The sequence below is a fragment of the Candidatus Pseudomonas phytovorans genome (assembly GCA_029202525.1).
GTDB classification, from domain to species: Bacteria; Pseudomonadota; Gammaproteobacteria; order Pseudomonadales; family Pseudomonadaceae; genus Aquipseudomonas; species Aquipseudomonas phytovorans.
In genome coordinates this window covers 1,918,864-2,029,688 of the sequence record CP119325.1, presented here as the reverse complement: position 1 = coordinate 2,029,688, position 110,825 = coordinate 1,918,864, and the positions used below count along the sequence as shown (strand labels likewise).

The following is a 110,825-nucleotide window of genomic DNA, read 5'->3' as shown; positions in this document are numbered from 1 at the left end:
CCGTAGCTGTCAGGGTTGCAGTTCGCGTACCGGTCGCACCTCGACACTGCCGACCCGTGCCGCCGGGATGCCCTTGGCGATGTTCAGCGCTTCGTTCAGGTCGCGTGCCTCCACCAGGTAAAAGCCGGCGAGTTGCTCCTTGGTTTCGGCAAACGGGCCGTCGGTCAGGCTCATGTGCCCGTTTCGCACGCGCACCGTGGTGGCGGTCTGAACAGGCTTGAGCGCCTCGGCCGCCAGCATTCGCCCCGTGCCATGCACGGCTTCGGCGTAGGCCATGCACTCGGCGTCTTCCGGGCTGTCGGGCAGGCTGTGCAACAGCCCCTCGTCACAATAGACCAGGCACAGGTATTTCATGGTCGCCTCCAGGGCATCGGCAAAGTGCGTTTGGCGATAACGGCTCAGGGCTTGAGATCGAACAGGGCTTTTTGCGTTTCCATGTCGAAGGGTGCCGACCAGTGTTCGTGGACGACCTGCCACTGGCCACCTTGACGACGATAGCCCACGGTGGCGCGCATGAAGCCACACTGGCTTTCGTCGTCGCCCGGCCCGCAACGGTTCAGCCAGTGCGCCAAGGCCAGATCGCCAGTGGTGTGCACGGTGAGTTCGGCCAGTTCAAAGACCATGGGCCCGGTACACATGCCCATGCACATTTCCCAGTGCGCCGTGTAGGCGGCTTTGCCTTTGAATTGCAGGGCCTGGATGGCATCGAAGGCCACGATATCTTCGGCATACGGGGCGGTGATGTTGGGGATGTCGCGATCGCGCACGGCCTGCATCCAGCGCTCGATCAGTTGGCGGATCTCGGTTTCGGCGGTGCTACTCATCGGGGGTTCCTCCGACAGGACATAGGGTTTTGGCACGGCGTGCAGCGTGCCTTCATCTATGGTCGAACGGGAATCGGAGGAATCGACAGGTGTTGGAAGTTATTTTGAGTTGATGGTGCTCTTGAGAGATTGCATCAGGGCTACCAAGTGCACGCCTTCGGTACTTTGGCGCCTGTGACACCGAGCGCCGCGCGGGCGGCGCTCGATCTTACAGCCCATGAAAGTGCCGTGGCAGGCACTAGAAAGCCCGCGCTTTCTATCGATCAACCCTGCTGGCAACCCTCACCCATGGCCCGGTACTGGATGGTGTGCACCTGGCCCTGGTGGTCTTCATAGGTCATGGTCGCAGGTACCACTTCGCAGACATTGGGGATGGTCGACAGGTTGATCACCCGTTTGATGTCCAGGTTCATGGTGTAGTCGTACTGCTGGGCCACAGGCTCGTTGGAGACAGGTTTGGCCTCGTCGGCGAGGGCGAACGAGGACATACCGACCAATGCAAGAATCAGTAATGGTTTCATGTGGGTTTGCCTTTTGAGCATTCAAGCTGATCGATTGACTTCTATTGCCGTAACCGGCGCGGAGAAGTTGCCATCTACGGTGAAGATGGCACGAAGTACCGATCCCGCTTCTTACTGCCAGGGGGGATGTGTAAAAGTCTACTCCCGGCTGGCAATAGTTGAACCCTTTGCTCGGATATTCACACTTGCCGAATTTGCAACAATCTGCGTCAAATTGGCCGCAACCTCTCAGGCCAGAGCCTTTGGCCAGCTTTCAGGGAAGCACCTGCCATTTCATTAAAAAATATTCACTGCTTGACACTCTCGGCCACAGAGCGCCGGCTGCTGGACCACTTTTACCGCCAACACGCCTCGCGCATGCGTGCTGCAAGCGACGCTGAACTGTGGGTGGCGCGCGCGCCAGGCATCGTTGCAGGTTTGAGCCTGAGTGCGGTGGGCCAAGGCTTATGGCTGACGGGGCTGTTCGTCGACCCGCAACAGCGCGGCCAAGGGGTGGCCGGGCGGTTGATCGAAGCGGCACTGGAGCAGGCACGCGGGCCGACATGGCTGTTCTGCCACCCGGACCTGGCGCCGTTCTATCAGCGCCTGGGGTTTCACCTGGCCGGGCGACTGCCCGAAACCCTGGCCAGCCGGCTGCAGCGCTACCAGCGCAGCAAATGCCTGGTAGCCCTGCAGCGGGGTCAGTCGTCGCTGACCTCAAGCCCGGGGAACAGCACGTCGGTGTAGCCGAACCTGGCAAAGTCCTGGATACGTGACGGATACAGCCGGCCGATCAAGTGGTCGCACTCGTGCTGCACCACCCGGGCATGGAAACCGTCGGCAAAACGGTTGATCGGGTTGCCTTGGGGGTCGACCCCTTCGTAGCAGATATGCTTGAAGCGTGGCACCACACCCCGCAGGCCCGGCACCGACAGGCAACCTTCCCAGCCGTCCTCCACTTCGGTGGACGTCGGCGTGATGACCGGGTTGATCAAAATGGTTTGCGGCACCGCTTCGGCATCCGGGTAGCGCTCGCTGCGCTCGAAACCGAAAATCACCAACTGCAGGTCGATACCAATCTGTGGGGCAGCAAGACCTACGCCGCCTACATGGCGCATGGTTTCGAACATGTCATCGATCAGCTGCTGCAGTTCGACGGTGCCAAGCATGTGCTCGGGCACTGGCGGGGCGATGCGCAGAAGGCGTTCGTCGCCCATCTTCAGGATGTCACGGATCATCTGGGGTTTGGCTCAGAAGGTTGGGGCTGGCTAGGTTGCGGGTGTTCATGGCCCAGCACGGTGATGGTTTCCGGGGCCTTGTGCCCTTCGAAATCCTTCTCACCCGGGTTCTTGCCCTCGCTCGACATGTGCTCGATCACCGCGTTCATCTCCGCGCCCAGCAGCAACACGGCAGCGGAAATATAGAAATACAGCAAGAGCACGATGATTGCACCAATGCTGCCGTACATGGCGTTGTAGTCGGCAAAGGTTTTCACGTAGTAGGCAAAGCCCAGTGAAGCCACGATCCACACCACCACCGCCAGCACCGAGCCGGGCGTGATGAATCGAAACTTCTGTTTCACGTCCGGCATCACGTAGTAGATCAGGGCCACCGCCACCATCAGCAGCATGATGATCACCGGCCAACGCAGGATGGTCCAAAGTGTGACGATGAACTCCTGCATGCCGATCTGGGCGGCGATCCATTCCATCACTTGCGGGCCCAGTACCATCAGTGCTGCGGCGGCCAGCAGCATGCCGGCCAGGCCGACGGTGTAGAAAATGGAAAGCGGAACGCGCTTCCATACCGGACGGCCTTCGGGCACATCGTAAGCGGCGTTCATCGCGCTCATCATCAGGCGCACGCCGGCCGAGGCGGTCCATAGGGCGATCACGATACCCACCGACAACAGCCCGCCTTTGGACTGCTGTAACTGGTCGATCACCGGGTTGACCTGTTCCAGGGCCTGGGGTGGCAATACCAGTTCCGATTGCAGGCGCAGCCACGAAAAGAAGTCGGGCAAATGCAGGAAACCAATCAGGGCAATGAGGAACAGCAGGAAAGGGAACAACGAGAACAGCGCCTGGTAAGCCAGCGCGGAGGCATAGGTGGACATCTCGTCATCAAGAAATTCCTTGATGGTGCGCACCAGTACGCGGTGCAAGGGCAGGCCCTGCAGGGCGGGAAAAATCATAGCGTCTCCTTTCGCCGCTCGATCGATTCAACAGACAAGTCTAATAGACCGCGCCGTTGCTGTGCTGCTCCCGGCCATATTCGGAGAATTTGCTTACAACAGTGCCGGCCCCTTCGCGGGTGAACCCGCTCCCACAGAGACCGCGCAAGCTTCGAATGCTGCGCAGTACCTGTGGGAGCGGGTTCACCCGCGAAGAGGCCGACACAGGCCACCTCAAATCAAGGCTTCTTCACTGCATCCTTCACATTGCCCTTGATCTGCTGCGCCTCGCCTTTAAGCTCCTGGGCCTTGCCCTCTGCCCGCAGCTTGTCGTTGTCGGTCACCTTGCCAACACCCTGTTTCACGTTGCCGATTGCTTCGTTGGCCAGACCTTTCGCTTTGTCTTTAGTACCGCTCATGGCAAAACTCCTGCAAATGGAGACACGTGAACCGTGTCGACAGAAGGTGGACTCACCACCCTCGCCCGGAGTTTCACTGGATTTTGCAGGCAGAAGCCCAGCGGTAAAAAACACGGGCGGATACTTCACCCCATCGCCCCAGCAACTTTAGGCAGCCTATGCGATCCCCGTAAGCGCTGTAGAGGTCTGACTAAACTGACTGCTTGATTGAATCAACCCCCTCGATTCCTCGGGCTGGATTGTGCCCCTGTGGAAGCGGATACCGCGAAAGGGCCGGCACAGGCGCTGTAACTCACAAACCTTGCCCCGCCCGGTGCCACCCCTCACAATGCAGGCCTTCATAGCGTCAACCCGCAGGAACCTGCATGAAACTCGACAAACCCGCCGCCATCGCCCGGCGCAACGAAGCACTGGCCAAGCCGGTGCTGACCAGCAGCAACACGCTGTTCGCCATCCTGGACAACAAACGCAACCTGTGGTGGTTCGAAGTGCCCGTGGCACTGCTGGGCAAGGGCCAGGCCGACTGGGTCAACCTGCTGCTGCACACGCCGGAAAGCGACGAACTGCAGCACCTGAAGGTGCCCACCAACTTCCTCAAGGCTCACCTGGAGCAAATGGAAGTGCGCAAGCCCGGCAAGCGCCGCTCGACCATCAGCCTGGCCCTCAGCGCCGACCGCGACTCGCTGCTGCGCGACACCCGTCCGGGCGGCGAGCAGCTGGACTTCCGCAACTTCGTGCAGGCGTAAGGCGGTCAGGCCTTTTCAATACGATCGTCATGGATGACGATCAGGCCCTGCTTGAACAATGCGCCAATGGCCTTCTTGAAATTGCCCTTGCTGACGTTGAACAGCTTGCTGATCAGCTCCGGGTCGCTTTTGTCGCACACGCCCAACACCCCGCCTTCAGCCTCCAGGCGCGCCATGATCTGCTCTTGCAGGCTGTCGGCCAGGGCCGCACCTACCGGTTGCAGGCTCAGGGCAATCTTGCCGTCGTGGCGCACTTCCTTGATGAAACCTTTCTCGTGCATGCCCGAACGCAGGAACTTGAACACCTCGTTCTTGTGGATCAGGCCCCAATGGCGGTTGTTGATGATGGCCTTGAAGCCCATCGGCGTTTCGCCGGCCACCAGCAGCTCGACCGGCTGGCCGACCTTGTAGTCGGCCGGGGTGACGTCGAGGTAACGGTCCAGGCGCGACGTGGCGGTGATGCGGCGGGTGCGTTTGTCCAAGTAGACGTGCACCACGCAATAATCGCCGATCTTCAGCTGCCGGGCCTCTTCCGAGTACGGCATCATCAGGTCCTTGGACAGGCCCCAGTCCAGGAAAATACCGGCACCGTTGATGTCCTTGACCTTGAGGCTGGCAAACTCACCCACCTGCACCTTGGGCTTCTCGGTGGTGGCGATCAGCTGGTCTTCGCTGTCCAGGTAGATGAAGACGTTCAGCCAGTCATCCACTTCGGTCTCGGCGTTTTTCGGGATGTAGCGCCCGGGCAGCAGAATCTCGCCGTCGGCGCCGCCGTCCAGGTACAGGCCGAATTCTACGTGTTTCACAATTTGCAAACTGTTGTAACGCCCAAGCAGAGCCATTTCTGATGATCCTCAAGACAAGGCGGCTATTCTACACCTGAAGCCACCACATGACCCGACCACTGATACAGTGGAACTGCCAGCCCGCCCTTGCGTCTACCCTCTGGCCAGACTGAGGAAGGAACAGCACATGCCGCTACGCCTGCCCAAAGCCCTGCTCATCGCCATCGGCTTCGCCCTGGCCTTGGCCGCCTGCAGCCGTATCGACCTGGCCTACCGTAACCTCGACCGCCTGGTGCCGTGGTCGCTGGGCGATTACCTGGACATGAACAGCGAACAGAAGGCTTTGCTCGACGACCGCTTGCGCGAGCACCTGGCCTGGCACTGCAAGACCCAACTGCCCGGCTACCTCGACTGGCTGGACCGGGTACGCGGCATGGTCGCCGATGACCAGGTGACCGACCAGGCCCTGCAGCAACGTACCCGCGAGGCCCGTGAGGCGATTGGCCGGGTGGCGGAGGAAATCACCCCGTCGGCCACCGAACTGCTGCGCGGCATGAGCGACAGCCAGGTGGCGGAAATGCGCGACGCCTTTCGCGAGGACATCAGCGAGCGCCAGAAGCAGTATGTGGATACGCCACTGCCCAAACAGGTCGCCCGCCGAACCGAGCGCATGGAGAAACGCCTGACGCCCTGGCTGGGCGAGCTGACGTCAGGGCAGAAGCAGCGGGTGCAGGTCTGGTCGCAGGCGCTGGGCGACCAGAACCGCGAATGGATCAGCAACCGTGCCCACTGGCAGCAGCAGTTGTTGCTGGCGATGAACCAGCGCAACGACGCCAGCTTCGAACCACGCCTGGCGACCCTGTTGCAGCGCAAGGAGAGCTTGTGGACGCCGCAATACCGCTCAGCGTTTCAAAATACCGAGCAGCAGGCGCGCAGTTTGCTGGTGGACCTGGTGCAGCAGAGTACCCCGCAACAGCGGCGGTTTTTACAGGACAAGTTGAGCAAGGTACGCACCGACTTCAGTGAGTTGAAGTGTTTGAAGGGGTAGTTGTGCACAGCAGGGCTGGCCTCTTCGCGGGTAAACCCGCGAAGAGGCCGGGCCTGTTAAAACACGGTCACCGGGCCCTGCGCCGGTAGGGAAACACATCAATCACCTTCCCTTCGCGAATCGCCGCCTGCAGCCCCTTCCAGTAATCCGCGTCATATAACTCCCCATGCAGGCGACTGAATAACCGCCGCTGGCCCATATCGGCAAACAGGAACGGTGGAAACTCTTCGGGGAACACATCATGCGGCCCGATGGAGTACCACGGCTCGCCCGACATCTCGTCTTCGGGATAACGCGGTGGCGGGATATGGCGGAAGTTCACTTCAGTCAAAAAGCTGATTTCGTCATAGTCATAGAACACGACCCGGCCATGGCGGGTAACGCCAAAGTTCTTCAGCAACATGTCGCCGGGGAAAATGTTCGCCGCCGCCAGCTGCTTGATGGCCAGGCCGTAATCCTCCAGCGCCTCCAGCACCTGGCCTTCACTGGCATGTTCCAGGTACAGGTTCAGCGGCGTCATGCGCCGCTCGGTCCAGCAGTGGCGGATCAATACCGTGTCACCCTCCACGACCACCGTCGACGGCGCCACCTCCAGCAGTTCGGCAAGGCACTGCGGCTCGAACTTGCCACGCGGGAAGCGAAAATCGGCAAACTCCTGGGTATCGGCCAGGCGGCCAACGCGGTCGACGCTTTTCACCAGGCGGTACTTGTCGATTACCGTGGCGCGGTCGACGGTTTTTGACGGCGAGAAGCGGTCCTTGATGATCTTGAACACGGTGTTGAAGCCCGGCAGGGTGAACACGCTCATCACCATGCCCCGCACACCGGGCGCCATGACGAAGCAGTCGTCGCTGCCGGCCAGGTGATTGATCAGTGCCCGGTAAAACTCCGACTTGCCATGCTTGTAAAAACCGATGGAGGTGTACAGCTCGGCAATGTGCTTGCCCGGCAAGATGCGCTTGAGGAAGTTGACGAACTCTGCCGGCACCGGCACATCGACCATGAAATACGAGCGGGTGAAGGAAAAGATGATCGATACCTCGGCCTCGTCGGTGATCAGCGCATCGGCCTCGATACCATGCCCTTCGCGGTGCAACAGCGGGATCACCAACGGCCACTGCTCATCGCTGTTGTGCAGCCGGCCGACCAGGTAGGCCCCCTTGTTGCGGTACAGCACTGGGGAAAACAGCTCCACCGCCAGCGTCGGGTCTTTGCACACCCAGTCGGGCAAGCTTTCGCGCAGTTGTGCCTCAAGGCGTGACACATCGCTTTCAAGGTCGCCATAGGCGAATGCATGGTCGGCGAGGATCGCCCGCAACAGGCCCTTGAGGTTGCCATTGGGGCAATAGGTAGAGGTTTGTGCAGCGCGCTGGTGGTTGCGGATCGATGGCCGGGTGGTGTGGATGAACATGCAGCCGTCGCTGATCTGGTCATGGCTGAACAGGCTGCAGAACAATGAGTTGTACCAGGTCTCTGACAGCTCATCGTCCAGGCGCGGGTCGATCAGGTGGATATAGGCACTTTTCACCAAAGGCCACTGCTCGACTTCCAGCAGCACCTCGTGATCGAACGCGTCACGCAACCAGCCGTTGACCTCGCCAACCTTCTGTTCATAAAGGTTGATCCGTGCAGCTGCTGCCCGCTGGCTGTCTTGCCAGCGCGCCTGTTCGAAACGCTCGCGGGCGCCGAGGGTGATGCGGCGAAAATGCTCGCGATAGTCGTCGAAGCCATCGAGGATCATCCGGGCGATCTCGCCGGCAGGCCAGTGCTGGGTCATGCGGGACGCCTCGGTGCGGGGTGAGATAGACAGCTTAGCCGCACTCTCGGGGCTGTGGAGCCTGTGCCGGCGTCTTCGCGGGCACGCCCGCTCCCACAGGAGTACTGCAGGGCCAGGCATTGTAGAGAACCTGTGGGAGCGGGCGCGCCCGCGAAGAGGCCGGTACAGGATTACACCGCAAGAAAGCACAAGAACCACCCCGCCCCGGTAACGTACACTCGCGCCCTGCCCTGTACCCGGAGACCGCCGTGAGCCCCATCGCCCTAGCCCGCCTGCTGACCCTTGCTGCCGTCTGGGGGGCGAGCTTCCTGTTCATGCGCATCATCGCCCCCGAGCTAGGCACAGTGCCCACCGCGTTCTTTCGCGTGTCCATTGCCTGCCTGGGCCTGATTGCCATCGTCGCCGTCGCCCGCGTGCGTTGGGACTTCCAGGGCAAACTCGGCGCCTGCCTGGTGCTGGGCATGATCAACTCCGGTATCCCTGCCACCTTCTATTCCGTTGCCGCACAGGTACTGCCAGCCGGCTACTCGGCCATCTTCAACGCCACCACGCCACTGATGGGCGTGCTGATCGGCGTGCTGTTCTTCCGTGAGCCCATGACCTTGCCCAAGCTGTGCGGCATCTTCCTGGGCCTGTTTGGCGTCGGCATCCTTAGCGGCGCCGGCCCGGTAGCGCTGGACATGGCCTTGGTGCAAGGCGCCCTCGCCTGCCTGGCGGCCACCACTTGCTACGGTTTTGCCGGCTTTCTTGCCCGCCGCTGGATCAGCGGCCTGGACAGCCGCCTGTCGGCGCTGGGCAGCATGCTCGGCGCTACCTTGCTGCTGAGCCCCCTGTTCGCCTGGAGCGCGCTGAGCCAGCCGCCCGCCAGCTGGGGCGGCTGGCAGGTGTGGCTGTCGCTGCTGGGCCTGGGCCTGTTGTGCACCGCATTCGCCTACATCCTGTACTTCCGCCTGCTGGAAGAAATCGGCCCGGTCAAAGCCAGCACCGTCACCTTCCTGATCCCGGTATTCGGCGTATTGTGGGGGGCGTGGTTGCTCGACGAACCGCTGTCGATGGCTCACCTGTACGGCGGTTTGCTGATTGGCATGGCACTGTGGCTGGTACTGCGCCCGGCGCGCAGTTGAAGCGGGGCACACGATGAACAGCGCGTACAAGAAGGTCCTGTTCCGCCTGGAACAGGACGAAAACGGTTACCCGCCGGCCTCGGTCGAGGGCCTGTGGGCCAAGGCCGTGGAAGGCGGCTATGCTGTCGACAACATTCCCTTCCATGTCTACGGCATTGCCCCGGGTGATGTGATAACCACCCGTGAAGAAAACGGCGAAGCCTGGTTCGATGCCCTGCGCAGCAGCGCCGGCAGCTCGGTGTTCCGGGTGCTGGTAAAGCCCCCGGAAACCCTGGACCAGGTACGCGCGGCCCTGCAGGACTTCGGCTGTAACTGCGAAACCGAGCAGGCCGTGAAAATGCTGGCTGTCGAGGTGCCGCCGCACCGTTCGCTCGACACCCTGCTCTACTACCTGCTCACCCAGCGCGAGGCTGGCCTGCTGGACTTCGAGGAAGGCATACTGCGCCACGCCATCCCCGAAGAGTTCCGCTAACGCCTACGCCTGCGCCAAGCGCGCGGCGGGCTTGCGAAACACGAACAATAAGCCCACCACGATCAACCCCATGCCCAACAGGCTGAGCGCTGCCAGGCGGTTGCCGAAGATCAGGAAGTCCATCACCGCAGTCACTGCCGGCACCAGGTAGAACAGGCTGGTGACATTGACCAGGTTACCCTTGGCGATCAGCCGATACAGCAGCAAGGTCGCCAGCAACGAGACCACCAGGCCCATCCACAGCAACGCGCCGACAAAACCGCCGGTCCACTCGACATGAAGCGGTTGCAAGGGGGCAAACAGCGCGCACATGGCAAAACCTGCCAGGTACTGCAACGGCAGCGTACCCATGGGGTTATCGGTGATGCGTTTCTGCAGGATCGAACCCAGCGTCATGCTGGCCAGCGCCAGCAGGGCAAACAGCATCCCCGCCAGCGAGACCCCGCCCAGGTTGATGCCTTGGTAGACCACCATGATCAAGCCAGCCAATCCCAGCCCCAGGCCGAAAAGACGGCTCCACGACCGTTGGCGCTCCATCAGCACCACAGTCAGGATGGGTTGCACCCCCATCACCGTGGCCATGACGCCAGGCGTCACGTGCGTGTTGAGCGCCAGCAAGTAGAAGATCTGATAGGCGCCGAGCAGCACACAGCCAGTACCCAGGGCACGCAGAATGGCCCCTCGGCTGCGCGGCCAGCGCAGCCCCAGCAGCGGGCCGATCAGCAGCAGGCCTGTGAGTGCCAGCGCCGAGCGTAACAGCAGGAAAGCGAACGGACTGGCATGGGCCAGGCCCAGCTTGGAAACGATGGCGCCGCTGCTCCAGAGCAGGACGAACAGGCTGGTAGTAGCCGCCGAGGCCACGGAAGATTTGGAAAAGACAGACATGGATGCACCTGTATTCGGGCAAAAAAGCCGAACGGTGGGCGTAGACTTCAGTAAGGGAAGTGGCCGACCGTATTCAGTAGGTTGCGTGTGCGAAGGGGTGCGGCCAAAAGCCGATCAGCCCAGCACGACCACGCAAGGAGGCGGAGCTACGCCGCCTACAACGCCACTGACAGGTGGTGGGTAATGACTGATCATGGCCGGCTGCTGGCTGCCACGCACGACCGTGCCCGCGACTGGCGCGATGGCAAAGCTTGTGGTGGAAGGGGTGGCGGGCATGATCGAGTCTTCAGGGAAGATAAGTGTTTCGGAATATAGCGGTGAATTCTGAGTTGGGCAATAGCAGGCCCGGCCTCTTCGCGGGCACGCCCGCGAAGAGGCCAGTCCTGCTCTCAGAACAGCCAGCGGTAAAGCAAAAACGCCACCACCACAGCCAGCACCGGCCGCAGCACGCGGTAAGCCTTGGGGTTGGCGCGCTTGAACTTCTTCACATGGCCGCTAATCTTGTTGCTGAAGCGCTTGCTCCACGCATACGCCTGGTTGATACCGCCCACACGCTCGTCATCGGTGTTCTGCGGCGCGGTAGCACGGCCGAGGAAGGCGCTGACCTTGCGGTTGATGCGGGTCATCAGCGGGCTGCTCAGCGGGCGCTCGATGTCGCAGAACAGGATGACACGGGTAACGTCGGTCTCGTTCTTGACCCAGTGCACGTAGGTTTCGTCGAACATCACATCTTCGCCGTCACGCCAGGCGTATTCCTCGCCATCGACGTAGATGCGGCAAGCATCGGAGTTCGGCGTGGAAAGGCCCAGGTGGTAGCGCAGCGACCCGGCGAACGGGTCACGGTGCGGGTTCAGGTGGCTGCCGCCGGGCAACAGGGCGAACATCGCGCCCTTGACGTTGGGGATGCTGCTGACCAGCTCGACGGTGCGCGGGCACAGGGCTTCAGCCGATGGCAGCGGTTTGTCGTACCACTTCAGGTAAAAACGCTTCCAGCCCTTCTTGAAGAACGAACCGAACCCGGCGTCGTTGTCCTTTTCGGCTGCGCGAATGTAACCCTCGTCGAACAGGCGCATGGCCTCTTCACGAATGTCTTGCCAGTTGTCCTTCAGTACGTCCAGTTCAGGAAAGCGCTGGCGGTCCAGGTAGGGCTTGGACGGCACGCCGGAAAACAGGTACATCAGGGCGTTGTAGGGGGCGAACAGCGCCGAATGGTTGACGAACTGGCGCAACACCGGCAGGCGAGCCTTGCCGCGCAGATGCACGAAAAGCACACTGCCGAAAAACACCAGCAGGACACCCGCCTTGGCTGCAAAGGAAAAGGTCATGCTTCACTCCTTGGAAAGGAGACAGGGCTGCGCAGCCTGGCTCCTGAAAATCATCCTGCCATCATAAACCGATCCCGCCGCAGTAAAAACAACCTAGGCAGGACCGTATTCATGAAGATTTTGCAATAATCCACGCCGGCAAACGTTGAGCCGGGTCAGCGGCAAGGCCGATTACTGCTGGTTTTCCTGCTCGCTGAACAGGTCGCTGAACAGCATGCTCGACAGATAGCGCTCGCCCGAATCGGGCAAAATTACGACGATGGTCTTACCCTGCATTTCGGGTTTTTCGGCCAGGCGCACCGCGGCGGCCATTGCCGCACCACACGAAATACCGCAAAGGATGCCCTCTTCCTGCATCAGGCGAATGGCCATGGCCTTGGACTCTTCGTCGGTCACCGTTTCTACTTGGTCGACAATCGACAGGTCGAGGTTTTTCGGCACGAAGCCGGCGCCGATGCCTTGAATCTTGTGCGGGCTGGGCTTGAGCTCCTCGCCGGCCAGGGTCTGGGTGATCAGCGGCGATGCCACGGGCTCCACAGCCACCGACAAAATTGCCTTGCCCTGGGTGTGCTTGATGTAGCGCGACACCCCGGTGATGGTGCCGCCGGTGCCCACGCCCGCCACCAGCACATCGACTGCGCCGTCAGTGTCGTTCCAGATTTCCGGCCCGGTGGTTTTTTCGTGGATGGCCGGGTTGGCCGGGTTTTCGAACTGGCCCGGCAGGAAGTACTGGGCCGGGTCGGAAGCGACAATTTCGTTGGCCTTCTCGATGGCGCCCTTCATGCCTTTGGCCGGTTCGGTCAGCACCAGTTCGGCGCCCAGTGCCTTCAACACCTTGCGCCGCTCCAGGCTCATGGAGGCGGGCATGGTCAGCATCAGCTTGTAGCCACGGGCGGCGGCGACGAAGGCCAGGCCGATACCGGTGTTGCCCGAGGTCGGCTCGACAATGGTCATGCCAGGCTTGAGTTTGCCGCTGCTTTCTGCGTCCCAGACCATGTTCGCGCCAATGCGGCATTTGACCGAGTAGCCCGGGTTGCGCCCTTCGATCTTGGCCAGGATGGTGACGCCACGCGGGGCGATGCGGTTGATCTGCACCAGCGGCGTGTTACCGATGGAATGGGCGTTGTCTGCAAAGATACGGCTCATGGCAGGGGTCCTTGGCATGATAAACAGCAGGGAAAGACCTCAAGGGTAAGCCCCGGCCGGTGGCCCGTAAAGCCTGTTCGAACTCGGCTGGGCGCGTTGCGGTCAACCGCACATCCCGCCTTGGAGACGCCCCGATGAGAGCCCGTTACCGTTGGCCGCTGATCGGCCTGGGCAGCCTGATCGTGCTGCTGGTAGCCCTGCACCTCGCCCTGCCCTACCTGGTACGCGACTACCTGAACGACAAACTGGCCGACATGGGCGATTATCGTGGCCAGGTGGCCGACGTGGACCTGGCCTGGTGGCGCGGCGCGTACCAGATCAACGGGCTGAAGATCGTCAAGACCAGCGGCAAGGTGCCAGTACCGTTTCTCGACGCACCGCTGATCGACCTTTCGGTAAGCTGGCATTCGCTGTGGTCCGACAGGGCCGTGGTGGCCGAGGTGGCATTCGTGCGCCCGCAGCTTAATTTCGTCGACGGTGGCAGCAAACAGGCATCGCAGACAGGCCGGGGCACCGACTGGCGCCAACAATTGGAAAAGCTGCTGCCCATCACCCTCAACGAAGTGCGTATCGACAACGGCGTGCTGACCTTCCGCAACTTCAACTCCAAACCACCGGTCGACCTCAAGGCCACCCGGCTGAACGCCAGCATCCGCAACCTGACCAACGTTCGCGACAAGAAAGGCCGTCGCGACGCCAGCTTCGAAGGTACTGCACTGATCGCAGGCGATGCGAAGGTAGAAAGCCGCGCCACCTTCGACCCGTTCAGTGATTTCGATGACTTCGAATTCAGGCTTCGTGCCACCGGCATCGAGCTGCGCAAACTGAACGATTTCGCCAGCGCCTATGGCAAGTTCGACTTCAACGCCGGGCACGGGGATGTGGTTATCGAAGCGCAGGCGGAAAACGGCCGGCTGAATGGGTACATAAAACCGCTGCTGCGTGATGTGGATGTCTTCGACTGGCAGCAGGACGTAAAGGAAAAGGACAAGGGTTTCTTCCGTTCGGTATGGGAGGCAGTCGTAGGGGCTACCGAGACGGTGCTGAAGAACCAGCCAAAAAACCAGTTCGCCACCCGTGTGGAACTCAGTGGCAGTGTGCGCAAGCAGGATATCAGCGCCTTCGAGGCGCTCTTGCAGATCCTGCGCAACGGGTTTATCCAGGCGTTCAATGCGCGGTATGAACGAGGAACGCCGGATTCCGACTGAGACCGCGTGACGCGGCATTCATGGACTGAATGCCCGGTCTGCGTTTGCAGCCACTCAACCCCGCGTTATAGTCGGTACAGAATCGAATACAGGTGTTGGGCCTTTCGCGGGCACGCCCGCTCCCACAGGTAACCCACAGATCCAGAGATGTGTGCAATACCTGTGGGAGCGGGCGTGCCCGCGAAGAGGCCCTGACAGGCATACAGCAGAGGACAGACCCATGAAGTTCGAAGGCACCCGCGACTACGTCGCCACAGACGACCTGAAACTGGCGGTAAACGCGGCCATCACCCTCGAACGCCCGCTGCTGGTCAAGGGCGAGCCCGGCACTGGCAAGACCATGCTCGCCGAGCAACTGGCGGCCTCGTTCGGTGCGCGCCTGATCACCTGGCACATCAAGTCGACCACCAAGGCCCACCAGGGTTTGTACGAGTACGACGCGGTCAGCCGCCTGCGCGACTCGCAACTGGGCACTGAGAAAGTTCACGACATACGCAACTACTTGAAGAAGGGCAAGCTCTGGGAAGCCTTCGAGGCGGACGAGCGGGTCATCCTGCTGATCGACGAAATCGACAAGGCCGATATCGAGTTCCCCAACGACCTGTTGCAAGAGTTGGACAAGATGGAGTTCTACGTCTACGAAATCGACGAGACCATCAAGGCCAAACAACGCCCGATCATCATCATTACCTCCAACAACGAAAAAGAGCTGCCGGACGCCTTCCTGCGCCGCTGCTTCTTCCACTACATCGCCTTCCCCGACCGCAGCACGCTGCAGCAGATTGTCGACGTGCATTACCCGAACATCAGCCAGTCGCTGGTCAGCGAGGCGCTGGATGTGTTCTTCGACGTGCGCAAGGTGCCGGGCCTGAAGAAAAAGCCCTCCACCTCCGAGCTGGTCGACTGGCTCAAGCTGCTGATGGCCGACAACATTGGTGAAGCCGTGCTCCGTGAACGCGACCCGACCAAGGCCATCCCGCCGCTGGCCGGCGCGCTGGTGAAGAACGAGCAAGACGTGCAGCTGCTGGAGCGCCTGGCCTTCATGAGCCGGCGCGGCAACCGCTGACAGGAGCCGGCCATGCTGCTCAACCTGTTCAATGAAATGCGCGCGGCCAAGGTGCCGGTGTCGGTTCGTGAGTTGCTGGACCTGCACCAGGCCCTGCAAAAGCATGTGGTGTTCGCCGACATGGACGAATTCTACTACCTGGCCCGCGCCATCCTGGTGAAGGACGAACGCCATTTCGACAAGTTCGACCGGGCCTTCGCCGCCTACTTCAAGGGCCTGGAAAACCTCGACCGGCACATCGAGGCGCTGATCCCCGAAGACTGGCTGCGCAAGGAGTTCGAGCGCTCGCTCACGGATGAAGAACGTGCGCAGATCCAGTCCCTGGGTGGCCTGGACAAGCTGATCGAGGCATTCAAGCAGCGCCTTGAAGAGCAGAAAGAACGCCACGCCGGCGGCAACAAGTGGATTGGCACCGGCGGTACCAGCCCGTTCGGCTCGGGTGGGTTCAACCCCGAAGGCATCCGCGTGGGCGAGGCTGGCAAGCGCCAGGGCAAGGCGGTGAAGGTGTGGGACCAGCGCGAGTACAAGAACCTCGACGACCAGGTGGAACTGGGCACGCGCAACATCAAGCTGGCCCTGCGCCGGCTGCGCAAGTTCGCCCGTGAAGGCGCCGCCGAAGAGCTGGATATCGACGGCACCATCGACCACACCGCGCGCGACGCCGGCTTGCTGAATATCCAGATGCGCCCCGAGCGGCGCAACACGGTGAAACTGCTGTTGCTGTTCGACATCGGCGGCTCGATGGACGCCCACGTAAAGGTCTGCGAGGAGCTGTTCTCGGCCTGCAAAACCGAATTCAAGCACCTGGAGTACTACTACTTCCACAATTGCGTCTACGAGTCGGTGTGGAAGAACAACCTGCGGCGCACGTCTGAGCGCTACTCCACGTTCGATTTGCTGCACAAGTACGGCGACGACTACAAGGTGATCTTCGTCGGCGATGCGGCCATGGCGCCCTACGAAATCACCCAGCCGGGTGGCAGCGTGGAGCACTGGAACGAAGAGGCCGGGTATGTGTGGATACAGCGCTTCATGGAGAAATTCAGGAAGATCATCTGGATCAACCCGTACCCCAAGCAGGCCTGGGACTACACCGCGTCGACCCATTTGGTGCGGGATTTGATCGAGGACAAGATGTATCCGCTGACCTTGCAGGGGTTGGAGGAAGGCATGCGCTACCTGTCCAAGTGATGTTGCCTGTGCTGGCCTCTTCGCGGGCTCGCCCGCTCCCACAGGTACCCCACAGTCCTTGAAGTTTGTGGTGTACCTGTGGGAGCGGGCGAGCCCGCGAAAGGGCCAGCGGCCTTACACCCAACGGCCCAGGTAAAGCTGCTGCTCCCGCCAGGCCTCATCCTGCACCACCGCCCTGAACCGCACCGCTGCCCCCGGCATGCACTGCGCCAGTTGCGCCAGCGCCAGCGGTGTCAACGCCCCCAGCCGCGGATACCCGCCAATGGTCTGCCGGTCATTGAGCAACACAATCGGCTGCCCGTCCGGTGGCACCTGCACCGCCCCCAGTGGTATCCCTTCAGAAATCATCGGCGCGCCTTGGTAAACCAACTGCGGCCCCAGCAAGCGGATGCCCATGCGGTCGGCCCGGCTATCCAGCGTCCAGTCACTGTTGAATGCTTCAAACAGGCTGAGACCGCTGAAATCACCAATCTGCGCGCCCATCACCAGGTCGAGAACGGGCTTTTGTGCGTACGTAGGCCGCAACGTTTCCGGCACCTCACGCAAACTGAGTGCTGCACCCGCGAAAGCCAGTAGCTGGCCCTTGGCAAGCGCAGCGCCACGGCCATCGATCCCGCCCAGCGCTTCGCGAACGACCGTGGCACTACTGCCCAGCACATCTTCGGCCTGGAACCCGCCGGCTGCTGCCAGATAGGCCCGCACACCCTGCCTTTGCTGTTTCAGGGTGAACCGCTGCCCTTTACCCAAGGCAAAGCTGCGCCAAGGCGCCATCGGCTTATCATCAATCCGCGCATCCAGGTCGGCACCCGCCAGCGCAAGCACACAATCCTGCTCGGCCACCACGGTAAAGCCACCCAGCGCCACCTCGACCACCGGCGCCCCCAACGGGTTGCCCAGCAGCCAGTTGGCCCAGTGCATTGCCAACCAGTCCAGTGCCCCGCCCTGGGTCACGCCCAGGTGACGCACGCCAAAGCGGCCAGCATCCTGTAACTGGCACAGCGGCGTACTGGCCTCGATCTTCAATTGCTTCATCCTTGCGCCTCCGCATCACCGCCCAGGGCCAGGAATTCGCTGCGCGAAACCGCCACGAAGCGCACCCGGTCGCCAGGTTGCAACAGGCTGTAGCCGTCACGTTCGCGGTCGAACAAACGCACCGGCGTGCGCCCGATCAAGTTCCAGCCACCCGGCGATACCGCCGGATAAGCTGCCGTCTGGCGCTCAGCGATGCCCACGCTACCCGCCGCCACCCGCTTGCGCGGGGTGCTCAGGCGCGGGCTGGCCAGGCGTTCGTCCACCAGGCCCATAAAGCCGAAACCGGGGGCGAAGCCCAAAGCGAATACCGGGTAGTCGCGCTCGCTGTGCAAGCGGATGACATCGGCTTCACTCAAGCCGCTGCGGGCCGCCAGAACGGGCAGCTCCGGGCCGACGCTGGCGTCATACCAGACTGGAATCTCATGACGCCGACCACCGCTGCCGGCGTCTGGCTGCAAACCGTCCAGCGCCTGGGTGATCAGCACCCTCGCCTCGCCTGGCGGCAGATCGAACTGCAGCATCAGCGTGGTGTAAGACGGCACCAGGTCAAGCAGATGCTGGCCAAACGCAGCGCTCAAGCGTTGGCTGGCGGCGAGCATCCATGCCATGTTGGCCTCGTCGATACGGTCGAACAGGCGCACCATCAGGCTGTCGATGGCGACCACTTCGATACGGGCCTTCATCGTGCCTCCAGCGCGTCGAGCGCCTGGCGTATCTGCCGCACCGCGGCTACCGAACTGTCGTTGTCGCCATGCACGCAGAGCGTGCTGGCCTGCAGGCGCAGGGCGCTGCCATCGTCCGCTACCAGGGTGTCGCCACGGGCCAGGCGCACGGCCTGCTCCACCACCAGAGCCGGGTCGTGATGCACCGCGCCAGGCAGTCGGCGCGACACCAGGTGGCCGCTGGCAGTGTAAGCCCGGTCGGCAAACGCCTCGAACCACAGCGGCACACCGACTTCATCGCCCAGCGCCTGGGCAGCAAGGTTGTCGGCAGTGGCCATGAGCATCAGCGGCAGGTTGCTGTCGTAGGCCGCCACGGCCTCCAGCACCGTGCGTAGCTTGAGCGGGTCGGCCATCATGTCGTTGTACAGCGCGCCATGAGGTTTCACATAGGCCACGCGACCCCCCAGCACCTTGCAGATGCCCTCCAGCGCGCCGATCTGGTAGTGCAGCAAGTCGCGGATTTCTTCAGGGCTGCAGGCCATGGAGCGGCGGCCGAAGCCGACCAGGTCCGGGTAGGCAGGGTGCGCGCCGATGGTCACCCCGTGCTCCAGCGCCAGGGCTACGGTGCGGCGCATGATGCCGGGGTCGCCAGCATGGTAGCCACAGGCGATGTTGGCGCAATCGATATAGGGCATCACCTCGGCGTCCAGGCCCATGCGCCAGCTGCCGAAACTCTCGCCCATGTCGCAATTGAGTAGCAGGCGTTCCACCTCGCGGTCTCCGTTGTTGTCGGTCATAGGCATACCTTTGCGCGATGCACAGATTGACGGGGCCGCTCAGTCTATCGCCAGCTCTCTTTCACAACACGGCGACGCCCACCCAGGATCACCCAGCCAACGCCCAACAACAGGCTTTCGACAACAAACGCCAGAACAAACCCTGCGCCAACACCCCAGCCAATGGCCTCGGGCACCAGCAGTATCTGGTAGCTGTAGCTGTTGAGGGTTTCTTCGCGCAACTGCGGGTCAGCCTGTACCAGCACATGCCAGGTACGCTGGGCCCATGGCCCTTGCAGTGCCTGCCATTCGTTTTCCAGCAGTTCGTTGCGGATCATCATGCTTTCGATGCTGTTGGCATCACTGTTGAACACCGGGTCATCGCTGCTGCGGTAGTGCTGCAGCAGCGCCTGCAAGTCGCCCTTGAAAAAGCGCTCGGCCGTTTGCCGGAACCCATCAAGCGCCTCGCGCGACTCGAACAGGTGCGCCTCGACCCGCTGGCTATAGTCCTTGACCAGCCCCGGAACCTGGATACCGGCCAGCAGGCCGAAGGTGAACAGCAGCAACCGCAGGTAACTTCTGAACATGCAGCGTCCTTAGCTCTGGCCGTGGGCCACGCACTCGCCGTGCCGCCACAGGGCCCATTGACCCGGCTCGTAACGGTGCCAGGTCTCGTTCTCGGTCAAGGCCTCGGTGGCGATCACCGTGACCACGTCGTTGGGGGTGGTTTCGGTATGAAAATCGACGATCAGGTCGACATCCTTCAAGCGCGCGGCACCAAACGGCGCCCGGCGGGTAATGTGCACCAGCTTGGTCGAGCAGAAGCAGAACAGCCAGTCGCCATCGCTGAGCATGCAGTTGAACACGCCCTGGCCACGGTAGCCGGCACAGGCTTCGACCAGCACCGGCAGCAGCTGCTCCACCGGCACCGGCTCGGGGAAGGCACTGCGGATGCGGTTGAGCAAGTCGCAGAACGCCGCTTCGCTGTCGGTGTCGCCCACCGGCCGGTAGAAGCTGGTCTGCCCCTTGAAATCGCCCAGTTGGCCGTTGTGCGCGAAGCACCAGTTGCGGCCCCACATCTCCCGCACGAACGGGTGGGTGTTGGACAGGCACACCCGGCCGACGTTGGCCTGGCGGATATGGCCGATCACCACTTCGCTCTTGATCGGGTAGCGCTGCACCAGGTTGGCCACTTCCGACTCGCTGCTTGCAGCCGGGTCCTGGAACAGACGCAGGCCGCGGCCTTCGTAGAAGCCGATGCCCCAGCCATCACGGTGCGGGCCGGTGCGGCCACCGCGCTGCATCAGGCCGGTGAAGCTGAAAACGATGTCGGTGGGGACGTTGGCACTCATGCCTAGCAGTTCGCACACAGGCGGGTCTCCTGCGCTTACAGACGGGGCTCGACCCGGCCATTGCCGCGCGGGGCGGCAGGGCGTGGGTCGTCGCGGTAACGGTCGCCGCGCTCGGCGGCCAAGGGGGCTTGCCCGGCAATCTGGTTATCTTCGTCCGCCTGGCGCTTGGCGGCGGCCTCGGCTTGCGCACGGCGTTCAAGGGCGCGCTTTTCCAGCGGCCAGCGCAGCAGCACGAAGAGGAAATACAGGCCAAAGGCAATCATGCCGTACATAGCAAAGTCGGACACCGCACGCCAGGCGTTATTGCCGACCTTGAAGGCGACATCCAGGGCGGTGATGGCGATGGCCGGGGCGAAGCTGTCCTTGACCGGGTCGACCACGGTAGGGGTCAGCAGCAGCACGGCCAGCACCACCCGCAGCGGTTCGCGCAGCCAGCGCCACATCCAGCCGGTGAGCTTGAAGCCCACCAGCAGGCAGCCCAAGGCGGCCACGGCGTACAGGCCCCAGGCGAAGGTGTAGTCGTTCTCGGTCATGGTGTTCGTGCAAGCCAGGCAAAGAGATGCCTATGATAAACACTTTTCCGGGCGCAGACAGTGTTTGCCTGTCCCTAGCCAAGAGATCACCAATGCCCAACAAGCCTCAGCCGCCCATCGCCCACGCCGACAATGCTGCCGACCCGTACGCCTGGCTGCAACAGCGCGACACCCCCGAGGTGCTCGCCTACCTGCAAGCCGAGAACGCCTACCAGGAAGCCTGCCTGGCCGACCAGGCACCGTTGCGCGAGCAGTTGTTCGAAGAGATCAAGGGCCGCATCCAGGAAACCGACCTGTCGCTGCCGTCTCCCTGGGGCCCTTACCTCTACTACACCCGCACCACCGCTGGCGATGAGTACCCACGCCACTACCGTTGCCCGCGCCCGGCCGATGACAGCAACATCGTCGATGAGAGCCAGGAGCAGCTGCTGCTCGATCCCAACGCCTTGGCCAATGGCGGCTTCCTGTCGCTGGGGGCGTTCAACGTCAGCCCTGACCACCGCCTGCTGGCCTACAGCCTCGACACCAGCGGCGATGAAATCTACGCGCTTTACGTCAAGGACCTGGCCACTGGCAACATCACCGCCTTGCCCTTCGACGACTGCGACGGCAGCCTGACCTGGGCCAACGACAGCCAGACACTGTTCTTCGCAGAGCTGGACGATACCCACCGGCCTTGGCGCCTGCGCCGCCACACCCTGGGCAGCGACGCTGCGCAGAGCGTGTTCGAAGAGCCCGACGGGCGCTTCTTCCTGCACTGCTACCGCACCAGCTCCGAGCGCCAGCTGGTGCTGCTGCTGAACAGCAAGACCACCAGCGAGGCCTGGGTACTGGACGCCGAAACCCCGCAGGCGCCGTTCACCTGCCTGGCGCCGCGTGTCGAAGGCCATGAATACTTCCCCGACCATGGCCAGCTCGATGGCGAGTGGCGCTGGTTCATCCGCACCAACCAGGACGGTATCAACTTCGCCCTGTACCACGCTCCGGTCACTCCCGTGCCCAGCCGTGAACAATGGCAGGTGCTGGCGGCACACCGCGATGCGATCATGCTCGAAGGCCTCAGCCTGAATGCCGGCGCCTTGACCCTGAGCCTGCGCGAAGGCGGCCTGCCGATCATCGAGGTGCGCCCGCAAGGCCTGCCGGCCTACCGCGTGGAGCTCCCCGACGCCGCCTACAGCCTGTACGTGCAGGACAGCCTGGAATTCGCCAGCACGCGCGTACGCCTGCGCTATGAAGCGCTCAACCGCCCAGCCCAGGTGCGCCAGCTGGAGCTGGCCACCGGTGCCCAGGCCGTGCTCAAGCAAACCCCGGTACTAGGTGCGTTCGATGCCGATGACTATGTGAGCGAGCGCCTGTGGGCAACTGCAGCGGACGGGACCCAAGTGCCTATCAGCCTGGTGCGTCGTCGCCAGGACCTGGGCAAACCCGTGCCGCTGTACCTGTACGGTTACGGCGCCTACGGCGAAAGCCTCGACCCGTGGTTCTCGCATGCGCGCCTCAGCCTGCTGGAACGCGGCGTAGGTTTTGCCATCGCCCATGTGCGTGGCGGCGGCGAACTGGGCGAAGCCTGGTACCGCGCCGGCAAGCAGGAACACAAACCCAACACCTTCAGCGACTTCATCGCCTGCGCCGAGCACCTGATCGCCGAGGGCGTGACCGCTGCCGAGCGGCTGGCCATCAGCGGCGGCAGCGCCGGCGGCCTGCTGATAGGGGCGGTACTCAACCTGCGCCCCGAGCTGTTCCGCTGTGCGATTGCGGAAGTGCCGTTCGTCGACGTGCTCAACACCATGCTCGACCCCGAGCTGCCGCTGACCGTGACCGAGTACGACGAATGGGGCAACCCTGAGGCGCCAGAGGTGTATGAGCGGATCAAGGCGTATGCACCGTACGAGAACGTGAAAGCCCAGGCCTACCCGGCGATGCTGGTGGTGGCGGGCTACAACGACAGCCGCGTGCAGTACTGGGAAGCGGCGAAGTGGGTGGCGCGGTTACGTACGCACAAGACCGACAGCAACCTGCTGCTGCTCAAGACCGAGATGGGCGCTGGGCATGGCGGGATGAGCGGGCGGTATCAGGGGTTGAAGGATGTGGCCCTGGAGTATGCGTTCGTGTTTGGTGAGTTGGGTGTAGCGTAAGACCCGAGTCGAGCATCCACGCGATCTCTGTGGGAGCGGGCTTGTCCCGCGAATGGGGCTACGCGGTGCATGGCACCGGCTTCGCCGGTGTTCGCGGGGCAAGCCCGCTCCCACAGGATTGGTGCAGGCCGCCAGTACTCAATCGTCAACCACTGCCGGCTTCGCAGGCTCCGGCCGCAACCCCGGCAATGGTTGATCCTTAGGCGGCCCGGGCAACGGCATCGGTGGCAGCAGCGGCGCCCCTGGCTGGCTGTCGTAGGCCTTGGGCGGCGAGCTGGGGGTAATCTGCGGGTATGGCGTGGGCGTGGGCGTACCCGGTGCACCCGGCACCGGTGTAGTGAGACGGGGTGGCGTGCTGGCAGCTTCGGCCATGGGCAGGCCAGCCATCAGCAGCGCGGTGAGGATCGCGTGAAACATCTGCAACCTCCTGTCGGGAACCTCCCTACAGGCTACGCCTAAATCAAAGCTTTCGCCTGTCCGCCTGCCCTGCAAGCGCGCTAGACTCAATGACATAACCGTCATTTGCCTGATCAGAACAAAGGAAACACCATGAGCTCCACGTCTTCCGCCGCCGCCACCGCGCGCCTCGACCGCATCCTGGCCGATGCCAAGCGTGACAAGGAAATGGGCTACCGCGACAAGGCCCTGAGAATGTACCCGCACGTCTGCGGCCGTTGTGCCCGCGAATTCGCTGGCAAGCGCCTGAGCGAGCTGACCGTGCACCACCGTGACCACAACCACGACAACAACCCGCAGGACGGCTCCAACTGGGAGCTGCTGTGCCTGTATTGCCACGACAACGAGCACTCGCGCTACACCGACCAGCAGTACTTCACCGAGGGTTCCCTGAGCACCCCGAGCATCGCCAAGGCCACGCACAACCCGTTCGCCGCGCTGGCCGGCATGCTGAAGAAAGACTGACCATCGATTCGGCCCCCGCTGCTGCCGGGCAGCCCGTATAATCGCGCTTTTTTCGCGAAGGGCCCCGGTACGTGGCAAACAAACGATACAGCTGCATCGGCCTGTTCAACCCCAAGTCGGCAGAAAACGTCGGCTCGGTGATGCGCGCCGCGGGCTGCTATGGCGTCAATTCGGTGTTCTACACCGGCAAACGCTACGAACGCGCGCGTGACTTTGTCACCGACACCAAGCGCGTGCACTACGACATTCCGCTGATCGGCATCGATGATCTGCAGCGCATCATCCCGCTAGGCTGTACCCCGGTGGCAGTGGAACTGGTGGAAGGGGCGCGGCCGCTACCGGAATATACCCACCCGGATCGGGCCATCTACATCTTTGGGCCCGAGGATGGCTCGTTGAGCGAAGAGGTGCGGGCTTGGTGCGAAGAGACCATCTACATCCCCACCGTGGGTTGCATGAACCTGGCGGCGACGGTGAATGTGGTGCTGTATGACCGTTTGGCCAAAGGGCTGAACACCCGCTCCGGGCCGAAATTCAAGTAACTAAAAGGCCGCCCTGCTTACACAAGGCGGCCAGGTGCCGAACTCCGTCAGAACAGCACCGGTCTTGCTCAGATCACGAAGCGTTGATCCAGATGGTCTTCAGCTCCGTGTATTGGTCATGGGCCCAGATGGACTTGTCGCGCCCACCAAAGCCAGACTCTTTGTAGCCACCGAACGGCGTGGTGACATCACCTTCGCCGAAGCAGTTGACCGTGACCACGCCCGCGCGGATTTCACGCGACAGGCGCAGCGCATTGCGCAGGCTGCCGGTGTAGGCCGAAGCCGCCAGGCCGTAGATGGTGTCGTTGGCCAGCTCGATGGCTTCATCGATGGTTTCGAAGCTGGTCACGCTCAGCACCGGGCCAAAAATCTCTTCGATGAACAGCTTGTTGTCGCGGCCAACGTTGTCGACGATAGTCGGCTGAATGAACACACCTTGTTCGGCCTCGCCACCCTGGACGACGTCGAGCTTCTGCTCGGCTGCGTATTCCAGGTACGACTTGACCTTCTCGAAGTGCGACTTGCTGACCATGGCGCCCAGGCGGTTTTCCGGGTCGAGCGGGTCGCCCAGTTTCCAGTCTTTCAGGTGCTTGCCGATCAAGCTCAACAGCTCGTCTTTGACGTCTTTGTGAACGATCAGGCGCGAGGAAGCAGAGCAGTTTTCACCCATGTTCCAGAACGCACCGGCAGTGACGAACTCGGCCACTTCGTTCAAGTCTTCGCAGTCGTTCATGACCACGGCCGGGTTCTTGCCACCCAGCTCCAGCACGATGCGCTTGAGGTTGGACTCGGCGGCGTATTTCAGGAACAGGCGGCCGGTATCGGTAGAACCGGTGAAGCTGACCATCGGGATGTCCATGTGGCGGCCAATGGCCTCGCCCACTTCACGGCCACCACCCGGCACCAGGTTGAACACACCAGCTGGAATGCCTGCCTCGTGGGCCAGTTCGGCCACGCGCAGGGCGCTGAGGGTGGTTTCCTTGGCCGGCTTGACCACGATCGAGCAACCGGCGGCCAGCGAAGGAGCAATCTTCCAGGCCAGCATCAGCAGCGGGAAGTTCCACGGCAGCACCAGGCCGACCACGCCAATGGCTTCACGCACCACCATGGTCACGGCAGCATTGCCGGTCGGGGCAGTGGCGTCGTAGATCTTGTCGATCAGCTCGGCATGCCAGCGGATGGTGTGGATGGTTTCCGGCACGTCGACGTTCTGGCACTCGCTGACCGGTTTGCCGCTGTCCAGCGCTTCCAGCACCGCCAGCTCATGGGCGTTGTCTTCCAGCAACTGGGCGAACTTCTGCAGCACATGCTTGCGGTCGTTCGGCTGCATCTTCGACCAGGTGCCTTCTTCGAACACGCGCTTGGCAGCGGCCACGGCGACGTTCACGTCGTTGACGTCGCAAGCGGCGACTTCTGCCAGCTGCTTGCCGGTGGCCGGGTTGGTGGTGACGAAGGTGCGGCCGGAGATGGCATCGCGGAATTCACCGTCGATGAACGCCTGGGTGCGCGGTTGCAGTTCGGCGGCGATGGCCGCGTATTGTTCCTTGCTCAGCAATTCAGCCATTTTTCCGGCCTCCTTATTTGATCTGGGCGATGGTGGCTTTCAGTTCGGTGACCACGCGCTTGAGCTCTTGCTTCTCGGCGTCGTCCAGGTCGTACAGCGGCTTGCGCACGCCGCCGGTCTTCAGGCCGTTCAGGGCCACGCCGTTCTTGATGGCCTGGACGAACTTGCCACCTTCAAGGAAGTCCATCAGCGGCATCATGGCAGCCATGATCTTGCGGCCTTTGGCGAAGTCCTTCTCGATCACGCAAGCCTCGTACAGGGCCACATGCTCACGCGGGATGAAGTTGGAGCCGGCGCAGACCCAGCTCTGGGCGCCCCAGGCGAAGAACTCCAGAGCCTGATCGTCCCAGCCGCACGACAGCTGGATGTTCGGGCGATGGATGGCCAGGCGGTGCAGTTGGGCCATGTCGCCGGAGCTTTCCTTGATGGCGACGATGTTCTTCACATCAGCCACGGCATCGAAAAACTCTTCGCCCATGCTCACGCTCATGCGCCCTGGGTAGTTGTAGAGCATGATCGGCAGGCCGGCAGCGGCGTCGACCGCTTTGACGTGCAGGGCGATTTCCTGCTGGGTTGGCAGCGCGTATGGCGGGGTGCCGACCAGCAGCGCGTCAGCCTTGATTTCCTTGGCGTGCTGGGCGAAAGCCACGGCGTCTTCGGTGCGGATGCCGCCGGTGCCGACGATCAGCGGCAGGCGGCCGTTGAGTACGTCCTTGGCCTGGGCGGCCAGCTCGATGCGCTCCTGAGTGGTGTGGGCGTAGTACTCGCCGGTTGAGCCACCAATGATGACGCCATGGATTTTCGATTCGACCAGGTATTCGAGGACCTCGGCGAACGCCGCCTTGTCGATCGAGCCGTCCGCAGCCAGCGGAGTGATTGCCGGGGTGTAGATGCCTTCGAATTTCACGGTAGGTTCTCCAGTGCGTTGCTCAGTGTTGAAGGCCGCCACGCAACCACGCGGCGGCGGGTTGTAGGGTTTCAGCTCAACGACGCTGCTTGTTGCAGGTTCAGCGAACGGGTTTCCGGGGCCAAAGCGACCGAGAAGGCCAGGCCGACGAAGGTCACGGCAGCAGCGGCGTACATGGTGGCGCCGATGCCATAGCTGTCGAGGGCGATGGGCACCAGCCAGGTGCCGACTGCGGCGCCGACCCGCGACATCGAGGTGCCCACGCCCACGGCGCCAGCGCGGATTTCGGTGGGGAACAATTCGTTGGGGTACACCAGTTGCAGCACCTGGGCGCCACCAATGAACAAAGCATAGGCCCCGAACAGCACCAGAATGAGCATCTCGTTGCCGTTGCTGAAAGCGCCCAGGCCCAGCAGCGCCAGCCCCGACCAGAAGAAGCTGTGCAACAGTGTGGTGCGCCGGCCGATGGTGTTGAGCAGGCGGGTGCCAACGATGCAGCCGACCACGAACAGGAAGGTGATGGCGATGGAGCCGATCGATGCCCAGTCACCTTTCAGGTTCAACGCGCCCAGCACTTTCGGGGCGAACGCGTACACGGCGAACACCGGGATCACCGAGCAGGTCCAGAACATGGTGACGAACAGCATGCGCTTGCCGTAGCCGGAGTGCAGCAGGCTGAGGAACGACAGCTTGCGGGACTTGGGCTCTTCCGGCAGGTTCTTCAGCGAAAAACCGTTGCCGTAGACACGCTTGATCACCTGCTCGGCCTCAGCCAGGCGGCCTTTGCTGATCAGCCAGCGTGGCGATTCAGGGGTACCCAGGCGGATGGCAAACAGCAACGCACCAATCACGGCAGCACTGGCCAGCACCAGACGCCATGCATCGTCGCCGCCGTGACGCAGGATCGCCTCACCGGCCAGGTAGGCGGTAGCGGCACCGGCAAACCACAATACCGTCAGGGTTGCCAAGCGCGGGCCGCGGTTTTTCTTGGGCAGGAACTCCACCAGCAGCGAGGTAGCGACCGGGTATTCGATGCCTACGGCGATGCCGATGGCGAACCTCAGCAGGAACAAGGCCAGCGCCGACTCAACCCAGAACTGCGCGACCGAGGCCAGGATGAACAGGATCGGACCAACGAAAAACACGCGTTTACGGCCGAAGTGGTCGGTCAGCCAACCGCCGAAAAAGCCACCGAAGAAAATGCCGATCAGCGCCGAAGCGGCAATCATGCCCTGCCAGAAACTGTTCAGGCTCAGGCCTGCAGACATCTGCACCATGGCCACGCCGATAATGCTCAGTACATAGCCATCGACAAACGAACCGCCGCCGGAACGCAGGGTCAGCAATTGGTGGAAGTTGTTGATCGGTACATCTTCAATCGAAACATTCGGATTTGTCATTGTTATTCCTGCCACGTCTGCTACATGCACATTTTCAAGGCGAGCGTGTCCGCGAAACTGAAAACCACCTTCAGCCCCGGGAGATCGGACGACGCATCTCGATCGTCAAATTCGGGCAAGCCGTGCCCGTGCCGGCAAAGTAACGCCGACGTAAAATGCTCTTTGGTCTAACTCAGGTAGCGATCAGCTTTCTTTGCCAGCGCGGAACTGCCCCCACATCAGGTTGGCGTTCAAGCCCAGGGAAACCAGGGGCTGCGGTGGGTTTGCACACGGCCCGGGGGCTTTGAGCAAAAACTCGATCAGTTCGTTTTTGTCCCCGGCCAGCCAGTCGGCCAGCAACTTGCCGGTGACCGTGCCACGGGTAACACCCAGGCCGTTGCAACACAGTGCGCCGACCACATTGGGGGCCAACTGACCAAAGAAGCCCATGTGGTTGCGCGACAGTGCCAATGCGCCGCCCCAGGTATATTCAAAGTTAACGTCGGGCAACATCGGGAAACGCCGGGCGAACGAGTCGCGGTGGCGCTGAACAAAGCGCTCCAGGTATTTACGGTTGCTACGGCCGTCGGGGTTGTAGCTGAAGCTGTTGCGGATCAGCAGGCGGTTGTCGACGGTGCGGCGTATGGTGGTGCCGAACGGGTCGGCAGGGATCACGCCCCAATAGGGTTTACCACCCAGGCGCGCCTGCTCTTGCTCGGTCAGTGGGCGAGTAATGCTGCCGTAAGTGAACACTGGCAGCATGCGGCCCTTGAGGAAGCCGAAGCTCATGCCGAAGCCGTTGGTGGTTAGCACCAACTTGTCGGCGGTGATCGAACCGTTGGCGTGGCGCAGCACGACCTTGTCGCCATACTCCACGTCGGTGATCGGCGTGTTCTCGTACAGCGAGACATTGCTCGGCAGGTTGTCGGCCAGGCCTTTGACCAGCGCCGAGGGCTGCAGCAAGGCGGTGCCCGGGGTGAACAGGCCCTTGCGGTAAAAGTCGATGCCGATGTGCTCTGGCAGGTCGCGGCCTTCGACCACTTCGTAGGGCTGGCCAAGCTTGTCCAGGCCCCGGCGGTAGGCATCCAGCACGGCGATGCCGCGGTCTTCGATGGCAGCCTGGTACTTGCCGCAGTGGCGGAACTGGCACTCGATGTCGTAGCGCTCGACCAGGTCCTTGAGGTATTGCTGGCCACCCAGGTTGAGCTTTTGGCGATGTCGATGTCGCCGATGTAGTCCTCGGCGCCGATATCGTGAGGCAAGTCGATAGCGAAGCCTGCGTTGCGCCCGGACGTGCCGAAGCCAACCTCCTGGGCTTCGACCAGCACGATCTCGTCATGCGGAAAGTTCGTCGCCAGCTGCCGCGCAGCAGCCAGGCCAGTGAAGCCGGCGCCGACCACCACCCAGCGCGCCTGGCTGTGGCCACTGTGGGCCGGCCTTGGCGTGCGGGGCTTGCTCAGGTGATACCAACCACAGGTGGCATCATCGGCAGGTAACGAACTTATTCTTGTCATATCACTAACCTGGTTCTTGTCGTTGTCGTGTGGTCAGCACCGACGGCCTGACCGGGTATTTCATATCTGGATAGGTACATCCAACCCTTGCGGAGCGGCATATTCGGCCATGCGCCGACGTGACAGCTCCATATGCTCGCGGGCCAGCTGGCCGGCGGTCTGGGCGTCACGGCGCTCAATGGCCTCGATAATCTGATCGTGCTGCTGACAGGCGATCTCAAGGTCGCGCTGCATGTCGTCGGTGGTCGGGTGGCGGTAGAAAATCTTGCCCAGCCGGGTGTGGTCGATCAGCAGGCGGCGCAGGCTCGGCATCAGATAGTCGTTGTGCGCCATCTTGCCGATTTCCAGGTGGAAGGCGTCGTTGTAGAGCACGCGGTTTTCCACGTCCCGCTCTTCGATGGCCTGACGGAACTGGGCCTGGATAGCCTTGAGCACTTCAATTTCGTCAGCTCTGGCATAGGTGGCAGCCAGCTGGGTGGTAGCCACGTAGATAAGCGGGGCGGCGACGTAGAAGCTGTGCAACGACTCGTGGTTCATCGCGGCGACGCGGGGCGCGCGGTTGGGTTCCAGCTCGATGTAGCCTTCAGCGGCAATCTGGCGCAGCAGCTCACGGACCGGGGGGCGCGACAAACCGAATTCGTCGCACAGAGCCAGTTCGTCCACCACGGCGCCCGGGGCCAGTTCCATGCTGAGGATCCGGCGGCGCAGTGCTTCGGCAAGGACGGCCTTGCGGTCCTGCGGCACTTCAGCGGTGAGTGGTTGAACACTGGCTTTCATGGCGGCCTTCTTTGTTGTCATAGAGCTATGTCTACTATTTGTATAACGACTATATGGCACTGTTAGACAATATGTCTACAGCATTTTAGATGAACGGTGAAATCTGTCTGGGCCTTTGTTTTTAGGGGTTTCAGCGGGCTCCCAGGGTGGGATTAAACACCCTTGCAGCTGCATTGCCAAACCGGACAGAAAATTCACCAGACAAGACAAATGCCCAACATTTCACCACCTGCCGGGGCTCTATCGCCCGCAGCACAAATAAAAAAGCCACCTGCAGGCAGATGGCTTTCTATCACTCAGCTATTGCAATCAAGCAGTCGCCAGCGCCTCCTGTCGAGCATGCCGTCTGCTGGTAACCACCCCCAACACCAGGATGACCAACGCCAAGGCAAAGGTCAGCGACACTTCCATGCGGTGCTTGGGCATGACGAACATGGTGCCCAGGGCAAAGATGATGAAGCCGATCACGGCATAGGTCAGCCACGGGTACAGCCACATCTTGAAGGCAATCTCGACGTTCTGCCGTTGCAGAATGGCGCGCATGCGCAGTTGCGAGAAGGCAATCGCCAGGTACACCAGCAAGGCAATCGACCCGGAGCTGGCCAGCAGGAAGGCAAACACCTCGGCCGGGGCAAAGTAGTTGACGATGGTCGCCAGCATGCCGATCAGCGTACTGCCAATCACCGCCGCACGCGGCACGCCCACCTTCGAGGTGCGCTGGATGAAGCCCGGCGCATCGCCACGCTTGCTCAGCGAGTAGAGCATGCGTGAGGAAATATAGATGGACGAGTTCAGGCAACTGGCCACTGCCACCAGCACCACCATGTCAACCAGCAGCTTGGCGTAGGGAATGTGCATGATTTCCAGCGCCCGCTGATAGGAGCCCTGCACCGGCAGCAGCGGGTCGTTCCACGGCACCACCGAGATGATCACGAAGATCGACAGCAGGTAGAACACACTGATACGCCAGATTACCGAACGCGTGGCCTTGGCGATGTTGCGCGCCGGGTCTTTCGATTCAGAGGCGGCAATGGTCACAGCTTCCGTGCCCAGGTAGCTGAACATGGTGGTCAGCAAGGCGCCAATGATCGCTGTCCAGCCATTGGGCATGAAGCCACCCTCTTGCGTCAGCAGCAGCGGCAGGCCACTGACTTCACGACCAGGCAATACGCCGGCCAGCGCTGCCGCACCCAGGGCGATGAAGGCAACGATGGCGATGACCTTGAGCATGGCGAACCAGAACTCGAACTCGCCATATTTGGCCACGCTGAACAGGTTGGTCGCGGTCAACAGCACAGTCATGCTCAGCGCGAAGAACCAGGCATCAATGTGCGGGAACCAGTTGTTGAGGACCACGCCCGCGGCGATGGCTTCGATGGGAATTACCAGCACCCAGAACCACCAGTACAACCAACCGATGGTAAAACCGGCCCAGCGGCCGATGGCGCGGTCGGCGTAAGTGGAGAACGAACCGGTATCGGGGCTGGCGACGGCCATTTCCCCGAGCATACGCATCACCAGTACCACCAGCGCACCGGCCAGGGCGTAAGCGACGATGGCCGAAGGGCCGGCCGCCGCGATGGCGTGCCCGGAGCCGATGAACAACCCGGCACCGATCACCCCGGCGATGGAGAGCATGGTCACATGGCGTTGCTTGAAGCCTTGCGCCAGCTGATTGCCGGCGCCACTCGCGCTTGTCATTGTCATCCTGATCCCTGCTTTTGTTTTCTTTGTGGGGGGACGTGAAGCTCCTGGATCGAAACCCAGCGTGGATGAGCTTCGCGCCCGCTCACGGTACGCCAGCTAGGGGGCGGTCAAGTTGACTGGATCCGCCACGCACTTGACCATAAATGACATTGGCACTTCTGAGAGGCCCATGGCAGAGCCTTGGGTTGTTAATGGCAGTGAGAACCCTGTGGGAGCGGGTTCACCCGCGAAGAGGCCAGTACAGGTGATAGAGACCGCTAGCGCAGTGCCTTGCTTTGCAGCACTTCGGAGCGCCGCCCCAGCACGTTCTCGCTGATTTGCACGAAGTCTTCGGTGCTCACGCTGGGCAGGCGCATCAGCCCACGCACTACGTCATCGAGCGAGCGCTTGGCCTGAGTGTGAATGCGGATTTCCTTGTCCAGTGCCTGCAGCAGGATCACCCCGCGGGCCACCTGAGCGGGGCTTGCGCGCTCGCCCTTGAGGTGGGTGACCTTGGCGCCCTGCTTGCTCAGGCGGGCCTGCCACGCCTGGTAGCGGTCATCGCTCACCCCGCCGGAACGGCGCAGCAACTCGCTGGCGTAGTAGTCGGTCAGGCTTTCCACCAGCCAGTCACTGCCATCACGCCCACGAATTTGCGCAAACAACTGCACCACTTCCCGCAACAACGGGCTGCTGCCATTCTCGCTGACCATCGGCCGGGCGCTGTGCAGGTACAGCGACCCCTGCGCGGCCATCGCCCCGCGCCACATGCCGTCACGGGCACCAACCAGCAGCAGCTTTGGCGGGTTACGCGGGAACACCGCCTGCAACTGCGGCCACACATAGGTCAGCAAGGTCAGGCTGTCCATGCGCCGCATGCCCTGCCCGACCGGTGCAGCCACAGTTACCTCGGTATCGCCCAGGCGGGCACGGCGGCTGCCAAGGTCGCCGGCCAGCATCCAGCCCGTCGGGCGGTCGAACAGGCGCGAAACGTTGTCGATGCGGAACTTGTCCTTGCCAATGCGCGGCCAGGACGTCTCGATGCTCTTCCAGCCCTCGGGCAGGTCGAAGGCCAGGCGCGCCACCAGCTCGGTGCCATCTTGCTGATCGAGCCGCGCAGGCGGTACCAGCTGGTCGCCGAGGAACAGCGCCCAGTGCGGGGTGATTCGCGACGAGTAGGCACCGCTGGCAAGCTTCTGGTCCAGCTGCACACGGTAGCTGAGGCTGGTTTTGCCGGCTGCGGGCCGCCACACGCCGCGCTGCCCCTGCAATTGCCATTGGCCATCGGCCTGGAAGCCGCTGAAAACCCCGGCCTTGCCCAGGTCAAAGTCGAGGCTGCGCACAGCACTGCCTTCAGCCAAGGTGAGGCGGACTTCGGCCTGGCCAGTGGCTGGCAGCAGGCGCACCTGGTAGTCAAGGTCGACCTTTTTCGCCCAGGCTGGCGAACTGGCCATCAGGCCCAACAGCAAAAACAGCTGGCAACGCATACAGAAACTCCTTGTTTCCCCGTGGCAGCGGGCCGCACCGGTCAGCTGGCGCGGAAGATCAGGTGGTCTTCCCAGTCGTCTTCGTGCACATCCTGCTCCCTGAGCATACGCCCCGACTGGGAAATGCGCTGTTCATGGACCTGCTGGCGATCGCCGCAGACCAGATGATGCCAGGCCGGCAGGTCCTTGCCCTCGCTGACCAGGCGGTAGCCGCAGGTACTCGGCAGCCACGTGAACTGGTCAGCCTTGCCCGGGGTAAGCTGGATGCAGTCCGGCACGTGGGCAAAGCGGTTTGGGTAGTCGCTGCACTGGCAGGTATCCAGGTCCAGCAGCTTGCAGGCGATGCGCGTGTAATAAACGCTGTTGTCGTCCTCGTCCTCAAGCTTTTGCAGGCAGCACAGGCCGCAGCCGTCGCACAGCGACTCCCACTCTTGCGGGCTGAGTTGTTCGAGGGTCTTGCGCCGCCAGAACGGCGCGTTTTCAGCGATCATCACACGGTTTCCTGCATTCATCTTGTGGCCACGGCGCGCGGCGGCGCCAGTCTAGAGCCTGGCCTTCGGCAAAGCCAGACCGCTTGTCAGTCGCGACGGGACGCAGTAGCGTGCGGGTTTCCCGTCCGTTTGCAGGAGCTGTAATGAGCGCCAACCCCCGCATTGCCGATTACGCCATCAACGAACAGTTCATCAACCGCTGGTCGCCACGCGCCTTCACTGCCGAGCCGATCAGCGAAGAGACCCTGCTGAGCTTCCTGGAAGCCGCACGCTGGGCACCGTCGGCGTACAACTCGCAGCCTTGGCGCTTCCTGTATGCCCGGCGTGACACGCCAAACTGGGAGCGTTTCCTGAGCTTGCTGGTGCCCTTCAACCGCAGCTGGGCGCAACAGGCATCGGCGCTGGTGCTGGTGATTTCCAAGACCACCTTCGCCGCCCCGGGCGCCACCGAAGAAAAACCGGCACTGTGGCACACCTTCGACACCGGCTCCGCCTGGGGCCACCTGGCGCTGCAAGCCAGCATCAGCGGCTGGCATACCCATGGCATGGCCGGTTTCGACCAGGACCTGGCGCGTCAGGAACTGAAGATTCCGGAGGGCTATGTGCTGCATGCCATGGTGGCCATCGGCAAGCTGGGTGACAAGGCCAGCCTGGATGAAGCGCTGCAATCGCGTGAAGTACCGAGCCCGCGCAAGCCATTGAGCGAACTGGCTGCCGAGGGTGATTTCAGCCTGTAAGCCTTGTGTAGCCTGTACCGGCCCAATCGCCGGCAAGCCAGCTCCCACAAGTACCCCACAGTTTTCAGATTCTGTGCAGTACCTGTGGGAGCTGGCTTGCCGGCGATTGGGCCAGTGCAGGCACTACAAATCAGTAGCCCTTCGCAAAATCCACTTCACCCCGCAACCCCTGCCCTGCTTCATAAGCCCGCACATTCTCGACAAACAACCGCACCATCGCCACCGGCGAGGTGGGCGCGGAACTGTGCCCGGTCAGCAGCAATCCCCATGCAGTCCAGAACGGATGCTGCCTGGGCAGCGGCTCCTGCCGGCAGACATCGATCACCGCCCCCGCCAGATGCCCTTCCTTCAGGGCCTCGACCAGATCAGCATCGACCACCGCCACGCCACGCCCGGCATTGATGAACAGCGTGGTCGGCTGGAAGCATTTGAACAGCGCAGCGTCATACAGATCATGCGTGGCCGGGGTATCCGGCAGCAGGTTGAGCACGTAGTCGGCCTGGCCAACCATGCGCGGCAGGTCGGCCAGGGCCGCCACCTCGACAAACGGTGCCTGCTCCCGGGCGCTACTGGCTACACCGTAAAGCACCACACCAAACGGTTGCAGGAACTCGGCCACCCGCTGGCCAATGTCGCCGGTGCCGACAATCAGCACCTTGCGCCCCTCCAGCGTGCGCCCCGGGCGGTCATCCCAGCGCCGCTCAACCTGGCTGACCAGGCGCGACAGCACCTCGCGTTCATGGCCAAGCATGTAGGTCAGCATGTATTCGGCCATCACCTGGCCGAAGATGCCCACCGCACGGGTCAGGCGATAGTCACGCGGCAGGCCATCGGCCAGCAACGGCGTGATACCGGCCCACGTCGACTGCATCCAGGCCGGCTTGTGGCCCTGGCGCAGCAAGGTCGCCAGCAGGTCCGGCTGGCCCAGCCACACCGGGCACTGCTGCGCCTGCCGGGCCAGTTCGGCGGAGTCGGCGCTGGTGAAGATATCCAGGTCTGGCGCGGCTTCGCTTAGAAGCCCGGCGTAACGAGCATGGTCCTGCTCAGCAATCAGTACACGCATGGTCAGACCGGGTCGTTACGGCGCAGCAGCTCTTCGGGCAGGTGCTCGATGTACTCATCTTCCAGCGGCGGCATCTGCAGGTGGTAGCCTTGGTTGTCGAGGTTCTCCAGTACCTTGGTGATGTCCTCGCGGGCCAGCTTGCGCTCGGGGCTCAGTACCAGATCGAAGGCATGCATGGGGGTGCCAAACGCTGGCAGCAGGCCTTCGGGCACGCGCTCCAGGCCGTCAGCCTTGAGCACGTACAGGTACATTTCGTTCTTGCGGGGGCTCTTGTAGATCGAGCAAATGCGTTTCATCGGGTCTCTCCGGCGCCTGCCAGGTTGTCGAGCAGGGCCTGGCCCATGCGCTCACGGCGCCAGCCGCGCAGCGAATCGGGCAGTTGATATGGGCCATTGGGGTAACCGCTCTTGAGCAGCGCCTCCAGGGCTTTCTTGCGCAGCATCAGCTCGGGGGTAATCCCCAGGCGCTCGCCTTCGGCCTGGCCGATGGCACGCAGCTGCTTGAGTACACCGGCAGCCTCGATCGGCAATGGCTCGGGCAAGGGCGCGGGCCACTGCTCGGCAGGCAGGCTGCCGGCGCGCTTGATCAGCTGGATCAGGAACTCACCGTCCTGGCGAATGGTGCGCGGGTGCATCTCGTCGATCTTGGCCAGCGCCGACAGGTTGTTCGGCTGGCTCTTGGCTATTGGCCACAACGAGTGCTCCTTGAGGATGCGGTTACGCGGCACATCGCGGCTGCGCGCTTCGCGTTCGCGCCATGCGCACAGTTCGCGCAGCACCGCCAGTTGCTGGGGGGCCAGCTTCCAGGCGAGCTTGACGTCGCGGTACAGGCTTTCGGGTTCGACCTCACGGCGCAATGCCGCCACCAGCTCGGCGCCGTCTTCCAGCACCCAGGCGTACTTGTCGTCAGACAAACGCGGGCGCAGCGCGGTGAACAGCTCGGCCAGGTGCACGGCATCCTCGGCGGCATAGCTGACCTGGGTTTCCGAGAGCGGGCGCTGCAGCCAATCGGAACGGGTCTCACCCTTGGGCAGTTCGATGCCCAGCACTTCCTGCACCAGACGCGAATAACCCATGGAGAAGCCCAGGTTCAGGTAGCCGGCAGCCAGCTGGGTGTCGAACAACGGCTGCGGCAGCTTGCCGGTCAGGCGCAGCAGCACCTCAAGGTCTTCGCTGCAGGCATGCAGCACCTTGACCACACCGCTGTCTTCCAGCAGGTCGGCCAAGGGTTGCCAGTTGCCGACCAGCAGCGGGTCGATCAGGAAGGCCCGCTGGCCGTCACCGATCTGGATCAGCCCGGCTTTCGGGTAGAAGGTGTCGACCCGCATGAATTCGGTGTCAACGGCGACGTAGGGCAGTTGGCGCCAGTCGCGGCAGTGTTCGGCCAGGCTCTGGTCGTCACGGATCCAGTGTATTTCAATGGCCACGAGGCTCTCCCACTAACATTGGCGCGCAGTATATACGGCGCGGGCACTGCTGGTGAAACCCGGGCCATCCTTGATATCGATCAGTGGTGCAGTTTTGCACGCGCGTGCGGCCCCTGTGGGAGCGGGCAAGGTTGCATGACACGCGACTGGCTTCAGCGCTTGGCGGCCAGCCAGGGCCGGCAGCTGGCGAACATGTCCAGCGACTGCTGGTAGAGCTCGGTGTGCACCTGTAACAGGCCGAGCATGGAATGGAACAGGTTGTCCTGCGACAAGGGGGCATCGCTGAGCTTGGCCAGGCAGTCGGAGTCGATGCCGAAGTCCTCCTTGTAGCTGTCGGAGAACCAGGTCAGCAACGGCACGTGTTTCTGCTGCTCTGGGGCGATGGCGTAAGGCGTGCCGTGCAGGAACAGGTTGTACTCGCCCAGCGACTCGCCATGGTCGGACAGATAAATCATGGCCGTATCGACCTTGTCCTGCTTGCTGCGCAAGGTGTCGATCAGCGAAGCCAGCACCTTGTCGGTATAGACCAGAGTGTTGTCATAACCGTTGATGATCTCCTGTTCGTTGCACTGGTTCAGCGCGTTGCTCTGGCACACCGGCGTGAAGCGCTCGCCGCCACTGGGGTAGCGCTTGAAGTATTCCGGGCCATGGCTGCCCATCTGGTGCAGCACCAGCACGGTATCCTTGTCGAGGTTGTCGATCAGCTCGTCCAGCCCTTGCAGCAGGATCTGGTCATGGCATTCGCCATTGGCGCACAGCTGGGGGTCCTTGAGGTTGCTGACATCAATAAACTGCACGCGGTCGCAGGTACCTTTGCAGCCCGACTGGTTGTCACGCCACTGCACGGCCAGGCCGGCACGCTGCAGGATGTCCAGCAGCCCTTCGCGGTTCTTCGCCACGCGAGCATCGTAGTCCTTGCGCTTCATGCCCGAGAACATGCACGGCACCGACACCGCCGTTTCCGTACCGCAAGAATGCACATCGGAAAACGCCAGCAGGCCCTGCTCCTTGGCCAGGTTCGGGGTGGTATCGCGGTCATAGCCCAGCACGCCGAAATGGTCTGCACGGGCACTTTCACCCACTACCAGCACCGTCAGCGACTTGCGCTCATGTTTTTGCCAGGCGGCATCACGCCTGGCATCTTCGCCGTAACTCTGGAACGGGCGCGAGGCCGTACCGACACGCTCGCTGACATAACCAATGGAGGCCCCGACGATATTGCTCGGGGTCAGCATCAGGCGCAGTTCGTGGTGGTTGCGAAACAGCGACGACAAGCCTTGATAATTGACCAGCGCTACAGAGCCCAGGGCCACTACGCAGGCACCACTGACCACCAGCTTGCCCAACAGCTCGCGGTGCCAGGGGCGATAGGCAATCCGCGCCTTCCACAGCAGCACCGACGGCAATACACCCAACAGCAGCAAGTAGGCGGCAAACTTCAGCGACATCAGATCGCGCACTTCGGCAACATTGGTCTCTGCCATATTGCGGAACATGCCGGCATCAATAAGTACACCGTACTGGTTCATGAAGTAAGCCACACCCGCGCCACTCATGAACAACACGATAAGTACTGGCTTCAATACATATCGGAAGGCAACCAATGTGAGGATGAGGTTGAAGGCAAACAACATCAGCACGGCAAACGCCAGGCTCAGCCAAAGCCCCGACAGGCCGGCGGGCACCACCGCTTGCAAGTGCTCCCAGAGGAACATGTTCAAGCCAATCAGCAGGTAAAGGCTGGCCAGCAGCGTGACCCATTCAGTCCGCAGGGATTTGAAGTTGAGCATCGGAGTTCGCAATCAAGAGTGATTATCAGCCCCAAGGCCGGAGGGCACGTGGGAAAGTTGGGCGAACTCTAGAAAGTGCGTCATCAATTTTTTGTGAAAAAGACGGTAACAATTTCGTGAAGCAGCGACTTTTATCAAATACGTGAAAAGCATTCAGCTGCCATTCAGGCTCGCGGCGGTCACAAGCCTGCGCAAACGCGGCTATCCTCAGTGGTCATGACCTTACCGACAACCCTGACAGAGGTGAAGAAATGCCAGTTCCGCATGATCTGCTCGCTGACCTGCACATTACCGCTGATGCATTCCAGGCGCTCATTGACAAGGACCAGACGCTGCACTCGCTGCACAAGGAATACAACGCCAAGGACAAGGAGGTGGTCGCCGCCGAAGGTAACGGTAAAAGTGACGAGACCGTCACCGGCCTGCGCAAGGAGCGGCTGCTGATCAAGGACAAGATCGAAGGGATCATCCATCCGACGAAATCCTGACTGGCGCCACAAGCCTGCACGGCTCCTTGTAGGAGCGGCCTTGTGTCGCGATGGGCTGCGTAGCAGCCCCAGAAATCTCGGCACAGACATAGATTTTGGGGCTGCTACGCAGCCCATCGCGACACAAGGCCGCTCCTACAGGGACTGCTATAGCCTCATCATTACGCGCCAGAAACCAGCGCTTTCAGCGCCCCATCCAGATCCTCGACCAGATCGCGGTAATCCTCGATCCCCATCGACAACCGCAGCAGGTTCTCGCTGATACCCATCACCCCTTTCTGCTCCGGGCTCAGCGAGCAGTGCGACATGGTCCACGAGTGGTTGATCATGCTCTCCACCCCGCCCAACGAGTCGGCCAGCACAAAAATCTGCAACGCCTCCACCAGGCGGTTGAGCGCGGCGCGGTCGCCCTTGACCTTCATCGCCACCACCGCCCCGCCGCTGCGCATCTGGCGTTTGCACAGTTCGTGCTGAGGGTGGCTTTCCAGGCCTGGGTAATACACCTGCTCGATCTGCGCATGCCCTTCAAGGAAGCGAGCCACCTGCAGGGCATTGGCGCACTGGCGCTCCATGCGCACATCCAGGGTCTTCAGGCCGCGCAGGGCAAGGTAGCAGTCAAATGGCCCCTGCACCGCGCCAATCGCCATGCTGATGCGGCGCAGGCGTGCCAGCAGCGCATCATTGGCCGCCACTACCACACCACCGGTCAGGTCGGAGTGGCCTCCGATGTACTTGCTGGCCGAGTGCATCACCAGGTCTACGCCCAGGGTGATCGGGCGCTGGTTCCACGGTGAGCAGAAAGTGTTGTCGATGCAGGTGAGAATACCCCGCGCCTTGGCCAGATCGCACACCGCCTTGATGTCGACCAGGTGTAGCAGCGGGTTGGTCGGCGATTCGATCCAGATCAGCTGGGTTTCCGGCTTGATAGCCGCTGCCACGGCCTCAAGGTCGTTAAGGTCGACATAGGTGGTGGTCAGGCCCGAGGTGCGGCTGCGGTAGTCCTCCAGAATCCGGAAGGTGCCGCCGTACACGCCGTTCATCACGACGACGTGGGCATCTTTGGGCAGCAGCTCCAGTACCGTGGCGGTGGCATTTACCCCCGAGGCGCAAGCTACGGCACCCACGCCCTCTTCCAGCGCGGCGACACAGGTTTCGTAGGCATGCCGGGTGGGGTTGCCGACGCGGCTGTAGGAGTACTCCGGCTTGTCGTCCAGGCTGCGCTTGGTGAACGAGCTGGCGGTGACGATGGCCGGGAAAATGGCGTTTTCGGCGACGCTGAACTGCTCGCCGGCGTGAATGGTACGGGTGGCGAAATTGCGCGGCTTGTCGGACATGGTCGGGCCCATTGGCAGAGTGAAAGTTGCCACTATCGCACAACCCAATTCTTCTGGCCTTGGGGTAATCTGTGAAAAATTTTTCTACACGGCCCGCGCGCGATATGGACAGTTTCGACCAGCACATTCTTACCCTGCTTCAGCGCGATGCGTCGATCTCGCTCAAGGACCTGGCCGAGGCCGTCAACCTGTCCACCACACCGTGCTGGAAGCGGGTCAAGCGCCTGGAGGAGGACGGCTACATTCTCGGTCGCGTCGCCCTGCTGGACCCTGAACGGCTGGGGCTGGGGCTTACCGTGTTCGTCCAGCTAAAGACCCAGCGCCACGACAGTGCATGGCTGGAACAGTTTGCCGTGACGGTGACAGGGTTCGAGGAAGTGATGGAGTTCTACCGCATGTCGGGGGACTGGGACTACATGTTGCGGGTAGTGGTGGGGGATATCGCGGCGTACGACCGGTTCTACAAAAAACTGATTACCAGTACTGACGGGCTGTCGAACATCACTTCCAGTTTTGCCATGGAGCAGATGAAATACACCACGGCTTATCCGGTGAACCGTTCCTGATCGCTGCTGGATTCTTCGCGGGTGAACCCGCTCCCACAGGATCACCTGAACCTCAAGAGCTGTGGGGACCCTGTGGGAGCGGGTTCACCCGCGAAGAGGCCAGTACAGTCAACCCGTCAATCCGCGGCCAACACCGCCGCGATTCGGTTCCCTGCCTTGGCTTTCTCGACCTTGATCGCCACAAACTTCGACGTCGGCGTATACGTCCCCACACCATAACTCTCCAGCGGCACCAGCGGGTTGGTCTCTGGGTAGTACGCCGCCGCCTGCCCCTCGGGCACGTCATACGCCACCAGTCGGAACCCTGAAACCCGCCGTTCCACGCCATCCTCCCACAACGACACCAAGTCCACGTTCTCGCCCGGCTCAAAGCCCAGGCGGCGGATGTCGGCCTCGTTGACGAACACCACTTCACGCAGGCCGAACACCCCGCGGTAACGGTCATCCAGGCCATACAGGGTGGTGTTGTACTGGTCATGCGAACGCAGGGTCTGCAGGATCAGGTCGGGCTTGTCACCACGGGCCAGCACCTTGGCGTTGATCAGTTCCTCCGGCAGTGCGTGGGGCATGAACCGGGCCTTGCCCGTGGCTGTGCGGAAGTTGCGATCGGCGGCGTTGTTGCCCAGGTGGAACCCGCCCGGGCTATTCAGGCGCTCGTTGAAACCGGCGAAACCGGGAATGACGTCGGCGATCATGTCGCGAATGCGGTCGTAATCAGCCACCGCATATTCCCAGTCGATCGGCTGGTTGCCCAGCGTGGCCTTGGCCATGCCGGCGACAATCCACGGCTCCGAACGCATGTGTGGCGAGCGTGGGCGCAACTGGCCGTTGGAGATATGCACCATGCTGAAGGTGTCCTCCACGGTCACGCCTTGCGGCCCTTCGGCCTGCAGGTCGATTTCAGTCCGGCCCAGGCACGGCAGGATCAACGCATCGCGGCCGGTGACCAGGTGCGAGCGGTTCAGCTTGGTCGAAATCTGCACGGTCAGCGCGCAGTTCTGCAGTGCTGCGTGGGTGCGCGGGGTGTCTGGGGTGGCTTGGGCAAAGTTGCCGCCCAGGGCGATGAACACCTTGGCGCGCCTCTCCTCCATGGCCTTGATCGCCAGCACCGCGTTGTGCCCATGGGCGCGAGGCACTCGGAACTGGAAGCGTTTTTCGATGGCATCGAGCAGCGCCGGCTTGGGCTTTTCGTCGATACCCATGGTGCGGTCGCCTTGCACGTTGCTGTGGCCGCGCACCGGCGACAGGCCGGCGCCGGGCTTGCCGACGTTGCCGCGCAGCAATTGCAGGTTGACGATTTCCTGTACGGTCGGCACCGAATGGCGATGCTGGGTGACGCCCATGGCCCAGCACATGATGACCCGCTCGGCCTTGCGGTACATGCGCGCGGCCAGCTCGATCTCGGCCAGGGTCAGGCCCGACTGCTTGACGATGTGCTCCCAGGATGTGGCATCTACCGCCTTCAGGTAGTCATCGACACCGCTGGTGTGCTCGGCGATGAAGGCATGGTCGAACACCGCCGGCTCGCCTTTGGCCTGGGCTTCGCGCTCCCACTGCAACAGGAATTTGGCAATGCCACGCATGGCTGCCATGTCACCGCCCAGGGCCGGGCGGAAGTAGGCGCTGGAAGTCGGCTCGGAGCCGTTGCTGAGCATTTCGAACGGGTGCTGCGGGTGCTGGAAGCGCTCCAGGCCACGCTCTTTCAGCGGGTTGAAGCAGACCACCTGGGCACCACGTTTGACGGCCTCACGCAGCGGTTCGAGCATGCGCGGGTGGTTGGTGCCAGGGTTCTGGCCGATGACGAAGATCGCGTCGGCCAGCTCCAGGTCGTGGAAAACGACAGTGCCTTTGCCCACCCCGAGGGTTTCCGACATGCCCGCGCCGCTGGCTTCGTGGCACATGTTCGAGCAATCGGGGAAATTATTGGTGCCATAAGCGCGCACGAACAGCTGATAGAGGAACGCCGCCTCGTTGCTGGCCCGGCCCGAGGTGTAGAACTCGGCTTCATCCGGCGATTGCAGCGCACGCAGGTGCGTGGCGACCAGCTCGAAAGCCTCCTGCCAGGTGGTTTCGACATAGTGATCGGTGGCGGCGTCATAGCGCATCGGGTGCGTGAGGCGGCCTTGGTATTCGAGCCAATAGTCGGTCTGGTCCTTCAGCGCACTGACGCTGTAACGGGCGAAGAAAGCCGGGTCGACCGAGCGGCCGGTCGCTTCCCAGTTGACCGCCTTGGCGCCGTTTTCGCAGAACTTGACCATGTCGCTTTCCGGCGACTCGCCCCAGGCACAGCCGGGGCAGTCGAAGCCGCCGTTCTGGTTGGTCTTGAGCATGGCCCGCAGGTTCTTGAAGGCGTTTTCGCTGCCTAGCCAGCTCTTGGTCACGCTTTTCAGCGCACCCCAGCCGGCGGCGGCGCCTTTGTAGTCCCTGATGTGTTCGTCCTGGCTCATGCAATGAATCCTCACGCTGCGATGCTTTTGTGCAGCCTATGGAGCGCGGGGTTGAGCGTCCAATCGAAAGATCTTACGGTGTGATAAGCGGTTTCGATCATGGGCTGGAAGCTTTGAATCATCGGGCCTGCAGCGGTGATAGAGGCCGTCGATCAAGCAGTCGGACAAAGCAATTTGACGGCCCTGCGCCCAGGTTATAGCTTGGAGTTGTGTCCCAACCCCATCCAGATTCGAGCGCGAACGTGGAACAGAACAGCCGGGCCCTGATCGACGGCTTCAACCGGAAAATCGACTACCTCAGGATGTCGGTCACGGATCGCTGTGACTTTCGCTGCGTGTACTGCATGGCCGAAGACATGCAGTTCCTGCCGCGCCAGCAAATTCTCAGCCTCGAAGAACTGTTCCAGGTGGCCGAGCGCTTCGTCGCCCTCGGCACCCGCAAGATCCGCCTGACCGGCGGCGAGCCGCTGGTACGCCATGGCATCGTTGACCTGTGCGGGCGCATCGCCGCCCTGCCCGGCCTGCGCGAACTGTGCCTGACCAGCAACGGCTCGCAATTGGGGCGCCTGGCCCAGCCATTGTTCGACGCTGGCGTAACACGCCTGAATATCAGCCTCGACAGCCTGGATGCCGAGCGTTTCAAGCAACTGACCCGCACAGGCGACCTGCACCAGGTCATCGCCGGTATCGATGCCGCCCGCCAGGCGGGCTTCACGCGCACCAAGCTCAACTGCGTGGTGCTCAAGGGCCGCAACGACCATGAGCTGGTCGACCTGGTGCGCTTTGCCATCGATCGCGAACTCGACATCACGTTCATCGAAGAAATGCCGCTGGGGGTGATCAGCGAGCATGAGCGTGGCGAGTCGTTCTGCTCCAGCGATGAAGTCCGCGACTTGCTGGCCGAACAATTCACCTTGGTCGAGTCGACCGAGTCGTCACAGGGCCCCGCCCGATACTGGCGCCTGGCCGAAGCCGCAAACACCCGGGTCGGCTTCATCTCGCCACACAGCCACAACTTCTGCGCCACCTGCAACCGCGTGCGCCTGACGGTCGAAGGCCGCCTGTTACTGTGCCTGGGCAACGAACACTCGGTGGACCTGAAGCAGGTGCTGCGCGCTCACCCCGGTAACGCCGAACGCCTTGAAAAGGCCATCCGCGACTCGCTGCACCTCAAGCCCTACCGCCATCACTTCGAAGTCGGTGGCCACGTGCAGATCCTGCGCTTCATGAACATGACCGGCGGCTAAGCGGCCGTCTCTGGATTTCCATGATTGTCCACCCAAACCCCGATGTTTTCCGTGTGCTGTTCACCCTCAAGGGATCGATCGTCAAGCGCATCGCTTTACGCTGCCTGATGGTGACCCTGCTGGCCGCGTTGATCGTGTTGGTCGAGCGCCACTTTCCCTCATTTTTCTACCCGGTCAGCGCCACACCGTTCACATTGCTGGGCCTGTCGCTGTCGATTTTCATGAGCTTTCGCAACAACGCCTGCTACGACCGTTGGTGGGAGGGGCGCAAGGCCTGGGGCAAGCTGATCATCGAAACCCGCTCGTTCGTGCGTGAAAGCGTGGTGATTACCGATGACAAACTGCGTAACGAACTGCTGCGCAGCCTGTGCGGCTTTGCCCATGCACTGAATGCACGGCTGCGTAGCGAGGATGATCTTGCTGCTGCCCGGCCTTGGCTGGCCCGCCCTGAAGGCATCAGCCCGCACAATGTGTGCGATGGCATCCTGCGCGAGATTGGCGAGCACTGTTCACGGTTGGCCGCCCAGCAGCAGATCAGCGATTGGCGCTACAGCCTGCTGGAGCAGCGACTGGTAGGCCTGACCGAGGTACAGGCCACCTGCGAGCGGATCAAGTTCACACCCTTGCCGTTCCCCTACACGCTGCTGCTGCACCGCACCATCTACATTTTCTGCCTGCTGCTGCCGTTTGCCCTGGCCGAGCCGCTGGGCTGGCTGGCGCCGCTGTTCACCACCATCGTGGGGTACACGTTCTTCGGGCTGGATGCGATTGGCAACGAGCTGGAGGACCCGTTCGGGCGGGATGAGAACGACCTGCCGACCGACGCCATGGTGCGGACCGTGGAGCGTGATGTGCTGGCGGGGTTGGGTGAACAGCAGCTGCCGCCGGCGTTGTTGCCGGTGGGGTATGTATTGAGCTGATTTTTTGTGGGTGCCTGTGCTGGCCTCTTCGCGGGTAAACCCGCTCCCACAGGTACAGCGCAAGCCTCAAGATTTGCGCGGTCCCTGTGGGAGCGGGTTCACCCGCGAAAGGGCCAGCACAGGAGAACCCTCAACCCCGGCTCGCACAGGCCTCGATCGGCAGCAGGTGTTTGACGAAGTTACAAGGCCGGTGCCGGGCATCCAACTGCTCGGCCAGAATCCCTTCCCAAGCCGTGCGGCAGGCGCCAGTCGACCCCGGCAGGCAGCACACCAGCGTTCTATTGGACAACCCGGCCAACGCCCGACTCTGCACGGTCGAGGTGCCGATATCCAGAATCGACAACGCTCGGAACAGCTCGCCAAAACCATCGATGCGCTTGTCCAGCAGGCACTCGACCGCCTCCGGTGTGCTGTCACGCTCGGTAAAGCCGGTACCCCCGGTGATCAGCACCACCTGCACCTGCTCGTCGGCAATCCAGGTGGCGACCTGGGCGCGGATCTTGTACAGGTCGTCTTTGAGCAACGCCCGCGCCACCAGGCGGTGGCCGATCTCTACCGACCGGCTGGCCAGCAGCTCGCCGGAGGTGTCGTTGTCGTAGGTACGGGTGTCGCTGACGGTCAGCACGGCGATGTTCAGCGGTACGAAGACCGCATCGGGTTGGACGCGCACGGTGAAGCTCCTTGAATGGCATTGTCGCCACGCTAGAGCCATGGCCCGAGGGCGTCCAATCAATAAGGCGTACCGGGCGATCAATGACATCTATCGCAGACGTAGGTTAAGGTCTGCACATCCAGACGCCAGGCATTTCCATGGACATCAAGCAGCTCAAGTTCCTCATCGCCCTCGACCAGACCCGCCACTTTGGCCAGGCGGCGGCGCTGTGCCATATCACCCAGCCGACGCTGTCCATGCGCCTGCGCAATCTGGAGGACGAACTGGAGCTGGTGCTGGTCAAGCGCGGCCAGCGCTTCGAAGGTTTTACCGAGGCCGGCGAGCGCATCCTGGCCTGGGCCCGCACCCTGCTCGCCGCCCACGACGGCCTGCAGGCCGAGGCCGCCAGCTGCCGCGGCCAGGTGGTCGGCAGCCTGCGCCTGGGCACTGTGCCGCTGGCCAGCTTCAACCCCATGCACCTGCTGCTGCCACTGCGCGAAAAGTACCCCGAACTGCACTTTCAGCTCAGCTCGCTAAGCTCGGAACAGGTCATCGACGGGCTCAGCCGCAACCAGCTCGACCTGGGCATCTGCTACCTGGACCAGGTCAACACCAGCTTCTTCGAAGTGATCGAACTGGGTACCACCACCATGGGCCTGCTGCACGACACCCGGCACTTCCAGTTCGCCAGCGACCCGCTGCGCTGGGATGCACTTAGCGACATACCTCTGGGCCTGCTGAGCAAAGGCATGCACTACCGCCAATCGCTGGACCTGAGCTTCCGCAGCCGCGGCCTGGAGCCGAATGCAGTGCTGGAAAGCGACTCGACCTTCCAGCTGATCCAGGCCATCAACACCGGCATGTGCTGCGCGATCATGCCGCTGGATTGCGGCCTGGGAGACCTCAGCGAGCACCTGCGCATCGTGCCGGTGGTTGACGCCGCCATCCACAGCCAGGTCGGCCTGCTGCTACGCCGCAGCGAGCCGCGCTCGGCAATTGCCGAACAGTGTTTTGCCGAGGCGCGGGTGCTGTTTCAGGCCACCTGATCGCTGGTTGCCTGGCGGTACTGGCGCGGGGTAAAGCCGGTCAGCTGCTTGAACTGACGGCTGAAGGCACTGTGGTCGGTGTAGCCGCAGCACATCGCCACTTCAGTGATCGGCAGCGCCGAATGCAGCAGGCGATGGGCGTGCTCCAGGCGCGCCTTGTGGATCATCTGCCGTGGCGTGAGGTGGAACACCCGCTTGCAGTAGCGCTCCAGCTGGGCCACGGAAATACCGGCAATGCGGGTCAGCTCGCGCATGCTGATCGGCTGGTGAAAGTGCTGGCGAATGTGCTCGTCCACTGCGGCCAGGCGTTGGTACGCGGGGTGGCTGTCGGCGGCTGATTGCAGGTCGACCGAAATGCCGACCAACCCGATGATCTCGCCCGCCTGGTTGTGCAGCGGGCGCTTGTGGGTCAGGCACCAGCCGGGCTCTCGGCTGCCGTACAGGTGCAGCTCCAGCTGGTCTGCCAGCACCAGGCCCTCCTTGAGCACACGGCGGTCCTGCTCGGTGTAGCCGGGGCCCAACTGGGCCGGAAACACTTCGGCGCTGGTCTTGCCCAGCAGCGGCTGCAGGCGTTTGAGGCCGCAACGCTGGACCAGGGTGTTGTTGGCCAGCACATAGCGGGCGGCCGGGTCCTTGATGAAGATCGCCGCGTTGGGGATGGCGTCGAGGATCGGCAGCAACAGCGATACGCCGGCGAGCAGGGCCTCCAGGCTGGCGGGGCGGTGCTGGTCGAGGGACTGGTAGAGGGTTGCCAGGGGTACGTCGGTCATCTGTCAGTTCTCTGCTGGCTGTGCCGGCCCTTTCGCGGGCGCGCCCGCTCCCACAGGTCCTCCACACATTTCGAATTTTGCGCCGTACCTGTGGGAGCGGGCATGCCCGCGAAGAGGCCGGGACTATCAACATACCCCTACAGGCCCTGTGCGGTATGGCCTACAGCCTATCCATCAGCCCACCATCGCCGCCAGTTTTTTCTGCAACTGTGCCGATTTCGTCATCCCCCTTGCAGAAAACAATCAAGAACCGCCGCCCTGGCCGGTTCACTCTATGCCCCACGCAAGCCGCCCAAGTTCAACAAGAGCGCGGCCCAAAAAGCCGCATCTCGTGACATCAGACCTGCCTATCCAATAACCAACAAAAAGGCGAACCCATGTCAGGCAAGTTCAAGAAACAGCTATCACTGCTGGACCTCACCTTCATCGGCCTAGGGGCCATCTTCGGCTCGGGCTGGCTGTTCGCCGCCAGCCACGTCTCGGCCATCGCCGGCCCGGCCGGCATCCTTTCCTGGTTTCTCGGCGGCTTCGCCGTACTGCTGCTGGGCATCGTCTACTGCGAGCTGGGCGCCGCCCTGCCCCGTGCCGGTGGCGTGGTGCGCTACCCGGTGTACTCGCACGGCCCGCTGCTGGGTTACCTGATGGGCTTCATCACCCTGATCGCCTTTTCCAGCCTGATTGCCATCGAAGTGGTCGCCTCGCGCCAATACGCCGCCGCCTGGTTCCCCGAACTGACCAAGGCCGGCTCCAGCGACCCGACCGTGCTCGGCTGGCTGGTGCAGTTCGCCCTGCTGGGGCTGTTCTTCTTCCTCAACTACCGCAGCGTGAAAACCTTCGCCAAGGCCAACAACCTGGTCAGCGTGTTCAAGTTCATCGTGCCGCTGCTGGTGATCGGCGTGCTGTTCACCTTCTTCAAACCGGAAAACTTCACCGTCCAGGGCTTTGCCCCCTTCGGCCTGTCCGGGGTGGAAATGGCCGTGTCGGCCGGTGGCATCATCTTCGCCTACCTGGGCCTGACGCCGATCATTTCGGTGGCCAGCGAGGTGAAGAACCCGCAGCGCACCATCCCGATTGCGCTGATTCTTTCGGTGTTGCTGTCCACCGCGATCTACGCCCTGTTGCAACTGGCCTTCCTCGGCAGCGTGCCGACCGAAATGCTGGCCAACGGCTGGGCCAACGTGACCAAGGAGCTGGCCCTGCCCTACCGTGACATCGCCCTGGCCCTGGGTGTGGGCTGGCTGGCCTACCTGGTGGTGGCCGACGCGGTGATCTCGCCCAGCGGCTGCGGCAACATCTACATGAACGCCACCCCGCGCGTGATCTATGGCTGGGCGCAGACCGGCACCTTCTTCAAGTACTTCACCCGCATCGACGCCGAATCCGGTATCCCGCGCCCGGCGCTGTGGCTGACGTTCGGCCTGTCGGTGTTCTGGACCCTGCCGTTCCCCTCGTGGGAAGCGCTGATCAATGTGGTATCCGCCGCCCTGGTACTGAGCTACGCCGTGGCCCCGGTCAGCGTCGCCGCCCTGCGCCGCAATGCGCCAGACATGCCGCGCCCGTTCCGGGTCAAGGGCATGGGCGTGCTCGGCCCACTGTCGTTCATCATCGCCGCGCTGATCGTGTACTGGTCCGGCTGGAACACCGTGTCGTGGCTGCTGGCCCTGCAGATCGTGATGTTCGTGCTGTACCTGCTGTGCGGTTGTTTCGTCCCCACTCAGCACCTTTCACTGGCCCAGCAAGTGCGCTCGTCGGCATGGCTGATCGGCTTCTACGCGGTAACCATCCTGTTGTCGTGGCTGGGCAGCTTCGGCGGCCTGGGAGTGCTAGGCCACCCGTTCGACACCGTGGTCGTGGCCGCCTGTGCGCTGGGCATCTACTACTGGGGCGCCGCAACGGGTGTGCCTGCCCACCTGGTGCGCCTGGAAGGTGAAGACGAAAGCGAGGCCGCCGCTGAAACCTATACCGGCCGCCCTGCCGCCGTCGCTTCCTGATTTTTTACGCAAGGGACAAGCCCATGAAACAGATTCACGTCATCGACTCCCACACTGGCGGCGAACCGACCCGCCTGGTGATGAAGGGCTTCCCGCAACTGCACGGCCGCAGCATGGCGGAGCAGCGCGACGAAGTGCGCGAACTGCACGACCCTTGGCGCCGCGCCTGCCTGCTGGAGCCACGCGGCAACGATGTGCTGGTGGGCGCGCTGTACTGCCCACCGGTGTCGGCCGACGCCACCTGCGGGGTGATCTTCTTCAACAACGCCGGCTACCTGAACATGTGCGGCCACGGCACCATCGGCCTGGTCGCCTCATTGCAGCACCTGGGCCTGATCGCACCGGGGGTGCACAAAATCGACACCCCGGTCGGCCAGGTCAGCGCCACCTTGCATGAAGACGGTGCCATCACCGTCGGTAATGTGCCCTCCTACCGCTACCGCCAGCAAGTAGCGGTGGACGTGCCCGGCCATGGCGTGGTGCGTGGCGACATTGCCTGGGGCGGCAACTGGTTCTTCCTGGTTTCCGAACACGGCCAGCGTATCGAGCTGGACAACCGCGAGGCGCTGACCGAGTACACCTGGGCCATGCTCAAGGCCCTCGAAGCCCAGGGCATCACCGGTGAAAACGGCGCACCTATCGACCACGTCGAGCTGTTTGCCGACGACGCCAACGCCGACAGCCGCAACTTTGTGATGTGCCCCGGTAAAGCCTACGACCGCTCACCGTGCGGCACCGGCACCAGCGCCAAACTCGCTTGCCTGGCCGCCGACGGCAAGCTTGCCGAAGGCCAGACCTGGGTACAGGCCAGCATCACCGGCAGCCAGTTCCATGGCCGCTACGAGCGCGACGGCGAGCACATTCGCCCGTTCATCACCGGCCGCGCCTACATGACCGCCGACAGCACCCTGCTGATCGACGAACAGGACCCGTTCGCCTGGGGCATCTGACCCCGACCTTTTTCCGACTGAATATTGCCAGGAGTGACAACAATGACCGACAACATCTTCAGCGGCACCATGCCCGCCCTGATGACCCCGTGCACCGCCGAGCGCAAACCGGACTTCGACGCCCTGGTGCGCAAGGGCCGCGAGCTGATCGAGGCAGGTATGAGCGCCGTGGTCTACTGCGGCTCGATGGGCGACTGGCCGCTGCTGACCGAGGCCGAGCGCCAGGAAGGCGTGGCGCGCCTGGTGGCCGCCGGCATCCCGACCATTGTCGGCACCGGCGCGGTGAACACCCGTGAAGCGGTCGCTCATGCCGCCCACGCCGCCAAAATCGGCGCTGCAGGCCTGATGGTCATCCCCCGCGTGCTCAGCCGTGGCGCTTCGCTGATCGCTCAGAAGCACCACTTCTCGGCCATCCTCGCCGCCGCCCCCAAACTGCCAGCGGTGATCTACAACAGTCCCTACTACGGCTTTGCCACCCGCGCCGACCTGTTCTTCGAGCTGCGCCGCGAATTCCCCAACCTGATCGGCTTCAAGGAGTTTGGCGGTGGTGCCGACCTGCGTTACGCCGCCGAGCACATCACCTCCAAGGATGACGACGTGACCCTGATGGTCGGCGTGGATACCCAGGTGGTGCATGGCTTCGTCAACTGCAACGCCACCGGTGCCATCACCGGCATCGGCAACGCCCTGCCGCGTGAGGTGCTGCACCTGGTAAGCCTGAGCAAGCAGGCGGCCAAGGGCGATGCCAAGGCCCGTCGCCTCGCCCGTGAGCTGGAAGCGGCACTGGCGGTGCTGTCGTCGTTCGATGAGGGCTGCGACCTGGTGCTGTACTACAAGCACCTGATGGTGCTGAACGGCGACAGCGAATACAGCCTGCACTTCAACGAGACCGACGTGCTGAGCGATGCCCAACGCAACTATGCCGAGCAGCAGTACGCGTTGTTCCGCAACTGGTACGCCAGCTGGTCGGCCGAGCACAACATCGCCTGATTACCAAGGCCGCGCCGCGTTCTCTGTGGGAGCGGGCTTGTCCCGCGAAGCAAGCAACGCGGTGCCTGGCACCGGCTTTGCCGGTGTTCGCGGGACAAGCCCGCTCCCACAATGATCGCGCAAGCTTTCAGATATTGAGCAAGACAGTTGCTCCCACAACGTCCTTGATACCCGAATCTGATTTCCAAGGAGGCTACATGACCCTCACAGGCAACCTGCTGATCGGCCAAACCCCCGTAACCGGCAGCCGCGAAGCCATTCGCGCCGTCAACCCGGCCACCGGCCAGACGCTGGAACCGGCCTACCTCGGCGGCACCGGCGAACACGTCGCCCAGGCCTGCGCCCTGGCCTGGACTGCGTTCGATGCCTACCGCGAAACCACGCTGGAACAACGGGCACAGTTCCTCGAAACCATCGCCGCGCAGATCGAAGCGCTGGGCGATGCCCTGATCGACCGCGCCGTGGCCGAAAGCGGCCTGCCCAAGGCGCGCATTCAAGGCGAACGTGGCCGCACCTGCACCCAGCTGCGCACCTTCGCGCGCGTGGTGCGGGCCGGTGAATGGCTGGATGTACGGGTCGACAACGCCCAGCCAGAACGCCAACCCTTGCCCCGTGGCGACCTGCGCCAGCGCCAGGTTGCCTTGGGGCCGATAGCCGTATTCGGCGCCAGCAATTTCCCTTTGGCCTTCTCGGTGGCCGGTGGCGATACCGCCTCGGCACTGGCGGCCGGCTGCCCGGTGGTGGTCAAGGCCCACAGCGCCCACCCAGGCACCAGCGAACTGGTCGGCCAGGCGGTGGCGCACGCGGTGAAGCTGTGCGGCCTGCCGGCCGGCGTGTTCTCGTTGTTGTACGGCTCCGGCCGTGAAGTCGGCATCGCGCTGGTCAGCGACCCGCGCATCAAGGCCGTTGGCTTTACCGGCTCACGCAGCGGCGGTATCGCGCTGTGCCAGGCGGCCCAGGCACGTCCGGAGCCGATCCCGGTGTACGCCGAAATGAGTTCGATCAATCCGGTGTTCCTGTTCGAGGCAGCCCTGCAGGCCCGCGCCGAAGCGCTGGCACAAGGCTTCGTCGCCTCGCTGACCCAAGGTGCTGGCCAGTTCTGCACCAACCCCGGTCTGGTGATTGCCCGCCAAGGGCCGGCGTTGCAGCGGTTTATCGACGCTGCCAGCGAGCACGTGCGCCAAGCCGCTGCGCAGACCATGCTCACCCCGGGCATCTTCAGTGCTTACCAGGCCGGTGTCGGTGCCTTGGCGGATAACGCCAATGCCCAGGCTGCGGCCAGCGGCCAGGCCGGGCAAGGCCCCAACCAATGCCAGGCGCAGTTGTTCGTGACCCAGGCCGAAGCCTTCCTGGCCGACCCTGCGCTGCAGGCCGAGGTGTTCGGCGCGGCGTCGCTGGTCGTGGCCTGCGCAAGCGATGATCAGGTACGCCAGGTGGCCGAGCATCTGGAAGGCCAGTTGACCGCGACCTTGCAACTGGACGATGCCGACATCGACAGCGCCCGTGCGCTGTTGCCGACCCTTGAACGCAAAGCCGGGCGCATTCTGGTCAATGGCTGGCCGACCGGCGTCGAAGTATGCGATGCAATGGTCCACGGCGGGCCGTTCCCGGCCACCTCCGATGCCCGCACCACCTCGGTGGGCACGGCGGCGATCCTGCGTTTCCTGCGGCCGGTGTGCTATCAGGACTTCCCTGATGCGCTGCTGCCACAGGCATTGAAACACGGCAACCCGCTACAGCTGCGGCGCCTGCTCGACGGCAAACGGGAAGGCTGAACATGGTCGAAACCCCTGAAGCCGATATCGCCGTGGTTGGCGCCGGCATTGTCGGCGTTGCCTGTGCCCTGCAACTGGCCCGCCAAGGCCGCAGAGTAATGCTGGTCGACCGCCAGGCACCGGGCCAGGGCGCGTCTTATGGCAACGCTGGGCACCTGGCCACTGAGCAGGTGTTCCCGATTGCCGACCTGTCGATCCTCAAGCGCCTGCCGCGCATGCTGCTGGACCCGATGGGCCCGCTGCGCCTGGACTGGAAGTACCTGCCCAAAGCCATGCCCTGGTTCACCCGCCTGCTGCTCAACCTGCGCCCGGCCCCGTTTCAGCGCAGTGTGGCCGGCATTCGTACGTTGAACGAAGGCAGCCTGGGTGCCTGGCAGCGGCTGCTGGGTTCGATCGGGCGCAGCGAACTGTTCCGCGAGGATGGCTCGTTGCTGGTGTTCGAGAAGCCTGAGTCACGCCAGGCACTGGAGGCGTTGCGTACACGCATGCAGCAGCAGGCGGTGCCGGTGGACTTCTGGTCGGCGCAAACCGTGCGCGACGCGGCGCCACAACTGAGCCCGTCCCTGCTGGGCGGGCTGTTCTTTCCACGCACCGGGCACTTCATCGACCCTTACCGGGTGGTCTGCGAATTGTTTGAAGCGGCCAAGGCCAGCGGCGTGCGCTTTGTCCAGGCGCAGGTCGATGGCGGGCATTTGCACAGTGCCGGGGTTAGCCTGGCCAGCGACCAAGGCGCGCTTAACGCCCGACAAGTACTTATCAGCTGTGGCGCCCACTCTGCGAAACTGACCGCCGCACTGACAGGCAAGCGGGTGCCGCTGGACACAGAACGCGGTTACCACCTGATGTTGCCGGGTGAACATCAGCGCCTGCCGTTTGCCGTCACCTCGCTGGAGCGCAAGTTCATCATGACGCCCATGGCCGAAGGCTTGCGCCTGGCCGGCACGGTGGAGTTCGCCGGGCTGGAGGCACCGCCGAGCATGCAGCGGGCCTGGCAGTTGCATCGGTTGAGCAAGGGCTTGTTCCAGCGGGACTTGAGTGTTGAAGGGGCGACACCCTGGATGGGCTTTCGGCCTTCGTTGCCGGACTCGTTGCCGGTGATTGACAGGGTGTGTGATGGGCGGGTGCTGTTGGCATTCGGGCATCAGCACCTGGGGTTGACCCAGGCGGCGGTGACGGCGGAATGGGTGGGGCAGTTGGCTGAGCCGGCCGGTGGGCCAGAGATAGGTGCCTACCGGTTGGATCGGTTCTAGATTCGGGGCCGCTGTGCGGCCCCCGGCATCTCTCAGCGATAACGCTCAAGCCAGTGCGCATACGGCGCCGGCAAGGTCCAGGAAGCGTTCTCTACCCCCAGCTCCTTGGCCGCAAAGTAAGCCCAGTGCGGGTCGGCCAAATGCGCACGCCCTACCGACACCAGGTCCAGCTGGTTGGCCTGCAGCGCCGCTTCTGCCAGTTGCGGTGTGCCAAAGCCCCACGCCGACGTCACCGGCAACTTCGCCTCGCGGCGCACGCGCTCGGCAATCGGCCCCATGAACGCCGGGCCCCACGGGATATTGGTGTCGGGGATGGTGAAGCCGACACTGACGCTAAGCAGGTCAAGGCCGCCCGCCTTGAAACGGCGCGCCAGTTCAATCGACTCTTCCAGGGTTTGCTCGTCGCGGCCATCGTATTCCAGCACACCAAAACGCGCGGTCAGCGGAAGGTTTTCTGGCCAAACTTCACGCACCGCGGCCAGGGTTTCCAGCAGGAAGCGGCTGCGGTTGTCGAAGCTGCCACCGTAGGCGTCAGTGCGCTTGTTGGAGTGCTCGGAGAAGAAGCTCTGGCCCAGATAGCCGTGGGCGAAGTGCAGCTCGATCCATTCGAAGCCGGCATCACGCGCACGGCGGGCGGCGTCGACGAAGTCCTGTTTGACCCGGGCGATGTCGTCCAAGGTCATTTCGCGTGGCACTTTCGGCAGGTGCGCGCCAAAGGCAATGGCAGACGGGGCGATGGTTTCCCAGCCCCGCGCGTCGTCGGCGGCAATGTGATCGTCACCCTCCCACGGTCGGTTAGCGCTGGCCTTGCGCCCGGCGTGGGCGATCTGGATGCCCGGCACCGAACCTGCGGCCTTGATGGCTTGCACCACCGGCACGAACGCCTGGGCGTGGGCATCGCTCCAGATACCGGCACAACCGGGGCTGATGCGCCCTTCCGGTGCCACCGCCGTGGCTTCGACCACCAGCAGGCCGGCACCACCACGGGCCAGGCCGGCGTAATGCACGTGGTGCCAGTCGTTGATCATGCCGTCCTCGGCCATGTACTGGCACATCGGCGGAATGGCGATGCGGTTGCGCAGGGTGACGTCTTTGAGGGTGTAGGGTTCGAACAGTGCGGACATGGGAAACTCCGGGTTCATCTGAATACTGTTGTTCGATCATAATCGAACTATGGCAATAAGTGAAACCCCCGTTATCATGTCGCTCATGCGAGCCTACAAACATCCCAACGCTGAAGACCTGATCCTTGAACGCCTGCTTTACGCGCTCAGCGACCCCGTACGCCTGGAAATCGTCCGCCATCTGGCCGGCGTGGCCGAAGCCAGCTGCGGCGAGCTGGACGGAGGGCGGCCGAAGTCGAGCATGTCCCACCATTTCCGCGTGCTGCGTGACGCGGGGTTAGTGCACACCCGCAATGTGGGGACGACCCATATGAATTCGCTGCGCAGCGAGATGCTGGGCGAGCGGTTTCCCGGGTTGCTGGAGTGCATCCTGCGCCAGCAGTGATGCCTACACCGGATCAATCTTCCTTTTTGCCCAGGGCAAACCGGCACACCTGCCCGCCCCTGAGCATGCATTCCTCATGGCTCACTTCAGCTCCAGCCAAGGCACCGATCAGGGCCAGATCAAGCTCGCACACAACCGGGTGCGCCTTGGCCAAGTGATGGAACACGCAGTTGTGCGCCACGATCTGTGGCTCCCCCGCCGAGTGGAAGAACACCTGCGCTTCATAGCCGGCATGGTTCATATGCTCGACGATACGTGCTTCATCCACTACGTTGTGCTCAAGGTCTGCGGCCAGCTTGCGCCCAAGTTGGCGCATCAGCGCCAGCAGTGCGTCCTGGCCCAGCAAACCTGCCACTTCGCCAATCAGCAGATTGGCCAGTAGGGGGTACTGGCGGGGGAACTGTTCGCGGGCAAGCTCCGTCAGCTCGTGCAACTGCTCCGGGCGCCGCCCGGTAGGTCGGGTAGCGCCGCGTTTGACCAGGCCATCACGTTCCAGCGCGGCCAAGTGCTGGCGCACGGCCGTGCGGGTAATGGCCAGGGCCTGCGCCAGGTCGTCGATGCTCATGCCGGCCGGCTGGTGCAACAACGCGTGGAGCAGGTCCTGTTGGGTACGGCCCAGGCCTTCGAGCATCAGAACTTGTCCGGGAACTGTTTGACCAGCGCCGCGGCCAGGGCGTCGGACAGGGTCAGGATATGCTCACGCATCATCCCCCAGGTGCGCGCTTCACCCGCGTAGTCACCCGCCGCCAACTGGTCGATCTGCGCCACATGGTGGCCGCCATGGGCGCTGAGCAGGGTCAGCAGGGTAGGCTCGGGCAGGTTCGGGTTGGCCTTGGCCAGAAACGCCGCGATAGCTTTGGCATTGCTGGTCAGCTCATCAACGGCCGCCTGCTGGCCTTTCTTGTCCTTGGCCACAGTGGCGTCGCTGTAATGTTTGATTGCGCCCCAGTGGCCAGCCAGTAATTTGAGCAACTGGTCGGCGGCGGGTTGGCCATACAACGGCGCGATACTATTGGCGATCCGGGTGGCGTCACTGACCACTTCATTCGCGGCGACTTGCGCCTGTCTGGCGTTGCCGGCCTGGTTGGCGACAGCGTAGTTGCGCACCCAGAAGATATGCTCGACCCATAGGTCACGCAGGGCCATGCGGGTGGTCAATGCAGCGGATTCTACGGGTTTGGCGGCGGGGGTCGGGGAGGAGTAGTTCTGGCTCCATGCCGGCTGGGCGCACAGGGCGAGCAGCAGTAAGGCGACAATCTTGGTGTTCATGACGGCACCCTCCTGGAGGGGATCGACTGACAAGATTAATTTAAGCATCAAAATATGTTTTTATCGGTTGCTGTGTAGGTTTCCGATCAGTGGTTTTCTGTGCCGGCCTCTTCGCGAGCTTGCCCGCTCCCACAGGAACCGCACCAACCTGCAGGCAACACATTACCTGTGGGAGCGGGCGAGCCCGCGAAGAGGCCCGAACAGGCAACAAAAAAGCCACGAGGTTTCCCCCGTGGCTTCTTTCACGACAATGGCAGCTTACAGCGCCATGTCGTTCGCAGGCTTGCTCTCAACCGGCTCGCTCACCGCGCCACCGAAATCAACGCTGGCGTCGATCACCGGAGGTTTCTCCAGCTGCAGCACTTCAGCGGTGTAGTTCCACTCTTTCTGGGTGGCCGCTGCCGAATCGTTCAGCTTGGTGCCGTAGCTCGGCACGATTTCCTTGATCTTGGCCTGCCACTCAGGGGTAGCGACCTTCTCCTTGAACACGGTTTCAAGCACGGTCAGCATGATCGGTGCAGCAGTCGAGGCACCTGGCGATGCGCCCAGCAGGCCGGCAATGGTGCGGTCTTCGGACGCAACCACTTCGGTACCCAGCTTCAGCACGCCGCCCTTCTCGGCATCACGCTTGATGATCTGCACACGCTGGCCGGCCTGCCACAGGCGCCAGTCTTCCTTCTTGGCATTCGGGAAGTAGGTGCGCAGCGCTTCGAAACGGTCATCGTCAGACAGCATCAGCTGGCCAGCAAGGTACTCGACCAGCGGGTACTGCTCGATGCCGACCTTGGTCATCGGCCACACGTTGTGGGTGGTGGTGCTGCTCAGCAGGTCCAGGTACGAACCGTTCTTCAGGAACTTGGTCGAGAAGGTGGCGAACGGGCCAAACAGGATTACGCGCTTGCCGTCCAGCACGCGGGTGTCCAGGTGCGGCACCGACATGGGTGGCGCGCCGGTCGAAGCAATGCCGTAGGCCTTGGCCATGTGCTGCATGGCCACGGTCGGGTTCTCGGTCACCAGGAACGAGCCGCCCACCGGGAAGCCTGCGTATTCCTTGGCTTCAGGAATGCCCGACTTCTGCAGCAGTTTCAGTGCGCCGCCGCCGGCACCGATGAACAGGAACTTGGCGTCGGTAGCCGACTCGGTACCGTCCTTCAGGTTCTTGTACTCGACGTGCCAGGAGCCGTCCTTGTTGCGGGTGATGTCCTGCACTTCGCTGGACAGCTTCAGGTCGAACTTGTCCTGGGTCTTCAGGTGGCCGACCATCTGGCGGGTGATTTCGCCGAAGTTGACGTCGGTGCCGATTGGCGTCCAGGTAACGGCCAGCTTCTGGTTCGGGTCGCGCCCTTCCATCATCAGCGGGACCCACTTGGCGATCTGCGCGTGGTCCTCGGAGTACTGCATCGGGCGGAACAGCGGGCTGGCCTGCAGCGCGTCGTAGCGCTTTTTCAGGAATTTGATGTTGTCATCGCCCCACACGAAGCTCATGTGCGGGGTGGTGTTGATGAACGAATGCGGGTTCTTCAGCACGCCCTGGCGGACCTGCCAGGCCCAGAACTGACGGGAAATCTGGAAGGCTTCGTTGATTTCGATGGCCTTGGAGATGTTGACGTTGCCGTCTTTGTCTTCCGGGGTGTAGTTCAGCTCGGCCAGCGCAGAGTGGCCCGTACCGGCATTGTTCCAGCCGTTGGAGCTTTCTTCAGCCACACCGTCCAGGCGTTCGACCATTTCCATCGACCAGCTTGGCTCCAGCTCGTGCAGCCACACAGCCAGGGTGGAGCTCATGATGCCGCCGCCGACCAGCAGCACGTCTACTTTTTTGGTTTCTGCGGCGTGCGCTTGCATGAAGCTTGCAGCGACAGCCAGACCCAGCAAGGTCTTGCCAGCTTTCTTGAACATTGATCAATTCCAGTCAGGAGAACAGAGGGCGGGCCTGTGGCTGGCCCAGGTAAAACGTGTTCTTCAGCGCAGGCTTCTTGTTGATCATTGTTCAGCAGCCAGAGAACCAGAAAACGACTCGGCCTTTTGTCGAATTGACCGACAAGGCTGAATCGTTTTTCTGATTGTATCCGAATTGCCAGCACAAACAAATTGCGCGCCGTCGCGTCAAGGCGACAGGTTGTCCCAGGCTCGGCACCGGCGCGGCCGACAATGATTGCAGTATTTTTCAGCGGCCTCTACTATCGCGATCATTTCTCATTCGCACCAGTATGCGCTCGCGCCGGATGCCGCCGTGGTTTCGATCCCAGAGTTGAACACCTCGCTCCATACCCTGTACCACAGCCATTCGCGCTGGCTGCTCGGCTTTTTGTACCGCCGGCTTGGCAGCCGCTGCGATGCCGCCGACCTGGTGCAGGACACCTTCGTGCGCATCCTCAACCGCCCAAGGCAGTTCGACGGCGAACGCGGCGAGCGCTCGTACCTGGCCACCATCGCCCGCGGCCTGTGCGTGGACCACTGGCGCCGGCAGAAGCTTGAACACGCCTGGTTGCAACAGTTGGCCTTGCAGCCCGAGCCACTGCAGCCCTCCCCTGAACAGCGCGCGATCATTGTCGAGACCCTGCACGAGGTGGACGCCATGTTGCTGCGCTTGCCAGGCAAGGTGCGCCAGGCATTCCTGCTGGCGCAGATCGATGGCCTGGCCTACCGCGATATTGCCGCACATGTCGGGGTGAGCGAACGCATGATCAAGAAGTACCTGGCCCAGGCGTTTCTGCATTGCGCCATCCTTGAAGCAGAACTCGACGGTTTGCTGGTGGAGTGACGCCATGACCTCGCCCGTGCAAAGACTCAGCCACGCCAGCCTGGAGCAAGCCGCGCACTGGTACGTGCAACTGCAGGACGAAAACGTCGCCCCGCAGTTGCGCCAGCAGTGGCAGCACTGGCTGGAGCAGCACGGCGACCATCAGGCCGCCTGGCACTATGTGCAACGTGTGGGCCAGCGCTTTGCCCCGCTGCAGGCCGAAGGCGCAGCCGCGGGCCGGGCACTGCGCGAGCATGATGCCCGGCGCTTCAGCCGGCGCAGCGGGATCAAGTCGCTGCTGGTGCTGGGCGCCAGCTCGTTGCTCGGCTTGCGCGCCTGGCACGGCGCGCCGTTGTCGGGCTGGAATGCCGACCTTGCCACTGGCATTGGTGAAATTCGCGAAACGCGTCTGGCCGATGGCAGCCAGTTGTGGCTGGGGGCACAAAGTGCTGTGGACATGGACTTCTCGACGTTCAGCCGGGTGCTCAAGCTGCGCTTTGGCGAGCTGCTTGTGGAGACCGCCCACGACCCGCGCCGCCCCTTCTTCGTCGAAACGGCGCAAGGGCGCATGCAGGCCTTGGGCACGCGCTTTGCTGTGTGCCAGCAGGGCGGGAACACCCGGCTCGACGTGTATGCCGGCGCCGTGGAGGTGTGCACAGCGGCCAATGGCGAGCGCTGCATCGTGCAGGCGGGGCAGCAGGTGGATTTCAGTGCCCAGGGCATCAGCAACGCCCGCCCGGCGCAAAGCGCGGGCGAGTCGTGGATTCATCACCGCCTGAATGCCGAAGCCATGCCATTGGCGCATTTGCTGCAAACGCTCGGGCGTTATCGTCATGGGCATCTGGGCTGGCACCCGGATGTCGCCACGCTGTCGGTGATGGGCGCCTTCCCGCTGAACGATACCGACCGGGCGCTGGAGTTGCTGCAAGCGGCATTGCCAGTGCGGGTGCAGCGGTTGACGCCTTGGTGGGTGACGGTCGAGCCCGTTTGATACCGGTACACCGCGCTGGATTCTTCGCGGGCATGCCCGCTCCCACAGGTGCAGTGTGAAGCCGCAGCCTGCGCAGTACCTGTGGGAGCGGGCAAGCCCGCGAAGCAGGCGACGCGGTGTTTGGATCCAGCTGTGGCGGTGTTGGCAAATTCGTTGGCGCCGGCAAAAAAATCTGCCAAACCAGTTCCCTTTTTCAAATCTCATTCGGTTAACCCGGCATAGCCCTCCCAACTCACCCTTTCGACTCCAGAGACCAGCATGCCGACGCCCTTCCACCCCGCGCTCCGCCTGGCACTTGCCGCGCCACTTTCACTTTGCGCCGCCGCGCCACTGATGCTGCCAGCAACCTTCGCCCACGCCGCCCAGGCAGCCAACGCCGAAACCAGCTTCAACATCGCACCCGGCTCGCTCACCAGCGCCCTCAACCAGTTCAGCAGCCAGGCCGGCATTTACCTGGCCGGCAGCAACGAACTGGCCGCCGGCAAGACCAGCCCCGGGCTGCAAGGCCGCTACAGCGTCGCCCAGGGCCTGGCGCGCCTGCTGCAGGGCAGCGGCCTGCAAGCGGTACCGCAAGGCAGTGCAGGTTATGTGCTGCAGCCGCTGGCCGATGGCACAGCGTTGCAACTGGATGCCACTTCGATCAACGCCGCCGCCCTGCTCGCCAGCAATGGCCAGAGCGACAGCGGCTACCGCGCCGTGGCCAGTGCCACCGCCAGTAAAACCAGCAGCGCCCTGGCCGACACCCCGCGTTCGGTTTCGGTGGTAACCCGTCAGCGCATGGATGACCAGCAATCGCAAACCCTCACCGAGGTGCTGGGCTATGTCCCAGGCATTTTCTCCCCGCCGTTTGCCGGCGGTGATGGCCAGGCCGGTGACCTGTTCTTCATCCGTGGTTTCAATGCCACCGACTACGGCTATGGCCTGTTGCGCGATGGCCTGCGAGTGCAAGGCAACCGCTACGACACCAGCAGCGAGCCCTACGGCCTGGAGCGGGTGGAAGTGTTCCGCGGCCCGACCTCGATCCTGTATGGCGAGAACGCCCCCGGTGGCGTGGTCAACCTGGTCAGCAAGCGGCCTACCGCCGAGGCACGCGGTGAGGTGCAACTGAGCTACGGCTCGCACAACCGCCGCCAGCTTGGCGTCGACGTTTCCGGCCCGCTGAACGCTGAAAGCGATGTACTTGGCCGCTTGGTGATGATGGGCCGCAAGTCCGATACCCAGGTTGAGCACCAGCCCGATGACCGCCTGTACATCGCGCCCTCGCTGACCCTGAACTTCGATGACTTCAACAGCCTGACCGTGCTGGCCACCTACCAGCGCGACCGCACCCTGATGGAACTGGGCTTCCCTGCGGCCGGCACCTTGCTGCACAACCCCAACGGCAAGATCGACAAGGACCAGTTGTCCGGCAACCCGGACTGGGACAACTTCGAGCGCGAAACCTGGAGCCTGGGCTACGAGTTCAGCCACCAGTTCAACGACACCTGGCAGTTCCGCCAGAACTCGCGCTACATGCAATCGCGCATCGACCGCCAGGAAATGTGGCCAGGCAGCCTGAACAACGGCGGCTTCGGTACAACCTTGAGCAACCAGGCCTACGACCGCTACAACAAGTCCATCGCTTACTCGCTGGACAACCAGTTCGAAGGCCACTTTACCAGTGGCGTGTTCGACCACACCTTCTTGATAGGCGCCAGCCTGGACCGTACTTCATTCAACCAGGACTGGGACGTGCTTAACGGCGGCGCCGTCAATGTGTTTGACCCGGTCTGGAGCAAGCCGACCTTCCTGGCCCATGTGCAGAACGCCCTGCTGGAACAGACCATGTATGGCCTCTACAGCCAGTTGCAGACCAAGGTCGACAACTGGGTGCTGCTGCTGGGCGGGCGCCTGGACCGGGTCAACAGCCAGTACCGTAACAAGGCCGGCACCCTCAACCTGCCGGCCGACATGGACAACTGGGACAGCAAGTTCACCTGGCAGACCGGGGTCATGTACCAGTTCGAAAACGGCCTGTCGCCGTACTTCAGCTACTCCACTGCCTTTGCCCCGACCCAGCAGACCGAAAGCAAAACCGGCCCGCTGGACCCCACCACCAGCGAACAGTACGAAGTGGGTATCAAGTACGAACCCAAAGGCTGGAATACCGCCTTCACCGCGTCGGTGTACGACCTGCGCAAGAAAGACGATGTGTTGTTCGATTCCGCAGTGGGTGACTACCGCCAGGTCGGCGCCAGCCGGGCCAAGGGTGTGGAGCTTGAGCTGAACAGCGACCTGAGCGAAAACCTCAACGTGACTGCCGCGTACACCTACACCGATTCGCGCATCACCAAGGACGTAGCCGGGTCGCTGTTTGAAGACCACCAGATGACCGGCGTGCCGCGTAACCAGGCCTCGGTGTGGAGCACCTATCGCTTCCGTGACGGGTTGCTCAAAGGCCTGCAGATCGGTGGCGGCGTGCGTCACTTCGACAGCACCTTCGCCTATACCCCGGCGACCCTGTACGGCAAGCTGGACAGCGGTGATGTGACGCTGGTGGATGCCAAGGTCGGCTATGAGATCGACGACAACTGGTCGGTCGAGGTCAATGCCCGCAACCTGTTCGACAAGGAGTATGTGGCTGGCTGCAACAATGCCGGGCGCTGCTACTGGGGTGAAGAGCGCACCTTGCTAGGTACCGTTTCGCTGCGCTGGTAATCATTGCCCCCGTTACAAACAAAAACCCCCGGCCATCTACATGACCGGGGGCCTTGGATCACGCCGCAAGCGTCGCGATCAGTACCGCCAAGATTACTGCGGCTGAGGCAGTTTATCGATCGGGCCGCAGCCACCGATGACCTTGGAGATGGAAACCGAAGGGTGGAACAGGTAGTCGTACGAGCAGTTCTTCTGCTGGTTGTAGACCTGGCCAGTGCAGCCGGACAGCAGGGCTACGCCAGAAACTACGGCTACGGCGACAGTGGCTTTGAACAGCTTTTTCATACTAAATCCTTTAAATAAATCATCTTCGCCCATCTTTCTGATGGCGGCGGGATGATACAGAACCCGGGCATTGGATCCAAGCCGCGTTGAGCATAAGTTTGTTGCAGCCGCGCAACAGAACAAGTTGCTGCGCAAGAAATCCCGCGCTTTTCTGAAAATTCAGCAGTTATTTGCGATTTTGCTATACACGGTTGAAATGCGGGCCGCCGACGACGATAGTTTTGGACTCTGCCTTTTGCATTCCCCTCCGGAGTTCCCATGCTCGGCGTCACAGACTACGGCGCGTTCGTCATCGCCTTCATCATTCTTCTGGCCATCCCCGGCCCGGGCAATTTCGCCCTGATCACCGCCACCGGCAAAGGCGGTATCAAGGCAGGGCTGGCCGCGACCTGTGGGGTGATCGTGGGCGACCAGGTGCTGTTGTGGCTGGCAGTAGCTGGCGTCGCCACGCTGCTGGCCACCTACCCCACGGCCTTCCACATGGTGCAATGGGCCGGTGCTGCGTACCTGGCTTACCTGGGGCTGCGCATGCTGCTGAGCAAACCCGGTGGTGCCGCACGCACCTGCCGCATGGATAACGGCCAGTACCTGCGCCAGACCATGATGATCACCCTGCTCAACCCCAAGGCGATCATGTTCTACATGGCGTTTTTCCCGCTGTTCGTCGACCCGGTGAATCACCAGGGGCTGGTGACGTTCGGCTTCCTGGCGGCGACCGTGGCGGTGATAACCTTTCTGTACGGGCTGATTGCCGTGGTGCTGACACACAAGCTGGCCGAGCGCATGCGCGCCAACCCGCGAATGACCAACCTCTTCGAGCGGCTGGCGGGGGCTTGCCTGGTGGGATTTGGTATCAAGTTGGCGGCGATGCGCTAATCCAGAGGCTGTTTTTGTCCGCTCAGGGGGCTGCCAAACGGCCCCTCTCACCTCAAGAACTCAGAATCATCCCCTTCCGTGTAGGGCGTTTCCCAAACATACTGCCAACCCGCTCAAACTGTTGCGACGGATTCGGTCGCGCTCTAGTCTCAGCTTGTCGTTGTGTAATCAGCGACCGGCTTTGACAGGCTGACTACTCAAGTTTCCGTTGCAGCGCTTAATGGCAGCTGTGCATGGGGCACATTCGTGTGCGCCGGGTCCTTGGGTACCGGTCTGTCAACCCATGTATAGCTGCCTCCATTCGTTTGACAGCGTTGCCAGGCGGCTCCACTACCCAAGGAGCTTACATGCGCAAGATAGTCCCCGATCCACCCTACTACCTCGATTCCACCCAGACCCTGCAAGACACCCTGGTCCAGTCCTCAGAGTACGTACTCTGCGCCCTGTCCGTGGCCCGCCAATCCGTGCAACTCAAACCGATCGCCCACAGCTCGATTGTGATGCAGGCCGTGATTCATGAAATGGAGGCGGTGCAGAGCCTCATCGAGTCGGCATTGATGCAATTGCAGATCTGGCCGCATTTACCTGCTGAGCCCTACACCTTGCATTAGCAGGTCCGGCCTCTTCGCGGCTGAAGCCGCTCCCACAGGGATATCACCGCACTCAGGCACTGCACAGTCCTTGTGGGAGCGGGTTCACCCGCGAAGAGGCCAGCCCAGACAACCAAGATTCCAGGGAGATGAAAACAATGCCAACAGACGACTCAAAAGAGCCCACCACAGCCGGCAAGACCTGTTTTTACCAAGGCGAAAACAACACCCACCCACTGTTCCGCATCGAGCCCGGCATCCCCTGCCAGGACGCCCGCGAACAAGCATCAGAACTCATGGGCTACGTCCGCGACCTGATCATCACCGGCCTGATGGAAGGCGACCAGAAACTGATCTGGGCCTCGCACTACCTCAGCGCGATGGCCAAGGCGCTTCTGGATGATGCTGAGTTGGGGATGATGAAGAAGTAAGGCACATCGAAAACGCCCCCTGGAAAACACCCAGGGGTTTCATTGATCGCGGCTCGCCGCAGAAAGACTCAAAAGCGCTCTCGACTGACGACGGGGTGCGACCACTTTCCCGCCATGTAGTCCATTTCCCAAACTCATACCAATCCCGCTCCAACCGTTGCCAGTCCTCAGCTTGCGACTTAGCCTCATTAGGTCATCGCCAATTCCAGGGCTGACGGTGATAGGCGGCCATCACCCTAGGTACATGCGCCCCTTTTCGAGGCGTCATCACGTCTAAACAGGACTGCAGCGCCACTCGGTCGCTCACTCATCGACAAGGAGTAGCCACTAGGCTACATTTAATGCATGCCGAATCAGATCGACACTACATCTGAATTTGACGACTGGCTGGACGGCGTAAAAGACCCAATTGGTAGAGGTGCAGTCACCTCAAGACTCGCCCGAGCGGAAAATGGCAGCTTTGGCGATGTAGAACCAGTTGGCGATGGCGTCAGTGAGATGCGCGTGTTTGTTAGCCCCGGGTATCGGATCTACTTCGTACGAACGGGCTCGGCCCGCTACCTGATGTTGTACGGTAGCGATAAAACGGATCAGCACAGAGCCATCAAGCCCGCCAAGGAAATTCTTGATGTTTTACGAGGCAAACGACGATGAGCGACAAATTCACCCCCGAAGACATGCCCATTCTTGAACTGGACTTGCGCAATACCAAGCGCTTCGAGGCTTCCCGGTTTCTCGACAGCCCAGAAACCATCGCGGCTTTCTTGGCAGAGGCAATGAAGGCTAACGACGCTCTCACCTTGATGCATGCTCTGGGTGAAGTGGCGAAATCCAAAGGCGTGAATCAGTTTGCGCAAGACGCAGGCGTCAATCGGGAATCTCTTTATAAAACCCTGAAGGGCGGCGATAAGACGCGTTTCTCCACTATTCAGAAGCTGATGCTGGCCTTGGGAGTTGAGTTAACCGTGAGGCCGCTCAAGAAGCTCCCTGCCTCGTCATAGGATCGTCCACCCAACATGTACGCGAGATGCCAAAAAGCCCTGTAACGAAAAAGCCCCTGAAAGCTTTTGCTTTCAGGGGCTTCATCTTGTATGGCGGAGAGATAGGGATTTGAACCCTAGGTACTGTTGCCAGTACAACGGATTTCGAATCCGTCCCGTTCGACCACTCCGGCATCTCTCCAATGCCGCGCATCATACCAGCGTTCTTTTAAAACGCAAATCTTTTTTTCAAAAAAATCGCGTGGTATCAGGCGCTTGCGTGAACGCGCCGCTTACAGCGGCACGCCCAGGCGCTTGGCAACTTCTTCGTAGGCTTCGATCACGTCGCCCAGGCCCTGGCGGAAGCGGTCCTTGTCCATCTTCTTGCGGGTTTCTTTGTCCCACAGGCGGCAGCCGTCCGGGCTGAACTCGTCGCCCAGCACGATCTGGCCGTGGAATACGCCGAACTCCAGCTTGAAGTCGACCAGCAGCAGGCCGGCGTCATCGAACAGCTTGGTCAGCACTTCGTTGACTTTCAGCGACAGCTTTTTCATTTCGACCAGCTGCTCGGCGGTGCCCCAGCCGAACGCGACAACGTGGGATTCGTTGATGAACGGGTCGCCCTTCTCGTCGTTCTTCAGGAACAGCTCGAAGGTGGACGGCTCCAGCTTGATGCCCTCCTCCACGCCCAGGCGCTTGACCAGGCTGCCGGCAGCGTAGTTACGCACTACGCACTCGACCGGGATCATGTCCAGCTTCTTCACCAGGCACTCGTTGTCGCCCAGCAGCTTGTCGAACTGGGTCGGCACACCGGCTTCTTCCAGTTTCTGCATGATGAAGGCGTTGAACTTGTTGTTCACCGTGCCTTTGCGGTCGAGCTGTTCGATACGCTTGCCGTCGAACGCCGAAGTGTCGTTACGGAACAGCAGGATCAAGCGGTCAGCGTCGTCGGTCTTGTAAACCGATTTGGCCTTGCCGCGGTAGAGTTCGTCGCGTTTTTCCATGATTGGGCTCCGCTTGCTTGAGGTGTTGGGCTAGGCGATTTCGCGCCAGTCGAGCCCGTGTTCCTGATTCGCCACCTGGAGCCAGTCCGGGTCGCACCCTAGGGTGTCGACGAAGCACTGGCGAGCCAAGTGTGGCAGGTTGTTCTTGCTGCTGAGGTGGGCCAGCACCAGGTGTTGCAGGTTGCTCCAGCCCAACTCGTGCACCAGGCGCGCGGCCTGGTGATTGTTCAAATGCCCTTGCATGCCACCTACCCGCTGCTTCAGGAAGACCGGGTAGTGACCGCGTGCCAGCAGGTCGCGACAGTGGTTGGCCTCGATCAGCAGTGCATCCAGGCCTTGGTAACGTTCCAGCAACAGCGCGTCGTACGAGCCCAGGTCGGTCAGCATGCCGAAGCGCCGCTGGCCGTCGCTGATCACGTATTGCAGCGGCTCGTAGGCGTCGTGCTCGACCCGCGCTGCGGTCACTTCCAGGCGGCCGATACGCAGGCTTTGGCCACAAGCGAGAAAACCGGCCACCTCCACCGGCTTGCGCATGCCGCGCAAGGTCCCTTGGCTGAGGTAGACCGGTACATCGTAGCGCCGCGACAGCAAGCCGACCCCATGCACGTGGTCGGCATGTTCGTGGGTGACCAGTACCGCGCTGAGCTGGGCCGCCGAGACACCGAGCAGCGCCAGGCGCCGCTCGGTTTCACGCAGGGAAAAGCCGCAATCGACCAGGATGAACGTGTCACCACTGGCGATCAGCGTGCCGTTCCCTTGGCTGCCGCTTCCGAGTACCGCGAAGCGCACTTAACCCAGGTGGTCCTGAATGGCGCTCAGCACACGGCGGGCGACATCGGCCGGAGCCACGGTGTTGATGTTTTTCTCGACCGTGACCTGCACGCTCTCACCCACCTTGCTCAGGCGCACCTGGTAGCGTTCGGCACGGGCTTCAAGCTCTTCCTTGGTCGGCGCGCTGCCGAACATGCGGCTGAAGAAGCCCGGCTGGTTCTGCTTGTCGTCAGGTTTTTCAGACAGGTTGATGTAGTACAGGCCCAGGCTGCGGTTGATGTCTTCGACACGCCACTCCCCGCCCTGCTCCAGCGCACGGCCCACACCCGACCAGGCGCGGTCCAGGTCAGAACCCAGGTACAGCACAGGGTTGCCGCTGCCGTCTTCGCTCAGGCTGACGCGGCTTGGCGCGTCGAAATCGCGCGCGGCCAGCAGCGAAACCGAACCGCCCTTCTCGGCGCTGCGGTTCATGCTGGCAAGCATTTCGTCGACCAGCAGGGCATCGGCACCGGTATTGCTGGAGGTTGACGGGAAACCTGGCTCGGCAGTGCTGCCGGCCGGGCGCTCGACGCTGACCACGTACACCTCGGAGGTGTTGCGCTGCACGCCAGGCTCCATGCGCACACGTACGCGCACTTCGCTGTCGCCGCTGCTTGCAGTACTGGCCAGGCGCTGACCGAGCGATGCCGACAGCTCGTCGAAACGCTGCCAGGTGGTGTTGAATTCACCGGTCTGCGGGCGCTCTTCAGCAATGCGGAAGCCGTTGTCCTCGAAGAACTGGCGGGCCACTGGCCACACCTCGGCAGGCGAATGCTGGGCCAGCACCCAACGGCTGCTGCCGCTGCGTTGCAGGCTGTAGTCGGTGACCTGAGCGGCGCCACCGGTCAACGGTTGCGGGCGCGGCACTTCGAACTCGCCCGTGGCGTTATCGTCGGCGACGTTACGCGGAATGGGCAGCAACGGGTCAAGTCGTTTGACGTTGCTGGCGTCCGGCGGCAGTTGCATCTGCGCAGTGGGGTGCGCCTGCAGGTAATCGCTGCCGCGGTCGCGGAAATAGCCATCCTCGCCCCACAGCCAGCCACACCCACTGGTGCTGGAGATAATCAGGGCAAGGGCGGAAAGACCAGCCAGTCGCTTCATGCGGTGTACTTCCTCTTAAACCAGTACGCCGGACTGGCGCAAGGCAGTACGGACTTTTTCGTGGCAGCCTTCGCTCAGCCAGGTCAGTGGCAGGCGAATGCCTTTGTGCATCAGGCCCATTTCCACCAGTGCCCATTTCACAGGAATCGGGTTGGCTTCGCAGAACAGGTCTTTATGCAGCGGCATGAGTTTTTCGTTGATTGCGCGGGCCTTCTCGGCATCGCCCTCAAGGGCGGCCTCGCACAGGTCGGCCATTTCGCGCGGGGCGACGTTGGCCGTGACGGAGATGTTGCCCTTGCCGCCCATCAGGATCAGCTCGACGGCAGTCGGATCATCGCCAGACAGGACGATGAAGTCCTTGCTGACGCCATCGAGGATGGCCTTGGCGCGAACCAGGTCGCCGGTGGCTTCCTTGATGCCGATGATGTTCGGCACGGTCGACAGGCGGATCACGGTCTCGGCCTGCATGTCGCAAGAGGTGCGGCCGGGTACGTTGTACAGGATCTGTGGAATGTCGACGGCTTCGGCAATGTGCTTGAAGTGCAAGTACAAGCCTTCCTGGGTCGGCTTGTTGTAGTACGGCACTACCAGCAGGCAGGCGTCGGCACCGGCGCTCTTGGCGTTCTGGGTCAGGTGCACGGCTTCGGCAGTGGAGTTGGCACCGGTACCGGCGATGACCGGAACGCGGCGGTTGCTGCGCTTGACGCGCTCGACCACGTGCTTGATGACCAGGATGTGCTCTTCGACATCCAGCGTGGCGGACTCACCGGTGGTGCCGACAGCGACGATCGCATGGGTGCCGTTTTCCAGGTGGAAGTCTACAAGTTTGTCGAGGCTGCCCCAGTCAACACGCCCTTGTGCATCCATGGGTGTGACCAGTGCCACCATACTGCCCGCAATCATGTAACTGCTCCTGCCGGAAAAAGAGAGCGGTAATGGTACTGGGGGCATCGACCTTGCACAAGCGAAGCAGGCGGGCGGAGCATTCCCCTCGGCGCCTTATTTCGCTACCCTTGACCCTTTGATCGGTGCAGCGCGGCCCGCCGGGCCGTCGACCTTGCTCCCCGCCAGCGTCCAATACCTCGCATGCGAGCCCCGGGCCCTGCCGACAGGAGGCTTCAGACCGTCCTGCACCGACCGCTCATCGCTTTAGGAATGCTGCATGTCCACCCCCACCTCCGTCCGCGAACAATTTCTTGTCATCAGTGCCTTGGGCCCGAATCCCATGGAACTGGCCAACGTCCTCAGCCGCGCTGCCTTCGAAAACCGCTGCGCGGTGGTCACCTCGCGCCTGAGCCGCCACGGCGAGACCAGTGCCCTGGTGCTGCAGGTGGGCGGCAGCTGGGACGCCCTGGCGCGCCTCGAATCCACCCTGCCAGGCCTGGGCAAGAAGCACGGCCTGACCCTGGACGTGGTGCGCAGCGCCGACCAGGAAGTGCGCCCGCAGGCCCTGCCCTACGTGGCTTATGTCAGCGCCGCCTACCGCCCGGACATCATCAACGAGCTGTGCCAGTTCTTCCTCGATCACCGCGTCGAGCTGGAAGCCATGACCTGCGACACTTACCTGGCACCGCAGACTGGCAGCAGCATGCTCAACGCCCAGTTCACCGTGATCTTGCCAGCCGGTACCCAGATCAGCTGGCTACGTGACCAGTTCCTGGACTTTGCCGACGCCCTGAACCTCGATGCACTGATCGAGCCATGGCGTCCACAGAACCCAATGTAAGGAAACCGACCATGGCTGTAGCACTCGACCAACCCGTTGCCGATTTCCAGGCCCAGGCCACCGGTGGGCACACCGTCAGCCTGGCCGGGCTCAAGGGCCAGCAAGTGGTGGTGTACTTCTACCCGAAGGACAGCACCCCGGGCTGCACCACCGAAGGCCAAGGGTTCCGCGACCAGCATGATGCTTTTGCCGCAGCCAACACCGTGGTGTTCGGGGTATCGCGCGATGGCATCAAGTCGCACGAGAACTTCAAGGCCAAGCAAGGCTTCCCGTTCGAGCTGATCAGTGACAAGGACGAGGCCCTGTGCCAGCTGTTCGACGTGATCAAGCTGAAGAAGCTGTATGGCAAGGAATACATGGGCGTTGACCGCAGCACCTTCCTGATCGACAAGGACGGTGTGCTGCGCCAGGAATGGCGCGGTGTGAAAGTACCCGGGCATGTGGATGCCGTGTTGGCGGCTGCCCAGAGCCTGAACAAGGCCTGAGATTGATTGGGGCTGCTTTGCAGCCCCAATTGCATTCACAGCATTGGCGAAACGCTAGGCTCCTGCCGCGGCCAGGCGTCCAGCACGGCCTTGATCAAGGTCGCCAGCGGGATGGCAAAGAAGATCCCCCAGAACCCCCACAACCCGCCAAACAGCAGTACCGCGCAAATGATCGCCACCGGGTGCAGGCTCACCGCCTCGGAGAACAGCAGCGGTACCAGCACATTGCCATCCAGCGCCTGGATGATCGCATACACCGTCATCAGGTAGATGAACTGGTCGCCCCAGCCCCACTGGAACAGCGCAATCAAGGTCACCGGTACAGTGACCACCACCGCGCCCACGTATGGCACCACCACCGACAACCCCACCAGTAGCGCCAGCAACGCTGCGTAGTTGAGCCCCAGGCTGATGAACGCAATGTAGGTGGCAATGCCGCAAATCAGGATCTCGATGCCCTTGCCACGTATGTAGTTGGCAATCTGCCGGTTCATCTCGCTGCCCACCCGGTTCAGCAAGGCACGCTGGCTGGGCAGGTAGCCACTGACCCAACGGCCGATCAATTCGCGGTCCTTGAGGAAAAAGAACACCAGAATCGGCACCAGCACCAGGTAGATCATGGCATTGACCAGCAACGGCAGGCTCGACAGCGAAAAGGTCAACGCCCACTGGCCGAACTTGCCGATTTCACCACGCACCGACTCGATAGCGTGCAGCACCTGCTCGTCCGACACCAGGTGCGGGTAGCGCTCGGGCAGCAGCAACAATAACGACTGCCACTTGCCAAGCATGCCCGGCAGCTCATTGAACAGGGTAATCAGCTGGTGCCACAACAGCGGTACCAACACCAGCATGAACACTGCCAACGCGCCCATGAACAGGGCAAAGACCAGCATCACCGCCAGCCGGCTCGGTACCCGCAGCCGTTCCAGGGCATTGACCAGCCCCTGCATGAGGAACGCCAGCACCATGCCCGCCAGCACCGGCGCGAGCATGCCGCCCAAGGTCAGCACGGCGGTAAAAGCCAGGAACAACAGGACAGCCAGCACCACCGCCTCCTCATCGGAGAAGTAGCGCTGCATCCAGTCGCGAAGCACTTTGAACATTGACGATCCTTGGAAAAGACTCAGGCCTTGCGCAGCCAGTAGGTATAGGTGCCGGCCTCAGCCGTTTCCTGTAGCAGGGTATGACCGGCCAGCCTGGCGAAAGTGCGGAAGTCGCGCTGGGAACCGGCGTCCGTGGCAATCACCTTCAGCACCGCGCCACTGGCCAGGCGATTCAGCTCCATCTTGGCCTTGAGCAGCGGCAAAGGGCAATTCAGCCCGCTGGCGTCCAGTTCGGCGTCGCAGGTCAGGGTGTCACTCATCGCGGGGCTCTCCAAAGGCATTGCCGGGTTGCTGCATGACAGGGTCAGCTAGGATAGCGCCACTGGTCGCCAACGTGTGAGCCCGCTACAGTAGGTATCTTTGACCGACGCGAGCTTCATGCATGAATCTACTGCGCCCTACCCTGCTGACGCTGGCCTGCCTGATGGCCCTTCCCGGCCATGCTGACGACCTGCCATCACTGGGTGACGCCAGTTCCGCGATCGTCTCGCCGCAACAGGAGCACCAACTGGGCCGTGCCTGGCTGAGCCTGCTGCGCGGCCAGGTCAGGCAGTTGAACGACCCGCAGCTCAAGGACTATGTCGAAACCAGCGTGTACAAGCTGGCCGAAACCAGCCAACTGCAGGACCGGCGCCTGGAGTTCATCCTTATCGACAGCCGCGAGCTCAACGCCTTTGCTGCGCCGGGCGGCATCGTCGGGGTCAACGGCGGGCTGTTCCTCAACGCCCAGACCGAGGGCGAGTACGCCTCGGTACTGGCACACGAACTGGCCCACTTGTCACAGCGCCACTTCGCACGCGGCGTCGAGGCCCAGCAGCGCATGCAACTGCCGATGATGGCCGCGCTGCTGGCCGGTATCGTGCTGGCGGCAGGTGGCGCTGGCGATGCGGGTATCGGCATGATTGCCGGCACCCAGGCGGCGGCAATCCAGGAGCAGCGGCGCTTCTCGCGGCAGAACGAGCAGGAAGCTGACCGCATCGGTATCCAGAACCTGGAAAAAGCCGGCTACGACCCGCGCAACATGCCGTCCATGTTCGAGCGGCTGGCGCGGCAGTACCGCTACGGCGCCAAGCCGCCGGAATTTCTGCTGACTCACCCGGTGACCGAATCGCGAATTGCCGACACCCGCAACCGTGCCGAACAGGCGCCCAAGGGCGGTGTCGAGGACAGCCAGCGCTACCAGCTGATTCGCGCTCGCGTAGCCCTTACCTATGAAGAAACGCCAGGCTTGGCGGCCAAGCGCTTTCGCACCCAGCTCGACGAAGACCCGAAACTTGACCCGGCACGCTATGGTCTGGCCCTGGCGCAGATCAAGGGCGGCCAGTTGAACGAAGCGCGTGAAATGCTCAAGCCGCTGCTGGCCAAGGCGCCCAACGACATCACCTACAACCTGGCGCAGATCGACCTGGACATCACCAACAATCGCCTGGCAGACGCGCAGCAGCGGGCCGAGCGGATGCAGGGGCTGTACCCGGGCAATTATCCGCTGAAACAGGTGCGGGCAGACTTGCTGGTGAAGCAGAACAAGCCAGCCGAGGCCGAAAAGGTGTTGAACGAGTTGATCAAGAGCCGGCCTGATGACCCGGACGTGTGGTACGACATGGCAGAGGTGCGGGGCTTGTCGGGCAATACCATCGGCTTGCACCGGGCGCGGGCCGAATTTTTCACGTTGGTGGGAGACTTTGACCAGGCGATCCAGCAGTTGGACTACGCCAAGCGCCGGGCGGGCGGCAACTTCCCACTGGCGTCGCAGATTGACCAGCGCCAGCGAGAGATCCTCGAACAACAGCGTATGGTTCGGGAAATGATGGGGCGCTAAGGGCCCTTTCGCGGGCACGCCCGCTCCCACAGGGACCGCACGCTCGCAAGCGTTGCGCTGTACCTGTGGGAGCGGGTTTACCCGCGAAGAAGGCGACGCGGTCTGGTGTCAGGCGTTACCGGACAGCTTCAGGCGCGCTGCCTGGGTAAAGTCCAGCATGCGGTTCAGCGGCTTGATCGCCTTGGGCACCAGCGCCGGGTCAACAAAGATCTCATCGCCACCATTGCGCAGGCAATGCAACACCCGCTCCAGGGTGTTCATCGCCATCCACGGGCAGTGCGCGCAGCTGCGGCATGCCGCGCCGTTGCCGGCGGTGGGAGCTGCAACGAACTCCTTGTCCGGGCACAACTGCTGCATCTTGTAGAAGATGCCGCGGTCGGTGGCGACGATGAAGGTCTTGTTCGGCAGAGTCTGCGCCGCCTTGATCAGCTGACTGGTGGAACCCACCGCGTCGGCCAGCTCGATCACCGACTCCGGCGACTCGGGGTGCACCAGAATCGCGGCGTCCGGGTACAGCGCCTTCATGTCGGCCAGCTGGCGCGACTTGAACTCTTCGTGAACGATGCAGGCACCGTCCCACAGCAGCATGTCGGCACCGGTTTGCTTCTGGATGTAACGACCCAGGTGCTGGTCCGGGCCCCAGATGATGGTTTCGCCGTTGTCCATCAGGCTTTCGACGATTTCCAGCGCGCAGCTTGAAGTCACGACCCAGTCGGCACGGGCCTTGACGGCAGCGGACGTGTTGGCGTACACCACAACGGTGCGCTCGGGGTGCTGGTCGCAGAAGGCGGAGAACTCTTCCACCGGGCAGCCCAGGTCGAGCGAGCAGGTGGCCTCCAGGGTCGGCATCAGCACGCGCTTTTCCGGGGTGAGGATCTTCGCGGTCTCGCCCATGAAGCGCACACCGGCCACAATCACCGTTTCGGCCGGGTGATTCTTGCCGAAGCGGGCCATTTCCAGCGAGTCGGACACGCAGCCGCCGGTTTCTTCCGCCAGGGCCTGGATGACCGGGTCGCAGTAATAGTGGGCAACCAGCACAGCGTTCTGGGCCTTGAGCTCGGCAGCGATGGCCGCACGGTATTCGGCCTCCTGCTCAGCTGTCAGCGGGTTGGGCTGCTTGGCGTCGAGGTGAGCCTGAACCAACAGGCGTTCGGAAATCTGGGTCATGATCGCTGGACCTGCAGGCGCGTGTGCGCGTCAAATCGAGTGTATCACCCGGCCCTGACAGATCGGCTAAGGGTGCCGGACGGCACGCAGGCCGCCACGGCCCTCTGCGGGCGCGGATTATTATCGGAGGCCGAAGGCTACAGACAATCCAGCGATTACTAAAGTGGTTTTTGTGTTGCCAGCACTGGCCTCTTCGCGGGCATGTCCGCTCCCACAGGTACGGCGCTGCCCTCAGGAGCAATGAGTAACCTGTGGGAGCGGGCGTGCCCGCGAAGAGGCCAGTCCAGGTTCAATCAAGAGGCCAGTCCAGGTTCAATCAATCAACCCTGCGGCGACAGGGCTGCCAGGTGTGCAGCCATGAGCATGGCAAACTCTTCCACGGTCATCTTCTTGCCGTTGAAATCAACCATGCCATCGGCATAGTGCAGGCTGCTCACCACATCGTTGCCTTCGACGGTGGCCAGGCCACTCTGCAGCGCCATCATGCCGACCATCTCCCCCGCCTGGCTGGACTGTGCAGCAATCGCCTGTGCGTCGGTCTGACCATCCAGCAGGGCCTGCAGGGTCGCCAGGTCACCCATCATTGGCTTGGACAGCGACAGTTTGCTCTTCACCCCGGTGATCAGCTGCTTGCTCAACTGGTCCGGTGGCAGGTCGAAGCTGGCCGGGGCGGCGAAGTCCATCGACAGGTTGAAACGGCTTTCGCCATTAGCCGTCTTGAACGACAGGTTTTCCATCGCCACCTTGGGCTTGGCGGCCAGCAGTTGCTGAAGGTCGCCCTGGAACCTGGCCTTCTCGGCCTCGTCCATCTCAATGTGCGGCACAGGCTGGCCAGCGGCAGCGGCGGCCTCGAATTCCGGCAGGTGTGCCTTGTACCACTGCGACAAAGCTTGCAGGGCCGGGGCATTGACCGAGGTGATGCTCACTGCCATCTGGGCCTTGCCCACCGCACGCCCATCCCAGGTGATATCGCCAAGCTTGTACTCGACGCGACCACCAACGGTATCCGGGCCGTCGAGGGTTTGCAGGGCGTTCTGCTCAATGCCTTTGATCAGCAGCACCTGCTGCTTGGGCCCAAGGGTGACCTTGGTTTCCGCGAGCAGCACCTCGGCGTTACCCACGTAAATGGCGTCGTGCTGCGTGGCCGCAAGGTTGCCGCCAACCTTGAGGCCTTTGAGTTCAAACGTGGCAGGTGGCTGGTCATCGCGCACAAGTTTCATCACGAAACGGTCGGCCTGGCCGTGGAATTTCGAAGCCTTGCCTTCCTTGTCGCCACTGACCTCCAGCTGCATGCCAGAGAAATCGATGCTGTTGCCGTCCGCCTCGTCCAGCTTGACCGGCGCCAGCCGGACCTGGCTGACCACACTGCCGCCGTAACCCAGGCTGGTCTGTGCGCTGACTGGGGCCTGCTCGCCTGCGGCGGCAAACCACGGCGCGGTGGCATCGTCCTTCTGCAGGGTGCTGTTGCTGACCGCCATCACCGGCATCAGCTTGAACGCCTTGACCCTCGACCAGGGAAACGGGCCGTGCTCGATCTGGTCGGTCACGCCCACGTCGAAGCTCACCACCTTGCCTTCACCCACGTTGATGTCGCGGGCCTTGAGCCGGTACTGGGCGGTACTGCTGAAGAAGTGCTGCTCCAGCGACACCCGCTCGACGCTCATGCTGCCACCGGTGGTCACCAGGGCCTTTTTGAGTTCGGCGTTGCTGCGGGCAACGGCGTTGTCCAGCTCGGCAGGCAGCTGCTTGCCGGTGTACCAGGCGCCAGCGGTGGATGCGACGGCAATGGCGATCGCCAGGCCGGAAAGGATGCCAACTGATTTCTTCATGAATAGAACCGATTGTCCGTAAGGGCTTCTTGGGCGACCGAAGGCCACGCAGGAAGCGAAGGGTACCACTGCGACATAAGTCGAGGGCCGGTCGGAAGCGAGAAATAACAATTTTTCGGACGCGTCTGACATCTCACATGGGAGCGTCAGATTCGTTAATTTTTACGGACATTCAAATTGATCAAAACCGCAAAAAACCGCGCAAAAAGCGAACAAAACCCCCTTTAAATCGATAAATATTTCAATTCAGTAACATCTTGTCATGTTTAACTTGACACCAACCTACCCATCGTTTTTTATTTTCACCACTTAGCGCGTTTCCCCCCGCGCCTTCCGCCGCTCCTACAAAAAAGGTGAACAACATGGAGCCCACCCGCTCGCCCTTGCCGCATGCGCAAAACACCGTGCCCGCCGTTTACGCTCAGGAGCCATGCCAGCATGCAGCCTGACCACAGCGCTTCCGGCAACGGGCAACTCCGCAAAACCCTGCGCCTCTGGCACGTGATCATCATCGGCCTGGCCTATCTGACCCCGATGACCGTGTTCGACACCTTCGGCATCGTCAGCGGGATCACCGCCGGCCATGTGCCCAGCGCCTATATCCTGGCGCTGGCCGGTATCCTGTTCACCGCTGTCAGCTACGGCACCCTGGTAAAACGCTTCCCGCAATCGGGTTCGGCATACACCTACACCCAACGCGCGATCAACCCGCATGTAGGTTTCCTGGTCGGCTGGTCTTCGCTGCTGGATTACCTGCTGCTGCCGATGGTCAACGCGCTGCTGGCCAAGCTATACCTATCGGCCATGTTCCCCGAAGTGCCGGAGTGGATCTGGGTAGTCGGCTTCGTCACCCTGATCAGCCTGATCAACATGCGCAGCGTAAACCTGGTGGCGCACTTCAACCTGTTGTTCGTGGGCGTGCAGGTGGCAATCATCGGCGTGTTCATCTACCTGTGCGTGCGCGGCCTGGGCCAGGGTGAAGGGCTGGGCACCACCTGGAGCCTGCTGCCGTTCGCCGACAACCAGACCCACCTGAGCGCACTGGCCGCCGGTGCGACCATTCTGTGCTTCTCGTTCCTGGGCTTCGACGCGGTCACCTGCCTGTCCGAAGAAACCCGCGATCCGGCCAAGACGATCCCCCGGGCGATCTTCCTGACCGCACTGATCGGTGGCGTGGTGTTCATCACCGTGTCGTACTTCATCCAGGCCTACTTCCCGACCATGGCGCGCTTCCACGACCAGGAAGCAGCGCTGCCGGAAATCGCCCTGTACGTCGGTGGCAAGCTGTTCCAGTCGATCTTCATTGCCTGCACCGTGATCAACACCATCGCGTCCGGCCTGGCCTCGCAAACCAGCGTGTCGCGCCTGCTGTACGTGATGGGCCGCGACAACGTGATCCCGGCCAGCCTCTTTGCGCGCCTGCACTCGCGCTACAAAACGCCCGTACTGAACATCGCTGTGGTGGCGCTGGTTTCGCTGTCGGCGATCTTCTTCGACCTGGTGACCGCCACCTCGATCATCAACTTCGGTGCGCTGGTTGCGTTCAGCTTCGTCAACCTGTCAGTGATCAACCATTGTTACCTGCGCGAAGGTAATCGCCGGGGCCTGGCCAACCAGCTGAAGTACCTGGTGCTGCCAACCATAGGCTTCTGCATCATCGTGTCGCTGTGGCTGGACCTGAACGCGAATTCGCTGATGTTCGGCGGTATCTGGGCACTGGTCGGCTTGTTGTATCTGGCCTGGCTGACCAAAGCCTTCCGGGCTGCACCGCCCAACTACGTTGCCGAATGACCCATGCTGCCAACAACGCCCGCGCCTGATCGCGGGCGTTGTACTTGTTCGAAAAGGAAAGCCCTCATGCCGCTGCGTCGCCTCTCCATCCAGTGGAAGATCACCCTGCTCGCCGGCCTGTGCCTGCTGGCCATCGTCGCCCTGCTGGTGGCCACGTCACTGACCCAGGCGCAGCGTAGTGCCGCCCTGGTCAACCAGGCCAACACCGCCATGCTCGACAGCAGCGCGCGCCTGCGCCTGCAGGCCCACGCCGAAACCCAGGCCCTGCGGGTGCAGCGCTACTTCATGGACGCCTACCAGTACGGCAATGGCTTTGCCCGCCTGGTACAGGCGCTGAAGGCCCGAGGCGGTAGTGACCTGCGCGCCGAGCTGACCCGCCAGGCCCATGCCAGCCTGGCCGGCAACCCGGATGTGATTGGCCTGTACCTGGTGTTTCAACCCAACGCGCTGGACCAACAGGACAGCCAGTACCGCGGCCAGGACGCGCAGGGCAGCAATGAAAGCGGGCGTTTCTCGTTGTACTGGTCGCAGCCGCACCCCGGCACCCTGGAGCTTGAGGCCATGCCGGAAGCAATGCTCAACGATGCCAGCATCGGCAGCAACGGCGCCGCAAAGAACCGCTGGCTGACATGCCCGCAGGAAACCGCCCGTACCTGCATGCTCGAACCGTACCTGGACGAGGTCAATGGCCGCCAGGTGCTGATGACCAGCATCGCCCTGCCGCTGCTTGAGCATGGCAAGGTGGTCGGCGTGGTTGGCCTGGACATTGGCCTGGACAACCTGCAGCAACTGAGCCTGGACGGCCGCCGCGAGCTGTTCGATGGCCAGGGCCAGGTAAGCATCGCCAGCGCAGCCGGCCTGTTGGCAGGCAACAGCCGCGACGCCAGCGTGCTTGGCAAGCCCATGGAAAAGGCGGTGACCGACGGCCTGCTGCGCGTTACCCACCCCTTCGCCCCGATTCCTGACGCAGCCCCCTGGCAGGTACTGCTGGAGCTGCCGGAAAGCGTGCTGCAGGCACCTGCCGCGGCCCTCAACCAGCGCCTGGATGCCCATAACCAGGCTGCCAACCTCACCAGCCTGCTGATCGGCCTTGGCGCCGCAATCATCGGCTTGCTACTGGTGTGGCTGACTGCACGCGGTGTTACCCGGCCCATCCTGGCCGTTGCTGCACGCCTGGAGGACATCGCCAGCGGCGAAGGTGACCTGACCCGCCGTCTGGACTACGCCCGCCAGGATGAACTGGGCCAGCTCGCCCACTGGTTCAACCGCTTCCTCGACAAGCTGCAACCCGTCATCGCCCAGGTCAAAGGCTCGCTGCAGGAGGCCCGAAGCACTGCCGACCAATCGGCCGCCATCGCCAGCCAGACCAGCAATGGCATGCAGCAGCAACACCGCGAGATCGAGCAAGTGGCCACGGCAGCCAACGAGATGAGCGCCACTGCCCTGGACGTTGCTCATAACGCCTCACAGGCAGCCCAGGCCGCACGTGCCGCCGACCAGGCCAGCCGCGAGGGCCTGCAACTGATCGACAGCACCCGCCAGGGCATTGATAGCCTGGCCGCTGGCATGAACACCGCCATGGACGAAGCGCGAGCACTGGAAGGCCGCAGCGGCCAGATCGGCTCGGTGCTGGAAGTGATTCGCACCATCGCCGAGCAGACCAACCTGCTGGCACTCAATGCTGCGATCGAAGCCGCCCGTGCGGGCGAGGCCGGGCGTGGTTTTGCCGTGGTCGCCGATGAGGTGCGCGGCCTGGCCCAGCGCACCCAGGTGTCGGTGGAGGAAATTCGCCAGGTCATCGAAGGCCTGCAGCAAGGCACCCAGGATGTAGTGGGCGCCATGCACGAAGGCCAGCGTCAGGCCCAAGCCAGTGTGGCCCGCATGGAACAGGCGCTGCCTGCGCTGCATCGCATTGGCGAGGCGGTGACGGTGATCAGCGACATGAACCTGCAGATTGCATCGGCGGCCGAAGAGCAGAGCGCGGTGGCCGAGGAAGTGAACCGCAACGTGGCCGGGATTCGGGATGTGACAGAATCGCTGGCCGGCCAGGCTGATGAATCGGCACGTATCAGCCAAGCTCTGAACAGGCTAGCCAACCAGCAACAGGCGTTGATGGAGCAATTCCGCGTCTAGCCTGTAGAGGCCAATGCGCCTTCTTCGCGGGCATGCCCGCTCCCACAGGAAATGCACAGCCCTTCCGGGTAGTGCCATACCTGGGGAGCGGGCAAGCCCGCGAAGAGGCCCTCATGGCACCGCATCATTGTTATTTTTGAGCACATCTTATGCAAACCCCAACCCGCCCCCCCTTCTTCGACATCACCAGCGAACAGGGCCTGTTACGGACCTCGATTGCCGTCACCCTGTTCATCGCCACCATCGGCATCGCCTTCGGCCTGGCCTCCGGCTCGTTCTCCATTGTCTTCGACGGCGTGTACTCGCTGGTCGACGCCAGCATGAGCGGCCTGTCCCTTGTAGTGGTCAAACTGATCACCTCGCACACCACCAGCGTGCAGATGTCACGCAAGCTGCGCGAGCGCTTCACCATGGGCTTCTGGCACCTGGAGCCGATGGTGCTGGCACTCAACGGCATCCTGCTCAGCGGTGTGGCCATCTACGCGCTGATCAACGCCGTCAGCAGCCTGCTGCAAGGCGGGCGCCACCTGGAGTTCGGCATTGCCATGGTCTATGCCGTGCTGACCGTGATCACCTGCGTGACCATCGCCGTCGTCGAAGCCCGCGCCAACCGCACGCTGAAGTCGGACTTCGTGCACATGGACGTCAAGGGCTGGGTGATGTCGGCCAGCATTACCGCCGCGCTGTTGATTGCCTTCTGCTTTGGTTATGCGGTGCAGGGCACGTCGCTGGAGTGGGTGTCGCCGTACATCGACCCGGCGGTGCTCGCACTGGTGTGTTTGGTGATTGTGCCGCTGCCAATGTCGGTGGTGCGCCAGGCACTGTCTGAGATCTTCCTGGTCACCCCTGGCGACCTCAAGGAGCACGTAGATGACGTGGCAAAGGCGTTTGTCAGCAAGCACGGTTTGCAGTCGTATCGGGCGTACGTGGCTAAGGTAGGACGCTCACGGGAGATCGAGTTGTATTTCATCGTGCCAAAGACCATGCCTGCGAAGACCATTGATGAATGGGATACGTGGCGCAACGAGATTGGTGATGCGGTAGGCGGCGAAGGGCCGGACCGCTGGTTGACAGTGGTGTTTACCGGGGATCCTGAGTGGGCTGAATAAGCCTGAAAGCGAAAAAGCCCGCGACCATTGCTGGTAGCGGGCTTTGACGTACTGCGTATGGTGGGTCGTGTAGGATTCGAACCTACGACCAATTGGTTAAAAGCCAACTGCTCTACCAACTGAGCTAACGACCCGATTGATGGCGCGTATAATACTGATTTTTAACGAAAAATCAACACTACCTCAGGTTTTTTTCACGCATACCGCGTCGGGTCTGCTACGCCGGCTGCCTTGAAACCGTCGGCGCGCAGGCGGCAGCTGTCGCATTTGCCGCAGGCACGGCCATCATCGTCAGCCTGGTAGCACGAAACGGTCAGGCTGTAATCCACGCCTTGGGCCATACCGGCCTGCACGATCTGCGCCTTGCTCATGTTCTGCAGCGGTGCCTGAATACGGAAGCCCTGCCCTTCGACACCGGCCTTGGTCGCCAGGTTGGCCATGCGCTCGAAAGCTTCGACGAACTCGGGGCGGCAATCGGGGTAACCGGAGTAATCCACGGCATTGACGCCAATGAAGATGTCACGCGCTTCCAGCACTTCTGCCCAGCCTAGTGCGAGCGACAGGAACACGGTGTTGCGCGCTGGCACATAGGTGACCGGGATACCTTCACTCGGGGCTTCCGGCACGTCAATACTGCTGTCGGTCAACGCCGAACCACCGATACCGTCGAGGTTCAGGCCGATCACCTTGTGCTCGACGACACCCATGTCGCGGGCTACGCGGGCAGCAGCATTCAGCTCGGCGCGGTGGCGCTGGCCGTAGTCGAAACTCATGGTGTAGCAGCTGTAGCCTTCGGCCTGGGCCATGGCAACCACGGTGGCCGAGTCCAGGCCGCCGGACAACAGGATTACTGCGCGCTTGTCTGTCATGTGTGCTTGCTCCTCAATCAACGTCCGGGTTCGTCGTTCCACAGCAGCTTGTGCAGCTGCAGCTGGAAACGTACAGGCAGGTTGTCGGCGACTACCCAGTCTGCAAGGTCACTGGCACTTACCTGATGGTGGCTTGGCGAGAACAACACCTCTCCCGCACGTTCGGCCAGGTTGTACTGGATCAGTTTGGAAACCGCCCAGTCGTAGTCCTCACGGGAACAGATGACGAACTTGACCTGGTCGTTGCGGGTCAGCTGCTCGATGTTCGTGTAGAGGTTACGGTGCGACTCTTGCGAACCCGGGGTCTTCAGGTCGACCACGCGGCTGACGCGGGTGTCGGTGGCGGATATATCCAACGCGCCGCTGGTCTCCAGCGATACGTCGTAACCGGCATCACACAGGCGCTGCAGCAATGGCAAGGCGTTAGGCTGGGCCAATGGCTCGCCACCGGTGACGCAGACGTAGCGCGGCTTGAAGCCGGCAACTTGCTCAACAATCGAATCGAGGGTACGGATGGTGCCGCCTGTGAAGGCATAGGCACTGTCGCAGTATTGGCAGCGCAGGGGGCAACCGGTGAGACGCACGAATACGGTGGGCAGCCCAGCCGTTCGCGTTTCACCCTGCAAAGAGTAAAAAACTTCAGTAATGCGTAATGTGTCTTGCATGCTCGCCACGGGCGTGACAGCTAAACAGGCTGTCCGCCTCCTCAGGCACTGTCGCGGACTCGACATGGCGTTATCCGCAGCAGCGTGTTTACGAAAAAAGGGCAGTGATTCTAACGAAAAAACCCGCGACTGGCGCGGGTTTCTTTCGAGCGGTACAGCTACAAGGCTCAGAGCTTCTGCAGGTCACGCTGGGCCAGTTGCGCGGCAGAAGTGCCGGGATACTGGGTGATGACCTGTTGCAGGATGCCCTTGACCTTGTCGGTGTGGCCCATGCGACGCTCGACATCGGCCAGCTTGTACAGCGAATCCGGCACTTTGCTGTGCTTCGGATACTTCTGACTGACCTGGGCAAAGGCCTGGCTGGCACCCGGCAGGTCGCCCTTGGCCAGGTTCACCTCACCCAACCAGTACTGCGCGTTGCCGGCGTACTGGCTGTTCGGGTATTTGCGCAGGAAGGCATTGAACGCCTGGCTGGCCTTGTCGAAGTCTTTCTGTTTGATCAGGTCGAAAGCAGCATCGTAGTAGAGCTTCTCTTTCGCCGGATCACCGGGTTCGCTACTGGCGGCCGGTTGTGCAGCAGCACCTGCTGCGGCATCGGGGGCGGCATTGGAAGCACCACCACCGGAGGAATTGTCAGGGGTTGCGGCAGGCGCAGCGCCACTGTTGATACGACGGTCCAGGTCCTGGTATCGCTCCAGGTTTTCCTGCTTCATGCGCGACACATCGTTCTGCAGCTCTTCGATGATGCCTTGCTGGCGGGAAAGCTGGTCCTGCATCTGTTGCAGCTGCATGAACAGCTGACCCTGTGCAGAGGCAGGGGCCGAAGCCCCTGACCCGGCATAGGCGCCGCTCGTGCCATAACCCACAGGCGGATAACCGCCTGCGTTGTCATCTACTACAGGGACCTCAGCCCAGGCCGCGAGCGGCAGGCTGAGTGCGAGGACGGTTACTACACGGCGGCACATACGCATAAGAACTTACTTACGCAGTTCTACGCGACGGTTCTGAGCCCAGGATTGCTCGTCGTTGCCAGTGGCAACAGGACGCTCTTCACCGTAGGAGACCAGTTCCAGCTGAGCAGGGGAAACGCCCTGCAGAACCAGGTAACGCTGAACGGCCTTGGCACGACGCTCACCCAGAGCCATGTTGTACTCGCGGGTGCCGCGCTCGTCGGTGTTGCCTTCCAGGACAACGCGGTTGCCGTTGGACTTCAGGTCCTTGGCGTGAACGTCCAGAGCGCGCATGGCTTCTGGCTTCAGGTCCGAGCTGTCGTATTCGAAGTAGAAGGTGGTGATTGCGCGCAGGGCGGCTTCTTCGCTCAGGGAACCGTCAACGGCGCCGGTGTTTGCACCGTAGCCAGCGTTCGGATCGACAGCAGCGCCTTCACCAGCGTTGTCGCCGCCCTTGGAGGAGCAACCTACAGCTACAGCCATGGCCAGAGCCAGCGCAGCGAATTTACCAAACTTCAGCATTTCCATCGTGAAACTCCTAATGAAACCCCAGTGTGTTAAGCAAAACGTATTACGCCGCAATCAGTTCAGGTAAGGGGACCAGGACGGTTCTCTGACTTCGCCTTGAGCGGTAGGAAGTGGGAGCCTCACGCGGCCATTAAGCGACACGAGCATCAAGACTCCCCGGCCCTGCTGGCGGGTGGCGTAGATTAGCATGGTGCCGTTTGGCGCAACAGTGGGAGACTCATCAAGACTTGTTTCCGAGAGAATCTTTACACTTCCGCGTTGCAAGTCCTGTGCCGCCACTTTGAAGTTGGTAAAGCCCTGTTGGCGATGGATCATCACCAGGGTCTTTTCGTCCGCCGACAGTTTCGGGTTGGCGTTGTAGTTACCCACGAAGGTTACCCGCTCGGCACTACCACCACTGACCGACTGCTTGTAGATCTGTGGTTTGCCGCCACGGTCGGAGGTGAAGTAAAGGGTATTGCCATCTTTACCCCAGAACGGCTCGGTGTTGATACCTGGGCCTGCGGTAACCCGGCTGATCTGGCGCGACGCCACGTTCATCACGTAGATGTCCGGGTTGCCGTCCTTGGACAGCACGAACGCCAGGCGCGAACCATCCGGCGACCAGGCTGGCGCGCCGTTCAGGCCTTCGAAGTTGGTCACCTGCTCGCGGCGGCCGGTATCGATATTTTGCACAAAGATGCGCGGGCGCTTCTGCTCGAACGAGACGTAGGCGATACGCTTGCCATCCGGCGCAAAGCGCGGCGACAGGATCGGCTCACGCGATTGCAGCAGGGTGACCGCACGCGCACCGTCGTAATCCGAACGCTGCAGGGTGTAGCGGGTGTTGTTTACCGAGAAACGTTCAGCCGTCACGTACAGCATACGGGTAGAGAACGCACCCTTGATGCCAGTGAGCTTCTCAAACGACTGGTCGGCGATGTAGTGCGCCATGTCGCGCAGCTGGTCGGTGGTGCCGGCAACGCTGCCGGTCAGCACTTGCTGCTCGGTGGCAACGTTGAACAGCGTGTATTGCACCTGCAAGCGACCGCCCGACGGTACGATGCTGCCAACCATCACGTACTGGGCACCCAGCGCTTTCCAGTCACGGAAGATGACTTCGCTGGCCTGCGACGGCTGGCTGATCATGTTCTGCCGCGGAATCGGCGAGTAGTAGCCAGAGTTACGCAGGTCGTTGCTGATGATGTCGGCAATGTCTTCGGGCAGCACGCTGCCGCCCTGCAGACCGAACGGCACTACCGCAATGGGGGTTGCCCGGTCGCTGCCACTGGTGACCAGGATGTTCTTTTCATCTGCCACGGCCATGCCTGCAATGCAGCACAGCATGACCAGCAGCCCTCTCAGACGTTTAATCACAACGCTAGATCCTCAGGTGTAAATGTCATCTTGAACGAACGATAACGGTTGAAATCGCTCGGCTTCATACCCTGCATCTCGGTCAGTCGACCGATGTTCTTCACTGCTGCCACCGCCGAACTGTCGAACGGGCCGTCGCCACTGGCGCGCAACACGCTGACACTGGTGATGGTGCCGTCTGGCAGCATATTGACCTGCAGGGTCACCGTCATGCCCTTGCGCGCGGAAGGCGGACGTGCCCAGCCCTCGGCTGCGCGCATGCGGATCAGGTCGTCGAAGTCGCCGGCTACCTGGTCACCTTGCTCGTCAGCCAGCGCCTGCTGCCGCTCGGTGGTGTCAGACAACAGCTCGGCCAAGGCCTGGGCTTTCTTGTCTTCCGCCGATTTGCGGGCCGCTTCCTGTGCCTTTTTCTTCTGGGCGTCTGCAGCGGCCTTTTTCTTGGCCTCTTCAGCTGCCTTCTTCTTCGCGTCCTCGGCCGCCGCTTTCTTCTTCGCGTCCTCGGCTGCTTTCTTCTTGGCCTCTTCGGCTGCCTTTTTCTTGGCGTCCTCGGCGGCTTGTTTCTTCGCCTCTTCAGCGGCCTCTTTCTTGGCCTCTTCGTCGGCTTTTTTCTTGGCTTCGTCCTCGGCCTTCTTCTTGGCGATGTCGGCCTGTTGTTTCTCGGCGGCCTTCTTCGCCTCATCGGCCTTCTTGGCTTCTGCGGCTTTCTTCGCTTCGGTAGCCTTCGCAGCGTCAGCGGCCTTGGCTGCATCTTCGGCTTTTTTCGCTTCGGCGGCTTCGCGCGCCTCTTCGGCCTTTTGAGCAGTGTCGGCTTTCTTTTGTTCCGCGGCCTTCACAGCTTCCTGCTCGACCTTCTTCTGCTCCAGCTGCTCGACCTCGGTCTGGCGCGAAGCGGTTTTCTTCGCCTCACCCGCAATCTTCTGATTAGTCTGGGTAGTCGCCTGGCTCTTGGACTTGAGCTGGTAAAGGGTAGCCTGAACAATCGGCTTGGACGGCGGCAGCTCAGGCGTCATGGCAAAACTGACGAACAGCATGGCGAACACCAGCACATGCAGGCCAATGGCCCAGACACTGGGCCAGAAGTAGCTTTCCGAGGCGGATGGCTCTCGCTGTTGCATCAGGGCGCCTCGGTAATCAGGCCAACGTTACCGACACCGGCCTTCTGCAACCCGCCCATGGCGCCCATGACGGCGCCGTAGTCGACAGCCTTGTCGCCACGAATGAACACCTGGGTCTGCTTGCCCTGGTCACGACCGGCAGCAATGATCTTGGTCACCGCATTGGTCATGTCAGGCAAGGTCATGGCCTTGTCCATCTGCTTGTCAGTATCAACTTCGCTGCCAAGGTTCCAGTAGTAGGTCTTGTCGGCCTTGATGGAGATGGTGAGGATCTGGACGTTGTTGTCCTGCGGCAAGGCTTCACTGGAAACCTTGGGCAGGTCGACCTTCACGCCCTGGTTGAGCATGGGCGCAGTCACCATGAAGATGACCAGCAGCACCAGCATCACGTCGATGTAGGGCACCACGTTCATCTCGGCGACGGGCTTGCGTTTGTGGCGAACTCGGGCCATGGGCTTCTACCTGATTACTCTTCGCTGGTGTGCACTTTGCGGTGCAGGATCGCCTGGAACTCGTCGGCGAAGGTGTAGTAACGACCGATCAGCACTTCGCTGCGCGCGGCAAAACGGTTGTAGGCGATGACCGCCGGGATTGCTGCGAACAGGCCGATGGCGGTGGCGATCAGCGCTTCGGCGATACCCGGGGCAACAGTGGCCAGGGTGGCCTGCTGGGCGCTGGCCAGGCCGCGGAAGGAGTTCATGATCCCCCATACGGTACCGAACAGGCCGATGTACGGGCTGGTGGAACCAACGGTGGCAAGGAACGGCAGGCTCTGCTCGAGTTTTTCTTCCTCGCGCGAAATGGCTACGCGCATGGCACGGCCAACGCCTTCCATTACGGCGTCCGGGTCAACGCCCGGCTGCTGACGCAGGCGGGAGAATTCCTTGAAGCCGGCACGGAACACTTGCTCGACGCCGGAATCCGGGTCTGGGTTGCTACCTGCCTGACGGTACAGCTTGGACAGGTCAATGCCCGACCAGAAGCGCTCCTCGAAGGCGTCCAGTGCACGACGACCGGCGCGCAGCATGGTGCTGCGCTGAAAGATCATGATCCATGAGGTGACCGAAGCGGCCACCAGAATCAGCATTACCAGCTGTACCACCACGCTGGCATTGCTGACCAGACTCCACATGGAGGTATGGTCGACGACGTTAGCTTCCACGCTTATTCTCCTGCATTCGATTGGTTACCCGAGCCGTCCGCCGCAAAAGCGTCGCGCAGCTGGGGGGGTATGGCTCGGGGTTTGAAAGTGTCAGCGCGTACGGCGGCCACCAGGAACTGCCCTTCGCAGAGCAGCGTTTCATCCTTTTCCCGCCAGACCTGCTGCACAAAACGCAGGCTGGCGCGATTGAGTTCAAGTACTTGCGCGGTTACCCGCAGCTCGTCATCCAGCCGCGCCGGCGCGTGATAGCGCGCTTCGCTGGAATGGACCACGAACAGCAGGTTGTCTTCGGCCAGCAGCGACTGGGAAAAGCCCAGGTTCCGCAGGCGTTCGGTGCGCGCGCGCTCCATGAATTTCAGGTAGTTGACGTAATACACCACGCCGCCCGCATCGGTATCTTCGTAATAGACGCGACAACGGTGTGCGAACGGTTCGAGCTGATTTTGCGCGCGCATACTCTAGTGCTTACTCCTCAGCTTGCCAATCCGCTGTGGCAACTGTTTTTTCTTCATTAATGTCTTATTGCCAGCGCACCCTTGGCATGCCGGCAGTAGGACCACAAAAAGTCGCTTTTGATCTGTCATTCATCGCCTGGCTCGGAAAAATCACCGCCCTCCCCCAGGCGCCCGGGAATATTCAGGCCAAAGTGCAGGTAGGCATGCCGGGTGACTACACGGCCGCGCGGTGTGCGCATGATATAGCCCTGCTGGATCAGGTACGGCTCCAGCACATCTTCGATGGTATGACGCTCTTCGCTGATGGCTGCCGCCAGATTGTCCACGCCCACCGGGCCGCCATCGAATTTTTCGATCATGGTCAACAGCAGCCGGCGGTCGGAATGGTCGAAACCGCGCTCGTCGACATCCAGCAGGTTCAGCGCCAAGTCGGCCACGGCTTTGGTGATCTGGCCCTTGCCGCGCACTTCGGCGTAGTCGCGCACGCGGCGCAGCAGGCGGTTGGCAATACGCGGCGTGCCACGGGCACGGCGGGCAATCTCGTAGGCACCCTGGTCTTCGATGACCAAGCCAAGAATATTGGCCGAACGGCTGACGATGGTGGCCAGGTCCTTGTCGCTGTAGAACTCCAGGCGCTGGACGATACCGAAGCGGTCGCGCAACGGGTTGGTGAGCATGCCGGCACGGGTGGTAGCCCCTACCAGGGTAAACGGTGGCAGGTCGAGCTTGATCGAACGGGCCGCCGGGCCTTCGCCGATCATGATGTCGAGCTGGAAGTCTTCCATGGCCGGGTACAGCACCTCTTCGACGACCGGTGACAGGCGGTGGATTTCGTCGATGAACAGCACGTCGTGCGGTTCCAGGTTGGTCAGCATGGCCGCCAGGTCGCCGGGGCGCTCGAGAATCGGCCCCGAGGTGCTTTTTACCGACACACCCATTTCGTGGGCGATAATGTTGGCCAAGGTGGTCTTGCCCAACCCCGGCGGGCCGAAGATAAGCGTGTGGTCGAGCGACTCGCTGCGGCCACGGGCAGCCTGGATGAACAGCGACATCTGCTCGCGCACCACCGGCTGGCCGATGTAATCGTCCAGGCTAAGTGGGCGGATCGCGCGGTCCTGGACCTCTTCGCGGTCGCGGCCACTGGCGGCGATCAGGCGGTCGGCTTCGATCACTTGGTAATCATCCCTTTCAGGCTGCGGCGGATCAGTTCTTCACTGCTCAGGCCGGCCTTGTCCTTGATCGCAGCGATCGCCTTGCTCGCTTCCTGCGGCTTGTAGCCCAGCGAGACAAGGGCGCTGACGGCATCAGCCTCGGCGCTGGACTCGCTGGCGACCGGCAACGGGCCATCGGACACCAGGGCGAACATGGCCGGGGAGGTTTCCCAGGCCTTGAAACGGTCCTTAAGCTCGACCAGCAGGCGTTCGGCGGTTTTCTTGCCGACGCCGGGGACACGCACCAGGACCGAAGTGTCCTGGGCCTGCACGCAGCGCACCAGTTCGTCGACTTCCAGACCGGACATCAGCGCCAGGGCCAGCTTCGGCCCCACGCCGTTCAGGCGGATCAGCTCGCGGAACAGTTCGCGCTCGCGCTTCTCAGCAAAACCATAGAGCAAGTGGGCGTCTTCGCGCACCACCAGATGGGTGTGCACGGTAACGGGCTCGCCCACTTTGGGCAGGCGGTACAGCGTGGTCATGGGAACTTCCAGTTCGTAGCCCACGCCGTTGACGTCGATAATCAGGTGCGGCGGCTGTTTCTCCGCCAGGGTGCCACGCAAACGTCCAATCACGTTCCGATCCTTCCTCTCGGGGAGCCGGTCAAAGACCGCTCAACCCTATCAGCAAATGCAGCGGGTGAATGCTTCACCCGGACAAAATATGTATCAGCGCATGAAGCGGCTACAGACGCAAGCGCCCTCCGCGTCGTCGCGCCGTGGCCAGGCCGTGCGGCACCAGGCTGGAACGGGTATGGGCATGGCACAAGGCGATGGCCAGGGCGTCAGAGGCGTCGATCTGCGGCTTTTGTGTCAACTTCAGCAGGTGCATGACCATCATCATCACCTGCTCCTTGTTGGCCCCACCGCTGCCAGCTACCGCTTGCTTGACCTGAGTAGCGCTGTACTCAGCGATCTCCAGGCCGGCTTCGGCGGCGGCGACGATGGCCGCGCCACGGGCCTGGCCGAGCTTGAGCGCCGAGTCGGCATTGCGGGCCATGAACACCCGCTCGATGCCCATGGTTACCGGGCCGTGCTGGGCGATAACTTCTGTGACACCACGAAAAACGATCTGCAGCCGCTCGTGCAGCTCGCCGCTGCCGGTGCGGATGCAGCCCGACGCCACGTATTCACAACCACGGGCGGTCTGGCGGACCACGCCATAGCCGGTAATGCGCGAACCGGGGTCGATACCTAGAATCAGAGTCATAGTGCCTGTCGTACAACGCTCATTTTTTTAACACCACTGGGGCCGCTGCGCGGCCCATCGCCGGCAAGCCAGCTCCCACAGGTTCAGCGTAAGGCTTTAGGCCTGCACTGTACCTGTGGGAGCTGGCTTGCCGGCGATGGGCTGCACAGCAGCCCCAATAAAGCGATCTGCCTATCCCGAAAGCTCAGAACACCTTAGCCGAGGTTTTCCATGATCTCGTCGGAAATCTGGGCATTGGAATAGACGTTCTGCACATCATCCAGGTCTTCGAGCATGTCGATCAGCTTGAGCACCTTTTCAGCACCCTCCTGGTCGAGTTCGGCGCTGGTGGTCGGCTGCATGACGATTTCCGCATCAGCGGCCTTGAAGCCCGCCTCCTCCAGGGCATTACGCACGGCATAGAAGCTGTTGAACGAGGTAAACACCTCGAACGAACCGTCCTCATTGGCCACCACGTCGTCGGCATCGGCTTCCATCGCCGCTTCCATCAACGCGTCTTCGTTCACGCCCGGGGCAAAGCTGATCTGCCCTTTGCGCTCGAACAGGTAGGCCACCGAGCCGTCGGTACCGAGGTTGCCGCCACACTTGGTGAAGGCATGGCGTACGGCGGCGGCGGTGCGGTTGCGGTTGTCGGTCATGGCCTCGACCATGATCGCAACGCCACCCGGGCCGTAACCTTCGTAGCTGAGCTCTTCGACGTTGTCGCTTTCGTTGGTGCCGGCACCACGGGCCACGGCGCGATCAATGATGTCGCGGCTCATGTTGGCGCCCAGGGCCTTGTCCAGCGCCAGGCGCAGGCGCGGGTTGGACGCCGGGTCAGCACCACCCTGCTTGGCAGCCACCGTCAGTTCGCGGATCCACTTGGTGAAGACCTTGCCTCTCTTGGCATCCTGGCGCTCTTTGCGGTGCTTGATGTTCGCCCACTTGGAATGACCAGCCATAACGACTCCGAATCCTTTGAATCACAAACAGCCCCGCCCCTGTACGGGGCGGGACGGAAAAATACCTGCGCCGAAACGCAAAGGCGCATCCATATGGATGCGCCCGGGGATCGCTTACTCGACCTTGGTCTGTTCGCGCAGTCGGATGTGCAGCTCGCGCAGGGCCTTGGCGTCGACCAGGCCAGGGGCCTGGGTCATGACGCACGCAGCGCTCTGGGTTTTCGGGAAGGCGATCACTTCACGGATCGACTGGGCGCCAGTCATCAGCATGACCAGACGGTCCAGGCCAAAGGCCAGGCCGCCGTGCGGCGGTGCACCGAATTTCAGGGCGTCGAGCAGGAAGCCGAACTTCTCTTCCTGTTCCTCTGCCTCGATACCCAGCAGGCGGAATACCGCCTGTTGCATCTCTTTGCGGTGGATACGGATCGAACCGCCACCCAGCTCGGTACCGTTCAGCACCATGTCGTAGGCACGGGAAAGGGCTGTGGCCGGGTTGGCCTCGAGCTCTTCCGGCGAGCACTTCGGCGCGGTGAACGGGTGGTGCAGTGCAGTGAAGCTGCCGTCTTCGTTCTCTTCGAACATCGGGAAGTCGACGACCCACATCGGCGCCCACTCGCAGGTGTGCAGGTTGAAGTCGTTGCCGACCTTGATGCGCAGTGCGCCCAGGGCCTCGCTGACGATCTTGAACTTGTCGGCACCGAAGAACACGATGTCGCCGTCTACGGCACCCACGCGGTCGAGGATGTTGTTGAGGTTGGCCTCAGGGATGTTCTTGACGATCGGCGACTGCAGGCCTTCAACGCCCTTGGCACGCTCGTTGACCTTGATGTAAGCCAGGCCCTTGGCACCATAGATGCCAACGAACTTGGTGTACTCGTCGATCTTGCTGCGCGGCATGCTGGCGCCGCCTGGCAGACGCAGGGCGGTCACGCGGCACTTCGGATCGTTGGCCGGGCCTGCGAACACCTTGAAGTCGACATCTTTCAGCTGGTCGGCAACGTCGACCAGTTCCAGCGGGTTACGCAGGTCTGGCTTGTCGGAGCCGTAGCGGCGCATGGCTTCTTCGAAGGTCATGTGCGGGAATTCACCGAACTCCAGGTCCAGCACTTCCTTGAACAGCTTGCGGATCATGCTCTCGGTCAGGCCCATGATCTCGCTTTCATCGAGGAAGCTGGTCTCGATGTCGATCTGGGTGAATTCCGGCTGGCGATCGGCACGCAGGTCTTCGTCGCGGAAGCACTTGGCGATCTGGTAGTAGCGGTCGAAGCCGGCGACCATCAGCAGTTGCTTGAACAGCTGGGGCGATTGCGGCAGGGCGAAGAAGCTACCGGCGTGGGTACGGCTTGGCACCAGGTAGTCACGCGCGCCTTCCGGGGTGGCACGGGTCAGGATCGGCGTTTCCACGTCGAGGAAGCCGTTGTCATCCATGAAGCGACGAATGCTGCTGGTGATGCGCGAACGCAGGCGCAGCTTTTCGGCCATCTCTGGGCGACGCAGGTCGATGAAGCGGTAACGCAGGCGGGTTTCCTCGCCGACGTCGGAGTACTCGTTCAGCGGGAACGGCGGGGTTTCTGCTTCGTTGAGCACGGTCAACTGGTAGCCGAGGATCTCGATGGCACCGGAAGCCATGTTGGCGTTCACCGCACCGTCAGGGCGCTTGCGCACCTTGCCGGTGACCTGCACGACGTATTCGCTGCGCACGCGGTCGGCGGCGGCGAAGGTTTCGGCGCGGTCCGGGTCGAACACGACCTGGGCCATGCCTTCGCGGTCACGGATGTCGAGGAAGATCACCCCGCCGTGGTCGCGGCGACGATGGACCCAGCCGCAAAGGGTGACTTCCTGGCCGTCCAGGCTCTCGTTCAGTTGGCCGCAATAATGGCTGCGCATCATGATGGTGGTTTCGCTTCTCGTGATTCGTGTATTCGGTGGAGGCCTTGGCCGCCCGGAGGGCTAATACTGCAAGACCCGGTCACAGCATTCAACTCAGTCGGCCTTGTCGCCGCCTGCCAGATTCTTTTTTGCCCCGGTCTTGAAGTCGGTTTCGTACCAACCATTACCGCTCAGGCGAAAGCCCGGCACCGACAGCAGCTTCTTCAGCGCCGGCGCCTGGCAGGCCGGGCAATCGGTCAGCGGCGCGGCGCTGATTTTTTGCAGCGCTTCCATGCGGTGCTCGCAGGACGCACATTGATAGTCATAAAGGGGCATGGGGGTCTCTCGTCAACCACAACGCTGGCTGCCGGGGCAGCAAAAAGCGGGATTATATATGGTTAGCAAGCACTGCGCAGCCCGCCAGGCGATCAGCGCACACTTGGCGGGTCCTGCAGCCAGGCGACGCAGATTACCCGAATCAGCCCACTGAAGTTGCGCACCCCACCCTGGCGCAAGTGCACTTCGCGGTCCACGTAGGACAACACCGCACTGACCGAACAGCGGTTGGCGGCGGCGATGCGCTCCAGAATACTCCAGTACACGGCCTCCAGGCGCAGACAGGTGGAGAAACCGTTGAGTCGCACCGAACGCGACACCGGCTGTGTCTGCAACATGTCGAAATCCGCCTTGAACGGATCAATGCACTGTTTTCCTGGCCAGCTCCCCTGGCCAGCCACACGCTTGCTCGCTTGCATCATGCGCCCTACTTCCTCGTCACGGGTAACAGGTGACCAATGAAGCGCTGGGCAGCAGGTTTAAAGCAGCGGCAAAATGTTCCTGCACAAACTCTGATCGTCACGCACTACGCGGCCCCTGTGGGAGCGGGCGCGCCCGCGAACACCGGCGCAGCCGGTGCCAACCACCGCGCTGGATTCTTCGCGGGCGCGCCCGCTCCCACAGGGTTACATGACAGCCTTTTACTTGCCGTCGAGCAGCACCCGCAGCATCCACGCGGTTTTTTCGTGAACCTGCATGCGCTGGGTCAGCAAGTCGGCAGTCGGCTCGTCACTGACCTTGTCCACTACCGGGAAAATGCTGCGCGCGGTGCGCACCACGGCCTCTTGGCCCTGGACCAGCTGGCGGATCATCTCGTCCGCCGGGGGTACGCCTTCCTCCTCCTTGATCGAGGAGTGCCGTGCATAGAATGCATACGACCCCGGCGCCGGGAAGCCCAGGGCACGGATGCGCTCGGCGATCGAGTCGACCGCCAGCGCCAGTTCGTTGTACTGCTCTTCGAACATCAGGTGCAGGGTGCGGAACGACGGGCCGGTGACGTTCCAGTGGAAGTTATGGGTTTTCAGATACAGCACATAGGTATCCGACAACAGACGGGACAGCCCATCGACGATGGACTTGCGATCTTCTTCACTGATACCGATATCGATTGCCATTGAAGTTCCCCTTTCCATAAGGCTTGAGACTCAAGCGGACGCCGACCACTGTAGCAATACTTGACGCACACCGCCTGTGACATGGCGCAACACATCGCCTACCGAGGCCTGCGGTTTGAGTAGCCTTCGGCTTTGCTGTTAAATAGGCAGCGTGCCACCCGTGCGGATTGTCATTGCCGGGTGCATAGGCTGGCTTGTCACGTGTTCGCGCTCTACACCTCATGCGCACCGTGCCGCCAGCTCTTCCTGTGATCAGCCTTATCAACTGTGAGCCAACCCCATGTTCAAGATCGTCCATCTGGTGACGGGCGTGGCAGCCTTGCTGCTATCGCTCATACCCAGCCTGAAAACCGATGCGACACCCTTCCTGCAACAACCCGACGCGGTTTACCTTGCCCTGCTCGGCCTGCTCAACCTGGTCCTGGCCCCGGTCGTGCCATTGTATTACCGCGGCGCCCGCCAGCAATTGCAGCACCTTGCCTGCGCCCTGCTGGTGGTAGCCGTGGTGCTGCAAACCCTGACGCTGCTGGCCCGCCCGGAAATGGGCAACCTCGCTGCGCTGGTCTGCGCGGTACTGGCCGTGGCCTTGCACCTGGCGGTGGGCTTTGCCCGCAGCCCGCGCAAGGTACGCAGCAGCCAGCATGCCACCCAGGATGCCGGCAACCGTGATACAGGCACCGTGAAGTGGTTCAACACGTCGAAAGGCTTTGGTTTCATCTCCCGCGACTCGGGTGATGACATCTTCGTGCACTTTCGCGCCATTCGCGGCGAAGGCCATCGCATTCTGGTCGAAGGCCAGCGCGTGGAGTTTTCGGTGATGCACCGCGACAAGGGCCTGCAGGCCGAAGACGTGGTTGCGGTAACCCGCCGCTAACCTGTGCGGGAGCGGCCTTGGCGCCGCTCCTGCAAGGGTTTCAGTGGCACCAAGGCATCAGTAATGGGGCGGCGGCGCCTCTTCCCCCTCGCTGCCGTACTGGCCGACCATCTCTTCATGGCGCTTGATCAGCTCGGCCACCTGTAGTTTCAGCCGCTCGATCACCTGCGCCTGTTCGAAAACCACATCATTCAGCGCCTGAAGGGTGTCATCCTGGAATGCCTGACGTGTTTCCAGTTCGACGATACGCATTTCCAGCGACATGTCAGGCCTCCTGGTAACCGGCAAGTTGCAGCCCACGCACGCGCTGGCGAATGGCCTGCAACTGGTCGTCGCTGTAGGCCACGGCCGGGCACTTGCCCCACACCGGTGCCGGCCAGGCGGCGTCGTCACGCTGGCGGACGATCACATGCATGTGCAACTGGCTGACCACATTACCCAGGGTAGCCACATTCATCTTGTCGGCGCCGTAGCTGGCCTTCAGCGCTTCGGCCAACAGGGTGGTCTCCTGCCACAACTGCTGTTGCTCGGCCGCCTCGAGCTCGAACAACTCACTGATGCCGGTACGCTTGGGCACCAGGATGAACCAGGGGTAGTTGGCATCCTTGCTCAGCAGAAGCTGGCACAACGCAAACTCCCCCAGCACCAGGGAATCCTGCTGCAAACGCGAATCCAGGACGAACACGGCATATCTCCTTCAGGCAAAAACAACCCGCTGCATGCGGAAAACAGGCCTGCAAGGATACCTTGCACACTCCCGGTAACACAGCGCTACTTTTCGCACCAAAATGAGGCCACCTGCGCGCCATCACCACACTTGCCACCCCACAAATGACTCTGGATGAACAAGTTGCGGTAACACATTGACTTTCATGACAGCTCTCTAAATTTTAATGATTCTCGACTCCAACATGGCGCCGGACAGCCCTCACCCCGTGTTTACGGGACTTTCCGACCTTCGGTAGCTGGTTTTGTGAAAATTTCATGAAGTGTTGCGAATGTTGAGCACGCTTGTTGCATTCCCTTCACGCCAAGTCGGCACGACATCTGCAATGGCAGCTGTACGCGACAAATAACAACAGCGGCATTGGTTACCAGGGAGTTTCCTTAGCCAGAATCGGTAGTTACAGATTCGTTACGGCCACAGGAACAACGCTGGCGTTACTCGACCCCGAAAAACGGGGCGTGATTTGCGACATGGAAATACCTAAAAGCGACATGGTAAAAAAGTTCCGAAAAGAGTTTATATAGCCATATCGCCAACAACAGTCAGCGTGCTATACATTTTCGCCGACATAACAAGAAAGAGCTGCACCCTATAACTAAAACACTTGGGCGCAGCGGTACTCTTCCTAAAAACCAAAGGAGCAAATCACGATGCGCGTGATGAAGTGGAGCATGATCGCCCTGGCCGTTGCGGCAGGGACCTCGCAGTTGGCAATGGCCTCGGCACAAGACGAGTCCAAAGGTTTCATTGAAGACAGCAAGCTGAACGTCAAGACCCGCATGCTGTATTTCAGCCGAGACTTCCGCAACGTCCCGTCTGGTTCCCAGAGCCGCGTTGAAGAAACCGGCCTTGGCTTCCTCGGCACCTTCGAATCCGGCTTCACCCAAGGCACCGTAGGCTTCGGTGTCGACGCCATCGGCATGCTGGGCATCAAGCTGGACAGCGGCAAAGGCCGCGCCGGTACCGGTCTGTTCCCGGAGGGCTCCGACGGTCGCTCGCAAGATGACTACTCCGAAGGCGGCGGCGCAGTCAAAATGCGCATTTCCAACACCGTGCTCAAGTTCGGCGACCAGTTCACCGCGCTGCCAGTATTGGCTACCGACGACAGCCGACTGCTGCCTGAAGTTGCCGAAGGTGGCCTGATCACCAGCAACGAAATCGATGGTCTGACCCTGCATGCCGGTCACTTCACCGCGCTGAACGCCCAGGCCCAGACTTACCACGACAGCCTGCGCCTGACCGAGGCCAACGTCTTCGGTGGCACCTACGCCATCAATGACAACCTCAGCACCAGCGTTTACTACTCGCGCATCGAAGATCACTTCCGCAAGTGGTACGGCAACATCAACTGGGCGCTGCCGATCAGCGACAAGCAAGGCCTGGTGTTCGACTTCAACATCTATGACACCAAGTCTGTCGGCAATAACCTGACCGGCGCATTCGTCAGCAAGGCCGACGGCAGCGACGAACTCGACAACATTGCAGCCAGCCTTTCGGCCGCCTACAACATTGGCGCCCACACCTTCACCCTGGCGTACCAGAAAGTCAGCGGCGACGGCGACTATGCCTACGGCGTCGACGGTGGCGGCACCATCTTCCTGGCCAACTCCGTTGCCCGCTCCGACTTCAACGCCGAAGACGAGAAGTCCTGGCAGGCACGCTACGACCTGAACTTCGCCGAGTTCGGCGTACCAGGCCTGACCTTCATGACCCGTTACGTGCGCGGTAGCGGTGCAACCACCCGCACCACCGACAGCGGCAAGGAATGGGAACGCGACATCGACGTCAAGTACGTGCTGCAAAGCGGCCCGGCCAAGGACCTGAGCTTGCGCGTACGTCAGGCCACCTACCGTTCGGGCGATGGCGTTTACTACGGTTCCCCATCGATCGACGAACTGCGTCTGATCGTGGAGTACCCGCTGAGCATCCTGTAAGCCTGGCTTGCAGTGCCCCGCACCTGAAAAGCCCGGCGATCTCGCCGGGCTTTTTCTTGGCTGACAAGCGTCACGCCCTGGGGCATCCTGTACGCCTTCGTTTCGCCCCCGTACAATGCGGGGCTATTTCAACGTCTTAGGCAATCGACACGGCTAACCATGCGCACCAGTCAATATTTGCTCGCCACCCAGAAAGAAACCCCTGCCGACGCAGTGGTCATCAGCCATCAGCTCATGCTGCGTGCCGGCATGATCCGCAAACTGGCCTCCGGCCTGTACACCTGGCTGCCGATGGGCCTGCGGGTAATGCGCAAGGTCGAGGCCGTGGTGCGTGAGGAAATGAACGCCGCCGGCGCTCTGGAAGTGCTGATGCCAAGCATCCAGCCTGCCGAGCTGTGGCAGGAATCCGGCCGCTGGGAACAATACGGCCCAGAACTGCTGCGCCTGAAGGATCGCCACCAGCGCGACTTCTGCGTTGGCCCGACCCACGAAGAAGTCATCACTGACCTGGCCCGCAACGAGCTGTCCAGCTATAAACAGCTGCCGCTCAACATGTACCAGATCCAGACCAAGTTCCGTGACGAGATCCGCCCACGCTTCGGCCTGATGCGCGGCCGCGAATTCATCATGAAGGACGCCTACTCGTTCCATGCCGACCAGGCTTCCCTGCAGGAAACCTACGACCGCATGCACCAGGCGTACAGCAACGTCTTCACCCGCCTGGGCCTGGACTTCCGCCCAGTGCAGGCCGACACCGGCTCGATCGGTGGCAGCTACTCGCACGAATTCCACGTACTGGCGTCGTCCGGCGAAGACGACGTGATCTTCAGCGACAGCTCCGACTACGCCGCCAACATCGAGAAGGCCGAGGCTATCCCGCGTGAAACCGTGCGCCCTGCCCCTACTGAGCAGCTGCGCCTGGTCGACACACCAGAGGCCAAGACCATTGCGCAACTGGTCGAAAACCATGGCCTGGCGATCGAGAAGACCGTCAAGACCCTGATCGTGCGCGGCGCCGAAGAAGGCAAGCTGATTGCCCTGATCGTTCGCGGCGACCACGAGCTGAACGAAATCAAGGCCACCAAGCTGGAGCAGGTTGCCGATCCACTGGTCATGGCCACTGAAGCCGAACTGCGCGACGCCATCGGCGCTGGCGCCGGCTCGCTCGGCCCGCTCAACCTGCCGCTGGAAATCATCATCGACCGCTCGGTCGCCCTGATGAGCGATTTCGGCATCGGCGCCAACATCGACGACAAGCACTACTTTGGCGTGAACTGGGAGCGTGACCTGCCGGTTCCACAGGTTGCCGACCTGCGTAACGTGGTCGAAGGCGACCCAAGCCCGGACGGCCAGGGCACCCTGGTGATCAAGCGCGGTATCGAAGTGGGCCACATCTTCCAGTTGGGCACCAAGTACAGCGAGGCGCTGAAGTGCCAGGTACTGGGCGAGAATGGCAAGCCGGTCGTGCTGTCGATGGGCTGCTACGGCATCGGTGTGTCCCGCGTGGTCGCAGCTGCCATCGAGCAGAGCTATGACGACAAGGGCATCATCTGGAACGACGCCCTGGCCCCGTTCCAGATCGCCCTGGTACCGCTGCGCTACGAAACCGAGGTGGTCCGCGAGGCAACTGACAAGCTGTACGCCGAACTGACCGCCGCCGGCTTCGAGGTGCTGCTGGACGACCGCGACAAGAAGACCAGCCCAGGCATCAAGTTTGCCGACATGGAGCTGATCGGCATCCCGCACCGCATCGTTGTAAGCGATCGCGGCCTGGCCGATGGCAACATTGAGTACAAACACCGCACCGAGCAGGACGCTCAGCCAATGCCCGTCAATGACGTGCTGACCTTCCTGCAGGCCCGCGTTCGCCGCTGATAACCAATGCACGAGTGACCATGTTCAAGCGAAGTACTTTTCCCCTGGGGGGCGCCGCACTGTGCGGCGCCCTGCTCGTCAGCGGTTGCGCCAACCAGATGTCCCAGCGCAGCGACCATGAGGAGCGCGTCGAGCGCAAATTGCTCGAGCACACCCTGCAGATCGATGTCGGCGAGCCGAAGGTGATGGAGCTTCCGCAACGACGTGTGCGCGTGCATGAGCAGAAGCGCTTCGAAGTCACCGAGTTCGAAGTCACCCGTCGCTATGACCGCTATACGCCGTACCAGCCCTGGCGGGAGGTCTACGAGATCCCGCTGGGTGCAGTGGCTGTGGTGGCGGGCGTCGGCGCCAACGTGGTCAATGTCTTCGCCTTGGGCAACCTGCCAGAAAGCATCACCCACGACTGGCTGAGCTACGGCGTGGACGGCCTCAACCCGTTCATGAACGTGCCGTCCAACGGGCGTGCCCAGCAGAACCTGGCCGGCATCAGCGAAGTGCAAAAAGGCAAGCGCGAGGAATCCACCAGCGTGCCCTGGAGCGAACGTCTGGTCGAGGTCAAGGCTGGCAAGATGACCCACGAACTGACCACCGACAGGAACGGCGTGCTGCGCCTGAACCTGCTCGACAGCCCGTTTTCCGAGCAAAACCTCAACCACGTCGGCACCCTGCACCTTCAGGTACTCGACGAGGACAACGCAGTACGTGGCGATGCCAGCCTGCTGGTCAGCGCCACCCTGCGCAACAAACTGCTTGAAGCCCATGAGCTGATCTTCGACGACCTTGAAGATGACGATGTCGGCCAATGGGTCCATCGGGTCAAGCGCCTGTCGGAGCTGGGCCTAGAAGAAGAAGCCAGTGAAATGGAACAAAGCCTGATCGAGCTGACCCGCAACGATCCGGAGCTGCAGCAGGAGTTTCTGCAGTCGCTGACCAAGGCCACTGGCCGGTTGGTGGCAGACCCCGGCGCGCAGTAACAGAAAGGGCCGCTATGCGGCCCCTTTCATTTCGGTGGAAACAGCTCCAGCTGCTCATGCGCCCCGCGCAAATCGCGCAACCTTACCCCTACCCCCAGCAAGCGCACCGGCTTGCCACCGCGGGCGAACGCCTGGCCCAGTAGCTGTCGATAACTTTCAAGGTCCCGCCCGGCCCCTGCCTGCTCCATAGTGGTCTGGCTGAAGTCATGGAACTTGACCTTGACGAACGGCTTGTCCGGCCGATAACTGCTGTCCATGCGCGCGATGCGCTCGTTCAGGCTATCCAGCAGCTCGGGCAACCGCGCCAGGCAGCTGGCCAGGTCTGGCAGGTCGGTGTCGTAGGTGTTTTCCACGCTGACCGATTGCCTGCGGCTGTCATTATGTACTGCGCGCTCATCAATACCCCGCGCCAGCCCCCACAAACGCTCGCCAAAGCTGCCGAACTCCCGCACCAAGGCCAGGCGCTGCCATTCACGCAGGTCAAGGCAGGTTTCAATACCCAGCCGCGTCAGTTTATCTGCAGTTACCTTGCCCACCCCATGCAACCTGGCCACTGGCAAGGCCGAGACAAAGGCCTCCACCTCGCCCGGGGTAATCACGAACAGCCCATTGGGCTTGCGCCAGTCACTGGCGATCTTGGCCAGAAACTTGTTCGGCGCCACGCCTGCCGACACGGTGATATGCAAAGTGCGGGCGACACGCCGGCGGATATCTTCAGCGATGCGCGTGGCACTGCCCGAATACCACTGGCTGTCGCTCACATCCAGATAGGCTTCATCCAGCGACAAAGGCTCGATCAGCTCGGTGTAGTCGCGGAAGATCGCATGGATTTCCCGCGAGGCCTCACGGTAGGCCTCGAAGCGCGGTTTGACGATCAACAGGTCAGGGCACAGCTTCAGCGCATGGCGTGACGACATGGCCGAGCGCACACCATAGGCACGCGCTTCATAGTTGCAGGTGGCGATCACCCCACGGTGCTCGGGCGAGCCCCCAACCGCCATGGGCCGCCCGGCCAGGCGCGGGTCGTCACGCATCTCGATCGCGGCGTAGAAGCAATCGCAGTCGACATGGATGATCTTGCGCAAGGACATGGATGACCGTCAGTACTGTAAATTCATACAGATAGTATCGCATGCGACTTAACTGAAACACCTCAGCCGCTGCGTCACGCGACAAACTGCCTGAAAGCCCCGTCGCGCCTGAGCCGCTTGCTGCAAGCAAGCGCTAAGGGTTTGAACAAAAAAGGGTTTTCCAACAAAACTGCTTGACACTGGTGCGGAAATCCGTAGAATTCGATCTCACAGGCGCGGGATGGAGCAGCCTGGTAGCTCGTCGGGCTCATAACCCGAAGGTCGTCGGTTCAAATCCGGCTCCCGCAACCAGATTAAAGAAAAGGCCACTGTTCATGCAGTGGCCTTTTTCTTTGCCTTGAAAAAAGTGTCGAAGAAAAAACCTCCGATAAATCAAGGCTTAGCGCTTGACACCTTGTCAGCAAACTGTAGAATGCGCCCCACAGACGCGGGATGGAGCAGTCTGGTAGCTCGTCGGGCTCATAACCCGAAGGTCGTCGGTTCAAATCCGGCTCCCGCAACCAAGTTCAAGAAAAGGCCACTGTTAACGCAGTGGCCTTTTTCTTTGCGCCCAGAAAATGCCTGGCAAGAAACAGGCATGAAATCAAACACTAACGCTTGACCCCTTCTCAATAAACTGTAGAATGCGCCCCACAGACGCGGGATGGAGCAGTCTGGTAGCTCGTCGGGCTCATAACCCGAAGGTCGTCGGTTCAAATCCGGCTCCCGCAACCAAGTTCAAGAAAAGGCCACTGTTAACGCAGTGGCCTTTTTCTTTGCATTGAAAAAATCAAAAACAAAAATGCTTATAAATCAATAGTTAAAGCTTTACATAGGCTCTATAAGCTGTAGAATCCGCCCCACTGACGCGGGATGGAGCAGTCTGGTAGCTCGTCGGGCTCATAACCCGAAGGTCGTCGGTTCAAATCCGGCTCCCGCAACCATATTCGTCAGAACAAACCCCGCCTGTGTAACAGCAGCGCGGGGTTTGTTGTTTCTGCCCTCCTGCTTTTCGTCGCTTCGATTTCCCCCGCCTTCCCGCCAATCCGCTGGCTTGAGGCATCGTGCCCAGGATGAACTATCTTTAACCCTGCCAGGCCGCTGCAAGCGCCTGAGCCCGGAGTAACATTGGATACGTTTTCCTAAGGGACTTTCACTTGGCCGTACCTTCCCCCTACCTCGCGCTCTATGCCCGAGGCAATCCATGACTGCACACAACCCCGAACCTCCGGTGCCATTGGCTTCGGCGCTACCTGGTGCCGTGCAGCGTCTGCCTTTGCTCGAACGCCTGAGCCGCTACCGCCAGCCCATCGGCCTGGCGGTGACCCTGGTGTTGTTCACCATGGCCTTGATTGCCTGCCGCCACCTGCTGAGCGAGCTGGACATCTATGCCTTGCACGATGCCATGCTCAGCGTGCCGGCCCAGTCGGTGCTGGGCGCTTTGCTGGCGACTGTGATCGGTTTCGTGATCCTGCTGGGTTACGAGTGGTCGGCCAGCCGCTATGCCGGCGTGAAACTGCCGGCACGTAGCCTGGTGCTGGGTGGTTTCAGCGCTTTTGCCATCGGCAACGCCATCGGCCTGTCGATGCTTTCGGGCGGCTCGGTACGCTACCGCCTGTATGCACGTCAGGGGCTGGGTGCTGGTGAAGTGGCACGGATGACAGTGTTTGCCAGCCTGTCGCTGGGCTGCGCGCTGCCGCCCCTGGCCGCCTTGGCAACCTTGAGCGATCTGCCGGCAGCCTCGACCGCACTGGGGTTGGCACCTGGCCTGCTGGCAGGTATTGCCGCCGCCGTGCTGGTGGCATCCGCCCTGCTGGTGTTCGGCTTGTACCGTCGGCGCCTGGCCGAACAGCCGCTGGCCAACAACCTGCTGGTGCAACTGGGCCGCCGCACACTGCGCCTGCCGGGCGCGCGGCTGGCCGCCCTGCAATTGCTGATTACCGCGCTGGATGTGGCAGCAGCCGCCACCGTGCTGTACCTGCTGCTGCCCGAAGCACCACCCTTCGGCGCCTTTGTGCTGGTTTACCTGCTGGCCCTGGCCGCAGGCGTGCTCAGCCACGTGCCGGGCGGCGTCGGTGTGTTCGAAGCCATCCTGCTGGCGGCCTTTGCCGACCAGCTCGGTGCCGCGCCGCTGGCAGCCGCCCTGCTGCTGTACCGGCTGATCTACGTGGTGCTGCCACTGCTGCTGGCCTGCGTGTTGCTGCTGGCCAATGAAGCCCGGCGCCTGCTGTTCGCACAGCAGGCCATCAAGGCCGCCTCCGGGATGGCCGCACCAGTGCTGTCGATACTGGTATTCCTGTCTGGGGTGGTGCTGCTGTTTTCGGGTGTAACCCCCGAGATCGACACGCGTCTGGAGCACATGGGTTTTCTGGTGCCGCACCGGTTGATCGACGCCTCGCACTTTGGCGCCAGCCTGATCGGCGTGCTGTGCCTGCTGCTGGCCCAGGGCCTGCGCCGACGCCTGTCCGCCGCCTGGCTGCTGACCACCGTGCTGTTGCTGGTGGGCGCCGTGCTGTCGCTACTCAAGGGCTTTGACTGGGAAGAGGCTTGCCTGCTGACGTCCACTGCCGCCCTGCTGGCGCTGTTCCGTCGCTCGTTCTACCGCCCCAGCCGCCTGCTGGAGCTGCCGTTTTCGCCGGTATTCCTGGTGGCAAGCGCCTGCACAGTCGGCGCATCGGTGTGGCTGCTGCTGTTCGCCTACCAGGATGTGCCCTACAGCCATCAGTTGTGGTGGCAGTTCACCCTCGATGCCGATGCCCCACGCGGCCTGCGCGCCGCCATGGGCAGCGCCTTGCTGCTGGCTGCCTTGGCGCTGACCTGGTTGCTGCGCACCGCGCCGCCGGTTATCCACCTGCCCGACGAGGCAGAACTGCAGCGCGCCAACCGTATTCTGCTGGCTTCCGACCAGCCTGACGGCGGCCTGGCCCTGACCGGCGACAAGGCGCTGCTGTTCCACCCGCGCGACAATGCCTTCCTTATGTACGCCCGTCGCGGCCGCAGCCTGGTGGCCCTGTACGACCCGATCGGCCCGGCCCAGGAGCGCGCCGAAATGATCTGGCAGTTCCGTGACCTGTGCGACCTGCACCACGCCCGACCGGTGTTCTACCAGGTGCGCGCCGAAAACCTGCCGTTCTATATGGACATTGGCCTGACCGCACTCAAGCTGGGCGAAGAAGCCCGTGTCGACTTGCGCCGTTTCGACCTCGAAGCCAAGGGCAAGGAAATGAAAGACCTGCGCTACACCTGGAACCGCGGTGGCCGCGACGGCCTTAGCCTGGAAATCCACGAACCCGGCCACGCACCGCTGGCAGAGCTGAAGGAAATTTCCGATGCCTGGCTAGGGGTCAAGAACGTGCGCGAGAAAGGATTCTCGCTGGGGCGCTTCAGCCCGGAATACCTGCAGCACTTCCGCATTGCCCTGATTCGCTTCCAGGGCCGGCCAGTGGCCTTTGCCAACCTGCTGGAAACCCACAGCAACGAACTGGCCAGCCTCGACCTGATGCGTGCGCACCCCGAAGCGCCGAAGCTGACCATGGAGTTCATGATGATCGGTTTGATCCTGCACTACAAAGGCCATGACTATTCGCGCTTCAGCCTGGGCATGGTGCCGCTTTCCGGCCTTCAGCCGCGGCGTGGCGCGCCCTTGACCCAGCGCCTGGGCTCGATGGTGTTCCGCCGTGGCGAACAGCTTTACAACTTCCAGGGGCTTCGACGCTTCAAGGACAAATTCCAACCGGATTGGGAACCCCGCTACATGGCCGTGCCGGCCGGGCTCGACCCGCTGGTGGCTCTGGCCGATACTGCCGCCCTGATTGCAGGCGGCCTGACTGGATTGGTGAAACGTTGATGACCCGACGCTTTTGGCTGTACCTGCTGGTTCCCCTGTTGCTGGCCGCCCTGGGGGGTGCGCTGGCGTTCTGGCTGTGGACGCGCCCGGCCCCCGAGGCGCACCTGGAGCAATTGAGCATTAATGACACCAGCATTACCCGGGTTACCCCTGGCGTGCACCCCAAGGTCCGGGTAGCCATCGGCGTGCCTCAGGACCAGGCGCTGACCGACAAGCAACTGCTGGACCTTGCCCAGGCCGGCGAGGCGCAGCTGGTGCAGGTGATTCTGCCGCCCAATGACTGCAGCAAGCAGCAACAGGCCATGGACCAAGCCCTGACCCAGCTGGCGGAAAAGCCGACTCTGGTCGCTGGTATCGGTCCGGGTGCGGCCCAGGCCTGGCGCTGGCTGGCTAGCCAAAACGACGACAAGGCTCGGGCAATTTCCGTGGACTTCACCGTCGAGCAACTTGGCTGCCAGGCGCCGCTGCCAAAATCGGCTGCCCACGGCCACTGGAACGTCGCCTGGAACGACAACCCGGATGACGCCAGCGCCGCCTTCGTGCGTGACCAGGCGAACGCTGAAACCAGCATCAGCGACTACGACATCCACCTGCCACAAGTGCTCAAGGCGCAATTGACACAGGCCCTGGTCGGCCACGACGGCAATGCCCTGGCCATCCCGGTGGTAGAGGTACCCGCTGGGCAAACCACCGACACGATTACCTTGTTTCTCTCCGGTGATGGCGGCTGGCGCGACCTGGACCGCGATGTCGCCGGGGAAATGGCCAAGCTGGGCTATCCGGTGGTGGGCATCGACACGCTGCGCTACTACTGGCAACACAAAACCCCGGAGCAAAGCGCTGCAGACCTGTCCGAGCTGATGCAGCATTACCGGCAGAAGTGGGGCACCAAACGCTTTGTGCTCGCAGGTTACTCCTTCGGTGCCGACGTACTGCCGGCGATCTATAACCGCCTGCCTGCCGAGGACCAGCAGCGCATCGACGCGGTGATGCTGCTGGCCTTTGCCCGCAGCGGCAGCTTTGAGATCGAAGTCGAAGGCTGGCTGGGCAAGGAAGGCCAGGAAGCGCCAACCGGGCCGGAAATGGCCAAGCTGCCAGCGTCCAAGGTGGTGTGCGTGTATGGCATCGAGGAAACCGATGAAAGCGGTTGCACGGAGCAGACTGCCGTGGGCGAACGCCTGAAGCTGCCTGGGGGCCACCACTTTGATGAGAACTACCCGGCGCTGGCCAAGCGCTTGATCGGCGAGATCGAGACGCGCCAAGGCAAGTCGAGCGTAGCCGAACAGAACTGATAGCCCATGAGGCCCATTCGCGGGTAAACCCGCTCCCACAGGTACAACACGGACTTCAAGCCCTGCGCAGTCCCTGTGGGAGCGGGTTCACCCGCGAATGGGCTGCACCGCAGC

General features: G+C 62.1%; 111 protein-coding genes, 6 tRNA genes and 1 pseudogene. 48 read left to right on the top strand and 70 right to left on the bottom strand.

The annotated features are described in order from the left end of the window. Positions 1 to 9: 9 nt before the first annotated feature. The 3 genes from P0Y58_09120 to P0Y58_09110 form a co-directional block, all read right to left on the bottom strand. Positions 10 to 354: a YciI family protein gene (locus P0Y58_09120; protein WEK32334.1), complete on the bottom strand. Its 345-nt coding sequence runs from the start codon at positions 352 to 354 to the stop codon at positions 10 to 12. A 44-nt stretch (positions 355 to 398) separates the two neighbouring features. Further along, entirely contained in the window at positions 399 to 824 is a 426-nt protein-coding gene (locus P0Y58_09115) for a nuclear transport factor 2 family protein (protein WEK32333.1), read from the bottom strand. 263 nt (positions 825 to 1,087) lie between these two features. Beyond that, positions 1,088 to 1,345: a DUF2790 domain-containing protein gene (locus P0Y58_09110; protein ID WEK32332.1), complete on the bottom strand. Its 258-nt coding sequence runs from the start codon at positions 1,343 to 1,345 to the stop codon at positions 1,088 to 1,090. 321 nt (positions 1,346 to 1,666) lie between these two features. On the opposite strand from P0Y58_09110, the gene P0Y58_09105 reads away from it, so the two are divergent. Beyond that, the gene (locus P0Y58_09105) at positions 1,667 to 2,071 is read left to right on the top strand and encodes a GNAT family N-acetyltransferase (GenBank protein WEK33298.1); all 405 of its coding nucleotides are present in this window, start codon (positions 1,667 to 1,669) and stop codon (positions 2,069 to 2,071) included. Here the strand turns inward: P0Y58_09105 and def are convergent. From def to P0Y58_09090, 3 genes are all read right to left on the bottom strand, one after another. Further along, positions 2,026 to 2,562 carry a peptide deformylase gene (gene def, locus P0Y58_09100; protein ID WEK32331.1) on the bottom strand — a complete coding sequence of 179 codons (537 nt, stop codon included), beginning with the start codon at positions 2,560 to 2,562 and terminating at the stop codon, positions 2,026 to 2,028. The genes P0Y58_09105 and def overlap by 46 nt on opposite strands. Next, positions 2,559 to 3,518, bottom strand: coding sequence for a YihY/virulence factor BrkB family protein (locus P0Y58_09095; GenBank protein ID WEK32330.1), 960 nt, complete (start codon positions 3,516 to 3,518; stop codon positions 2,559 to 2,561). The genes def and P0Y58_09095 overlap by 4 nt, the downstream gene beginning before the upstream one ends. A 218-nt stretch (positions 3,519 to 3,736) precedes the next feature. Beyond that, positions 3,737 to 3,916 carry a CsbD family protein gene (locus tag P0Y58_09090; GenBank protein WEK32329.1) on the bottom strand — a complete coding sequence of 60 codons (180 nt, stop codon included), beginning with the start codon at positions 3,914 to 3,916 and terminating at the stop codon, positions 3,737 to 3,739. A gap of 365 nt (positions 3,917 to 4,281) precedes the next feature. Here P0Y58_09090 and P0Y58_09085 point away from each other — a divergent pair, with 365 nt between their 5' ends. Then, positions 4,282 to 4,662: a hypothetical protein gene (locus P0Y58_09085; protein ID WEK32328.1), complete on the top strand. Its 381-nt coding sequence runs from the start codon at positions 4,282 to 4,284 to the stop codon at positions 4,660 to 4,662. Between the two features lie 5 nt (positions 4,663 to 4,667). On the opposite strand, the gene P0Y58_09080 is transcribed toward P0Y58_09085, so the two are convergent. Beyond that, positions 4,668 to 5,504, bottom strand: coding sequence for a S1-like domain-containing RNA-binding protein (locus P0Y58_09080; protein ID WEK32327.1), 837 nt, complete (start codon positions 5,502 to 5,504; stop codon positions 4,668 to 4,670). A 130-nt stretch (positions 5,505 to 5,634) separates the two neighbouring features. Between P0Y58_09080 and P0Y58_09075 the strand changes: the two genes are divergently transcribed. Beyond that, positions 5,635 to 6,495 carry a DUF6279 family lipoprotein gene (locus P0Y58_09075; protein WEK32326.1) on the top strand — a complete coding sequence of 287 codons (861 nt, stop codon included), beginning with the start codon at positions 5,635 to 5,637 and terminating at the stop codon, positions 6,493 to 6,495. 67 nt (positions 6,496 to 6,562) lie between these two features. Here the strand turns inward: P0Y58_09075 and aceK are convergent, their stop codons facing one another. Then, a complete protein-coding gene (gene aceK / locus P0Y58_09070) occupies positions 6,563 to 8,272 on the bottom strand; it encodes a bifunctional isocitrate dehydrogenase kinase/phosphatase (protein ID WEK32325.1) in 1,710 nt (569 codons plus the stop codon). Positions 8,273 to 8,520: 248 nt separating this feature from the next. Here aceK and P0Y58_09065 point away from each other — a divergent pair, with 248 nt between their 5' ends. Both P0Y58_09065 and P0Y58_09060 read left to right on the top strand, forming a co-directional pair. Next, a complete protein-coding gene (locus tag P0Y58_09065) occupies positions 8,521 to 9,396 on the top strand; it encodes a DMT family transporter (GenBank protein WEK32324.1) in 876 nt (291 codons plus the stop codon). A gap of 13 nt (positions 9,397 to 9,409) precedes the next feature. After that, positions 9,410 to 9,868 carry a DUF4265 domain-containing protein gene (locus tag P0Y58_09060; GenBank protein ID WEK32323.1) on the top strand — a complete coding sequence of 153 codons (459 nt, stop codon included), beginning with the start codon at positions 9,410 to 9,412 and terminating at the stop codon, positions 9,866 to 9,868. 3 nt (positions 9,869 to 9,871) lie between these two features. On the opposite strand, the gene P0Y58_09055 is transcribed toward P0Y58_09060, so the two are convergent. From P0Y58_09055 to cysK, 4 genes are all read right to left on the bottom strand, one after another. After that, positions 9,872 to 10,753 carry a DMT family transporter gene (locus tag P0Y58_09055; GenBank protein ID WEK32322.1) on the bottom strand — a complete coding sequence of 294 codons (882 nt, stop codon included), beginning with the start codon at positions 10,751 to 10,753 and terminating at the stop codon, positions 9,872 to 9,874. A gap of 114 nt (positions 10,754 to 10,867) precedes the next feature. After that, positions 10,868 to 11,029 (bottom strand): hypothetical protein, encoded by a 162-nt coding sequence (locus P0Y58_09050; GenBank protein ID WEK32321.1) that lies wholly within the window; start codon positions 11,027 to 11,029, stop codon positions 10,868 to 10,870. 113 nt (positions 11,030 to 11,142) lie between these two features. Next, positions 11,143 to 12,078 (bottom strand): aspartyl/asparaginyl beta-hydroxylase domain-containing protein, encoded by a 936-nt coding sequence (locus P0Y58_09045; GenBank protein ID WEK32320.1) that lies wholly within the window; start codon positions 12,076 to 12,078, stop codon positions 11,143 to 11,145. 171 nt (positions 12,079 to 12,249) lie between these two features. Beyond that, entirely contained in the window at positions 12,250 to 13,224 is a 975-nt protein-coding gene (gene cysK / locus P0Y58_09040) for a cysteine synthase A (GenBank protein WEK32319.1), read from the bottom strand. 134 nt (positions 13,225 to 13,358) lie between these two features. Between cysK and P0Y58_09035 the strand changes: the two genes are divergently transcribed. The 3 genes from P0Y58_09035 (at position 13,359) to P0Y58_09025 (ending at position 16,689) form a co-directional block, all read left to right on the top strand. Then, positions 13,359 to 14,432, top strand: a complete 1,074-nt coding sequence (locus P0Y58_09035; protein ID WEK32318.1) for a DUF748 domain-containing protein — start codon at positions 13,359 to 13,361, stop codon at positions 14,430 to 14,432. A gap of 220 nt (positions 14,433 to 14,652) precedes the next feature. Continuing rightward, positions 14,653 to 15,498: a MoxR family ATPase gene (locus P0Y58_09030; GenBank protein ID WEK32317.1), complete on the top strand. Its 846-nt coding sequence runs from the start codon at positions 14,653 to 14,655 to the stop codon at positions 15,496 to 15,498. 12 nt (positions 15,499 to 15,510) lie between these two features. After that, on the top strand, positions 15,511 to 16,689 hold the full coding sequence (locus P0Y58_09025) for a VWA domain-containing protein (GenBank protein ID WEK32316.1): 1,179 nt from the start codon (positions 15,511 to 15,513) through the stop codon (positions 16,687 to 16,689). Positions 16,690 to 16,803: 114 nt separating this feature from the next. Here the strand turns inward: P0Y58_09025 and P0Y58_09020 are convergent, their stop codons facing one another. The 6 genes from P0Y58_09020 to P0Y58_08995 are packed head-to-tail and all read right to left on the bottom strand — an operon-like array spanning position 16,804 to position 21,044. Then, complete coding sequence (locus P0Y58_09020) at positions 16,804 to 17,721, bottom strand: biotin-dependent carboxyltransferase family protein (protein ID WEK32315.1); 918 nt, start codon at positions 17,719 to 17,721, stop codon at positions 16,804 to 16,806. Beyond that, positions 17,718 to 18,404 (bottom strand): 5-oxoprolinase subunit PxpB, encoded by a 687-nt coding sequence (gene pxpB, locus P0Y58_09015; GenBank protein WEK32314.1) that lies wholly within the window; start codon positions 18,402 to 18,404, stop codon positions 17,718 to 17,720. The genes P0Y58_09020 and pxpB overlap by 4 nt, the downstream gene beginning before the upstream one ends. Beyond that, on the bottom strand, positions 18,401 to 19,180 hold the full coding sequence (locus tag P0Y58_09010) for a LamB/YcsF family protein (GenBank protein WEK32313.1): 780 nt from the start codon (positions 19,178 to 19,180) through the stop codon (positions 18,401 to 18,403). The genes pxpB and P0Y58_09010 overlap by 4 nt, the downstream gene beginning before the upstream one ends. A gap of 44 nt (positions 19,181 to 19,224) precedes the next feature. After that, positions 19,225 to 19,746: a DUF2937 family protein gene (locus P0Y58_09005; GenBank protein WEK32312.1), complete on the bottom strand. Its 522-nt coding sequence runs from the start codon at positions 19,744 to 19,746 to the stop codon at positions 19,225 to 19,227. A gap of 9 nt (positions 19,747 to 19,755) precedes the next feature. Continuing rightward, positions 19,756 to 20,529 carry a class II glutamine amidotransferase gene (locus P0Y58_09000; GenBank protein WEK32311.1) on the bottom strand — a complete coding sequence of 258 codons (774 nt, stop codon included), beginning with the start codon at positions 20,527 to 20,529 and terminating at the stop codon, positions 19,756 to 19,758. Between the two features lie 17 nt (positions 20,530 to 20,546). Beyond that, positions 20,547 to 21,044, bottom strand: a complete 498-nt coding sequence (locus tag P0Y58_08995) for an MFS transporter (GenBank protein WEK32310.1) — start codon at positions 21,042 to 21,044, stop codon at positions 20,547 to 20,549. 92 nt (positions 21,045 to 21,136) lie between these two features. On the opposite strand from P0Y58_08995, the gene P0Y58_08990 reads away from it, so the two are divergent. Beyond that, entirely contained in the window at positions 21,137 to 23,179 is a 2,043-nt protein-coding gene (locus P0Y58_08990; protein WEK32309.1) for a S9 family peptidase, read from the top strand. A 138-nt stretch (positions 23,180 to 23,317) separates the two neighbouring features. Here P0Y58_08990 and P0Y58_08985 read toward each other — a convergent pair whose 3' ends face one another. Next, entirely contained in the window at positions 23,318 to 23,596 is a 279-nt protein-coding gene (locus P0Y58_08985) for a hypothetical protein (protein ID WEK32308.1), read from the bottom strand. A gap of 132 nt (positions 23,597 to 23,728) precedes the next feature. Here P0Y58_08985 and P0Y58_08980 point away from each other — a divergent pair, with 132 nt between their 5' ends. After that, positions 23,729 to 24,100: a YajD family HNH nuclease gene (locus tag P0Y58_08980; GenBank protein ID WEK32307.1), complete on the top strand. Its 372-nt coding sequence runs from the start codon at positions 23,729 to 23,731 to the stop codon at positions 24,098 to 24,100. 71 nt (positions 24,101 to 24,171) lie between these two features. Next, on the top strand, positions 24,172 to 24,642 hold the full coding sequence (locus tag P0Y58_08975) for an RNA methyltransferase (GenBank protein WEK32306.1): 471 nt from the start codon (positions 24,172 to 24,174) through the stop codon (positions 24,640 to 24,642). 73 nt (positions 24,643 to 24,715) lie between these two features. On the opposite strand, the gene P0Y58_08970 is transcribed toward P0Y58_08975, so the two are convergent. From P0Y58_08970 to P0Y58_08955, 4 genes and pseudogenes are all read right to left on the bottom strand, one after another. Beyond that, positions 24,716 to 26,206, bottom strand: coding sequence for an aldehyde dehydrogenase (locus tag P0Y58_08970; GenBank protein WEK32305.1), 1,491 nt, complete (start codon positions 26,204 to 26,206; stop codon positions 24,716 to 24,718). Positions 26,207 to 26,219: 13 nt separating this feature from the next. Then, complete coding sequence (locus P0Y58_08965) at positions 26,220 to 27,113, bottom strand: dihydrodipicolinate synthase family protein (protein WEK32304.1); 894 nt, start codon at positions 27,111 to 27,113, stop codon at positions 26,220 to 26,222. A gap of 71 nt (positions 27,114 to 27,184) precedes the next feature. Beyond that, entirely contained in the window at positions 27,185 to 28,513 is a 1,329-nt protein-coding gene (locus tag P0Y58_08960; GenBank protein WEK32303.1) for an MFS transporter, read from the bottom strand. 183 nt (positions 28,514 to 28,696) lie between these two features. Next, a pseudogene (locus tag P0Y58_08955) lies at positions 28,697 to 29,895 on the bottom strand (FAD-binding oxidoreductase). On the opposite strand from P0Y58_08955, the gene P0Y58_08950 reads away from it, so the two are divergent. Next, positions 29,830 to 29,988: a hypothetical protein gene (locus tag P0Y58_08950; protein WEK33407.1), complete on the top strand. Its 159-nt coding sequence runs from the start codon at positions 29,830 to 29,832 to the stop codon at positions 29,986 to 29,988. The pseudogene P0Y58_08955 and the gene P0Y58_08950 sit on opposite strands and share 66 nt — an antisense overlap. A gap of 78 nt (positions 29,989 to 30,066) precedes the next feature. Here the strand turns inward: P0Y58_08950 and P0Y58_08945 are convergent, their stop codons facing one another. From P0Y58_08945 to P0Y58_08930, 4 genes are all read right to left on the bottom strand, one after another. Continuing rightward, positions 30,067 to 30,783 carry a GntR family transcriptional regulator gene (locus tag P0Y58_08945; protein ID WEK32302.1) on the bottom strand — a complete coding sequence of 239 codons (717 nt, stop codon included), beginning with the start codon at positions 30,781 to 30,783 and terminating at the stop codon, positions 30,067 to 30,069. A 309-nt stretch (positions 30,784 to 31,092) separates the two neighbouring features. Further along, positions 31,093 to 32,490, bottom strand: coding sequence for a GABA permease (gabP, locus tag P0Y58_08940; protein WEK32301.1), 1,398 nt, complete (start codon positions 32,488 to 32,490; stop codon positions 31,093 to 31,095). Positions 32,491 to 32,747: 257 nt separating this feature from the next. Then, entirely contained in the window at positions 32,748 to 33,956 is a 1,209-nt protein-coding gene (locus P0Y58_08935) for a hypothetical protein (protein WEK32300.1), read from the bottom strand. Positions 33,957 to 33,997: 41 nt separating this feature from the next. Next, a complete protein-coding gene (locus P0Y58_08930) occupies positions 33,998 to 34,447 on the bottom strand; it encodes a YcgN family cysteine cluster protein (GenBank protein ID WEK32299.1) in 450 nt (149 codons plus the stop codon). A 143-nt stretch (positions 34,448 to 34,590) separates the two neighbouring features. On the opposite strand from P0Y58_08930, the gene P0Y58_08925 reads away from it, so the two are divergent. Further along, the gene (locus P0Y58_08925; GenBank protein ID WEK32298.1) at positions 34,591 to 35,184 is read left to right on the top strand and encodes a nitroreductase family protein; all 594 of its coding nucleotides are present in this window, start codon (positions 34,591 to 34,593) and stop codon (positions 35,182 to 35,184) included. Positions 35,185 to 35,314: 130 nt separating this feature from the next. On the opposite strand, the gene P0Y58_08920 is transcribed toward P0Y58_08925, so the two are convergent. The 4 genes from P0Y58_08920 to P0Y58_08905 all read right to left on the bottom strand — a co-directional run bounded on the left by P0Y58_08920 (position 35,315) and on the right by P0Y58_08905 (position 39,463). Beyond that, positions 35,315 to 36,247 (bottom strand): D-2-hydroxyacid dehydrogenase, encoded by a 933-nt coding sequence (locus tag P0Y58_08920; protein WEK32297.1) that lies wholly within the window; start codon positions 36,245 to 36,247, stop codon positions 35,315 to 35,317. A 2-nt stretch (positions 36,248 to 36,249) separates the two neighbouring features. Beyond that, positions 36,250 to 36,543: a YcgL domain-containing protein gene (locus tag P0Y58_08915; protein WEK32296.1), complete on the bottom strand. Its 294-nt coding sequence runs from the start codon at positions 36,541 to 36,543 to the stop codon at positions 36,250 to 36,252. Continuing rightward, a complete protein-coding gene (gene rnd / locus P0Y58_08910) occupies positions 36,540 to 37,673 on the bottom strand; it encodes a ribonuclease D (protein ID WEK32295.1) in 1,134 nt (377 codons plus the stop codon). Before rnd ends, P0Y58_08915 begins: the two co-directional genes overlap by 4 nt. Positions 37,674 to 37,825: 152 nt before the next feature. After that, positions 37,826 to 39,463, bottom strand: a complete 1,638-nt coding sequence (locus P0Y58_08905; GenBank protein ID WEK32294.1) for a phosphoethanolamine--lipid A transferase — start codon at positions 39,461 to 39,463, stop codon at positions 37,826 to 37,828. A 251-nt stretch (positions 39,464 to 39,714) separates the two neighbouring features. On the opposite strand from P0Y58_08905, the gene P0Y58_08900 reads away from it, so the two are divergent. Then, positions 39,715 to 39,951, top strand: coding sequence for a YdcH family protein (locus P0Y58_08900; GenBank protein ID WEK32293.1), 237 nt, complete (start codon positions 39,715 to 39,717; stop codon positions 39,949 to 39,951). A 161-nt stretch (positions 39,952 to 40,112) separates the two neighbouring features. Here P0Y58_08900 and P0Y58_08895 read toward each other — a convergent pair whose 3' ends face one another. Next, complete coding sequence (locus P0Y58_08895) at positions 40,113 to 41,297, bottom strand: aminotransferase class I/II-fold pyridoxal phosphate-dependent enzyme (protein ID WEK33297.1); 1,185 nt, start codon at positions 41,295 to 41,297, stop codon at positions 40,113 to 40,115. A 92-nt stretch (positions 41,298 to 41,389) separates the two neighbouring features. Between P0Y58_08895 and P0Y58_08890 the strand changes: the two genes are divergently transcribed. Further along, positions 41,390 to 41,851: an Lrp/AsnC family transcriptional regulator gene (locus tag P0Y58_08890; GenBank protein WEK32292.1), complete on the top strand. Its 462-nt coding sequence runs from the start codon at positions 41,390 to 41,392 to the stop codon at positions 41,849 to 41,851. A gap of 116 nt (positions 41,852 to 41,967) precedes the next feature. On the opposite strand, the gene P0Y58_08885 is transcribed toward P0Y58_08890, so the two are convergent. Next, the gene (locus P0Y58_08885) at positions 41,968 to 44,298 is read right to left on the bottom strand and encodes an FdhF/YdeP family oxidoreductase (GenBank protein WEK32291.1); all 2,331 of its coding nucleotides are present in this window, start codon (positions 44,296 to 44,298) and stop codon (positions 41,968 to 41,970) included. A gap of 242 nt (positions 44,299 to 44,540) precedes the next feature. On the opposite strand from P0Y58_08885, the gene moaA reads away from it, so the two are divergent. Both moaA and P0Y58_08875 read left to right on the top strand, forming a co-directional pair. After that, complete coding sequence (gene moaA, locus P0Y58_08880) at positions 44,541 to 45,545, top strand: GTP 3',8-cyclase MoaA (GenBank protein WEK32290.1); 1,005 nt, start codon at positions 44,541 to 44,543, stop codon at positions 45,543 to 45,545. Between the two features lie 20 nt (positions 45,546 to 45,565). Then, positions 45,566 to 46,465 carry a bestrophin family protein gene (locus P0Y58_08875; GenBank protein WEK32289.1) on the top strand — a complete coding sequence of 300 codons (900 nt, stop codon included), beginning with the start codon at positions 45,566 to 45,568 and terminating at the stop codon, positions 46,463 to 46,465. 130 nt (positions 46,466 to 46,595) lie between these two features. On the opposite strand, the gene moaB is transcribed toward P0Y58_08875, so the two are convergent. After that, positions 46,596 to 47,135, bottom strand: a complete 540-nt coding sequence (gene moaB / locus P0Y58_08870; protein ID WEK32288.1) for a molybdenum cofactor biosynthesis protein B — start codon at positions 47,133 to 47,135, stop codon at positions 46,596 to 46,598. A gap of 140 nt (positions 47,136 to 47,275) precedes the next feature. Here moaB and P0Y58_08865 point away from each other — a divergent pair, with 140 nt between their 5' ends. Next, positions 47,276 to 48,163: a LysR family transcriptional regulator gene (locus P0Y58_08865; GenBank protein ID WEK32287.1), complete on the top strand. Its 888-nt coding sequence runs from the start codon at positions 47,276 to 47,278 to the stop codon at positions 48,161 to 48,163. Here the strand turns inward: P0Y58_08865 and P0Y58_08860 are convergent. Then, the gene (locus tag P0Y58_08860) at positions 48,151 to 48,933 is read right to left on the bottom strand and encodes an AraC family transcriptional regulator (protein ID WEK32286.1); all 783 of its coding nucleotides are present in this window, start codon (positions 48,931 to 48,933) and stop codon (positions 48,151 to 48,153) included. The two genes, P0Y58_08865 and P0Y58_08860, sit on opposite strands and share 13 nt — an antisense overlap. A gap of 377 nt (positions 48,934 to 49,310) precedes the next feature. Here P0Y58_08860 and P0Y58_08855 point away from each other — a divergent pair, with 377 nt between their 5' ends. The 5 genes from P0Y58_08855 to P0Y58_08835 all read left to right on the top strand — a co-directional run bounded on the left by P0Y58_08855 (position 49,311) and on the right by P0Y58_08835 (position 55,889). Further along, positions 49,311 to 50,924, top strand: a complete 1,614-nt coding sequence (locus P0Y58_08855) for an APC family permease (protein WEK32285.1) — start codon at positions 49,311 to 49,313, stop codon at positions 50,922 to 50,924. 23 nt (positions 50,925 to 50,947) lie between these two features. Then, positions 50,948 to 51,874, top strand: a complete 927-nt coding sequence (locus P0Y58_08850) for a 4-hydroxyproline epimerase (protein ID WEK32284.1) — start codon at positions 50,948 to 50,950, stop codon at positions 51,872 to 51,874. A gap of 42 nt (positions 51,875 to 51,916) precedes the next feature. Then, positions 51,917 to 52,864 carry a dihydrodipicolinate synthase family protein gene (locus P0Y58_08845; protein WEK32283.1) on the top strand — a complete coding sequence of 316 codons (948 nt, stop codon included), beginning with the start codon at positions 51,917 to 51,919 and terminating at the stop codon, positions 52,862 to 52,864. Between the two features lie 197 nt (positions 52,865 to 53,061). Continuing rightward, positions 53,062 to 54,639: an aldehyde dehydrogenase (NADP(+)) gene (locus P0Y58_08840; protein ID WEK32282.1), complete on the top strand. Its 1,578-nt coding sequence runs from the start codon at positions 53,062 to 53,064 to the stop codon at positions 54,637 to 54,639. Between the two features lie 2 nt (positions 54,640 to 54,641). Next, positions 54,642 to 55,889: an FAD-dependent oxidoreductase gene (locus tag P0Y58_08835; protein ID WEK32281.1), complete on the top strand. Its 1,248-nt coding sequence runs from the start codon at positions 54,642 to 54,644 to the stop codon at positions 55,887 to 55,889. A gap of 32 nt (positions 55,890 to 55,921) precedes the next feature. Here P0Y58_08835 and xenA read toward each other — a convergent pair whose 3' ends face one another. Then, positions 55,922 to 57,013 (bottom strand): xenobiotic reductase XenA, encoded by a 1,092-nt coding sequence (xenA, locus tag P0Y58_08830; GenBank protein WEK32280.1) that lies wholly within the window; start codon positions 57,011 to 57,013, stop codon positions 55,922 to 55,924. Positions 57,014 to 57,062: 49 nt separating this feature from the next. Here xenA and P0Y58_08825 point away from each other — a divergent pair, with 49 nt between their 5' ends. Next, positions 57,063 to 57,398, top strand: a complete 336-nt coding sequence (locus P0Y58_08825; GenBank protein WEK32279.1) for a helix-turn-helix domain-containing protein — start codon at positions 57,063 to 57,065, stop codon at positions 57,396 to 57,398. 13 nt (positions 57,399 to 57,411) lie between these two features. Here the strand turns inward: P0Y58_08825 and P0Y58_08820 are convergent, their stop codons facing one another. The 3 genes from P0Y58_08820 to mqo all read right to left on the bottom strand — a co-directional run bounded on the left by P0Y58_08820 (position 57,412) and on the right by mqo (position 60,563). Continuing rightward, a complete protein-coding gene (locus P0Y58_08820; protein WEK32278.1) occupies positions 57,412 to 58,029 on the bottom strand; it encodes a MarR family transcriptional regulator in 618 nt (205 codons plus the stop codon). After that, positions 58,029 to 58,667 carry a hypothetical protein gene (locus P0Y58_08815; protein ID WEK32277.1) on the bottom strand — a complete coding sequence of 213 codons (639 nt, stop codon included), beginning with the start codon at positions 58,665 to 58,667 and terminating at the stop codon, positions 58,029 to 58,031. Before P0Y58_08815 ends, P0Y58_08820 begins: the two co-directional genes overlap by 1 nt. A 258-nt stretch (positions 58,668 to 58,925) precedes the next feature. Further along, on the bottom strand, positions 58,926 to 60,563 hold the full coding sequence (mqo, locus tag P0Y58_08810) for a malate dehydrogenase (quinone) (GenBank protein WEK32276.1): 1,638 nt from the start codon (positions 60,561 to 60,563) through the stop codon (positions 58,926 to 58,928). A 334-nt stretch (positions 60,564 to 60,897) separates the two neighbouring features. On the opposite strand from mqo, the gene P0Y58_08805 reads away from it, so the two are divergent. From P0Y58_08805 to P0Y58_08795, 3 genes are all read left to right on the top strand, one after another. After that, positions 60,898 to 61,428, top strand: coding sequence for a sigma-70 family RNA polymerase sigma factor (locus P0Y58_08805; GenBank protein ID WEK32275.1), 531 nt, complete (start codon positions 60,898 to 60,900; stop codon positions 61,426 to 61,428). Positions 61,429 to 61,432: 4 nt separating this feature from the next. Continuing rightward, positions 61,433 to 62,398 (top strand): FecR domain-containing protein, encoded by a 966-nt coding sequence (locus P0Y58_08800; protein WEK32274.1) that lies wholly within the window; start codon positions 61,433 to 61,435, stop codon positions 62,396 to 62,398. Positions 62,399 to 62,656: 258 nt separating this feature from the next. After that, complete coding sequence (locus tag P0Y58_08795; GenBank protein ID WEK32273.1) at positions 62,657 to 65,095, top strand: TonB-dependent siderophore receptor; 2,439 nt, start codon at positions 62,657 to 62,659, stop codon at positions 65,093 to 65,095. 93 nt (positions 65,096 to 65,188) lie between these two features. Here P0Y58_08795 and P0Y58_08790 read toward each other — a convergent pair whose 3' ends face one another. Further along, entirely contained in the window at positions 65,189 to 65,380 is a 192-nt protein-coding gene (locus P0Y58_08790) for a DUF4223 family protein (protein WEK32272.1), read from the bottom strand. A gap of 258 nt (positions 65,381 to 65,638) precedes the next feature. On the opposite strand from P0Y58_08790, the gene P0Y58_08785 reads away from it, so the two are divergent. From P0Y58_08785 to P0Y58_08765, 5 genes are all read left to right on the top strand, one after another. Continuing rightward, positions 65,639 to 66,256 carry a LysE family transporter gene (locus P0Y58_08785; protein ID WEK32271.1) on the top strand — a complete coding sequence of 206 codons (618 nt, stop codon included), beginning with the start codon at positions 65,639 to 65,641 and terminating at the stop codon, positions 66,254 to 66,256. Positions 66,257 to 66,603: 347 nt separating this feature from the next. Continuing rightward, entirely contained in the window at positions 66,604 to 66,867 is a 264-nt protein-coding gene (locus P0Y58_08780) for a hypothetical protein (protein WEK32270.1), read from the top strand. A gap of 137 nt (positions 66,868 to 67,004) precedes the next feature. After that, positions 67,005 to 67,277 carry a DUF3077 domain-containing protein gene (locus P0Y58_08775; protein WEK32269.1) on the top strand — a complete coding sequence of 91 codons (273 nt, stop codon included), beginning with the start codon at positions 67,005 to 67,007 and terminating at the stop codon, positions 67,275 to 67,277. A 345-nt stretch (positions 67,278 to 67,622) separates the two neighbouring features. Further along, positions 67,623 to 67,931 (top strand): type II toxin-antitoxin system RelE/ParE family toxin, encoded by a 309-nt coding sequence (locus P0Y58_08770; GenBank protein ID WEK32268.1) that lies wholly within the window; start codon positions 67,623 to 67,625, stop codon positions 67,929 to 67,931. Continuing rightward, positions 67,928 to 68,278: a putative addiction module antidote protein gene (locus P0Y58_08765; GenBank protein ID WEK32267.1), complete on the top strand. Its 351-nt coding sequence runs from the start codon at positions 67,928 to 67,930 to the stop codon at positions 68,276 to 68,278. The genes P0Y58_08770 and P0Y58_08765 overlap by 4 nt, the downstream gene beginning before the upstream one ends. A gap of 91 nt (positions 68,279 to 68,369) precedes the next feature. Here the strand turns inward: P0Y58_08765 and P0Y58_08760 are convergent. The 5 genes from P0Y58_08760 to dapA form a co-directional block, all read right to left on the bottom strand. After that, positions 68,370 to 68,459, bottom strand: a tRNA-Ser gene (locus tag P0Y58_08760). A gap of 91 nt (positions 68,460 to 68,550) precedes the next feature. Next, entirely contained in the window at positions 68,551 to 69,261 is a 711-nt protein-coding gene (locus P0Y58_08755; protein ID WEK32266.1) for a phosphoribosylaminoimidazolesuccinocarboxamide synthase, read from the bottom strand. A gap of 30 nt (positions 69,262 to 69,291) precedes the next feature. After that, positions 69,292 to 70,050, bottom strand: coding sequence for an MBL fold metallo-hydrolase (locus P0Y58_08750; GenBank protein WEK32265.1), 759 nt, complete (start codon positions 70,048 to 70,050; stop codon positions 69,292 to 69,294). Beyond that, positions 70,051 to 71,172, bottom strand: coding sequence for an outer membrane protein assembly factor BamC (bamC, locus tag P0Y58_08745; GenBank protein WEK32264.1), 1,122 nt, complete (start codon positions 71,170 to 71,172; stop codon positions 70,051 to 70,053). A gap of 15 nt (positions 71,173 to 71,187) precedes the next feature. Beyond that, the gene (gene dapA / locus P0Y58_08740) at positions 71,188 to 72,075 is read right to left on the bottom strand and encodes a 4-hydroxy-tetrahydrodipicolinate synthase (protein WEK32263.1); all 888 of its coding nucleotides are present in this window, start codon (positions 72,073 to 72,075) and stop codon (positions 71,188 to 71,190) included. 259 nt (positions 72,076 to 72,334) lie between these two features. Between dapA and P0Y58_08735 the strand changes: the two genes are divergently transcribed. After that, positions 72,335 to 72,898 carry a glycine cleavage system protein R gene (locus P0Y58_08735; protein ID WEK32262.1) on the top strand — a complete coding sequence of 188 codons (564 nt, stop codon included), beginning with the start codon at positions 72,335 to 72,337 and terminating at the stop codon, positions 72,896 to 72,898. A gap of 11 nt (positions 72,899 to 72,909) precedes the next feature. Beyond that, positions 72,910 to 73,383, top strand: coding sequence for a peroxiredoxin (locus P0Y58_08730; protein ID WEK32261.1), 474 nt, complete (start codon positions 72,910 to 72,912; stop codon positions 73,381 to 73,383). Between the two features lie 35 nt (positions 73,384 to 73,418). On the opposite strand, the gene P0Y58_08725 is transcribed toward P0Y58_08730, so the two are convergent. Continuing rightward, positions 73,419 to 74,489, bottom strand: a complete 1,071-nt coding sequence (locus P0Y58_08725) for an AI-2E family transporter (GenBank protein WEK32260.1) — start codon at positions 74,487 to 74,489, stop codon at positions 73,419 to 73,421. A gap of 20 nt (positions 74,490 to 74,509) precedes the next feature. After that, on the bottom strand, positions 74,510 to 74,749 hold the full coding sequence (locus P0Y58_08720) for a sulfurtransferase TusA family protein (protein WEK32259.1): 240 nt from the start codon (positions 74,747 to 74,749) through the stop codon (positions 74,510 to 74,512). Between the two features lie 122 nt (positions 74,750 to 74,871). Between P0Y58_08720 and P0Y58_08715 the strand changes: the two genes are divergently transcribed. After that, positions 74,872 to 76,308, top strand: coding sequence for a M48 family metalloprotease (locus P0Y58_08715; protein ID WEK32258.1), 1,437 nt, complete (start codon positions 74,872 to 74,874; stop codon positions 76,306 to 76,308). A 108-nt stretch (positions 76,309 to 76,416) separates the two neighbouring features. Here P0Y58_08715 and nadA read toward each other — a convergent pair whose 3' ends face one another. Beyond that, a complete protein-coding gene (gene nadA, locus P0Y58_08710; protein WEK32257.1) occupies positions 76,417 to 77,475 on the bottom strand; it encodes a quinolinate synthase NadA in 1,059 nt (352 codons plus the stop codon). A gap of 320 nt (positions 77,476 to 77,795) precedes the next feature. Then, positions 77,796 to 79,304, bottom strand: a complete 1,509-nt coding sequence (locus P0Y58_08705) for a YdgA family protein (GenBank protein WEK32256.1) — start codon at positions 79,302 to 79,304, stop codon at positions 77,796 to 77,798. A gap of 438 nt (positions 79,305 to 79,742) precedes the next feature. Here P0Y58_08705 and P0Y58_08700 point away from each other — a divergent pair, with 438 nt between their 5' ends. From P0Y58_08700 to P0Y58_08690, 3 genes are all read left to right on the top strand, one after another. Then, on the top strand, positions 79,743 to 81,095 hold the full coding sequence (locus tag P0Y58_08700; protein ID WEK32255.1) for an APC family permease: 1,353 nt from the start codon (positions 79,743 to 79,745) through the stop codon (positions 81,093 to 81,095). Between the two features lie 66 nt (positions 81,096 to 81,161). After that, a complete protein-coding gene (locus P0Y58_08695) occupies positions 81,162 to 83,228 on the top strand; it encodes a methyl-accepting chemotaxis protein (GenBank protein WEK32254.1) in 2,067 nt (688 codons plus the stop codon). Positions 83,229 to 83,377: 149 nt separating this feature from the next. Then, positions 83,378 to 84,337 carry a cation transporter gene (locus tag P0Y58_08690; protein ID WEK32253.1) on the top strand — a complete coding sequence of 320 codons (960 nt, stop codon included), beginning with the start codon at positions 83,378 to 83,380 and terminating at the stop codon, positions 84,335 to 84,337. A gap of 58 nt (positions 84,338 to 84,395) precedes the next feature. Here the strand turns inward: P0Y58_08690 and P0Y58_08685 are convergent. From P0Y58_08685 to P0Y58_08600, 18 genes are all read right to left on the bottom strand, one after another. Then, positions 84,396 to 84,471 (bottom strand) — tRNA-Lys (locus tag P0Y58_08685). 60 nt (positions 84,472 to 84,531) lie between these two features. Beyond that, entirely contained in the window at positions 84,532 to 85,206 is a 675-nt protein-coding gene (gene queC / locus P0Y58_08680; protein ID WEK32252.1) for a 7-cyano-7-deazaguanine synthase QueC, read from the bottom strand. Between the two features lie 17 nt (positions 85,207 to 85,223). Next, a complete protein-coding gene (queE, locus tag P0Y58_08675; protein WEK32251.1) occupies positions 85,224 to 85,871 on the bottom strand; it encodes a 7-carboxy-7-deazaguanine synthase QueE in 648 nt (215 codons plus the stop codon). A 167-nt stretch (positions 85,872 to 86,038) separates the two neighbouring features. Then, positions 86,039 to 86,842: a tol-pal system protein YbgF gene (gene ybgF / locus P0Y58_08670; protein ID WEK32250.1), complete on the bottom strand. Its 804-nt coding sequence runs from the start codon at positions 86,840 to 86,842 to the stop codon at positions 86,039 to 86,041. Positions 86,843 to 86,848: 6 nt separating this feature from the next. Beyond that, on the bottom strand, positions 86,849 to 87,349 hold the full coding sequence (gene pal, locus P0Y58_08665) for a peptidoglycan-associated lipoprotein Pal (GenBank protein WEK32249.1): 501 nt from the start codon (positions 87,347 to 87,349) through the stop codon (positions 86,849 to 86,851). A 54-nt stretch (positions 87,350 to 87,403) separates the two neighbouring features. Continuing rightward, positions 87,404 to 88,675: a Tol-Pal system beta propeller repeat protein TolB gene (gene tolB / locus P0Y58_08660; protein WEK33296.1), complete on the bottom strand. Its 1,272-nt coding sequence runs from the start codon at positions 88,673 to 88,675 to the stop codon at positions 87,404 to 87,406. 26 nt (positions 88,676 to 88,701) lie between these two features. Next, on the bottom strand, positions 88,702 to 89,820 hold the full coding sequence (tolA, locus tag P0Y58_08655) for a cell envelope integrity protein TolA (protein ID WEK32248.1): 1,119 nt from the start codon (positions 89,818 to 89,820) through the stop codon (positions 88,702 to 88,704). After that, positions 89,820 to 90,272, bottom strand: a complete 453-nt coding sequence (gene tolR, locus P0Y58_08650; GenBank protein WEK32247.1) for a protein TolR — start codon at positions 90,270 to 90,272, stop codon at positions 89,820 to 89,822. The genes tolA and tolR overlap by 1 nt, the downstream gene beginning before the upstream one ends. A gap of 14 nt (positions 90,273 to 90,286) precedes the next feature. Continuing rightward, entirely contained in the window at positions 90,287 to 90,982 is a 696-nt protein-coding gene (gene tolQ / locus P0Y58_08645; GenBank protein ID WEK32246.1) for a protein TolQ, read from the bottom strand. Positions 90,983 to 90,984: 2 nt separating this feature from the next. Then, positions 90,985 to 91,437 (bottom strand): tol-pal system-associated acyl-CoA thioesterase, encoded by a 453-nt coding sequence (gene ybgC / locus P0Y58_08640; GenBank protein WEK32245.1) that lies wholly within the window; start codon positions 91,435 to 91,437, stop codon positions 90,985 to 90,987. 125 nt (positions 91,438 to 91,562) lie between these two features. Further along, the gene (ruvB, locus tag P0Y58_08635) at positions 91,563 to 92,609 is read right to left on the bottom strand and encodes a Holliday junction branch migration DNA helicase RuvB (GenBank protein ID WEK32244.1); all 1,047 of its coding nucleotides are present in this window, start codon (positions 92,607 to 92,609) and stop codon (positions 91,563 to 91,565) included. Beyond that, positions 92,606 to 93,223 carry a Holliday junction branch migration protein RuvA gene (gene ruvA, locus P0Y58_08630; protein ID WEK32243.1) on the bottom strand — a complete coding sequence of 206 codons (618 nt, stop codon included), beginning with the start codon at positions 93,221 to 93,223 and terminating at the stop codon, positions 92,606 to 92,608. The genes ruvB and ruvA overlap by 4 nt, the downstream gene beginning before the upstream one ends. 109 nt (positions 93,224 to 93,332) lie before the next feature. Then, entirely contained in the window at positions 93,333 to 93,857 is a 525-nt protein-coding gene (ruvC, locus tag P0Y58_08625; GenBank protein WEK32242.1) for a crossover junction endodeoxyribonuclease RuvC, read from the bottom strand. 194 nt (positions 93,858 to 94,051) lie between these two features. Then, on the bottom strand, positions 94,052 to 94,798 hold the full coding sequence (locus P0Y58_08620) for a YebC/PmpR family DNA-binding transcriptional regulator (GenBank protein WEK32241.1): 747 nt from the start codon (positions 94,796 to 94,798) through the stop codon (positions 94,052 to 94,054). A gap of 114 nt (positions 94,799 to 94,912) precedes the next feature. Beyond that, the gene (gene aspS / locus P0Y58_08615) at positions 94,913 to 96,688 is read right to left on the bottom strand and encodes an aspartate--tRNA ligase (GenBank protein WEK32240.1); all 1,776 of its coding nucleotides are present in this window, start codon (positions 96,686 to 96,688) and stop codon (positions 94,913 to 94,915) included. 93 nt (positions 96,689 to 96,781) lie between these two features. Beyond that, complete coding sequence (locus tag P0Y58_08610; GenBank protein WEK32239.1) at positions 96,782 to 97,003, bottom strand: zinc ribbon domain-containing protein; 222 nt, start codon at positions 97,001 to 97,003, stop codon at positions 96,782 to 96,784. A 92-nt stretch (positions 97,004 to 97,095) separates the two neighbouring features. Continuing rightward, positions 97,096 to 97,425, bottom strand: coding sequence for a ribbon-helix-helix domain-containing protein (locus P0Y58_08605; GenBank protein ID WEK32238.1), 330 nt, complete (start codon positions 97,423 to 97,425; stop codon positions 97,096 to 97,098). A 219-nt stretch (positions 97,426 to 97,644) separates the two neighbouring features. Next, positions 97,645 to 98,118, bottom strand: coding sequence for a DNA starvation/stationary phase protection protein (locus tag P0Y58_08600; GenBank protein ID WEK32237.1), 474 nt, complete (start codon positions 98,116 to 98,118; stop codon positions 97,645 to 97,647). Between the two features lie 280 nt (positions 98,119 to 98,398). On the opposite strand from P0Y58_08600, the gene P0Y58_08595 reads away from it, so the two are divergent. Continuing rightward, positions 98,399 to 98,992: a cold-shock protein gene (locus tag P0Y58_08595; protein ID WEK32236.1), complete on the top strand. Its 594-nt coding sequence runs from the start codon at positions 98,399 to 98,401 to the stop codon at positions 98,990 to 98,992. Positions 98,993 to 99,049: 57 nt separating this feature from the next. Here P0Y58_08595 and P0Y58_08590 read toward each other — a convergent pair whose 3' ends face one another. Next, a complete protein-coding gene (locus tag P0Y58_08590) occupies positions 99,050 to 99,256 on the bottom strand; it encodes a SlyX family protein (protein WEK32235.1) in 207 nt (68 codons plus the stop codon). Between the two features lies 1 nt (position 99,257). Further along, a complete protein-coding gene (locus P0Y58_08585) occupies positions 99,258 to 99,677 on the bottom strand; it encodes an HIT domain-containing protein (GenBank protein WEK32234.1) in 420 nt (139 codons plus the stop codon). A gap of 692 nt (positions 99,678 to 100,369) precedes the next feature. On the opposite strand from P0Y58_08585, the gene P0Y58_08580 reads away from it, so the two are divergent. The 3 genes from P0Y58_08580 (at position 100,370) to P0Y58_08570 (ending at position 104,502) form a co-directional block, all read left to right on the top strand. Next, positions 100,370 to 101,653, top strand: coding sequence for an OprD family porin (locus tag P0Y58_08580; protein WEK32233.1), 1,284 nt, complete (start codon positions 100,370 to 100,372; stop codon positions 101,651 to 101,653). A 159-nt stretch (positions 101,654 to 101,812) separates the two neighbouring features. After that, positions 101,813 to 103,528, top strand: coding sequence for a proline--tRNA ligase (locus P0Y58_08575; protein WEK32232.1), 1,716 nt, complete (start codon positions 101,813 to 101,815; stop codon positions 103,526 to 103,528). A 20-nt stretch (positions 103,529 to 103,548) separates the two neighbouring features. Then, complete coding sequence (locus P0Y58_08570) at positions 103,549 to 104,502, top strand: hypothetical protein (GenBank protein WEK32231.1); 954 nt, start codon at positions 103,549 to 103,551, stop codon at positions 104,500 to 104,502. Between the two features lie 26 nt (positions 104,503 to 104,528). Here P0Y58_08570 and dinB read toward each other — a convergent pair whose 3' ends face one another. Then, the gene (dinB, locus tag P0Y58_08565) at positions 104,529 to 105,587 is read right to left on the bottom strand and encodes a DNA polymerase IV (protein WEK33295.1); all 1,059 of its coding nucleotides are present in this window, start codon (positions 105,585 to 105,587) and stop codon (positions 104,529 to 104,531) included. 220 nt (positions 105,588 to 105,807) lie between these two features. Here dinB and P0Y58_08560 point away from each other — a divergent pair. The 6 genes from P0Y58_08560 (at position 105,808) to P0Y58_08535 (ending at position 110,711) form a co-directional block, all read left to right on the top strand. Next, a tRNA-Met gene (locus P0Y58_08560) sits at positions 105,808 to 105,884 on the top strand. Positions 105,885 to 106,019: 135 nt separating this feature from the next. Then, positions 106,020 to 106,096 (top strand) — tRNA-Met (locus P0Y58_08555). 134 nt (positions 106,097 to 106,230) lie between these two features. After that, positions 106,231 to 106,307: transfer RNA gene (locus P0Y58_08550), tRNA-Met, on the top strand. A 132-nt stretch (positions 106,308 to 106,439) separates the two neighbouring features. Beyond that, a tRNA-Met gene (locus P0Y58_08545) sits at positions 106,440 to 106,516 on the top strand. Between the two features lie 260 nt (positions 106,517 to 106,776). Beyond that, entirely contained in the window at positions 106,777 to 109,419 is a 2,643-nt protein-coding gene (gene mprF, locus P0Y58_08540; GenBank protein WEK32230.1) for a bifunctional lysylphosphatidylglycerol flippase/synthetase MprF, read from the top strand. Further along, positions 109,419 to 110,711 carry a virulence factor family protein gene (locus P0Y58_08535; protein ID WEK32229.1) on the top strand — a complete coding sequence of 431 codons (1,293 nt, stop codon included), beginning with the start codon at positions 109,419 to 109,421 and terminating at the stop codon, positions 110,709 to 110,711. The genes mprF and P0Y58_08535 overlap by 1 nt, the downstream gene beginning before the upstream one ends. Positions 110,712 to 110,825: the final 114 nt, after the last annotated feature.

Excerpts from the sequence above, each read along its gene's own strand:
- P0Y58_08690 (WEK32253.1), top strand. The coding sequence starts at position 83,378 with ATGCAAACCCCAACCCGCCCCCCCTTCTTCGACATCACCAGCGAACAG.
- gabP (WEK32301.1), bottom strand. The coding sequence starts at position 32,490 with ATGACAATGACAAGCGCGAGTGGCGCCGGCAATCAGCTGGCGCAAGGC.
- P0Y58_08705 (WEK32256.1), bottom strand. The coding sequence starts at position 79,304 with ATGAAGAAATCAGTTGGCATCCTTTCCGGCCTGGCGATCGCCATTGCC.
- queC (WEK32252.1), bottom strand. The coding sequence starts at position 85,206 with ATGACAGACAAGCGCGCAGTAATCCTGTTGTCCGGCGGCCTGGACTCG.
- xenA (WEK32280.1), bottom strand. The coding sequence starts at position 57,013 with ATGTCCGCACTGTTCGAACCCTACACCCTCAAAGACGTCACCCTGCGC.
- P0Y58_08790 (WEK32272.1), bottom strand. The coding sequence starts at position 65,380 with ATGAAAAAGCTGTTCAAAGCCACTGTCGCCGTAGCCGTAGTTTCTGGC.
- P0Y58_08960 (WEK32303.1), bottom strand. The coding sequence starts at position 28,513 with ATGACAAATCCGAATGTTTCGATTGAAGATGTACCGATCAACAACTTC.
- P0Y58_08890 (WEK32292.1), top strand. The coding sequence starts at position 41,390 with ATGGACAGTTTCGACCAGCACATTCTTACCCTGCTTCAGCGCGATGCG.
- tolB (WEK33296.1), bottom strand. The coding sequence starts at position 88,675 with ATGCTGTGCTGCATTGCAGGCATGGCCGTGGCAGATGAAAAGAACATC.
- P0Y58_08730 (WEK32261.1), top strand. The coding sequence starts at position 72,910 with ATGGCTGTAGCACTCGACCAACCCGTTGCCGATTTCCAGGCCCAGGCC.
- P0Y58_08935 (WEK32300.1), bottom strand. The coding sequence starts at position 33,956 with ATGCGTTGCCAGCTGTTTTTGCTGTTGGGCCTGATGGCCAGTTCGCCA.
- P0Y58_08735 (WEK32262.1), top strand. The coding sequence starts at position 72,335 with ATGTCCACCCCCACCTCCGTCCGCGAACAATTTCTTGTCATCAGTGCC.
- tolR (WEK32247.1), bottom strand. The coding sequence starts at position 90,272 with ATGGCCCGAGTTCGCCACAAACGCAAGCCCGTCGCCGAGATGAACGTG.
- pal (WEK32249.1), bottom strand. The coding sequence starts at position 87,349 with ATGGAAATGCTGAAGTTTGGTAAATTCGCTGCGCTGGCTCTGGCCATG.
- pxpB (WEK32314.1), bottom strand. The coding sequence starts at position 18,404 with ATGAAGGCCCGTATCGAAGTGGTCGCCATCGACAGCCTGATGGTGCGC.
- P0Y58_08825 (WEK32279.1), top strand. The coding sequence starts at position 57,063 with ATGGCAATAAGTGAAACCCCCGTTATCATGTCGCTCATGCGAGCCTAC.
- P0Y58_09075 (WEK32326.1), top strand. The coding sequence starts at position 5,635 with ATGCCGCTACGCCTGCCCAAAGCCCTGCTCATCGCCATCGGCTTCGCC.
- ybgC (WEK32245.1), bottom strand. The coding sequence starts at position 91,437 with ATGCGCGCGCAAAATCAGCTCGAACCGTTCGCACACCGTTGTCGCGTC.
- P0Y58_08720 (WEK32259.1), bottom strand. The coding sequence starts at position 74,749 with ATGAGTGACACCCTGACCTGCGACGCCGAACTGGACGCCAGCGGGCTG.
- P0Y58_08980 (WEK32307.1), top strand. The coding sequence starts at position 23,729 with ATGAGCTCCACGTCTTCCGCCGCCGCCACCGCGCGCCTCGACCGCATC.
- ybgF (WEK32250.1), bottom strand. The coding sequence starts at position 86,842 with ATGCGTATGTGCCGCCGTGTAGTAACCGTCCTCGCACTCAGCCTGCCG.
- P0Y58_09095 (WEK32330.1), bottom strand. The coding sequence starts at position 3,518 with ATGATTTTTCCCGCCCTGCAGGGCCTGCCCTTGCACCGCGTACTGGTG.
- P0Y58_08620 (WEK32241.1), bottom strand. The coding sequence starts at position 94,798 with ATGGCTGGTCATTCCAAGTGGGCGAACATCAAGCACCGCAAAGAGCGC.
- P0Y58_08865 (WEK32287.1), top strand. The coding sequence starts at position 47,276 with ATGGACATCAAGCAGCTCAAGTTCCTCATCGCCCTCGACCAGACCCGC.
- P0Y58_08765 (WEK32267.1), top strand. The coding sequence starts at position 67,928 with ATGAGCGACAAATTCACCCCCGAAGACATGCCCATTCTTGAACTGGAC.
- P0Y58_09110 (WEK32332.1), bottom strand. The coding sequence starts at position 1,345 with ATGAAACCATTACTGATTCTTGCATTGGTCGGTATGTCCTCGTTCGCC.
- P0Y58_08795 (WEK32273.1), top strand. The coding sequence starts at position 62,657 with ATGCCGACGCCCTTCCACCCCGCGCTCCGCCTGGCACTTGCCGCGCCA.
- P0Y58_09005 (WEK32312.1), bottom strand. The coding sequence starts at position 19,746 with ATGTTCAGAAGTTACCTGCGGTTGCTGCTGTTCACCTTCGGCCTGCTG.
- P0Y58_08850 (WEK32284.1), top strand. The coding sequence starts at position 50,948 with ATGAAACAGATTCACGTCATCGACTCCCACACTGGCGGCGAACCGACC.
- P0Y58_08915 (WEK32296.1), bottom strand. The coding sequence starts at position 36,543 with ATGAAACGCATTTGCTCGATCTACAAGAGCCCCCGCAAGAACGAAATG.
- P0Y58_08600 (WEK32237.1), bottom strand. The coding sequence starts at position 98,118 with ATGGCAATCGATATCGGTATCAGTGAAGAAGATCGCAAGTCCATCGTC.
- P0Y58_08995 (WEK32310.1), bottom strand. The coding sequence starts at position 21,044 with ATGACCGAGAACGACTACACCTTCGCCTGGGGCCTGTACGCCGTGGCC.
- P0Y58_09025 (WEK32316.1), top strand. The coding sequence starts at position 15,511 with ATGCTGCTCAACCTGTTCAATGAAATGCGCGCGGCCAAGGTGCCGGTG.
- dapA (WEK32263.1), bottom strand. The coding sequence starts at position 72,075 with ATGATTGCGGGCAGTATGGTGGCACTGGTCACACCCATGGATGCACAA.
- P0Y58_08875 (WEK32289.1), top strand. The coding sequence starts at position 45,566 with ATGATTGTCCACCCAAACCCCGATGTTTTCCGTGTGCTGTTCACCCTC.
- bamC (WEK32264.1), bottom strand. The coding sequence starts at position 71,172 with ATGAAGCGACTGGCTGGTCTTTCCGCCCTTGCCCTGATTATCTCCAGC.
- P0Y58_08840 (WEK32282.1), top strand. The coding sequence starts at position 53,062 with ATGACCCTCACAGGCAACCTGCTGATCGGCCAAACCCCCGTAACCGGC.
- P0Y58_09030 (WEK32317.1), top strand. The coding sequence starts at position 14,653 with ATGAAGTTCGAAGGCACCCGCGACTACGTCGCCACAGACGACCTGAAA.
- P0Y58_08950 (WEK33407.1), top strand. The coding sequence starts at position 29,830 with ATGCGGAAAGTTCGTCGCCAGCTGCCGCGCAGCAGCCAGGCCAGTGAA.
- mqo (WEK32276.1), bottom strand. The coding sequence starts at position 60,563 with ATGTTCAAGAAAGCTGGCAAGACCTTGCTGGGTCTGGCTGTCGCTGCA.
- P0Y58_08590 (WEK32235.1), bottom strand. The coding sequence starts at position 99,256 with ATGTCGCTGGAAATGCGTATCGTCGAACTGGAAACACGTCAGGCATTC.
- P0Y58_08900 (WEK32293.1), top strand. The coding sequence starts at position 39,715 with ATGCCAGTTCCGCATGATCTGCTCGCTGACCTGCACATTACCGCTGAT.
- P0Y58_08580 (WEK32233.1), top strand. The coding sequence starts at position 100,370 with ATGCGCGTGATGAAGTGGAGCATGATCGCCCTGGCCGTTGCGGCAGGG.
- P0Y58_08985 (WEK32308.1), bottom strand. The coding sequence starts at position 23,596 with ATGTTTCACGCGATCCTCACCGCGCTGCTGATGGCTGGCCTGCCCATG.
- P0Y58_08700 (WEK32255.1), top strand. The coding sequence starts at position 79,743 with ATGCAGCCTGACCACAGCGCTTCCGGCAACGGGCAACTCCGCAAAACC.
- P0Y58_08860 (WEK32286.1), bottom strand. The coding sequence starts at position 48,933 with ATGACCGACGTACCCCTGGCAACCCTCTACCAGTCCCTCGACCAGCAC.
- P0Y58_08920 (WEK32297.1), bottom strand. The coding sequence starts at position 36,247 with ATGCGTGTACTGATTGCTGAGCAGGACCATGCTCGTTACGCCGGGCTT.
- P0Y58_08820 (WEK32278.1), bottom strand. The coding sequence starts at position 58,029 with ATGCTCGAAGGCCTGGGCCGTACCCAACAGGACCTGCTCCACGCGTTG.
- P0Y58_08785 (WEK32271.1), top strand. The coding sequence starts at position 65,639 with ATGCTCGGCGTCACAGACTACGGCGCGTTCGTCATCGCCTTCATCATT.
- P0Y58_08595 (WEK32236.1), top strand. The coding sequence starts at position 98,399 with ATGTTCAAGATCGTCCATCTGGTGACGGGCGTGGCAGCCTTGCTGCTA.
- P0Y58_09045 (WEK32320.1), bottom strand. The coding sequence starts at position 12,078 with ATGACCTTTTCCTTTGCAGCCAAGGCGGGTGTCCTGCTGGTGTTTTTC.
- P0Y58_08800 (WEK32274.1), top strand. The coding sequence starts at position 61,433 with ATGACCTCGCCCGTGCAAAGACTCAGCCACGCCAGCCTGGAGCAAGCC.
- P0Y58_09060 (WEK32323.1), top strand. The coding sequence starts at position 9,410 with ATGAACAGCGCGTACAAGAAGGTCCTGTTCCGCCTGGAACAGGACGAA.
- P0Y58_09120 (WEK32334.1), bottom strand. The coding sequence starts at position 354 with ATGAAATACCTGTGCCTGGTCTATTGTGACGAGGGGCTGTTGCACAGC.
- P0Y58_08575 (WEK32232.1), top strand. The coding sequence starts at position 101,813 with ATGCGCACCAGTCAATATTTGCTCGCCACCCAGAAAGAAACCCCTGCC.
- P0Y58_09050 (WEK32321.1), bottom strand. The coding sequence starts at position 11,029 with ATGCCCGCCACCCCTTCCACCACAAGCTTTGCCATCGCGCCAGTCGCG.
- P0Y58_08715 (WEK32258.1), top strand. The coding sequence starts at position 74,872 with ATGAATCTACTGCGCCCTACCCTGCTGACGCTGGCCTGCCTGATGGCC.
- P0Y58_08780 (WEK32270.1), top strand. The coding sequence starts at position 66,604 with ATGCGCAAGATAGTCCCCGATCCACCCTACTACCTCGATTCCACCCAG.
- mprF (WEK32230.1), top strand. The coding sequence starts at position 106,777 with ATGACTGCACACAACCCCGAACCTCCGGTGCCATTGGCTTCGGCGCTA.
- P0Y58_08725 (WEK32260.1), bottom strand. The coding sequence starts at position 74,489 with ATGTTCAAAGTGCTTCGCGACTGGATGCAGCGCTACTTCTCCGATGAG.
- P0Y58_08945 (WEK32302.1), bottom strand. The coding sequence starts at position 30,783 with ATGAAAGCCAGTGTTCAACCACTCACCGCTGAAGTGCCGCAGGACCGC.
- P0Y58_09010 (WEK32313.1), bottom strand. The coding sequence starts at position 19,180 with ATGACCGACAACAACGGAGACCGCGAGGTGGAACGCCTGCTACTCAAT.
- P0Y58_08610 (WEK32239.1), bottom strand. The coding sequence starts at position 97,003 with ATGCCCCTTTATGACTATCAATGTGCGTCCTGCGAGCACCGCATGGAA.
- P0Y58_09020 (WEK32315.1), bottom strand. The coding sequence starts at position 17,721 with ATGAAGCAATTGAAGATCGAGGCCAGTACGCCGCTGTGCCAGTTACAG.
- queE (WEK32251.1), bottom strand. The coding sequence starts at position 85,871 with ATGCAAGACACATTACGCATTACTGAAGTTTTTTACTCTTTGCAGGGT.
- cysK (WEK32319.1), bottom strand. The coding sequence starts at position 13,224 with ATGAGCCGTATCTTTGCAGACAACGCCCATTCCATCGGTAACACGCCG.
- P0Y58_08845 (WEK32283.1), top strand. The coding sequence starts at position 51,917 with ATGACCGACAACATCTTCAGCGGCACCATGCCCGCCCTGATGACCCCG.
- P0Y58_08535 (WEK32229.1), top strand. The coding sequence starts at position 109,419 with ATGACCCGACGCTTTTGGCTGTACCTGCTGGTTCCCCTGTTGCTGGCC.
- P0Y58_08930 (WEK32299.1), bottom strand. The coding sequence starts at position 34,447 with ATGATCGCTGAAAACGCGCCGTTCTGGCGGCGCAAGACCCTCGAACAA.
- P0Y58_08775 (WEK32269.1), top strand. The coding sequence starts at position 67,005 with ATGCCAACAGACGACTCAAAAGAGCCCACCACAGCCGGCAAGACCTGT.
- P0Y58_09085 (WEK32328.1), top strand. The coding sequence starts at position 4,282 with ATGAAACTCGACAAACCCGCCGCCATCGCCCGGCGCAACGAAGCACTG.
- nadA (WEK32257.1), bottom strand. The coding sequence starts at position 77,475 with ATGACCCAGATTTCCGAACGCCTGTTGGTTCAGGCTCACCTCGACGCC.
- tolA (WEK32248.1), bottom strand. The coding sequence starts at position 89,820 with ATGCAACAGCGAGAGCCATCCGCCTCGGAAAGCTACTTCTGGCCCAGT.
- P0Y58_08970 (WEK32305.1), bottom strand. The coding sequence starts at position 26,206 with ATGGCTGAATTGCTGAGCAAGGAACAATACGCGGCCATCGCCGCCGAA.
- P0Y58_08855 (WEK32285.1), top strand. The coding sequence starts at position 49,311 with ATGTCAGGCAAGTTCAAGAAACAGCTATCACTGCTGGACCTCACCTTC.
- P0Y58_09055 (WEK32322.1), bottom strand. The coding sequence starts at position 10,753 with ATGTCTGTCTTTTCCAAATCTTCCGTGGCCTCGGCGGCTACTACCAGC.
- P0Y58_08925 (WEK32298.1), top strand. The coding sequence starts at position 34,591 with ATGAGCGCCAACCCCCGCATTGCCGATTACGCCATCAACGAACAGTTC.
- P0Y58_08990 (WEK32309.1), top strand. The coding sequence starts at position 21,137 with ATGCCCAACAAGCCTCAGCCGCCCATCGCCCACGCCGACAATGCTGCC.
- def (WEK32331.1), bottom strand. The coding sequence starts at position 2,562 with ATGATCCGTGACATCCTGAAGATGGGCGACGAACGCCTTCTGCGCATC.
- P0Y58_08815 (WEK32277.1), bottom strand. The coding sequence starts at position 58,667 with ATGAACACCAAGATTGTCGCCTTACTGCTGCTCGCCCTGTGCGCCCAG.
- aceK (WEK32325.1), bottom strand. The coding sequence starts at position 8,272 with ATGACCCAGCACTGGCCTGCCGGCGAGATCGCCCGGATGATCCTCGAT.
- P0Y58_08835 (WEK32281.1), top strand. The coding sequence starts at position 54,642 with ATGGTCGAAACCCCTGAAGCCGATATCGCCGTGGTTGGCGCCGGCATT.
- P0Y58_08755 (WEK32266.1), bottom strand. The coding sequence starts at position 69,261 with ATGGAAAAACGCGACGAACTCTACCGCGGCAAGGCCAAATCGGTTTAC.
- P0Y58_09115 (WEK32333.1), bottom strand. The coding sequence starts at position 824 with ATGAGTAGCACCGCCGAAACCGAGATCCGCCAACTGATCGAGCGCTGG.
- P0Y58_08905 (WEK32294.1), bottom strand. The coding sequence starts at position 39,463 with ATGCTCAACTTCAAATCCCTGCGGACTGAATGGGTCACGCTGCTGGCC.
- P0Y58_08895 (WEK33297.1), bottom strand. The coding sequence starts at position 41,297 with ATGGGCCCGACCATGTCCGACAAGCCGCGCAATTTCGCCACCCGTACC.
- P0Y58_08605 (WEK32238.1), bottom strand. The coding sequence starts at position 97,425 with ATGATGCAAGCGAGCAAGCGTGTGGCTGGCCAGGGGAGCTGGCCAGGA.
- P0Y58_08695 (WEK32254.1), top strand. The coding sequence starts at position 81,162 with ATGCCGCTGCGTCGCCTCTCCATCCAGTGGAAGATCACCCTGCTCGCC.
- P0Y58_08770 (WEK32268.1), top strand. The coding sequence starts at position 67,623 with ATGCCGAATCAGATCGACACTACATCTGAATTTGACGACTGGCTGGAC.
- P0Y58_09035 (WEK32318.1), top strand. The coding sequence starts at position 13,359 with ATGAGAGCCCGTTACCGTTGGCCGCTGATCGGCCTGGGCAGCCTGATC.
- P0Y58_09080 (WEK32327.1), bottom strand. The coding sequence starts at position 5,504 with ATGGCTCTGCTTGGGCGTTACAACAGTTTGCAAATTGTGAAACACGTA.
- P0Y58_08885 (WEK32291.1), bottom strand. The coding sequence starts at position 44,298 with ATGAGCCAGGACGAACACATCAGGGACTACAAAGGCGCCGCCGCCGGC.
- P0Y58_08570 (WEK32231.1), top strand. The coding sequence starts at position 103,549 with ATGTTCAAGCGAAGTACTTTTCCCCTGGGGGGCGCCGCACTGTGCGGC.
- aspS (WEK32240.1), bottom strand. The coding sequence starts at position 96,688 with ATGATGCGCAGCCATTATTGCGGCCAACTGAACGAGAGCCTGGACGGC.
- P0Y58_09090 (WEK32329.1), bottom strand. The coding sequence starts at position 3,916 with ATGAGCGGTACTAAAGACAAAGCGAAAGGTCTGGCCAACGAAGCAATC.
- ruvC (WEK32242.1), bottom strand. The coding sequence starts at position 93,857 with ATGACTCTGATTCTAGGTATCGACCCCGGTTCGCGCATTACCGGCTAT.